This window comes from Saccharopolyspora shandongensis, from assembly GCF_900106995.1.
Taxonomy (GTDB): Bacteria; Actinomycetota; Actinomycetes; order Mycobacteriales; family Pseudonocardiaceae; genus Saccharopolyspora; species Saccharopolyspora shandongensis.
In genome coordinates, this window is record NZ_FNOK01000037.1 from 1 (window position 1) to 98,586 (window position 98,586).

General features: G+C 66.9%; 89 protein-coding genes and 8 pseudogenes. 45 read left to right on the forward strand and 52 right to left on the reverse strand.

Going from position 1 to position 98,586, the window contains the following annotated elements:
- On the forward strand, positions 1-288 hold a 288-nt coding region (locus BLW84_RS48505), incomplete at its 5' end, for a hypothetical protein (RefSeq protein WP_218157521.1).
- 407 nt (positions 289-695) lie between these two features.
- Here the strand turns inward: BLW84_RS48505 and BLW84_RS30255 are convergent.
- Positions 696-2,792 carry a carbohydrate-binding protein gene (locus tag BLW84_RS30255; RefSeq protein ID WP_218157522.1) on the reverse strand — a complete coding sequence of 699 codons (2,097 nt, stop codon included), beginning with the start codon at positions 2,790-2,792 and terminating at the stop codon, positions 696-698.
- Between the two features lie 120 nt (positions 2,793-2,912).
- Here BLW84_RS30255 and BLW84_RS30260 point away from each other — a divergent pair, with 120 nt between their 5' ends.
- The 6 genes from BLW84_RS30260 (at position 2,913) to BLW84_RS30285 (ending at position 10,307) form a co-directional block, all read left to right on the forward strand.
- Positions 2,913-4,202, forward strand: coding sequence for an ABC transporter substrate-binding protein (locus BLW84_RS30260; protein WP_218157523.1), 1,290 nt, complete (start codon positions 2,913-2,915; stop codon positions 4,200-4,202).
- Between the two features lie 74 nt (positions 4,203-4,276).
- Entirely contained in the window at positions 4,277-5,128 is an 852-nt protein-coding gene (locus BLW84_RS30265) for a carbohydrate ABC transporter permease (RefSeq protein WP_218157524.1), read from the forward strand.
- On the forward strand, positions 5,125-5,952 hold the full coding sequence (locus BLW84_RS30270; RefSeq protein ID WP_093272185.1) for a carbohydrate ABC transporter permease: 828 nt from the start codon (positions 5,125-5,127) through the stop codon (positions 5,950-5,952). The genes BLW84_RS30265 and BLW84_RS30270 overlap by 4 nt, the downstream gene beginning before the upstream one ends.
- A gap of 2 nt (positions 5,953-5,954) precedes the next feature.
- A complete protein-coding gene (locus BLW84_RS30275; protein ID WP_218157525.1) occupies positions 5,955-7,709 on the forward strand; it encodes a glycoside hydrolase family 36 protein in 1,755 nt (584 codons plus the stop codon).
- A 22-nt stretch (positions 7,710-7,731) separates the two neighbouring features.
- Entirely contained in the window at positions 7,732-8,745 is a 1,014-nt protein-coding gene (locus BLW84_RS30280; protein ID WP_093272191.1) for a LacI family DNA-binding transcriptional regulator, read from the forward strand.
- Positions 8,746-9,236: 491 nt separating this feature from the next.
- A complete protein-coding gene (locus tag BLW84_RS30285; protein ID WP_245761490.1) occupies positions 9,237-10,307 on the forward strand; it encodes a glycoside hydrolase family 27 protein in 1,071 nt (356 codons plus the stop codon).
- Between the two features lie 210 nt (positions 10,308-10,517).
- Here the strand turns inward: BLW84_RS30285 and BLW84_RS30290 are convergent, their stop codons facing one another.
- The 4 genes from BLW84_RS30290 to BLW84_RS49990 form a co-directional block, all read right to left on the reverse strand.
- Positions 10,518-11,075: an NIPSNAP family protein gene (locus tag BLW84_RS30290; protein WP_093272194.1), complete on the reverse strand. Its 558-nt coding sequence runs from the start codon at positions 11,073-11,075 to the stop codon at positions 10,518-10,520.
- Positions 11,076-11,575: 500 nt separating this feature from the next.
- Positions 11,576-12,409 (reverse strand): class I SAM-dependent methyltransferase, encoded by an 834-nt coding sequence (locus BLW84_RS30295; RefSeq protein WP_093272197.1) that lies wholly within the window; start codon positions 12,407-12,409, stop codon positions 11,576-11,578.
- Positions 12,406-13,080 carry a TetR/AcrR family transcriptional regulator gene (locus BLW84_RS30300; protein WP_093272331.1) on the reverse strand — a complete coding sequence of 225 codons (675 nt, stop codon included), beginning with the start codon at positions 13,078-13,080 and terminating at the stop codon, positions 12,406-12,408. Before BLW84_RS30300 ends, BLW84_RS30295 begins: the two co-directional genes overlap by 4 nt.
- 482 nt (positions 13,081-13,562) lie before the next feature.
- Positions 13,563-13,688, reverse strand: coding sequence for a hypothetical protein (locus BLW84_RS49990; protein ID WP_281247466.1), 126 nt, complete (start codon positions 13,686-13,688; stop codon positions 13,563-13,565).
- Between the two features lie 742 nt (positions 13,689-14,430).
- Here BLW84_RS49990 and BLW84_RS30310 point away from each other — a divergent pair.
- The 3 genes from BLW84_RS30310 to BLW84_RS48510 all read left to right on the forward strand — a co-directional run bounded on the left by BLW84_RS30310 (position 14,431) and on the right by BLW84_RS48510 (position 16,240).
- Complete coding sequence (locus tag BLW84_RS30310) at positions 14,431-15,312, forward strand: alpha/beta fold hydrolase (RefSeq protein ID WP_218157527.1); 882 nt, start codon at positions 14,431-14,433, stop codon at positions 15,310-15,312.
- Between the two features lie 96 nt (positions 15,313-15,408).
- On the forward strand, positions 15,409-16,089 hold the full coding sequence (locus tag BLW84_RS49355; RefSeq protein ID WP_245761506.1) for an alcohol dehydrogenase catalytic domain-containing protein: 681 nt from the start codon (positions 15,409-15,411) through the stop codon (positions 16,087-16,089).
- The gene (locus BLW84_RS48510; protein ID WP_245761504.1) at positions 15,974-16,240 is read left to right on the forward strand and encodes a zinc-binding dehydrogenase; all 267 of its coding nucleotides are present in this window, start codon (positions 15,974-15,976) and stop codon (positions 16,238-16,240) included. The genes BLW84_RS49355 and BLW84_RS48510 overlap by 116 nt, the downstream gene beginning before the upstream one ends.
- A gap of 11 nt (positions 16,241-16,251) precedes the next feature.
- On the opposite strand, the gene BLW84_RS50425 is transcribed toward BLW84_RS48510, so the two are convergent.
- From BLW84_RS50425 to BLW84_RS30340, 5 genes are all read right to left on the reverse strand, one after another.
- Entirely contained in the window at positions 16,252-16,617 is a 366-nt protein-coding gene (locus tag BLW84_RS50425) for a carboxymuconolactone decarboxylase family protein (protein ID WP_218157529.1), read from the reverse strand.
- Positions 16,618-16,745: 128 nt separating this feature from the next.
- Complete coding sequence (locus tag BLW84_RS30325; RefSeq protein WP_218157530.1) at positions 16,746-17,096, reverse strand: cupin domain-containing protein; 351 nt, start codon at positions 17,094-17,096, stop codon at positions 16,746-16,748.
- Positions 17,097-17,662: 566 nt separating this feature from the next.
- The gene (locus BLW84_RS30330) at positions 17,663-18,541 is read right to left on the reverse strand and encodes an NAD(P)-dependent oxidoreductase (RefSeq protein ID WP_093272202.1); all 879 of its coding nucleotides are present in this window, start codon (positions 18,539-18,541) and stop codon (positions 17,663-17,665) included.
- 4 nt (positions 18,542-18,545) lie between these two features.
- A complete protein-coding gene (locus BLW84_RS30335) occupies positions 18,546-19,844 on the reverse strand; it encodes an MFS transporter (RefSeq protein WP_093272204.1) in 1,299 nt (432 codons plus the stop codon).
- Positions 19,845-20,043: 199 nt separating this feature from the next.
- Positions 20,044-20,928: a LysR family transcriptional regulator gene (locus BLW84_RS30340; RefSeq protein ID WP_093272206.1), complete on the reverse strand. Its 885-nt coding sequence runs from the start codon at positions 20,926-20,928 to the stop codon at positions 20,044-20,046.
- A 131-nt stretch (positions 20,929-21,059) separates the two neighbouring features.
- Between BLW84_RS30340 and BLW84_RS30345 the strand changes: the two genes are divergently transcribed.
- From BLW84_RS30345 to BLW84_RS30360, 4 genes are all read left to right on the forward strand, one after another.
- The gene (locus BLW84_RS30345) at positions 21,060-21,524 is read left to right on the forward strand and encodes a dioxygenase (protein ID WP_177226768.1); all 465 of its coding nucleotides are present in this window, start codon (positions 21,060-21,062) and stop codon (positions 21,522-21,524) included.
- 310 nt (positions 21,525-21,834) lie between these two features.
- The gene (locus BLW84_RS30350) at positions 21,835-22,827 is read left to right on the forward strand and encodes an AI-2E family transporter (protein ID WP_177226769.1); all 993 of its coding nucleotides are present in this window, start codon (positions 21,835-21,837) and stop codon (positions 22,825-22,827) included.
- 300 nt (positions 22,828-23,127) lie between these two features.
- Positions 23,128-24,786 carry a Na+/H+ antiporter gene (locus BLW84_RS30355; RefSeq protein ID WP_245761491.1) on the forward strand — a complete coding sequence of 553 codons (1,659 nt, stop codon included), beginning with the start codon at positions 23,128-23,130 and terminating at the stop codon, positions 24,784-24,786.
- Positions 24,787-25,192: 406 nt separating this feature from the next.
- A complete protein-coding gene (locus BLW84_RS30360; RefSeq protein WP_218157532.1) occupies positions 25,193-25,927 on the forward strand; it encodes an acyl-CoA dehydrogenase family protein in 735 nt (244 codons plus the stop codon).
- Between the two features lie 143 nt (positions 25,928-26,070).
- Here the strand turns inward: BLW84_RS30360 and BLW84_RS30365 are convergent, their stop codons facing one another.
- From BLW84_RS30365 to BLW84_RS30385, 5 genes are all read right to left on the reverse strand, one after another.
- Positions 26,071-26,730, reverse strand: coding sequence for an NADPH-dependent FMN reductase (locus BLW84_RS30365; protein ID WP_093272219.1), 660 nt, complete (start codon positions 26,728-26,730; stop codon positions 26,071-26,073).
- Between the two features lie 334 nt (positions 26,731-27,064).
- Complete coding sequence (locus tag BLW84_RS30370) at positions 27,065-27,889, reverse strand: alpha/beta fold hydrolase (protein ID WP_093272222.1); 825 nt, start codon at positions 27,887-27,889, stop codon at positions 27,065-27,067.
- Between the two features lie 475 nt (positions 27,890-28,364).
- On the reverse strand, positions 28,365-28,649 hold the full coding sequence (locus tag BLW84_RS30375) for a DUF6510 family protein (RefSeq protein WP_093272227.1): 285 nt from the start codon (positions 28,647-28,649) through the stop codon (positions 28,365-28,367).
- A gap of 1 nt (position 28,650) precedes the next feature.
- Positions 28,651-29,415, reverse strand: a complete 765-nt coding sequence (locus BLW84_RS30380) for a ferredoxin reductase (RefSeq protein WP_093272230.1) — start codon at positions 29,413-29,415, stop codon at positions 28,651-28,653.
- Positions 29,385-29,984, reverse strand: a complete 600-nt coding sequence (locus BLW84_RS30385) for a molybdopterin-dependent oxidoreductase (RefSeq protein WP_093272233.1) — start codon at positions 29,982-29,984, stop codon at positions 29,385-29,387. The genes BLW84_RS30380 and BLW84_RS30385 overlap by 31 nt, the downstream gene beginning before the upstream one ends.
- 320 nt (positions 29,985-30,304) lie before the next feature.
- Between BLW84_RS30385 and BLW84_RS30390 the strand changes: the two genes are divergently transcribed.
- Both BLW84_RS30390 and BLW84_RS30395 read left to right on the forward strand, forming a co-directional pair.
- Positions 30,305-31,054 (forward strand): SDR family oxidoreductase, encoded by a 750-nt coding sequence (locus tag BLW84_RS30390; RefSeq protein WP_093272235.1) that lies wholly within the window; start codon positions 30,305-30,307, stop codon positions 31,052-31,054.
- Between the two features lie 87 nt (positions 31,055-31,141).
- Positions 31,142-31,567, forward strand: coding sequence for a cupin domain-containing protein (locus BLW84_RS30395; protein ID WP_093272238.1), 426 nt, complete (start codon positions 31,142-31,144; stop codon positions 31,565-31,567).
- A 403-nt stretch (positions 31,568-31,970) separates the two neighbouring features.
- Here BLW84_RS30395 and BLW84_RS30400 read toward each other — a convergent pair whose 3' ends face one another.
- The 7 genes and pseudogenes from BLW84_RS30400 to BLW84_RS30430 all read right to left on the reverse strand — a co-directional run bounded on the left by BLW84_RS30400 (position 31,971) and on the right by BLW84_RS30430 (position 37,794).
- On the reverse strand, positions 31,971-32,651 hold the full coding sequence (locus BLW84_RS30400) for an RraA family protein (RefSeq protein ID WP_245761492.1): 681 nt from the start codon (positions 32,649-32,651) through the stop codon (positions 31,971-31,973).
- Positions 32,652-32,677: 26 nt separating this feature from the next.
- Positions 32,678-32,917, reverse strand: a pseudogene (locus tag BLW84_RS30405) (flavodoxin family protein); the annotation flags it as partial.
- 436 nt (positions 32,918-33,353) lie between these two features.
- A complete protein-coding gene (locus BLW84_RS30410; protein ID WP_218157533.1) occupies positions 33,354-35,156 on the reverse strand; it encodes a bifunctional metallophosphatase/5'-nucleotidase in 1,803 nt (600 codons plus the stop codon).
- A 76-nt stretch (positions 35,157-35,232) separates the two neighbouring features.
- The gene (locus BLW84_RS30415; RefSeq protein ID WP_093272240.1) at positions 35,233-35,499 is read right to left on the reverse strand and encodes a hypothetical protein; all 267 of its coding nucleotides are present in this window, start codon (positions 35,497-35,499) and stop codon (positions 35,233-35,235) included.
- The gene (locus BLW84_RS49360; protein ID WP_245761493.1) at positions 35,496-35,894 is read right to left on the reverse strand and encodes a hypothetical protein; all 399 of its coding nucleotides are present in this window, start codon (positions 35,892-35,894) and stop codon (positions 35,496-35,498) included. Before BLW84_RS49360 ends, BLW84_RS30415 begins: the two co-directional genes overlap by 4 nt.
- A gap of 308 nt (positions 35,895-36,202) precedes the next feature.
- On the reverse strand, positions 36,203-36,961 hold the full coding sequence (locus BLW84_RS30425; RefSeq protein ID WP_281247467.1) for an NAD(P)H-dependent oxidoreductase: 759 nt from the start codon (positions 36,959-36,961) through the stop codon (positions 36,203-36,205).
- Entirely contained in the window at positions 36,958-37,794 is an 837-nt protein-coding gene (locus BLW84_RS30430; protein WP_093272245.1) for an NAD(P)H-binding protein, read from the reverse strand. The genes BLW84_RS30425 and BLW84_RS30430 overlap by 4 nt, the downstream gene beginning before the upstream one ends.
- 163 nt (positions 37,795-37,957) lie before the next feature.
- Between BLW84_RS30430 and BLW84_RS49365 the strand changes: the two are divergent.
- Positions 37,958-38,167 (forward strand): annotated as a pseudogene (locus BLW84_RS49365) (formylglycine-generating enzyme family protein); the annotation flags it as partial.
- Here BLW84_RS49365 and BLW84_RS49370 read toward each other — a convergent pair.
- Positions 38,098-38,334, reverse strand: coding sequence for a hypothetical protein (locus tag BLW84_RS49370; RefSeq protein WP_245761507.1), 237 nt, complete (start codon positions 38,332-38,334; stop codon positions 38,098-38,100). The pseudogene BLW84_RS49365 and the gene BLW84_RS49370 sit on opposite strands and share 70 nt — an antisense overlap.
- Before the next feature lie 312 nt (positions 38,335-38,646).
- A complete protein-coding gene (locus BLW84_RS30445; RefSeq protein WP_093272249.1) occupies positions 38,647-39,279 on the reverse strand; it encodes a TetR/AcrR family transcriptional regulator in 633 nt (210 codons plus the stop codon).
- A 242-nt stretch (positions 39,280-39,521) separates the two neighbouring features.
- Between BLW84_RS30445 and BLW84_RS30450 the strand changes: the two genes are divergently transcribed.
- Positions 39,522-41,381, forward strand: coding sequence for an alkyl/aryl-sulfatase (locus tag BLW84_RS30450; protein ID WP_093272251.1), 1,860 nt, complete (start codon positions 39,522-39,524; stop codon positions 41,379-41,381).
- A 97-nt stretch (positions 41,382-41,478) separates the two neighbouring features.
- Here the strand turns inward: BLW84_RS30450 and BLW84_RS47820 are convergent, their stop codons facing one another.
- Both BLW84_RS47820 and BLW84_RS47825 read right to left on the reverse strand, forming a co-directional pair.
- Positions 41,479-41,673 (reverse strand): hypothetical protein, encoded by a 195-nt coding sequence (locus tag BLW84_RS47820; protein ID WP_245761495.1) that lies wholly within the window; start codon positions 41,671-41,673, stop codon positions 41,479-41,481.
- Entirely contained in the window at positions 41,670-42,044 is a 375-nt protein-coding gene (locus BLW84_RS47825) for a hypothetical protein (protein ID WP_177226767.1), read from the reverse strand. Before BLW84_RS47825 ends, BLW84_RS47820 begins: the two co-directional genes overlap by 4 nt.
- 11 nt (positions 42,045-42,055) lie before the next feature.
- Between BLW84_RS47825 and BLW84_RS50430 the strand changes: the two genes are divergently transcribed.
- Together BLW84_RS50430 and BLW84_RS30460 are read left to right on the forward strand one after the other, a co-directional pair.
- Positions 42,056-42,382, forward strand: coding sequence for a glycosyltransferase family 39 protein (locus tag BLW84_RS50430; RefSeq protein ID WP_425441776.1), 327 nt, complete (start codon positions 42,056-42,058; stop codon positions 42,380-42,382).
- A 66-nt stretch (positions 42,383-42,448) separates the two neighbouring features.
- The gene (locus tag BLW84_RS30460; protein WP_093272256.1) at positions 42,449-43,549 is read left to right on the forward strand and encodes a carbon-nitrogen hydrolase family protein; all 1,101 of its coding nucleotides are present in this window, start codon (positions 42,449-42,451) and stop codon (positions 43,547-43,549) included.
- Positions 43,550-43,972: 423 nt separating this feature from the next.
- On the opposite strand, the gene BLW84_RS30465 is transcribed toward BLW84_RS30460, so the two are convergent.
- The 3 genes and pseudogenes from BLW84_RS30465 to BLW84_RS50435 all read right to left on the reverse strand — a co-directional run.
- Complete coding sequence (locus tag BLW84_RS30465; RefSeq protein ID WP_218157534.1) at positions 43,973-45,625, reverse strand: APC family permease; 1,653 nt, start codon at positions 45,623-45,625, stop codon at positions 43,973-43,975.
- 44 nt (positions 45,626-45,669) lie between these two features.
- Complete coding sequence (locus BLW84_RS49375) at positions 45,670-45,921, reverse strand: Lrp/AsnC ligand binding domain-containing protein (protein ID WP_245761496.1); 252 nt, start codon at positions 45,919-45,921, stop codon at positions 45,670-45,672.
- Between the two features lie 48 nt (positions 45,922-45,969).
- Positions 45,970-46,263 (reverse strand): annotated as a pseudogene (locus BLW84_RS50435) (AsnC family transcriptional regulator); the annotation flags it as partial.
- Here BLW84_RS50435 and BLW84_RS30475 point away from each other — a divergent pair.
- On the forward strand, positions 46,214-49,129 hold the full coding sequence (locus BLW84_RS30475; RefSeq protein ID WP_177226772.1) for an aminotransferase class III-fold pyridoxal phosphate-dependent enzyme: 2,916 nt from the start codon (positions 46,214-46,216) through the stop codon (positions 49,127-49,129). The pseudogene BLW84_RS50435 and the gene BLW84_RS30475 sit on opposite strands and share 50 nt — an antisense overlap.
- Before the next feature lie 348 nt (positions 49,130-49,477).
- Here BLW84_RS30475 and BLW84_RS30480 read toward each other — a convergent pair whose 3' ends face one another.
- The 8 genes and pseudogenes from BLW84_RS30480 to BLW84_RS50440 form a co-directional block, all read right to left on the reverse strand.
- Positions 49,478-51,664 (reverse strand): MGH1-like glycoside hydrolase domain-containing protein, encoded by a 2,187-nt coding sequence (locus tag BLW84_RS30480; protein WP_093272260.1) that lies wholly within the window; start codon positions 51,662-51,664, stop codon positions 49,478-49,480.
- Entirely contained in the window at positions 51,661-53,742 is a 2,082-nt protein-coding gene (locus tag BLW84_RS30485) for a beta-galactosidase (RefSeq protein ID WP_093272263.1), read from the reverse strand. The genes BLW84_RS30480 and BLW84_RS30485 overlap by 4 nt, the downstream gene beginning before the upstream one ends.
- A 2-nt stretch (positions 53,743-53,744) precedes the next feature.
- Positions 53,745-54,593, reverse strand: coding sequence for a carbohydrate ABC transporter permease (locus BLW84_RS30490; protein ID WP_218157535.1), 849 nt, complete (start codon positions 54,591-54,593; stop codon positions 53,745-53,747).
- Positions 54,593-55,522 (reverse strand): carbohydrate ABC transporter permease, encoded by a 930-nt coding sequence (locus BLW84_RS30495; RefSeq protein WP_218157536.1) that lies wholly within the window; start codon positions 55,520-55,522, stop codon positions 54,593-54,595. The genes BLW84_RS30490 and BLW84_RS30495 overlap by 1 nt, the downstream gene beginning before the upstream one ends.
- Positions 55,515-56,870: an ABC transporter substrate-binding protein gene (locus BLW84_RS30500; protein WP_093272264.1), complete on the reverse strand. Its 1,356-nt coding sequence runs from the start codon at positions 56,868-56,870 to the stop codon at positions 55,515-55,517. Before BLW84_RS30500 ends, BLW84_RS30495 begins: the two co-directional genes overlap by 8 nt.
- Positions 56,871-57,024: 154 nt before the next feature.
- Positions 57,025-57,417 carry an Lrp/AsnC ligand binding domain-containing protein gene (locus BLW84_RS50180; RefSeq protein WP_342743188.1) on the reverse strand — a complete coding sequence of 131 codons (393 nt, stop codon included), beginning with the start codon at positions 57,415-57,417 and terminating at the stop codon, positions 57,025-57,027.
- Positions 57,418-57,588: 171 nt separating this feature from the next.
- Positions 57,589-57,744 (reverse strand): annotated as a pseudogene (locus tag BLW84_RS30510) (IS66-like element ISFsp10 family transposase); the annotation flags it as partial.
- Between the two features lie 16 nt (positions 57,745-57,760).
- The gene (locus tag BLW84_RS50440) at positions 57,761-58,354 is read right to left on the reverse strand and encodes a glycoside hydrolase family 2 TIM barrel-domain containing protein (protein WP_093272272.1); all 594 of its coding nucleotides are present in this window, start codon (positions 58,352-58,354) and stop codon (positions 57,761-57,763) included.
- Between the two features lie 546 nt (positions 58,355-58,900).
- On the opposite strand from BLW84_RS50440, the gene BLW84_RS30520 reads away from it, so the two are divergent.
- The 3 genes from BLW84_RS30520 to BLW84_RS49380 all read left to right on the forward strand — a co-directional run bounded on the left by BLW84_RS30520 (position 58,901) and on the right by BLW84_RS49380 (position 62,694).
- Positions 58,901-60,124: a molybdopterin-dependent oxidoreductase gene (locus BLW84_RS30520; protein WP_245761497.1), complete on the forward strand. Its 1,224-nt coding sequence runs from the start codon at positions 58,901-58,903 to the stop codon at positions 60,122-60,124.
- 562 nt (positions 60,125-60,686) lie between these two features.
- On the forward strand, positions 60,687-61,730 hold the full coding sequence (locus BLW84_RS30525; protein ID WP_093272347.1) for an NAD-dependent epimerase/dehydratase family protein: 1,044 nt from the start codon (positions 60,687-60,689) through the stop codon (positions 61,728-61,730).
- A 358-nt stretch (positions 61,731-62,088) separates the two neighbouring features.
- Entirely contained in the window at positions 62,089-62,694 is a 606-nt protein-coding gene (locus BLW84_RS49380) for a hypothetical protein (protein WP_245761498.1), read from the forward strand.
- Here the strand turns inward: BLW84_RS49380 and BLW84_RS30535 are convergent.
- From BLW84_RS30535 to BLW84_RS47830, 3 genes are all read right to left on the reverse strand, one after another.
- Positions 62,610-64,748 carry an SUKH-4 family immunity protein gene (locus BLW84_RS30535; RefSeq protein WP_143061155.1) on the reverse strand — a complete coding sequence of 713 codons (2,139 nt, stop codon included), beginning with the start codon at positions 64,746-64,748 and terminating at the stop codon, positions 62,610-62,612. The genes BLW84_RS49380 and BLW84_RS30535 overlap by 85 nt on opposite strands.
- Positions 64,749-65,074: 326 nt before the next feature.
- Positions 65,075-65,356, reverse strand: a complete 282-nt coding sequence (locus BLW84_RS30540; RefSeq protein WP_093272279.1) for a DUF6406 domain-containing protein — start codon at positions 65,354-65,356, stop codon at positions 65,075-65,077.
- A gap of 71 nt (positions 65,357-65,427) precedes the next feature.
- Positions 65,428-65,796, reverse strand: a complete 369-nt coding sequence (locus tag BLW84_RS47830; protein ID WP_177226773.1) for a hypothetical protein — start codon at positions 65,794-65,796, stop codon at positions 65,428-65,430.
- A gap of 132 nt (positions 65,797-65,928) precedes the next feature.
- Between BLW84_RS47830 and BLW84_RS47835 the strand changes: the two genes are divergently transcribed.
- From BLW84_RS47835 to BLW84_RS30565, 6 genes and pseudogenes are all read left to right on the forward strand, one after another.
- Positions 65,929-66,075, forward strand: coding sequence for a hypothetical protein (locus tag BLW84_RS47835; RefSeq protein ID WP_177226774.1), 147 nt, complete (start codon positions 65,929-65,931; stop codon positions 66,073-66,075).
- Between the two features lie 11 nt (positions 66,076-66,086).
- Positions 66,087-66,818 (forward strand): annotated as a pseudogene (locus BLW84_RS30550) (IS630 family transposase); the annotation flags it as partial.
- 91 nt (positions 66,819-66,909) lie between these two features.
- Positions 66,910-67,044, forward strand: coding sequence for a hypothetical protein (locus tag BLW84_RS49995; protein ID WP_268951971.1), 135 nt, complete (start codon positions 66,910-66,912; stop codon positions 67,042-67,044).
- 75 nt (positions 67,045-67,119) lie between these two features.
- On the forward strand, positions 67,120-67,776 hold the full coding sequence (locus BLW84_RS30555) for a hypothetical protein (RefSeq protein WP_093272281.1): 657 nt from the start codon (positions 67,120-67,122) through the stop codon (positions 67,774-67,776).
- 276 nt (positions 67,777-68,052) lie between these two features.
- Positions 68,053-69,271: pseudogene (locus BLW84_RS30560) on the forward strand (IS3 family transposase).
- Between the two features lie 261 nt (positions 69,272-69,532).
- Positions 69,533-69,799 carry a hypothetical protein gene (locus tag BLW84_RS30565; protein WP_218157538.1) on the forward strand — a complete coding sequence of 89 codons (267 nt, stop codon included), beginning with the start codon at positions 69,533-69,535 and terminating at the stop codon, positions 69,797-69,799.
- Positions 69,800-70,410: 611 nt separating this feature from the next.
- Here BLW84_RS30565 and BLW84_RS30570 read toward each other — a convergent pair.
- The 3 genes from BLW84_RS30570 to BLW84_RS30580 all read right to left on the reverse strand — a co-directional run bounded on the left by BLW84_RS30570 (position 70,411) and on the right by BLW84_RS30580 (position 73,968).
- On the reverse strand, positions 70,411-72,348 hold the full coding sequence (locus BLW84_RS30570; protein ID WP_093272353.1) for an aconitate hydratase: 1,938 nt from the start codon (positions 72,346-72,348) through the stop codon (positions 70,411-70,413).
- Positions 72,349-73,025: 677 nt separating this feature from the next.
- Entirely contained in the window at positions 73,026-73,748 is a 723-nt protein-coding gene (locus BLW84_RS30575; RefSeq protein WP_093272283.1) for a DUF1990 family protein, read from the reverse strand.
- On the reverse strand, positions 73,720-73,968 hold the full coding sequence (locus tag BLW84_RS30580) for a hypothetical protein (protein WP_093272286.1): 249 nt from the start codon (positions 73,966-73,968) through the stop codon (positions 73,720-73,722). The genes BLW84_RS30575 and BLW84_RS30580 overlap by 29 nt, the downstream gene beginning before the upstream one ends.
- A 145-nt stretch (positions 73,969-74,113) precedes the next feature.
- Between BLW84_RS30580 and BLW84_RS30585 the strand changes: the two genes are divergently transcribed.
- From BLW84_RS30585 to BLW84_RS30595, 3 genes are all read left to right on the forward strand, one after another.
- Entirely contained in the window at positions 74,114-74,800 is a 687-nt protein-coding gene (locus BLW84_RS30585) for a DUF1990 family protein (protein ID WP_245761499.1), read from the forward strand.
- An 87-nt stretch (positions 74,801-74,887) separates the two neighbouring features.
- Positions 74,888-75,889, forward strand: a complete 1,002-nt coding sequence (locus BLW84_RS30590; protein ID WP_218157539.1) for a hypothetical protein — start codon at positions 74,888-74,890, stop codon at positions 75,887-75,889.
- Between the two features lie 20 nt (positions 75,890-75,909).
- A complete protein-coding gene (locus tag BLW84_RS30595) occupies positions 75,910-76,140 on the forward strand; it encodes a hypothetical protein (RefSeq protein WP_245761500.1) in 231 nt (76 codons plus the stop codon).
- Positions 76,141-76,340: 200 nt separating this feature from the next.
- On the opposite strand, the gene BLW84_RS30600 is transcribed toward BLW84_RS30595, so the two are convergent.
- From BLW84_RS30600 to BLW84_RS30615, 3 genes are all read right to left on the reverse strand, one after another.
- Complete coding sequence (locus BLW84_RS30600) at positions 76,341-77,768, reverse strand: MFS transporter (protein ID WP_093272291.1); 1,428 nt, start codon at positions 77,766-77,768, stop codon at positions 76,341-76,343.
- Between the two features lie 96 nt (positions 77,769-77,864).
- Positions 77,865-78,953: a mandelate racemase/muconate lactonizing enzyme family protein gene (locus BLW84_RS30605; protein ID WP_093272294.1), complete on the reverse strand. Its 1,089-nt coding sequence runs from the start codon at positions 78,951-78,953 to the stop codon at positions 77,865-77,867.
- A gap of 338 nt (positions 78,954-79,291) precedes the next feature.
- The gene (locus BLW84_RS30615; RefSeq protein WP_245761501.1) at positions 79,292-80,734 is read right to left on the reverse strand and encodes a sugar porter family MFS transporter; all 1,443 of its coding nucleotides are present in this window, start codon (positions 80,732-80,734) and stop codon (positions 79,292-79,294) included.
- 199 nt (positions 80,735-80,933) lie between these two features.
- Here BLW84_RS30615 and BLW84_RS30620 point away from each other — a divergent pair, with 199 nt between their 5' ends.
- From BLW84_RS30620 to BLW84_RS48530, 7 genes are all read left to right on the forward strand, one after another.
- Entirely contained in the window at positions 80,934-81,800 is an 867-nt protein-coding gene (locus tag BLW84_RS30620) for a fumarylacetoacetate hydrolase family protein (protein ID WP_093272299.1), read from the forward strand.
- Between the two features lie 37 nt (positions 81,801-81,837).
- Positions 81,838-82,161, forward strand: a complete 324-nt coding sequence (locus BLW84_RS30625) for an L-rhamnose mutarotase (protein ID WP_093272302.1) — start codon at positions 81,838-81,840, stop codon at positions 82,159-82,161.
- Between the two features lie 102 nt (positions 82,162-82,263).
- Positions 82,264-83,076: an SDR family NAD(P)-dependent oxidoreductase gene (locus tag BLW84_RS30630; protein ID WP_093272305.1), complete on the forward strand. Its 813-nt coding sequence runs from the start codon at positions 82,264-82,266 to the stop codon at positions 83,074-83,076.
- On the forward strand, positions 83,073-84,086 hold the full coding sequence (locus BLW84_RS30635) for an aldo/keto reductase (RefSeq protein ID WP_093272307.1): 1,014 nt from the start codon (positions 83,073-83,075) through the stop codon (positions 84,084-84,086). Before BLW84_RS30630 ends, BLW84_RS30635 begins: the two co-directional genes overlap by 4 nt.
- On the forward strand, positions 84,083-85,024 hold the full coding sequence (locus tag BLW84_RS30640; protein ID WP_093272310.1) for an amidohydrolase family protein: 942 nt from the start codon (positions 84,083-84,085) through the stop codon (positions 85,022-85,024). Before BLW84_RS30635 ends, BLW84_RS30640 begins: the two co-directional genes overlap by 4 nt.
- 47 nt (positions 85,025-85,071) lie before the next feature.
- Positions 85,072-85,806 (forward strand): GntR family transcriptional regulator, encoded by a 735-nt coding sequence (locus BLW84_RS30645; protein WP_093272312.1) that lies wholly within the window; start codon positions 85,072-85,074, stop codon positions 85,804-85,806.
- A 66-nt stretch (positions 85,807-85,872) separates the two neighbouring features.
- Positions 85,873-86,046: a hypothetical protein gene (locus tag BLW84_RS48530; protein ID WP_218157540.1), complete on the forward strand. Its 174-nt coding sequence runs from the start codon at positions 85,873-85,875 to the stop codon at positions 86,044-86,046.
- A 339-nt stretch (positions 86,047-86,385) separates the two neighbouring features.
- Here the strand turns inward: BLW84_RS48530 and BLW84_RS30655 are convergent, their stop codons facing one another.
- A complete protein-coding gene (locus BLW84_RS30655) occupies positions 86,386-86,658 on the reverse strand; it encodes a hypothetical protein (protein WP_177226776.1) in 273 nt (90 codons plus the stop codon).
- 524 nt (positions 86,659-87,182) lie between these two features.
- Here BLW84_RS30655 and BLW84_RS49395 point away from each other — a divergent pair.
- The 5 genes and pseudogenes from BLW84_RS49395 (at position 87,183) to BLW84_RS30670 (ending at position 91,864) form a co-directional block, all read left to right on the forward strand.
- On the forward strand, positions 87,183-87,743 hold the full coding sequence (locus tag BLW84_RS49395) for a hypothetical protein (protein WP_245761502.1): 561 nt from the start codon (positions 87,183-87,185) through the stop codon (positions 87,741-87,743).
- Positions 87,744-87,775: 32 nt separating this feature from the next.
- The gene (locus BLW84_RS49400) at positions 87,776-88,678 is read left to right on the forward strand and encodes a hypothetical protein (RefSeq protein ID WP_245761503.1); all 903 of its coding nucleotides are present in this window, start codon (positions 87,776-87,778) and stop codon (positions 88,676-88,678) included.
- 53 nt (positions 88,679-88,731) lie between these two features.
- A pseudogene (locus tag BLW84_RS30665) lies at positions 88,732-89,447 on the forward strand (ATP-binding protein).
- Between the two features lie 816 nt (positions 89,448-90,263).
- Entirely contained in the window at positions 90,264-90,944 is a 681-nt protein-coding gene (locus BLW84_RS46595; RefSeq protein WP_143061156.1) for a hypothetical protein, read from the forward strand.
- Between the two features lie 92 nt (positions 90,945-91,036).
- Positions 91,037-91,864 (forward strand): transposase family protein, encoded by an 828-nt coding sequence (locus BLW84_RS30670; RefSeq protein WP_093272315.1) that lies wholly within the window; start codon positions 91,037-91,039, stop codon positions 91,862-91,864.
- Positions 91,865-92,757: 893 nt separating this feature from the next.
- Here the strand turns inward: BLW84_RS30670 and BLW84_RS30680 are convergent.
- From BLW84_RS30680 to BLW84_RS30700, 5 genes and pseudogenes are all read right to left on the reverse strand, one after another.
- Positions 92,758-93,521: pseudogene (locus tag BLW84_RS30680) on the reverse strand (SDR family NAD(P)-dependent oxidoreductase).
- A gap of 47 nt (positions 93,522-93,568) precedes the next feature.
- Positions 93,569-95,113: an AMP-binding protein gene (locus BLW84_RS30685; protein ID WP_177226777.1), complete on the reverse strand. Its 1,545-nt coding sequence runs from the start codon at positions 95,111-95,113 to the stop codon at positions 93,569-93,571.
- 35 nt (positions 95,114-95,148) lie between these two features.
- Positions 95,149-96,000 (reverse strand): enoyl-CoA hydratase, encoded by an 852-nt coding sequence (locus tag BLW84_RS30690; RefSeq protein WP_093272322.1) that lies wholly within the window; start codon positions 95,998-96,000, stop codon positions 95,149-95,151.
- Positions 95,997-97,538, reverse strand: a complete 1,542-nt coding sequence (locus BLW84_RS30695) for an AMP-binding protein (protein WP_093272324.1) — start codon at positions 97,536-97,538, stop codon at positions 95,997-95,999. Before BLW84_RS30695 ends, BLW84_RS30690 begins: the two co-directional genes overlap by 4 nt.
- 13 nt (positions 97,539-97,551) lie before the next feature.
- The coding region (locus tag BLW84_RS30700) for a polysaccharide deacetylase family protein (RefSeq protein ID WP_143061157.1) at positions 97,552-98,586 on the reverse strand (1,035 nt) is incomplete at its 5' end.

Below are 98,586 nucleotides of genomic sequence, written 5' to 3' on the forward strand. Positions count from 1 at the left end.
CAACTTCTACGCGTTCGCCGTACCGGCCGTGTTCGGCGCCGCGTGCATGCTCCTGGTTCCGGCGAAGACGGCCTGAAAATGCGCGGAGGCTGGAGTGGACGGGTCCATTCCAGCCTCCGCGCATTTCTGCTCGCTGCCATCACCACACGGTTCGACCCCACGAGCCGCACCTACGATCGCTCGGTTGATGGCCAGGTTCGGCGTGATGTTCCGCTGGTATCCGTACGGTCCTGTATGGACGGGCCGCAGGGAATCCACCTCGACTTGACCTTCGCGGTCGCGGCGTGAGGTGTTGCGGGCGAGGCATCGGATGTTGGCGGCGATGCGTACGCAAGCCTGTACGCAAGGACGTTTCCTGGGGGGTCGGCCGCCGCATGGGTATCGGCTTGCCGATGCGGGGCCGCGGGACGCAGCATGGCTGGAATCGCGCGGGAGCTCAACGATCGCGGGATGCCGTGCCCTTCCTGCGCGTCGACACCGTGCTGGGTAGGAGGCTGTACGCGCTGGCGTTCCCCGAGCACGGCACGCGGCGGCTGTCTCTCGCGCGATCTCCCTGCCAGGCGGGGTGCTGTGGACCGCACCCCTCGATGCCCAGGGCAACGCCACCGCGCTTCGACCCCCACCGTCCGAGTTGCCAGATCGCGCCGGATTCCCCTGTCGGCCACCTCGTCGATGGCCGACAGGGGACGATGTTCCTATGCGACTTCTGCAGTGGCGGTCTGGTTCGGAGCGACGGAGACCTCGGTGTAGCTGTAGGTTTTCCCGTTGATCTCCTCGGTCTTCGCCGGCCGGTCCTTGCCGTCGACCTTGATCGTGGAGTGCTCGCCCGGGAAACGGGCCTGCCAGATGTAGCTGTCGGAGCCCGTGTCGTTCGTCAGGGCCGATTTGATCGCCCCGTCGTGGCGCAGCGTGAAAGTGTTGCCACCGATCTTGATTTCCTTGATCTGCAGCCAGTCCATGTCGGAGGGCATGCGGGACTGGGTGCTGAGGGACTTGGCCGGGGCGTTGGGCTCGACACCCATGAGGCCCTCGACGGTCTGGCTGAGCAAGGTGTAGGAGACCTCGGGATAGTCGCCGTTGGGGCCCTGCTTGGTAACGGGATGCTGGTCGTTGCGCTTGTCGTAGACGTACTGCATCCACTTCCAGGCAGTGTCGTTGTGCTGGTAGGCGAAGAAGGTGTCGGGAAGGTAGGAGATCGCCTCGATGTTCGCGGGCTTCCCGCTGCCGCTGGCCTGCTCGTCGATGTAATCCAGGTAGGCGTCGGTGCGCGGACCCGGATCCATGATCTGCTTCATGGGCATGAACCAGCTGTTCTCCTTGCCCCAGCCGGTGAGAGGCTCACCGTCGGTGGTGTAGGCGCGGATCATGGACTCCCCCGAACCGGAACCGCTCCAGGTGGAGTTGAAGTATTCCTTTAGCTCGTCGGCCTTCTTCCGGAACTCCCCGGCCAGGGCGTTGTCGCCTTTGCTCTCGGCCAGCTCGGACATCGCCCGGTAAGCCTGGTATTGGGCCCCGATGGCGTCGCCTGCCTCGGCGAGCGGTTCGTCGCTCGCCTCGTTGTAGCTGGCGGCTCCGGCGAAGATGCCCTTGCCCGTGCCCTCCGCGACGCCGTTGGGCTTGTTGCCGTCGTGGCGCTCGACGAACTCCTTCGTCGCGTGGCGGTAGAAGTCCCAGAGCGTGCTGTCGTCGACGTAGGCGCCGTCTCCGCTCCAGCGGTATGCCTCGTTCGCTTTCTCGACCAGTTCGAAGGTGGCTGGTACCTCGCGGACGAAGGAACTGGGGCTGACGTAGTCGATGGACAGGGGTGTCTTGTTGTCGAAGTTGACGGACCACACCGGGTAGTAGTTGTGCTCGTCGGTCGCGGACGCGGCGAACGCGCTGAGCATGGCCTTGTTCGCGTCGCTCAAGCCGAGGACCGAGGCGCCGCTGATCTGGTGGGCCATGTCGCGTGAGTAGTAGCCGCTGCGATGGGCGTAGCCGGCCCAGTAGGAGAAGCCGTAGACGCCCGTACCGGTGCCCGTGGGGTTGCGCTCGTCGACGTTGAGCGGTCCGTTCGTGCCCGGCTGCTGTACCCAGCTGTTGGCTTTGCGCTTCGACCAGTCGAACATCTCGACGATCTTCGGGTCAGACGACGAGACCACGGGGTCGACGGGCGCGGCGGGCGAGACCATGAGGTCGTCGGCGTTGACCCAGCCGCTGCCCGATTCGAAGGCGAGCTCCAGCTCGTCGCCGCTCTTCAACGCGATCCGGCTGAGGGTGTACCGGGCATAGGTGGGCCGGCTGGGCAGGTCCACCGATCCAGCCGTGGTGCCATTGACGCGGGCAACGAACTTCCCGCCGGCACCCCCCGTGGCGATCCAGGCTGAAAAGTCGTAAACACCATCACTTGGTGCCGTAATCCTCTGCGAAACCTTCTTTCCGTCTCCCTCGTCGAGGTAGGCCAACTTTGCGCCACCGTGGGGCTGATTGGTGGCCACTCCGGCACCGGAAGTGACGTCCCAGCCTGCGGTTCCCTCCTCGAATCCGGGGTTCTCGATGCTGAGTGGTGTCGATGCCGCCGCGGCTGAATCCCCCAGGATCAGTGGAGTCAGCGGGGCCAGGGTGACAAGCGCGGCGATGGTCGCAAGGCGTGCGGACGGGGGGCGTCTCATGGCTGGCTCACTCCAGGAGGTGGAGGACGGGTGGCCGAAAGTTAACCGTCCGACCCACAGGCTTTCAAGGGCCATGCAGGTCTGGTTGGTGGGATCGAGCAGAAAGTTTTCATTGAAATATTGCAAGTGAATTCGGCTCATTGTTAGCCTCCCTGCGCCGGACCTGCTCCCGAGGGAGGTCGGCATCCGAGCCACGGGCAGAGGTGGTTGAGCATGAACATGAGTCGTCGCAGAGTGCTGGGACTTGGCGGGGCTCTCGCCGTGAGCGCAGGTCTGAGCGGCCTCGCTGCCTGCTCCTCTGAGGCGCGTGTCGGCTCGGCCGGTGACCCGGCGAAGGGCGATATCACGGTATGGAGCTGGGCGGGGCCGGCCGCTGAGATGCGGGCTCTGGTACCGAAGTTCAACGAGCTGTACCCGGGCATCAAGGTCACGGTCCAGGACATCGGAAATCCGGCCATCTGGGACAAGATCACCACTTCGATGGCGGCTGGTGGCGCAGGGCTCGCGGACGTGCTGCACATCGGTGTCGACTACCTGCCCGCATACACGGACCGGTTCCCCGGGCAGCTCGCCGACCTGAGTGCGCTCGGTGCGGGCAAGTACCGGACAGCCTTCCCTGAAGGTCTCTGGCGGACGGTCTCCCCGAAGGGATCGCGGATCGACGCGCTGCCCTGGGAAGCCAATTCGGGCGGCTTCTACTACCGTGCCGACGTTTTCGAGGACGCCGGTGTGGACGTGGCTGCCCTCGAAACCTGGGATGACGCCATCGAGGCCGGTCTGAAGATCAAGGAGAAGACCGGCAAGCACCTGCTCGGCATCGACAAGCCCGCCTCGCAACAGGACTCGGCCAACTTCTTCCAGCTGCTGCTCCAGTTGCAGGGCTCCACGTACTTCAATCTCGACGGCGAGATCATGGTCAGTTCTCCCGAAGCTGTGAGAGCCATGACGCTCATCAAGCGGATGAACGACGCCGGCCTGGTGAACGACATTTCTGGCGGCATGAACGTCCTGATCAGCTCGATCAAGAGCGGTACCGCGGCGGTACTGCCATGGCCGACCTGGTTCGGTGACGAAATCGAGGAAGCCGTTCCCGGCGAGGCCGGACTATGGGGGGTGCGCCTGCCGCCCGCCGTCCGGCCCGGCGGCACCAACGTCGCCACCGTGAATTCCACCCACCTCGCCATCTCCGGCACCAGCCACCAACAGGCCGCTGCCTGGAACTTCGTAGAGTTCGTTCTCACCCGGCCTCAGTCCCAGGTTGAGATCTACAAGAACAAGGGCATTGCCCCGGCCCTGCTGGCGGCGTACGAGGACCCCTTCTTCCACCAACCGTCGACATTCTTCAGCGGTCAGAAGAAAGGCGAGATCTTCTACGAAGCGCTCAGCACCGACTCCCAAGCTTTCAACTACACCTCTGACTACGCCCGCGCGCTCAAAGCGGTCACCGACGCACAGACCAGGGTTCTGCTCCGAGGGGCCGACCCGGCCACCGAACTGCGCCGAGCCGCTGACCAACTGGCCGCGCAGACCGCACGCAAGGTGGCCCAATGACCATGTCTGCCACGCAAACACACACCGCGCCCGCGCCGCAGAGAGCGGGGCGAAGCCCGCGGGCGCGTCCGAGCGTGCGCCGTCTCGCGCCGTACGCGTTCATCCTGCCCGCCGCGATACTGTTCGCCACGTTCAAGCTCTACCCCATCGGCTGGTCGTTCGTCCTCAGCCTCTTCAAGTCGGTCGAGGGGGTCGACACCTACGTCGGCTTCGACAACTACGCCCGGCTGTTCGCCGACCCTCTATTCTGGACCGCCCTGCAGAACACCGTCATCATCCTGATGATCCAGGTGCCGCTGATGCTCGCGCTCGCCACCGGTCTGGCGGTCGCGCTCAACTCCACTGTCCTGCGGGCGCGTTCGGTCTTCCGCCTCGGGTTCTTCCTGCCGATGACCACCGGCCTCGTCGCCTACGGAATCATTTTCTCCATACTCCTCAACCAGCAGTACGGGCTGGTCAACTGGCTGCTCTCGCTCATCGGCGTCGGTGAGGTGCCATGGCTCGCCGACCCGCTGTGGGCGCAGATCGCCCTGGGCCTCGTACTGACCTGGCACTACACCGGCTACAACGCCGTCATCCTGCTCGCGAGACTGCAGACCATCCCCAGCGAGCTCTACGACGCCGCTGCCGTCGACGGTACGAGCGCCTGGCAGTCCTTCCGGCATGTGACGCTCCCGGGGCTACAGCCGACGATCCTGCTCACCACGGTGCTTTCCACCATCGGCACCCTGCAGATCTTCGACGAGCCGTACGTCCTCACCCGCGGCGGCCCGGACAACGCCACGCTCACCATCGGCGTGTACCTGTACCAGAACGCTTTCACCTACTTCGACTTCGGCTACGCCTCGGCCATCGCCTATGTACTCGCCGTGCTGATCGGAGTCCTCGGCCTGATTCAGTTCCGGGTCCTGGGAGGGAAGTCATGAAGCAACCCTCGAGTGGCAAGAGCATCTTGCTCACGTCCGGGCTGGCCATCGCTCTCGCAGCAGTAGTTCTTCCGTTTTACTGGGTCGTCATCGGCAGCACCCACAGCAGTGCCGACATCTTCGGCTCCCCTCCACCGCTGCTACCCGGCGGACACCTGACGCAGAACCTCTCCAGTCTCCAGGAGACGGCGCACTTCGGTCAGGTCGTGCTCAACTCCCTGCTCATCGCGGGCAGCTACACCCTCTGCGCGGGCCTAGTGTGCACGCTCGCCGGCTACGCCTTCGCCAAGTACCACTTCAAAGGGCGTGACTGGCTGTTCGGTCTGCTGATGCTGGGTCTGGTCGTCCCCAACCAAGTCGCCTTGGTCCCACTGTTCAAGATGATGGCGGAGTGGCAGTGGCTCAACACCTACCAGGCCGTGATCATGCCCAACCTGGCACTGCCCTTCGGGATTTTCCTGATGCGCCAGTCCATGGCCGCCCTTCCCGACGAGCTGCTTGACGCCGGACGCATGGACGGCTGCGGGGAGTTCCGCATCTTCCTGCGTGTCGTGCTTCCGCCGATGAAGCCTGCTCTGGCCGCCCTGGCCATCTTCCTCTTCCTCTTCCAGTGGAACGACTTCATCTGGCCGCTGATCGTCCTCCGCGACAGCGCCTCCTACACGATCCCCGTCGCACTCGCTTCCCTGCAAGGACTGGACGACACCGACTACGGCGCCATCCTCACCGGAACCGCCATCGCTGCCATTCCCATGGCATTCGTTTTCCTGGCCCTCCAACGCCACTTCGTCTCCGGCCTGCTCGCCGGAGCCGTCAAGGAGTGAATGTGAGCATCCTGTCCGCTGAGGCTGTCACCACCGCTGAACTGGCCCCGGCTCCTTTCGAACCGCTGCTCGACACGGTGGAGATAGCGGTTCTCGCTGCCGGTGCGGGTCCTGTTTGGACGCTGTCCGAACTTCCCGGCGGCCTGAGAATGCTGCAGGTCGAATCCCCTGGCGCCGCCGTCGAGATCCGGCTGTCGGTTCCGCTCGATGACGCTGTCGGCTACTGGCACCCCAAGGCGGGCTGGAGCCGAACGCTCGTCGCCGACTGGGCAGGACGGTCCAGGGTCAGTCTCATCGACGGGCTGGCCGTCGGCTGCCTCTACGACTACACCGGTGCCACTCTGCTCACCTTCGCCGCCGCCGACCCGGTTCCGGAGGTCTCGCTGCGCTTCGGGGTGTCCGAGGAGAACGACACCCACGTGGTGCACCTCGAACTCCCGGCATCCGACACGCCGCATCGCTTCCTCTTCGTGCCCCGAAGCCCGTCGGTGGCTTCCGCACTGAGTGCGCTGCGTGGATGGTACGAGACCGAGATGCCTGCGCCCATGCCGGTTCCGGAGGCGGCTCGGCTGCCCTTGTACTGCACGTGGTACGCCTTCAACCAGCAGATCGACGCAGCGGAAGTCGAGCGGCAGGCCGAACTCGCCGCGGACATGGGCTTCGGCACGCTGATCCTGGACGATGGTTGGCAGCGTTTCGGCAGCGGCCGCGGCTACGCCGGTGTCGGCGACTGGATCCCCGACACCGACAAGTTCCCGGACTTCGCCGCCCACGTCGCACGCGTACGCGGCGGACTGCGCTACATGATCTGGGTCGCTCCGCTGCTCCTCGGCCCCCAGGCGGATTGTTACGAGGAATGGGCCCCTTTCGCTCCGGTCGCCGCCACGGTCCCCGGCGCCTACGTCCTCGATCCCCGACACCCTGAAGTGCGCACCCACGTCGTCGGCACATGCCTGCGCCTGGTTCGCGACCACGGCCTCGACGGCCTCAAAGTCGACTTTCTCAACGAAGTCATGGTCTACGCCGGCGATGAGCGCGGTGACGTCGGGCAGGCATTGAAGCTTCTGCTCACCGAACTGCGCGGCGCGCTGCTCGCGGAACGCTCCGACCTGCTCCTGGAGCTGCGCCAACCCTACGTCGGCCCCGGCATGGCAGCCTTCGGCAACATGCTCAGGTCCTTCGACTGCCCAGCCGACTCCACCGCCAACCGCGTCCGCACGATCGACACGTCCCTGCTCGCCGTGGGAGGCGCCGTTCACTCCGACCCGCTGCTGTGGGACACGTCCGCCCCGGTGGAGGCGGCCGCGAGGCAACTCATCGGTGCCCTGCACTCGGTACCGCAGGTCTCCGTCCGCCTCGACGCGCTCACCTCGGAGCAGGCCGAGGCGGTCCGCTTCTGGTTGGCCCAGTGGCGTCGCCTGCGGCCCCAACTGCTCGACGGGACAGTCGATCCCGGGCGCCCCGACGAGCTCTATACCCTGGTCAGGGCCGAGTCCGACGGCGTGCACGTGCTGTCCGCGCACGACGACCGCGCCATTCCCGTGCTGCCTGCTACCCAACGGGAGACGGTCCTGGTCAACGCGACGACCAAGAACCGGCTGGTCGTCGATGTGGAGGACTCGGGAGCCCAGGTGGAGGTCGATGTCCGTGGCCCGGACGGACGTATCATCGAGCGGACCCGGATGTCACTCGTACCCGGCCTGCACAGCATTCCGGTCCCGAGGATGGGACTGGCGCTGCTGACGAAGACCACGTGACCCGCCACGGGAAAGGGAGAGAATGAAGGTCGGCATCACTGAGATCGCTGCGCGTGCGGGTGTGAGTGAGGCGACTGTCAGCCGGGTCCTCAACCGCCGTCAGGGAGTGGCGAGGAAAACCAGAGACGCGGTCGAAGCGGCCATGACAGAACTCGGTTACGAGCGTGCCGTGGAGGGGCAGCTCGTCGCGGTGATCACCGAACACGTCTCCAACCCCTTCTTCGCCGACGTCGCTGAGCGCATCGAGGCGACTCTCGCACCACACGGCCTCAAGACGGTGCTCTGCCCTGCCTTTCCCGGTGGTGTCCAAGAGCGGGAGTTCATCTCCTCCATCGTCGACAAGGGCATCGCGGCAGTGGTGTTCCTCTCTTCCTCCAACACGGTGGAAGGCGCCGACACCGAGACCTACGAAATGCTGCGTGCCCGCCGCATCCCTTACCTCGGTGTCAATGGCGAATTCGCCGACAAGGTGCCAGTCCCCGTCTACTCCACCGATGACATCTTGGCCGCCGAGCTGGCTGTAGACCATCTGCACCGGCTCGGTCACCGTGCCATCGGCATGGCCTCCGGCCCGCTTGGCAACCGTCCGGCCGACCGTCGGGTGCAGGGGTTCCTCGCTGCCATGGAGCAGCGGGGGAGCAAGGATGCCGAGCGCTTGGTGATACGGCAGTCCTACTCGGTCGAGGGCGGTCAGGCCGCCGCGCAGGAGCTACTGCAACTCGGTGCCACCGGCATCGTCGCGGCTAGTGATTACATGGCCCTCGGTGCGATCCGCGGGATTCGCCGGCAGGGATACGCGGTGCCCGATGATGTCTCCGTCGTCGGATACGACGGCTCCATGATCACCGAATTCGTCGATCCTCCGCTGACGACCGTCCGTCAGCCGGGGGACCGGCTGGCGCTCGAGGTCGGCAGGAGTGTCTTGTCGCTGGTCAGCGGTCGCGACGTACCCACCGGCGAACTCCTCTTCGATCCCGAACTGGTAATCCGGTCTACGACCGGACCCCCGCCGACTATTCCGCGCACCCGGCGGTGATCACGGTCACGACGTGGTCCCGACGGCCGAGGATTCCGTGCTGTTGGACGCCCGCGCCGTCACCAATCGAACATAAATAAACACGCTCTCTGTGTGCTCACGTTGACGTCGCCGACTCCGCCGCGTGCGCGGAAGATGGTGGGATCTTCTGTCAGTCACGGGGTTTTCGTCTCGGTCTCTGATGTTCACCCTGCTTTCGCTGTGGTAATTCCGGTGAATGTCGCCCAATTTTACTAGTCTATTTATGTTGACCGTTGATCGGTGATGTGTGTGAATGTAGGTCTATGCTGACATGTCCTCGATGAGGAGTGGCAATGAAGCTTGCGAAGCGCCCATTCGAAGAATCTCCGAGGCGACGTAGGACTCGTGCTCATAACAGACTGCTCGGTGGCCTGACCGTCGCAGTGCTGTGCGGTGCGGGACTGTCGCTGGCCGGTCCTGCGCAGGCCGCCCCCGCTGAGGGCGGTGACGGTCTCGCTTTGACGCCTCCCATGGGATTCAACAACTGGAACACGACCCACTGCGGGCCGGAGTTCAACGAGGAGATGGTCAAGGGGATCGCCGACATCTTCGTCGAGAAGGGGCTGAAGGACGCCGGCTACGAGTACGTCAACCTCGACGACTGCTGGGCGCTTCCCGCGCGGGACGTGGACGGCAAGCTGGTGCCCGACCCCCAGCGTTTCCCGAATGGCATCAAGGCCGTTGCCGACTACGTCCATTCCAAGGGGCTGAAGTTCGGCATCTACACCAGTGCCGGTACGAAGACCTGCAACGTGGACGGCTTCCCCGGTGGGCTCGGCCACGAGAAGTCCGATGCCCAGCAGTTCGCGGACTGGGGCGTGGACTACCTCAAGTACGACAACTGCAACAACTGGGGCGTCGACGACCAGAAGCGCTACACCGACATGGCCAACGCGCTCAAGGAGACCGGGCGTCCCATCGTCTACAGCATCTGCGAGTGGGGCGAGAACAAGCCCTGGGAGTGGGCGGGAGATCTCGGCCAGCTGTGGCGCACGACCGGTGACATCAGCGACAGCTGGGACAGCATGCTGTCGATCATGAAGGCGAACCTGGAGCTCGACGAGTACGCGGGTCCCGGCCGCTGGAACGACCCTGACATGTTGGAAGTCGGCAATGGCGGGATGACCGACACCGAGTACCGCACGCACTTCTCGATGTGGTCGATCATGGCTGCGCCGCTGCTGATCGGTTCCGACCTGCGCCACGCGGACGAGGCGACGATGGAGATCCTGGGCAACCGCGAGGTCATCGCCGTCGACCAGGACCCGCTGGGCAAGCAGGGCAAGGTGATCTCCCAGGACGGCGGCCGCTGGGTTGTGAGCAAGGAGATGCAGGACGGTTCCCGGGTGGTCGCCCTGTTCAACGAAACCGACGAGCAAGTGGAGATTTCCACCAAGGCCACCGATGTCGGTTTGCCGGTCGCCGACTCTTACACGGTCCGCGACTTGTGGAAGCACGCGGACTCCACTGCGAACGGTGAGATCTCGGCCGACGTTCCGGCGCACGGCACGGTGCTGGTCCGCGTGGCGCCGCAGCAGTGACCTCGCACGAATACTCGCAGGTGGAGTCCTTCTCTCCCAATTCATCACGCGCGTGACCGCCGATACCGGTCAACACCGGCCGGTGGACAGGCCCGGCCTGGGCAATGCCCTGGCCGGGCCTGTTCATGACATTGCTCGCGCACGAACTCGACGAGCCCCCAGGAATCCGGCGCTCGACGGAAGACACCGATCGTTCTTCCGGCAGGTGCGCTAGCGCAGCCAGGACCGCGCGGTCGGCTCCAGGCGGAGAGTCTCCGGGCTCGGCTCGGGACTGTTGTCCTGCACGGCGACGGTGACGGCCACGTCCTCATTCTCGCGGACCGGCAACGCCGGGAACGTGTTGGGCGCATGCTCGCTGCGCAAGGTCGCAACGACCTGGCTGCCCGTGACGTGGCGATCGGACACGGTGACGGTGACTGGCTTCCCGGGCGTTTTCGGTCGCGTGAACGGCCCGCATGGCCGCAGCAACAGCACATCGTCGGAGTCGACCATGGTGGCGTTCGCGGCTTCCCGGTGCTCGGCCCAGACCGGCCCGTGGTAAAAGCCGGTCAGGCTGGCGTGGCGGGCCGCCATGTCGGCGAACCCGCGCAGCCACACAAACCGGTCCGGGTCGTCGAGGTCGCGGAATGTGCCGATGATCCGCATGCCGAGCGCTTCCTGCGGCTCGACGAGCTCACGCTCGAACAGCTCGATCAGCACGTCCCGCTGCCCCGGTTTTAGCATGTACTGCCGCAGCTCGACCACGCCACACCACACCTGCTCCGTCATGACCGCGACCGTAGCGGACCCTCCCGACAATTCCGGGGCATCAACCGGCCAGGCCGGCGTCGAGCTGGCCGAGGTCCTCGAGGAATCAGACGTGCCACCCGCGGTTGGATTCACGGACCGACCTGCTCCGCAAACGCATCCTGCTCAGCGACTGAGCCCCGGGCCAGATTCACGGAAACCCTGCCAGAGCCCACAATCGGCCGCCGTTGACAGAAGCGGGGTGACAGCGCGTTGGCCACGATGTGTACCGGCTGCTGTCGCGTCCCAGAAGGCTACGACGCCTCAGTTGCCACTACTGCGGCAGCCGGCGAACTACGCACGTGCCCCGAGTACGTAGTCGCCTCGGTACTTGCACGAATGTCTCCGCAACCGGGCCCGAAAGACACTGGGGCGCAATCCAATGAAGTGAACTCAGCGAGGAAACCATGCTCCTCGCAACTCGCTTGTGCGGGGAGTCTGAGCCGGTCCCGGCGCACTATCTACGACGGTCTGGTCGAAGGTTAGAAGCGGTAGTGGAGCACAGTGGCCTCGAGGTGACGGGACAGGATGGTGCTGCTCGCTATCGCACCGAGCATCAGTCGCCAAGCCGGCGATGTCGCGATCTCGGCCACTTCGGGTGACCGCACGTTGAAGATCTCCTCGACCAGCTTCAGGTCGGGGACCCAGCGTTCGGGTGCGCGCGGATCGTTGAACCCGATGCCCGGCACATCCCCGAAGACGCGCTTGAACGTCCAGACCGCGGGCCTGGTGTAGCTGTTGTGCGCCATCTCCCCACTCTGAAAGTGGCGGGTCAGCCGCAGCAGCAGCGATTGGTAGTCACTCATGGAAAGGAACGGCACCAGACCGTTATGGACGATCATGGTCGGCCGGTCGCCTGGAATGTCCGCCAGCCAGCCCGGCTCGGTCAGGTCGGCCGCGACGAGGTGAACGCCCTCTCGTTCCGGCACCAGCTGCCGCCGCAGGTCGATGACCGTGGGGAAGTCGATGTCGTACCAATCCACCGTGGGCGGCGGGTCGGTGCGGAACACTCGGGTGTCCAGCCCGGTGCCCAGATCCAGCACCACCGCGTCCGGATGTGCCGCGACGAACCGGGTCACCACTTCGTCCTCGTGCTTGGCCCGCACGGCGCCGGAGAAGACCTTGGTCTTCGGGTCGAGCCGCTCGCTCCGGAACAGGGCGAACCTCCTCAGGTCGTATCCGCTGGCCTTGAGAATCTCATCGGCCATGGGGTCGCCGAGGAACGGCCGGGGCAGGCGGCTGTCGAGCGCCGAGATGCCGAGGGTGAGGAATAGACTCTCCTGCGTCGGCGTGAGCTCCGGAAGGGTGATGCTCATGTGTTTCCGTCCTCTTCCACTGGCTGTTGGCGCCATGCCTTTTCGGCGTTCTTGAGGAGGGTTTCGTCGGTGTAGAGGCCGCGGGTGAAAAGCTCCAGCGTCGGCGCCGACAGCCGGCGCAGCACTTCCGGCCCGAATTTCTCGTGGCCCAGGGCACGTGCCAGCGCTGGCGGCATGGTGAGCACAGCCATGCTGAACACGATGCCCAGCACGGCTTGCGCGCGCGGATCCGAGGACGGATGCATCGTGCCGTCGGCGACTCCGGCCCTCAAGATCTCCTCAGACTCGGTCACCATCATGTCCACAATGGAGGTAGCGACGGGCGAGTCCTCCTGGATCGCGCGGCCCAGGTATTGCACCAGCAACTGGTACTCACCCGGACTGGACAGGTACTCACCGAGAAGCCCTTGCACCATCTCGGGACGCCCCGCGGCATGGGCCCGTCTGGTCTGCACGCGCAGCACGTACTCGTCACATGCGTCCCGAAGCCCAGCCTTGCTCCCGAAGTGATGGAAGATCAAACCGATGCTCACCCCGGCGTCCGCAGCGATCGCCCGCATGTTCGCTTTCTGAAAGCCGTCTCGGACGAAATGCGCGATGGCGACGTTGCGGATCCTGGCCTGTGTTGTCAGGTCCTCCGGAGGCGGACCATCCGGACTGGCTGAACTCATGCTCAGGATACTAATCACACGTTCAGCCACCGGCAAGGCCAGGTCATCGAAGCGTCCCCTATGACGAGAGCTCCCGTTTGTGCCCGCAATGATCGTCGTTAACGGCGGCATGCGGGAGCGACGCGGAGTGGGATCTCTCCGTCGGGCGCGGCGGCGCGGAGTCGAGGGCGTGCGGCTTCGGGTGTGGTGAGCAGGGCGACGATGGTGATGGAGCCGCGGCCATGGGCGCAGACCTGCTCGGCGGCGGGTTCGGGCCGCTGGGCCGGAGCCTGGATTTGCTCGGTTGGCCGTGCGTTGCTGGCCTGGTTGGGTTTGCGTCTGCGGTCGAAGGCGACGCGCTTGCAACGAGACGAGCAGTGGCCGGTGGCGGCGAAAGTGTCCCAGCAGACGGGGCAGACCCATCCCCGCTGAAGCCGAACCGACTAATGCCACCAATACCAAACGGTGGAATTGTCAAGAGTTGTGGACTGGGTCGTTGACGTCTACCGAGGCAGTTCCCATTCGGTCCGGGTGGGTTCGTACTCGACTTCACCGTGCTCGGAGCCCTCGATCGCCTCCGGCCAGTCCCCAGCGAAGTTCCGGACGAAGGACAGGCCCGAATTCTCCATGACAAGACGGGAACGAGAGTTGACGACAAGGCCAGCATCGCGCGGGGCGTGTAGGTACCCGTGATCAATAGGAAGATCCGAAGCTGGACTGACTCCGGGGCCGGGGCCCGTGGCTTGTTCAGGCGGGGCTCGCCGAGCACCGGATGGGGAACTTCGGGCAGCCACACGAACGAGACGATGAGCGCGATCGGCGGCACCAGGTACAAGGCGTCTGCGGAGACAGTCAGCGGCAGCCGGGCCACGGCGTAGCCCCAGAGACGAACCCAGGAGCGGGGCAAGACCGAGATACACCGCCAATACGAGCGCCCCCGACGGGGCACCGGCGACGGCGCGCAATGTCGCCGGAAACAAAGGCAGTGCAAGGACGGTCCCGGCCGCCCCGATGCGAATGGCCGGAAATGCCGAGGCCCAGAGCACTACGACGCCCGCCAGGTCGGCGAAGCTGCGGGAGCCGATGCGTGCGTTCACATCTCTTACGATGCGAGCCATAGGTCGGCACTGTCGTCGAAGGCACTGCGGGCTGTTTGCATACGTGGGCTGTGGGCCCGCCTGGGGTGGGTCATCGTCGCGCGACGACGATGGTGATGGCCGTATCGCTGACTACCAATGCCAAGCCGGATCCACAGAGGATCGAAGCCTCCGAAGGCCGGAGTGATTTGGGACGAAAGACTCGAGTGGGCCTTCTCGACCGCGGGCAACCTGGCGATGTCCGTGCCCCTATTGGATCACGATGGAGGCAGAGATGGACGTGCATCACCGAACCATCACCGTCGATGGCCACGCGATCTTCTATCGGGAGGCCGGGCCATCGGACGCTCCCGCCCTCGTGCTGCTGCACGGGTTCCCGTCCAGCTCGTACATGTATCGTCGACTCATCCCCGCCCTGGCCGACCGCTACTACGTCATGGCCCCGGATTACCTCGGGTTCGGCGAGTCGGACGCGCCCTCGGTTGAGCAGTTCGAGTACACCTTCGACTCCCTGGCAGCGATCGTCGACCAGCTCCTGGACCGCCTCGGGGTGGGCAGCTATGCGATGTACGTTCAGGACTACGGGGCCCCGATCGGATGGCGGCTCGCATTGGCCCATCCCGAGCGGATCACCGCGATCATCAGCCAGAACGGCAACGCCTACGAGGCAGGGTTTGTGGAGGGCTTCTGGGCACCGGTGTGGGCATATTCCACCGAGCCCACGCCCGAAACCGAGACGGCCGTCCGGGAAGCGCTGAGCATGGAGGCAATCCGCTGGCAGTACCTGCACGGTGTAGCGGACCCGAGCCTGGTCAGTCCGGACACCTGGACGCACGACTGTGCCCTGATCCAACGGCCCGGCAACGATCAAATCCAGCTGCGGCTCTTCCGCGACTACGCCACCAACCGCGCCCTTTACCCACGGCTGCAGGAATACTTCCGGAACAGCCAGGTGCCACTGCAGGCGGTGTGGGGAGCCAATGACGGGATCTTCGCGCCCGAAGGCGCTCGCGCGTTCGCCAACGATCTACCCAACGCCGAGATCCACCTGCTCAACGCCGGTCACTTCGCACTGGAGACCCAACTAGACACCATCACGGGCTACGTGCACGGATTCCTCGGGCGAGTCAACTCCCAATCGCCCGCGAGCGCGTGATGTCCTCTGCGGTCCTCAATGACCATTCGCAGGAAGCCGTCAGCGCAGCAGCCCAGGCGGTAGGTGACCGAGCTAATGTTGAGGGCGGGGATGGTCATGCAAGCAATCGTTATCGAGAAATTCGGTGGACCGGACTGCCTGGTCTACACGGATCTGCCCGAGCCCAAGGCCGGTCAGGTCGTCATCGAGATCAAGGCGTTCGGTCTCAACCACGCCGAGATGCACATGCGCCGGGGGGAGTGGGCCGAGGCCGCACCGGTCAGTGGCATCGAGTGCGTCGGCTTGGTGGACTCGTGCCCTGGTGGTGAGTTTCCGGTCGGTGCGAAGGTCGCGGCGCTGATGGGCGGGCTCGGGCGCACCATCAACGGCAGTTACGCCGACTACACCCGGGCGCCTGCATCCAATGTCGCGCTCATCGAGTCCGACCTTTCGTGGGCCGAGCTGGCTGCCATCCCGGAAACCTACGCGACCGCGTGGACGTGCCTGTTTCGGAACCTGGAGATCACCCCAGGACAGACGTTGGTCATCCGGGGAGCAACCTCGGCCTTCGGCCAGGCCGCGATCAACCTGGCGGTCAACGCCGGCGTGCGCGTTATCGGCACCTCTCGCAAGTTCGTTGGACATGCTGCGCCGTGGGGGTCGTGCCTGCTTGGCGGGCTGGCTGGGTGGTCTCGACCCGATCAGGGACTTCAATCCGCTGGCGCAAATGGCGAGCGGGGTCTATCTGACCTTCTTCGCCAGCTTCGTGTTCGGCAGGCCGGGCTTCCCGCTGTCTGATGTGCCGCTGCAGAACATCGCGGAGCAGGTGGCCGCGGGCCGGCTGAAGGCGAAACCCTCGCGCGTGTTCAACTTCGAGGACGTACGCGAAGCGCATCGCGTGATGGAGGCCGGCGAAGCCAAAGGCAAGATGGTCGTCGTCCACGCATGACCTGCCACCTGTCACCAACGAAGGCGTTGTTCCGGTCGTTGCCGGGACGGACTAGTCGCGCGCCCCGCACGAACGAGTCGTGTGGCGGTGAAGGGGGGCGGCTCGGTCGGTTTCGGAGAAGTAGCCGGTCTCTTCCCACCCGGGCAGGACGGCGATCCGGTCGGGGTTCTCGCCCTTCTTGAGGGCGTCGCGGGTGTCATTCGCAGGCAGAAGGCGCAGCCGTTGATGTGGGAGACGCGGATCTTCAACAGCTCGACTAGCAGCGGGTCGAGGCCCGCCGCGGCGGCGGTCTCTTTCACTTCCGCAGACAGGGCGATGAGGGTCTTGTAGGCGGCCGGGTGCTGCTTGCCGATGTTGACGCGTTGCGTGTTCGTCATGGTTCCGTCGCTCGGGTCTGTGGCCTGCACCGTGGATTCACCCCAGGCGCCGCGGTGGCGGTAGTTCGTGCTCCGGCAGGAGGCAGCGTCCCCTTTGAGGATCGTTGCCGCCCGCTGGGCGACCCGGGTTATGGGTGGGGGTCGTCGGTTTTGAGGTTGTCGCCGGTGTTGGAAACGAAGACGACCAGGAGCTTGGCAGGTTCCGTCCGGCTGGTGTTCTCCGTGAGGACGTGGTGGGCGCCCGGCTGCTCGACCCAGTTCTGGCCTTGGCGGTAGCTCGCCGGGTTGTCGTCGAGCTTGCTGTTCACGGTGCCTTCAAGGACGTAGGCGTAGACGAATGTCTCGCCGTGCTGGTGCGGCAGCGCCCGTGCACCGGGCGGGAAGTCGACGACTGCCGAGGTGAACGTTTTGCCCTGGACGTTCGGAAGGGCCTGCTGGAGCAGGGGCGTCAGGGTTTCTGCGGGTGGTTGCGATGCCATGGCGGTGGTCGGTGCCTTGGCGTCGTCGGGCCGGGTCGAGGGGGAGCAGGCCGTGGCCCCGGCCAGCGTGGCGACGCCAGGAGGCCACCAGCGATCCGCATTCCGATCACGATTGGTTTCCTGTTCAGCCTTCGGTGACGCGGTTGATATTTTGTAAATAGTCCTCATTGGAGAGAGGCGCTGATTCGGGCGAGCAGCCCGTTCGCGCGCAGGCTCGAGGAAACTCTGCAGCTGGTCTCACCTGCTCGCGAGCTTCCCCCGTCGGTCCTGTTTTGCTTTCTCACCAGGTAGACGAGGAAGCCCTTCCAGGTGTGACAGCTCAAGCCTGAGAGGGTGCCGTCCGCGATCTGAACCATGTCGACGGAGCAGATGCGGCCTCCCGGTGGAACACGAGGACGCGCTCCTCGGCGAAGTTGGGATTCCGGTGGTTGCGCGACTGCCGTTCCGCCGGCATCGAGAGGATCTTGTTGCCGGAGTTCTGAGCTGACCGCAATAACGCCGACCTTGCGCTTCTCCGTCCCTGTCCGTCCATCTTGGAGCAGTGGAAGTGTCCGACGCAGACGGGCTCAGGTGTCGAAGCTGGCGTAGTAGGCGGCGGCCATGTCTTCGTCAGCGTGGCCTCGGGTGGCCGCCCGGGCGAGGCGTTGTGCACCCGCTTCGGCGACGTCGAGTTGGATGCCGTGCTGCTTTCCGGCTTGGACGATCAGTTGGGCGTCCTTGGCGGCGGTGGCCACCGCAAAGCTCGGTGGGGTCAGGCGGTCTTCCAGGATCAGGGCGGCTTTTGCATGCAGGTAGCCCATGTCCAGCTGGCCGCCGCTGATGATGTCGAAGAAGCCTTGCGGGTCCACGTCGAGACCTTTGGCCAGGGCTAGAGCCTCGCCGACGGCGCTGGTGACGGCGATGACCCAGCTGTTGGCCACGAGCTTGAGGCGGGTGGCACCGGCGTCGGCACCGTCCTCGCCGGTCCACACCGTGCGGGTGCCGATGGCGTCGAACACCGGTATGACGGCTTGCCTGCTCTCGCTGGGTCCGGCGGCGAGGACGACGAGCTGGCCGGCCTCCGCGGGCTGGCGGGTTCCGAGGACGGGCGCGTCGAAGAAGACGAGTCGCTGCTCGTGGGCCAAAGCTGCGAGCTCGCCGACGGCATCGATGCCCGCGGTGGTCGACTGCACCCACGCGGTGCCGGGGCGTAGTGCTGTCGCTGCCTGCCGCATCACGTCCAGCACGGCGGCACCGTCGTAGAGCATCGTGAGCACGACGTCGGCGTCCCGAACCGCCTCGGCGGGGGTGTCAGCGATGTGCACGCCGTCGGCGGCCAGTGGTTCGGCCTTGTCCCGGGTGCGGTTCCAGGCGCGCACGGTGTGCCCATTGCGGGCGAGGCTGCGGGCCATCGCGGCGCCCATGATCCCGGTGCCCAGGACGCTCACGGTGAGGGTATTCGACATGACATCAATTCCTTCCTTGCTGTGCCGCGATTTCGGAGTTTCCGTCGGGCGGACTCGCGGCTGGTTCCCGGTTCAGGCCGTGGTCGGCCTTGCGGCTGAGCAGGCCGACGATGGCGAGCAGTGCGAACACGACGACCGTGAACGCGGTCATCACCACGGTTTCCGGTGCGTAGCGGGTGGCGACACCGAGAGCGAGAGGCGGCACGGCCAGTCCGATGTAGGAGATGAGGAACAGGCCGGCGAGGGCTTCTCCTCGTTTCGGCGGTGCAGCCATGGCCGCGACGGCACCGATGGCGGATTTGAACAGCAACCCGGTGCCGATGCCGGCAACCACCCCGCCGAGCACGAACGAGGGGAGGTTCGCCGCGTACATCCCGATCGCGACGGTGGCGGTCCCGGACGCCTGCGCTAACAGGCCGATCCGGCGCCGGAGCTGGGAATCCGCTCGGCTGCTGAGCGTCTGGGCCACCACGGCGGCTCCGAACACGGCGAACACGATCAATCCGGCCAATGCGCGCGAGGGCTGGTGCAGAGTACCGCCGACGAAGCCCGGGGCCAGCGAGGTGAACAGCCCGAAGACCGCGAACGCCGCGAAACCGGCGACGGCGGCGGCGAGGTAACCGGCGGGGTCGCCGTGATCGGTGCTGACCCGTTGTGGCCGGTAGCGCGGCCTGGCGGAACGCACCTCGACCGTCTCGGGGGTGAGGAGTACGGCGACGATGCTGAACAGCAGCAGGGCGGCGAAGACAGCGTACGGCAGGAACAGCGGTGCCCCGAAGTACTGCGCGATGGTCCCGGCGAGCAGCGGGCCGAGGCCCAGTCCGCCGAGGTTCGCAGCGGTCGAGACGATCTCGAAGCGCTGCGGCGAGGCGCCGGGGCGGTGCCCGCTGTGCAGCTCGTGCAGGTGCGCGGTGGCGGTCGCGGTGAGCATTCCCACGCCCAGGCCGGTGACCAGGCGCGCTGTGATCAGGACCGGCAGCGAAGGCTCGGTGAGGAACAACGCGGCGGCGGCGACCTCGAGCCCCAGTGCCGCGATCAGGATCTTCTTTCGCCCGACCCAGTCGGAGATGTGACCCGCGAGCAGCAGGCTGGCCAGCACACCGACGGCGTAGACGGCGAACACGATGGTGACCGTGAACGTCGAGAAGCCGTCATATGCCTGGTAGAGGGGATACAGCGGGGTCGGCACGGTCGAGAATGCCATGGCGGTGAGGAACGCCGCGGCGATCATCCAGAACCCGGCACCGTGCCTGCGGGCCGAGATCCCCCCGGAGGGGGTTTGCGTGCGGATGGGCAGCGGCATGTGTCGACTCCGTCCGGAAGTTGCGAGAGGCACTGCTAGTGCAACTCGTCCGGGTTCCGCCCGCATCCCTTTGGCGGAGATAAGTTGCGATACGCGAAATCTCGAAACGAGATAGATCGCCGCGATGAGCAGTGTGGATCTCGGCAGGCGGATGTCGTCACCGCCAAGCGCCGGCGGAGGACATCCAGGGGTGCGGCGATCAGGACGGTCGGCACTCCGCGAGGAGTGCGTCGGCCATCGCCACCGCGGCCGGGGAGACCGGGGATCGGGCCGAGGTGGCGAGCGCGAGGGTCCAGGTGATGGCCGGGGCGACTGGGATGGGGTGGAGGTCTGCGTAGCGGCTGGCCGGTGTGGCGGGCATGAGCGTGACGCCGAGCTCGTTGCGGACGAGGCCGACGGCGGTGTCGTAGTCGGACACTTCGTAGGGGGTGTCCGGGTCGATTCCGGCGGCGGCGAGGGCCTCGTCGGTTTGGCGGCGGATGCCCCAGCCCGCGGCGAACCGCACCACGGTTTCTTCGGCGAGGTCGGCCAGGTGGATCTGGCGGCGGCCGGCGAGGCGGTGGTCCGGGCGGCAGAGCAGGACCATGGGTTCGTGCGCGATCGGTTGCAGTGCGACGTTCGCCGGCGCTCTGCTGGCCGAGACCAGGGCGAGGTCGAGCGAACCGTCCGCGACGGCGGCGAGATGCCCCGCGGTGCCTGCGACGCTCTGGCGCAGCCGCACCGACACCAGGGGGTACCGGGCGTGGAAGCGGCCCAGCGCGGCCGGCAGGTCGAGCGGGCCGGAAGACATCAGGGTGCCGAGGTCGACGCTGCCGCTGAGCTGTTCCCGGTACCGCGCCACCGAGTTCTTCGCGCGGCGGGCGGCGGCGAGCGTGCTGCGGGCCTCGGCGAGGAACGCGGCACCGGCGGGGGTGAGCGCGATCCGGTTCCTGGAGCGGTCGAGGAGCTGCATGTCGAGCTCGCGTTCGAGCTTCGCGACGGACGTGGACACCGCCGACTGCACCACGCGGACGCGTTCGGCACCGCGGGAGAAGCTGCGTTCCTCGGCGACGGCGACGAAGTACTCCAATTGGCGTAGCTCCACACGAGGAATTATCTCATGCAAAGATGGTCACTATCCCGGTAGTTCGTTAGGCGAGATGGTTTGCCCGCGCGATGGTCGGCAGTTCCGGGGCGAGGTCCCGACGGCGACGAGCGATCGATCTGACCGAGGGAATGATCACGGCCGCCGCGCAGCAGACGTTCAACGGGGCCATCAGCGAGCGCACGCGCGAGATCTTCGTGCGGTTGGTGCAGTACCTGCACGACTTCGACCGGGAAGTCCGACTCACCAGTGAGGAGTGGTCCACTGCGGTGGACTTCCCGGAGCGGGTCGGGCACATCTCGAGTCCCACCCGCCAGGAGTTCGTGCTGCTGTCGGAAATCCTGGGGCCGAACGTGCTCGTCGACCAGGTCAACCACAGCAACTGTTCCTCGGCCACCGATTCCACCCTGCTGGGACCTTCTACATCGAAGGTCGACCGTGCGTGGCACGGCTGTACAGACCGACCTGGCGGTCGACCAACGTCAGGGCTGCGTTTATCGCGGGTCAGTTGCTCGGTGGGCTTGTTCGCAGACACCGCCCGCTCCTGCGTGCACGGCGGGCAGCGGACAGCCGCGGGATCTGTGAAAATGCATTAGCGGCCTTCAGACGTGTGCGTTGGGTTGCGAACCGGCGAAAGAACCCCAGATCCGGGCGCACATGCGAACGCAGTCCCGAACGGTGCTCGCTCGAAGACGGCGGCCGGTGGGAGGAGACGGTGACGACCGACCGCACTGCCGGGCCGCCGATAGCGACGGGCGGGGTTGTGACGCCGGGATGACTCGTCGACGAACGAACCAACCCGAGTCGGGGGATGACAAGCAGGCGGCCAACGCGGCGACGAGCAGCGGAGAGCAGCCGCCGGGGCCGGGACGTCTCCTTGACCGGCGCTCGCCCTTCTTCACAGGCATGGCAGCGGCGTCCGGCGTGGCGGTGACCTACGGTGTCGTCCAGCTGATCATCACTGCGCGTCAGGTGCTGATCCTCATTGGCCTGGCCTTCTTCCTGGCGATGAGCCTGGAACCAACGGTGTCGTGGTTGGTGCGCCACGGGCTTCCTAGATGGACCGCCGTGGTGAACGTGCTCGTCGTTGCTCTGGGCGCGGTGGCCGGATTTCTCGCGGCGGCGATCCCACCCCTGTTGAATCAAGCAGGCCAGTTCGCTGTGCAGGTGCCGGGATACCTGAGCAGCCTGCAAGACCCACGGTCCTCACTCGGGCGACTCAATGCCCAGTTCGAACTTCAACAGCGCGTGGAGCAGTTGCTCACCGGACAGAGCGCGGCGCTGGCGCAAGGACTGCTCGGGGCAGGACAGCTGTTGTTCGATGTGGTTTCCGGTTCGGTCGTGGTCGCGGTGCTTGTGGTGTACTTCCTGGCTTCGATGCCGCGTATCCTGCGGACGCTGTACCGGCTGGTGCCGGCACAGCGGCGGCCCCGCGCCATGCGGATCGGCGACGAAGTCTTCGTCCAGACCGGTGGGTACCTGCTCGGCAATCTGATCACCTCGCTGATCGCCGGGACGGTCAGCTTCATCTGGCTGGTGATTTTCGGCGTGCCGTTTCCGCTGTTGCTGGCGGTGCTCGTCGCGCTCTTCGATTTGGTGCCGGTGGTCGGCCCGATTACGTCTGGTGTGATCGTCTCGTTGGTTTCCCTGACCGTGTCGGTGCCGGTTGCGTTGGCCACCGTGGGCTTTCTCGTCGTCTACCGGGTCGTCGAGGATTACCTTCTAGTGCCGAAGATCATCGGCCGGACCGTGCAAGTGCCCGCCGCCATCACGGTCGTCGCCGTCTTGCTCGGTGCGGCTCTGCTCGGAGTCATCGGGGCATTGATCGCTATTCCGGTAGCCGCTGTGATCAGACTCCTGGTGCGCGAGTTCGTGCTGCCTCGCCTGGACCACGCGTAACGGTCTGTCCTGGCGCGCCTGCACGACGCGCTGCTGCCAAACAGTGAGAACAAGCTGGGCGTCGAACCGTCGTGAACGGATGAGGTTTGGCGCTACGACACGGCGGAATCCGCGCCTGCTCCGGTTAGCTTTCGGTCGCTCACCACGACGTGTACACCCCCTGAAGCATCCCGGTTCGCCGATCGGAAGCAGCACCGGAGAAAGACGAACCACGTGTGGGGTGGTTAATTTCTAATAAGAGCACCGATTCTCGACAGTTTCACGTCATGTCCGTTGCGTGCGTAACCGCGGTGGGGCCGCGTGTTCGACAGTGCGGCGTGTGTTTTCCCGTGGGTCCAGAAGTGGGATTTCGGCTATGTTCGTCGCGTGGGCGTGGCAGTGGGCGCCGAAATCCTCATCGGCGGATTGTTGGTATCGGTAGCGGCGTTGGCGGCGTTGGCGCGCGTGTTGTCGATCCCGTACCCGATCGTTCTGGTGCTCGGTGGTGCGGCGATCGGGTTCGTGCCCGGGCTACCGCACGTTGAGCTCGATCCCGAAGTCGTCCTGGTGGTTTTCCTGCCGCCGCTGCTGTACTGGGCGGCGCTGTCCGCCAACTTCCGCGATATGCGGGAGAATCTGCGAGGACTGACTCTCAGTTCTGTCGGTCTGGTGCTGGCGACCATGGCCGCGGTGGCGGCAGTGACCCACGCCCTCGTACCGGGTCTCTCGTGGCCGGCGGCCTTCGCGCTTGGCGCGATCCTGTCACCGACCGATCCGCTCGCTGCCGGTCTGGTCATGCGGCGCCTTGGCGTCCCTCGGCGACTGGTCAGCGCCGTCGAGGGTGAAGGCCTGTTCAACGATGCCACCGCGCTGGTGGCCTACCGCGTCGCCGTGGCGGCGATCGTCGGCGAGAGCTTCTCGCTCGGCCGCGCCGGGCTCGTTTTCGTGGCGGGGGCCGTCGGCGGGATCGCGATTGGCCTGGTCGTCGGCTGGCTCATCATGGCTGTCCGTCGCCGCACCACCGATGCCCAGGTGAGCCTGACGATCTCGCTGCTCAGCGGGTACGCCGCGTTCATCCCTGCCAACGCCCTCGATGCGTCGGGCGTGCTGGCGGCCGTGACCACCGGCATGTACGTGGGGATCCGCGGCGTTCCCGTGCTGCCCGCGCCGACCCGCCTTCAGGGGGTGATGGTGTGGGACATCCTCACCTTCCTGATCAACGCGGTGCTGTTCGTGTTCATCGGTCTCCAACTCCCGAGTGCGGTAGAGGGGTTGGCCGGTCACACCATCACCGCTCTTGTCTCTTACGCGCTCTCGGCGGCGGGCGTGGTCATATTGGTGCGGCTGGCCTGGTTCTTCGTCGTCCCGTACATAATCCGGGCGATCGACCGGCGACAGAGCCAGCGGGCCCGCCGGGTGGGAGCGCGCTATCGGCTGGTGCTGGCCTGGAGCGGAATGCGCGGCAGCGTCTCCCTGGCCGCCGCTCTGGCGCTCCCGCTGACCACCGAAGCCGGGGCACCGTTCGGTCCACGAGGCCTGATCATCTTCCTGACCTTCGCTGTCATCTTCGCGACGCTCGTCGTGCAGGGGCTGTCCTTACCCGCTCTCATCCGGTTGCTCCGAATCTCCGACGACGGTGCAGAGGAGCGCGAGGAGCTTCGCGCCCGGTTGGCGGCAACGCACGCCGCACTCGCCCACCTCGACGAACTGGCCGGGCAGGAGTGGACCCATGAGGACAGCGTCGACCGGTTGCGCCGCGCGTACGAGTACCGCAAGCGCCGACTCGGCGTACGCACCGGAAAGATCAGCGACGAGGGTTACGAGGACCAGTCGCTCGCCTACCAGCAGATGGTCCGCGCGGTGCTCGAAGTACAACGGGTGACTGTCTTGAACTTGCGCAACGAAGGGGAGATCTCCAATGAGGTGATGACTCGCATCGTCCGCGAATTCGATCTCGAAGAAACACGACTGGAAATCTGAGCAGCCCGCCACCCAGACACACAGCTTCCTCGCCCGCACCGAGCTCCGACCAGACAAGACATGGTGTGGGGCTAGCAGCTGGTTTTGCTTGAGGAAGTGAGCGTGCCCTCGAGATGGCCACGTCGCCGTCGCAATGAACGACGCGGCCCTGGCCGATGATCGTTCCCTGGCCGGGCCGGCCGCAGGAAATGCACGTTGAGCTCCAGCGTGGACTGGAATTGATCGAGTTGGAGCGTGGCGAGCAGGGCTGGCCGACCGTGATACGTCAGAGTCGATACTGCCCCAGGCCAAGCACGTGCCGGGACCTTCGTCGGTGGCAATGCCCCGCTGCAGCGTGCGTTACTGCTCGTGGCTAACGCCGAAGCGGGCACGATCGTTACTCCATGGTGCCGGGACGGCGTCGAGAGTGTCTGGAGGAAAGCCGAGGTGCCTCGACGCGCTGCACCTCGACAAGCTCACCGAGGCCGTGCTGCGCGAGCAGGCGCAGCACTTTGGAGGCTCCCCCGAGGAGTTCGCTGCCCAAAGCGACGCCGCGCAGATCGCGCTCGTGCGCGCGCTCGGCGAACTTCGTGAACCTGGCCACGAAGAGATCGCGTCTGCGCTGCCCGCTTCAACGGGCCCTTGGCTTGAGCCTGGGCTGCTTCCCGGAGACTTCTACGCCTGCGAACAGCTGCTCTCCGACGAGGAGGGTGACAAGGTCGAGCGCATCCGTGAGTTCGCGCGTACCGAGATCGCTCCGATCGTCGATGACTACTGGGCGCGCGCGGAGTTCCCACTCAAGATCATCGACGGCTTCCGCGAGCTCGGCCCGCTGAGCTGGGCGGATCCACATTCGACAGAGAGGCCGCCGAGCAATTTGCTGACGGGCTTCACCGCGATGGAGCTTGCGCATGCCGACGCGTCGATCGCGACGTTCTTCGGCGTACACAGCGGGCTGGCGATGGGCAGCGTCAGCAAGCTCGGATCCGAGGAACAGCGGCTGCGCTGGCTGCCGCAGATGATCCGTTTTGAGAAGATCGGCGCCTTTGCGCTGACCGAGCCCCACAGCGGCTCGGACGTTTCGGGAGGGCTGGAGACGACTGCTCGCCGCGACGGTGACACGTGGATTCTCAACGGCTCGAAGCGCTGGAGGACCCGCTGAGGACTGATCTTGGTCGCGTAGCACAAGATCGGGATACCGCGTCGGGTTTCTCCGAAAGATCGTTGGTGGCTGCAGACGGGCGGCTACGGTCCGCCAGGTGTCGGTGGAATTTCTGACTCATGCAGTGGTGTACGGCAGTCCGTTCAGTCTTCGGCCCGATGGGTGACCGGCGCCTCCGTATATTCGGCCGGGAACTCGTACCAGCGGCGCCGCAGGCAGACGTACCGCACGTCGGCTTCGACAAAGTGGACGAAGGCCGAGACGGTATCGGCCAGGCGTTGCTGTAGATCGGGTTGAGCCAGCTGCCCGTCTTCGGTGAATGCCTCGTAGGCGCGGGCCAGGCTGAACATGTCTGGGTAGACCCGTGTTCCGAGGTGTTCCAGCGGGACCCTCAGCGCCCACAGCCCGCGGTTGCCGCCCACCAGCGAGGGGGAGGCCGAGACGAGCAGTGCGTGCTTGGTCTTGAACGGCTGCGGCGTGATACGGGAAACCCAGTCGATGGCGTTCTTGAGTAGCCCGGGAACGGAGCCGTTGTACTCGGGGGAGGAGATGACAAAGGCATCGCAGCGTTGGATGCGGTCGCGCAGGGCCAGCGCTCCGTGAGGCGGGCCCTCGGCGGCCTCAACGTCCCCGTCGTACAGGGGCATGTCGAAGTCGTGCATGCGGCCGATGTCAACCTCGGCGCCGGCCTGTGCGATCAGGCGAGCGGTAAGGGAGGCGAGCCGGGCGTTGAGGGACCCGGCGCGCAGCGCGGCACCGAAGACGAGCACCTGCACAGGAGGAAAATGAGCGTCCGTCGTCACGGTGTAACCCCCTCCGCGAGACCTGTGTCGTGTCGTCAGTCTGTTCCGCCCTGACTTGCCGCGCGAATCCGATCGTGGGCGTTCACCGCGCTGAGCCGCCGGGGCAGCGCGGGTGGTTGCGTTCCTGGTTGCATCCGGCGGCGTTCGCGGCTGACCGGTGCAGGGCGCTGAGCTGCAAGCACATTTCCACAGACCCTCTGGTGTCCGCTGTCGTGGTCTCTTCCAGGCTGATCAGCGTCGGGTCAAATAGATACGATGATTTCAGTATTTAATGAAGTTTAATCTGGGTGTTGTTGTGATGTCGTAGCCGCCTTTCAGCGAACAGCCCCCGCGGTCACGCTCTTAGGAACGCCAGTAGATCGGCGTTGATCGTCTCCGCCTGTGTGGTGGGCATGCCGTGCGGGAAGCCTTCGTAGGTCTTCAACGTCGCGTTCTGCAGAAGCTTCGTCGACAAGAGTGCGGAGTCTGCGTAGGGCACGATCTGGTCGTCGTCGCCGTGCATCACCAGGACGGGCACCGTGATCTTCTTCAGGTCTTCGGTGAAATCAGTTTGCGAGAAGGCGACGATGCCGTCGTAGTGCGCTTTCGCGCCGCCCATCATGCTTTGGCGCCACCAGTTCTGGATGATGGCCTCCGAGGATTCCACGCCCGGCCGGTTGAAACCGTAGAAGGGCCCCGCCGGCAGGTCGCGATAGAACTGTGAGCGGTTCGCCGCGAGTTGCGCCTGGAACCCGTCGAAGACGTCTTTGGGAAGGCCGCCCGGATTGGCTTCGGTCTTGACCATCAGCGGCGGTACTGCGCTGATGATCGCGGCCTTGGCCACTCGGCTTTCTCCGTGTCGGGCTAGGTAGTGGACCACTTCGCCGCCGCCGGTCGAATGACCCACATGAATGGCGTCCCTCAGATCCAGATGTGCTGTCAACGCCGCGAGGTCGTCGGCGTAGTGGTCCATGTCGTGGCCGTCGCCTGGCTGGCTGGATCGCCCGTGGCCGCGCCGGTCATGGGCAATGACCCGGTAGCCGTGTTGCAAGAAGAACAACATCTGAGCGTCCCAGTCGTCAGCTGAAAGTGGCCAGCCGTGACTGAACACGATCGGCTGACCCGAGCCCCAGTCCTTGTAGTAGATCTCCGTGCCTTCGGTGGTGGTGATGGTGCCCATACGATCCCTTCCTTCAACGTTTGTGGGATGGCGCGGAGGAGCGCTGCCAGCTCGCGCGCCTCTTTTCGCATGCACATCCTTAAGCACGCGCCCGAACGGTGCACAATCTACAAGGCTGTACCCGAAGCGGCGGTGGCCAAAAAGTAGCGGTGGTGCCCAACTCGTGCGATTGATCGTTGGATTTGAGTGTTGCCCTGTGGCGGGCTTGGCGTGGAGTGCCGACTTCGCCGCGGTGGTCCTGCTGTCGCTGCTCTTTTCGATGTCCGGCGGAAGCACCGGAGGCCGGCTCGTGCCGCTGATCGTCTTCGTCGCCTTCGTGGCCGCCATTGGGCTCGCGGTGGCAGGCTGTTGCTGTGCGAGCCATCCGTGTCACGGGAGTAGACGTAGCCGCGACGGTTGGCAGGACCGAGGGCCTCGTCGTCGCTGTTGGCCCGGCATATCGCGAACTGCACCACCAGAAGCGGGAGGGTACGGCCTAACCGGAACCTGCCAGCGGGATCTGGAGACTCATCGTGCCTTTCAGATCCAACCAGGTCTTGTCCGGTCCCCGGACAAGGCGCAGCACCACCCCGTCGCAGCCTGGACATCGGGCGACCAGTCCGGGTGCGCGCTGGTAGACGCGGAGCGTAGCGACCGGGCCGGTGCGCCCGCAGTCCATGCAACGCTCGACGGCGGCTGTGACATCGACTGCGAAGACCTCCGCCAAAGGCCCGGCCAGGGCGTTGCCGTCCACGTGCTGCTCGGTGTTCGGCTGTGTCATGTCATCCTCCACTCGGCCCGAACCTCTCGGTCTTGATGCGCCCGGGTGCGTGGCCCAGCGCCACGAGAATGTTGGCGGCCGTTTCGACAAAACCCGTGGGGCCGCAGACGAAACAGCTCGGTTCGAACTCCGGTGGCCAGCCACCACGGTTGATGTCCGCGATCCCGATCCTTCCGGGCTTCCCGGTCCAACCCTGCGGCGTCGACCGCGTGTACACGTAGGTCACGTCCAGGCCGTCGTCCCCACGCGTCGGCTGAGCCAGCTCCCGGGCGTAGTACACCTCCGCAGGCGAGCGGACCGAGTAGAGCAAGCGAAACGGTGTACGACTGCGGGCCGCCCGACGCGCCCGCACCATCGCCATCAACGGCACGATGCCCGATCCTCCCGCGATCAGGAGCACCGGCTCGGTCTCTGCCGGGCGCCATACGAACCAGCCACCGAGGGGTCCGCGCACCTCCACCGGGTCTCCTAGCGAGTACACCTCGGTCAGGTACGGAGACACCTCGCCATCGGGCACCCGCTGCACCGTCAGTTCCAGCCGATCACCGTCCGCGGGGGCGGCCAGTGAATAGCTGCGCTGCGCGCTGTAACCATCAGCGGCGGTTAGCCGGAGGTCGACGTGCTGCCCGGCCGAATGTCCCGGCCAGCCCGTTACGTCCAACACCAGCGTGCGTGCCGTGGGCGTCTCGTCGCGGTAGTCGACAAGACGCGCGACCCGCCAGCTCAGTCGGCCGGTCAGTCGCCCTGATACCGCTGCTCGCGCCACGGGTCACCGTAATCGTGATAGCCGATGGTCTCCCAGAATCCGGGTTCGTCCTCCAGCAGCAGTCGCATGCCGTGCACCCACTTCGCCGATTTCCAGAAGTACAGATGCGGCACGAGCAACCTGGCCGGACCTCCGTGCTCGGGTGGAAGATCGGCACCGTCGTACTCGTAGACGATCCACGCCTGGCCATCGAGCAGATCCTCCAACGGCAGGTTCGTCGTGTACCCACCGTAGGAGTCCATCAGCGCGAATTCTGCCGCCGTGTCCACCTCGGCCAGTAGCGTGTCCAGCGACACGCCCCTCCACATCGTGCCCAGCTTCGACCACTTGGTGACGCAGTGGATGTCCACTTTCCGCGTCTCCCCGGGCAGTTCCTGAAACTGCGGCCACGACCAGCGATGGACCTGCCCGGTCTCCGTCGTGATCACGAACTCCCACTCACCCAGCGGAACCTGCGGCGTCGGGCCCGCGGACAACACGGGGAAATCCTCGATCAGGTACTGGCCTGGCGGCAAGTGTGGCCCGGTCGGACGCGGCCGCCCCTGAAAACCAGGCGACACGATACCCATCGCAGTCCCTCCCCAGCACAGCTGACGAATCAGCGCCATCCGTTGATCAGGCACAACGAGCGGAACGCAGTCGACAGCCGCTCAACATGTCGAGAGCCCATCAGCATCGGCACCCGCCAACATGCTGGCCACGGTCAAAGCACGAAAGAGCCGAAAGACCCAAGACGGTCAGTCGTCGGGCTAGGCCGCGGAGAAGGGCGTAGTACGAACGGTTGTCCACGTCGAGGGTCATGCCAACCGGATAGACGGCAGCTTGCGGGACTGGGCAGCGCGGCGCAGCATCCTCCTGGAGGTGGTCACGCCCTCACCGGAGGTTCACCATGCGAATCGCTGTGGCTGGTGCGACCGGCAATATCGGCGCCCGCACCGTCTCGTTCCTTGAGCGCGAGGGGCACGCGGTGGTTCGCATCAGCCGCTCTCTCGGCGTTGACCTGATTACGGGCCAGGGTTTGGACGCGGCGCTCGAAGGGGTTGACGCGGTGGTCGATGCCATCAGCTCGCCGCCGATCAGCGCCGCCGAGACTCGCGACTATTTCAGCACTACCACGAGAAATCTTCTCGCCGCCGAGGAGCGCGCGGGCGTGCGTCACCACGTATTGCTGTCGATCGTCGGAATCCACCGGATCGAAGGCGGTACTGCCCACTACTCGGGAAAGCGCGAGCAAGAGCGCCTGATCGAGGAGGGCCACGTGCCGTGGACGATTGTGCCAGCCACGCAATTTCACGACTTTGCGGCGTTGGCTACTAGCTGGACCGAGCGCGACGGCGTCGCTATCATCGCCCCGCTACTCGTTCAGCCGATCGCACCCGACGACATAGCTCATGTCTTGGCCGAGGTCGCCATCGGGGAGCCGCAGGGCCGCTACGTGGACGTCGCCGGCCCTGAGCCGCAAGACCTCGTCGACATGGCCCGCCGCACCAACGACATTCTCGGCCGCAAGGTGAAGCTGGTTCCCACGTGGTCGGGCCCCCTGGATGAGTCGATGGCTGGCAATGTACTGCTGCCCGGCGAGAACGCCCGCATCGCCCCGACGACGTTCGACCAGTGGCTGGCGGCTGGCGCGCGATAGCCGGCCGCCCCGGTCGAGCTTCATCACCGGATCGACACGGCACACCGACGGCGGCAGTGCAACGGTCTGACAAACCAAGGAGACGCGATGTCGAAGCAGGACGCCAACGACAAGGTGCAGAACGCGATGACCGTGCTGCAGAACGTCACCCCGTCCTTTCGGCCGGCGGACGGGGAAGTGATGACCCTGGTGATCGAGTGGCCACCCGGCGATCCCGGGATCCCGCCGCACCGCCACCCCGGCGGGCCCTGTTTCGGCTACGTGCTGGAGGGCGAAATGGTCTTCGAACTGGAGGGTGAGCCGCCACGGTTGATCAAGGCCGGCGAGGCATTCTGGGAACCCGGCGGAGATGTAATCCACTTTCAGGACGCCAACAACCGCACCGACATCCCTCTGCGTTTCCTCGTGACGATGATGATGGCTCCCGGTCGGCCGATGCTGGTCTTCGTCGACGACGACGAGCTCGAGCGGCGCCGTTGGACAAGGCGGCCACCTGATGAGCGACCTGGTTGAGACATGGCGACAGCACAGACTTGCGATTCCGGAGATCGCCCGCCGACTGTGGGTCACCGCTTCGCCCAGGTCGCCTTCCCGAGGGGTACGACGCCAAGCGCAATCGGCGCTTCCGCTATCCGCATCGGCCACCGCTCGTGGTTGTCGAAGTCCGTGCTGACCCGGATCACCTCGTCAGAGAGCTCGCGAGCGAAACGTCGCCGACCTGGCAGTAGCAGACCATCGCGTAGAAGTCGTACGGGCAACCGGTTCGGCAACACAGTGCTGGCGGCTGTTACCGCACGTCTCGGCGACGCCGCGCACCCCGAGCAACTTGCTGTGCGACTGCACGGTGACGAGCGCGCCCTGTGGCTTGGACATTTTGACAGCCCGGAATGGGCGGAACGCCGGGCAGGCGAGATCACTACAGCTCTTGCCGTCCGAAGCGCCTTCCTGCCCGTAGTGCTGAAGGGTCCTCGTTGCGGATCTGAGCCAGGAAGTCCTCGTCCTCGGCTTGGATGTGTTGCGCTTCGGTCAGCACGTCCCGCACGCTGTGCGCCGGGATGACGACGGCGCCGGCGCGGTCTGCGTAGATGTAGTCGCCCGGTGTGACGCACACGCCGCCGACTTCGACGGGGATGTTGGCCGCACACGGCATCACGGTGTCGCCGCCCGCTCGGGTGGCCTCGCCCCTGCACCAGGTGGCGAAGCGGTACCGGGCCAGTTCGTCGAAGTCGCGGAGCCGGCCATCGCAGAGCAGCCCGGCGAGCTCGTGGTTGTGCAGGCGGGACATTTTCGTGCCACCGCCATGCGAGACGTCCGGGTAGCCACCGCTGGAGAGCACCAGGACTGCCCCTTCGGGGGTATTTCCTACCGCTCGGTAGAACCAGCCGGCGAATCCTGCGGTCTTGGTATCGGTGAAGTCGTCGCGGTAAGGCAGGTAAGCGATGGTCACGGCGGGGCCGAACATCGAGCGCTGCGGAGTGGGGCTGACCAGGCTCAGCACGTGCGCGCGGTGGTGGTGGGCTCGTCCCATGGCATCCACGATGGCAGCGCAATCGAGCCCGGTGACCATCGTTGCCAGGTCCGTGTCCTGTCCAGTCATCGTGGGCTCTCCTTTGGGCGTATCCGTCAGCGGTAGTCCGGGTGGTCGAACCGAAGTGACAGCCCGTAGCCCACGCGGAACGCTGGTTGCTGTGGGCGTGCGGCCACGCCTCCAGCTTGCCGGAGCATGGCGGCGATGTGCATGAGGTCGTAGGTCATGAAGGTGGCGCTGGAGTTGGTGAAGTCGTTGTCCGGGCCACCCGTGCCTTCGTCGAGGTAGCTCGGTCCGGGACCGACCTCGCCGATCCACCCCGCGCCGGCTTCAGGCATCGCAAACCTTCCGTGCACCCATCGGCGACGGCAGCCTCTGTTCAAGGAACTGGTCGTCGCAACATCTCGGGTGTGAGGAGTTGCGGTGGGAAAGTCGAAGTTGCGTCGGTGGGATCTGGCGGGGCTGGTCGCTGTGGCCCCGAGTCCGGCACTCTCGGCTGCCTTGCGCCCCTGTGAGTGGCTGGCGGTGATCCGCAGTGCTTCAGGGACGCGCCGCTGGCCCGTGGAAAAAGAAGACCGGCTGCTCACTGTGGACGAATACCTGCAGGCTCGCGGGATCAAAGGCCAGCAACTGCGTTCGATGCGGACCAGCTTCGGAACGAGACCCCCAGCCGCCTGCAGCTGGGGGAGCCCGGCGTGGTGACGACATAGCGGTGGCGCCGGTATGCGGCTGCGCCCACGCCGGCCAGGCGTGGGCGCAGCCGCATAGGGGTCAGCCCTTGATGCGCACCCGGTCGAGCGGTGCCGGGGAGATCACCTTGTGCTCCCTGAGGTAGTCCAGGAAGACCTCGTGGTCAGGACCGTTGCGTACCGGGTCGGTGTAGCCCTCGAAGGCGCTGTATCCGTCCGCGCCGATCACCGTGTACGCCAGCGCGGCCACCCGGTAGGTGCGTTCCGGATCCAGTGGCTTCCCGTCGATCAGCACCTCGCTCGGCTCGACCCGGTCGCCGACCGCCCGCGCCGGATCGTAGCTGTACGAGACATTGTGGGAGACCGCGAGCGGCGCAGACTTCACGCTGCCGTCCGCCTGCTTCTGCCACTGCTGCTCGAGAATGACGTCTAGTTGACGTCCGGTGACCCCGACGGTGAGCACTGGGTTGCCGTAGCCGTAGGCGTTCCAGGACTCGCCGAACAGGATCCGGCCGTCAGCGTCGCCGGGGTGGCTGCCCTTCGCGAACGGCAGGTCGCCGCGGACGGCGGTGCTGCCCTTGGCGGGCTTGGCGGAGATAAGCGCCAGGTCGGCTTTGCCGTCCCGGGTGCGATTGGCGTCCCAGTAGTGGACGTCGGCGAACAGGTCGGCGGCGGTGCTCTCGCCGGCGGTGTTCGGCGTGCGGGTGAAGGAGCCGGTCTGGGTGGCCACCGGCTCGGCGAAGCGCTCGGCGCCGCGGCCGGCCCAGTAGTCGACGATCTTCTTGACCGCCGGATCCGGCGCGACATCCCGGGTTACCGCGTGGTTGACCGAGCTGGTCCGGTCCCGGATGACCTCACCGGTGCTCGGATCGAGCGACAGCCTGATCTCGTTGATGAGCGCACCGTGGTTGCCCGCCTCGACGACCGGGCGCGGGTTGCCTTCCGGGTCGGGCAGCATGCAGTTGAAGCGCGAGTGCCAGTGGCCGCTGACCACGGCGTCGATCTCGGGCGTGACCTGCTTCGCCAGGTCGATCACCGGCCCCCAGGCGGAGTCGCACTCGTTGTAGCTCGAGGTCGCGGCGGTCTTCGGGGAGCCACCGTCGTGGACGTTGAGGACGATCGCCTCGACCCCGCGGCGCTTGAGTTCCTCGGCGTACCGGTTGGCCGTCTCCAGCTGGTCGAGAGCCCGCAGTCCCGGCTGATAGGAGGTGGAGCCGGTGGGGGTGTCGGGCACCGTGGTGGTGATGAAGCCGACCGGGACGCGCTTGCCGCCGGGAGCGTCGAACCACTCGATACGGTACGGGTCCACGACCGGGCGGCCGGTCAGCTTGGAGACGATGTTTCCGGACTGGAAGTCGAAGTCCGCGCCCTGGAACCTGCGGCCCGTCGAGTCGGTGAAGCAGCTGTCCTCGTTGACCGTGCCGAAGCAACGGCCCTTCTCCATGTGGTCGACGAGGAAGTCCGGCGAGACGTCCAGCTCGTGGTTGCCCATGGCCGAGAAGCGCAGGCCCATCTCGTTGAGGACTTCGATGGTCGGCTCGTCCTGGAAAGCGTCCACTTCGAAGGGCCAACCGGAGAAGTTGTCGCCAGCGGAGAAGAAGACCGAATTGCGGTGCCCGGATCGCAACTCCTTGAGGTGCGAGGCCAGATACGCTGCCCCTCCGACGGTGACCGGGGTGCCGTTGGGCCCCGGTATCTGGCCGCCCTGCCCGGGGGTGGGTGGCTGTAGGTACCCGTGGAAGTCCGAGATGCTGAGCAGCTGCACGTCAACAGGGGCTGTGGCGTCAACAGGGGCTGCGGCGGTCGCCGGTGCGGCGGAGACTGCGCCGGCGAGCAGGGTGGCGCCGGCGGCGATGGCGCTGAACCGGCGAAGGATGTTTCTCAAGGCGATGCCTCTTCCGGAGATGGATAGACGTGCTCATCACAACTTCCAGTGGTGTCCTGGTGGTGAACGGAATGCTTCACGTCGAGGCATTCGCAGTGGCCGAACGATCGGGCGGCGCCGGATCGTCAGGGAATGACGGGGCTGGTTGCGTGCGACCCTCCATGACGTGGTTGGGCAGCCAGACCTCGGTCACGTAGCGGGCGAAGCGCTGACGTCCGGTCGCGAGGTTGACGAACTTGCCGTCGGCGATCTGAGCTTCTGCACGTCGCCGTGCCCGCTCCGCGTCGCGTTGCCGGGCGAAGGCGTCGGCGGAGCGTTGTCGGCCGCGGAGGTCCCCGTTCATTGAGCCTCACCCCGCCCGCAGCTGCCTGGACGGTGCATAGCGCTGCTGTTGTGAGTGCCGGTGCGGCGGGCCAGTTCGATGTGGAAAGCCCGGCCGGAGCGGACGGTGCGTGGACGGTTAGGGCGCTTTGGTTGGGAAAGGGCAGCGTGGCGGCGTGCGACGAGGCTGCGGTGCCAGCGCAGCACGTTCCGTGGCAGCCGGTGCAGTAGCGCCGCCAGAAACGCTCGATCAGCTGGGGCGAACCGCGCCCTCTCTTGACCGAGCTGACGCTCTAGCACTGTGATCTGATGGCGCAAGGCGAGGATCTCGATGTTCTTGTCTCGGTCGTTCATCGGCAGCAGGCACAGCACGGCGAACGCGTTCGTCATACCGAGGTAGGCCAGTCGCAGCAGCACAGTCGATCACCATGCCGTGGCGCTTGACAGCAGCGAAAGCGTCCGTTCGAGCGACTACGGCTGACCTGCCCGGACACCGCCTCGCACCAGGGCGGATGAGGTTATCGGCAAGGGCAACCCGGCCCACCCGGCGCACTGATGTGCGAACCAACCCTTCGCCGCCCACGCCTAGATTGAAGCCGACGGCCAGTTCATCGGCGAACCACACACCCCACGACCACTTGTCGTCGTGCGGGCGTTCCGGCGCAGCATGAAGCGATTGATCAAACTTGGCTGATACCCGCCGGGCGTCTTATCGGTCCCCTTGATCAGAGCGCTGCCGGCAGCGTCGAGATCTGCTTCACGGTGAAGTCCACCTCCGCTGCGAGCGCCTCGACCGGGGCGGTTTCGGAGTCGTACACGATGCGGGTCGAGGCGATGCTAGCGCCGCAGAACCCGAAAATGCCGTGCTCGATCTGAGTCCGGAGTGCGTTGCTGTAGCCGTGGCGTTCGTAGCCGTCCACATCACCACCTGCCACTGCCAGCAGGTGCACGCTCAGCTGATCCAGCTTGGGGAGTAAGCGTCCGGCCGGGGCGTACTCGAAGGCCCAGCCGTTGATGAATACCCGGTCGATCCATCCCTTGAGCAGAGCCGGCATAGACCACCAGTACACCGGGAAGACGAGCACCAACTGCTGGGCGCGGTCCAATCGTGCCTGCTCGCCCACGACATCCAGCGGCGTGGGCCCCTCGTCGCGGTAGTGCAGCAGGTCGGCTGCGGTGAAGCGAGGGTCGAATGCTTCGGCCGTGAGGTCGACCAGCTCGGCGGACCTTCCGTCGTCCGAGAGAGCCGCGGTCACCTCACGGGCGAGTCCATGCGTCAACGACGCGACGTCGGGATGGGCAACAACTACCAGACTATGCACTTGACGTCGCCTCAGCAGGAATGTGTGTATCGATAGAGCTTTTCCGGAGGCGGCTCCTCGATCGCACGCTGGGCGTCGGCGGACCCGGCGACCGCAGCTCGAGAGGACGCGCCGGCCGCCCTTCGAGCGGCGTCGTGCGTGCGGGAGCTGCCGGGCGGTCATCGCTGCCAGGCTCCGGCCGCTGCGGCCCTCACGACGTAGTCCTCGAAGGTGCGGGGCGCGCGGCCCAGCACTGTGGCGACACCATCGGTCGTACCGGCGATCACCCCGCGTTCCATCATGACGAACATCTCGGTGACGTGGTGGGCGTCGTCCTCGTTCAGGCCCTGGTCGACCAGCGTCGCGGTGTACTCGGCCGGGGTGATCTGCTTGTAGGTGATGGGCTGCCCGGACGCTCGGGAGATCAGCTCGACGGCCTCGGCGAAGGTCAGCGCGCGGGGTCCGGTGAGCTCGTAGACCCGTCCGGCGTGCCGGCCGGGCTCGGTCAGCACCGCGGCCGCGACGTCGGCGACGTCCTCCAGGTCGATGAACGGCTCGGGAACCACGCCGGCCGGGAGCGCCAGCTCCCCGGCGACCAGCGGGGCGTGGAAGAGGTCCTCGTCGAAGTTCTGGTCGAAGTTCGACGGCCGCAGCACGGTCCACTCCAGCGCCGAGCCGCGCACGGCGTCTTCGGCCGAGCGCATGTCCAGTCCGAACGTGGAGTCGCCCCAGGTGTCGGCGCCGTGCCCGGAGAGCAAGACCAGGTGTTGCACGCCGGCGGCCTCGGCCTGTGTCACGAAGTCGTGCACTGGGCCGGGCACGGCCGGCGGCACGATGTAGGCGGTGGCGATGCCCCGCAGTGCCGGATCCCACCCGGCGGGGTCGGACCAGTCGAACGGGGTCTGGCTGGACCGGGAGGCAGCGCGCACCGGCGTGCCGCGCAGCCGCAACCGGGCGGCGACCCGCCGGCCGGTCTTACCGGTGGCGCCGAGAACGAGAGTGGTGTCGTTGCTCATGGCAGCGATTCAACCGAGCCATCTCGGACGAATCCATGGGCGAGAAGCTGGATCGCCTGTGTATTCGTCTAACCGCGCGTGCGTGGACGCCTTCGGTGATCTGTTCCGTGGCGTACGAGCTCAGGGGTCACTGTTCGGCAGCTCGACCCATTCCGCGCCCTGGTCGTTCCAGCCCAACGGTTTCGGGCTGTACAACGTGTCCGGCAACGTGTGAGAGTGGTGTGCGGACTGGTTTGACGAGGCGCGCGCCAACCGCGCCATGCGCGGTGGCTCGTACCTGTGCCACGATTCGTACTGCAATCGCTACCGCGTCGCCAACACACCAGATAGCTCCAGCGGCAACCTCGGCTTCCGCACCGTCGCCGACGTCTGACATCCGGGTGGGTTGGCTGCCCAACGGTGTAGCTTGATCGGGCGGCGCAGTTCGGCGGCCGATTCCAGCACGGCCGCGATGCGGTCCGCGCCCTCCTGGCCGCCGTTTACCTCGGGGGCCAGACTGGCCTGGTCGACGGTGGGCACGACACCATCGGGGGTGGCCACGACGATCTCGTGTCCGGCGGCGGCAAACGCCTGTTAGGGGGCCGCGAATTCCTCGGCCCAGTACCCGGTTGCGGATCAACTTTCCCGAAACGGCCGCCTCAGGGAGGTGAGGGGCTTGGTGAACTGACGATCTGCACGCAGTTCGTCAGCGACGACGGGATCGACGGTAAGGCCGAAGTCCGCAAGCTTGCCAATAGATTCGCGCATGCCTCCGATAGAGAAACTGAAGGCTTGACCCGCTGATCCGCTGACGCGCAACCGAAATCGGCGGCGTGGGCCGGCCGCACGCCGGTGGACTGGGGTGGCTGCCGATCAAGACCGCTGGTGTTGGGTGGTTGGGGCGGTGAGCAGCCCCTCTGCGGCATCGACGAGTCCGGTTACCCACTCGGGCGTGTCGGAGGCGTTGTGGTCCTTGGCTCGTTCGTGGTCGGCGATCGTGTGCAGGACAAGGTGTTCGAGCATGCGCAGGCGCGCTTGCATCGTCGAATCCGGCAGGTGGGCCAGGCAGCGGCGGATGCCGACCCAGACCAGTCGCAGGCTCGTCGCCGTTTCCCAGCCCCAGGACGTGCGGTAGCGCGGGTCGGCCGAGAACTGCGCGAGGAACCGGGCGTAGTGGCAGTCGGGTTCCGCGGTGCCGGCCGCGAGCGGGAAGACGAACGCTTCCAGCAACGAACGCAACTCGCTGTTGCGTCCCTCGACCTGCATCTCGGCGAGGTGGCGCAAGCGCTGATCGTTGATCGTGCGCATCCGGTAGTCGAAGATCGCTTCGATCAGCGAGGCCTTGTTCCCGAAGTGGTACTGCGCGGCGGACGTGTTCCGCTGGCCCGCTGCGACGCCGACCTCCCGCAGCGACACCTCGCCGATGCCGCGCTCCGCGAATAGCCGCTCGGCGGCGAGGATCAGCCGGTCACGCGTGTCGTGCGCCGGCTTGGCCGGACTCGCCATGTTCGCTCCATAAGGGGCCTGTCGTCGGGTTCCGCTCCATTGTGCCAAGTGCCTTGTGGGTTTAAAACGAACGCATTAACCTCTGGAACACGCGAGTTAGGGAGGTTCCAGTGAGGTCGATCCGAGCCTTCGCCGTGCGGTGACCCGGCTTCCCCGACCTCGCCGTTCCGGCGGCGGAGAGGTGAGTTGTCCAGCCCGCGCCGTCCGATGCGACCGCTTGCCCTGGAGGAGGAACGCCCGTCATGACCTCGCCCGAGTTGGACTGGGACGACCCCACCGATCTGCAGAACGCCACGCGCGGCCTGGTCGGCCGCCTCGACCCGTGCATCATTCGCGACGCTTCCGGGCGCGTCGTCTGGGACAACGAGCGCTGGTCCTTCCTGAAGGAGATTTGCCCGGACACGGCCAATCCCAGCCTGTGGCGGCAGGGTCGGCTCAACGCCCTTGACGGCCTGTTCGAGGTCGTGCCCGGCATCTACCAGATCCGCGGGTTCGACGTCTCCAACATGACGCTGGTGGAAGGGGAAACCGGGGTCATCGTCGTCGATCCGCTGATCAGCGAGGAGTGCGCCGCCGCCGGCCTGGCCCTCTACCGCCGGCACCGCGGCGAGCGGCCGGTCACCGGCGTCATCTACACCCACAGCCACGCCGACCACTTCGGCGGCGTCGGGGAAGTGGTGGACAAGGCGGACGTGGCCGCCCACCGCGTCCCGGTGATCGCCCCCGAGGGTTTCATGGAGCACGCGGTCAGCGAGAACGTCTTCGCCGGGCCCGCGATGTTGGCCCGCGCGCGCTACATGTACGGACGCTGGTTGCCCGCGGGGCCGGACGGCGTGATCGGTTTCGGGCTGGGCCAAGCCACATCGTCCGGCCGGGCCGGCCTGATCGCCCCGACCGAGCTGGTCACCAGCACCGGGCAGCAGTGGGAGATCGACGGCATCCCGATGGTCTTCCAACTCACCCCGGGCACCGAGGCCCCCAGCGAGATGAACTTCCTGCTTCCCGAGCAGCGAGTCCTGCTGGTGGCCGAGAACGCCAACCACACTCTGCACAACGTGCTCACGTTGCGCGGCGCGGAGGTCCGCGACGCTCGGGCGTGGGCGGGATACCTGACCGAGACCATCCAGCTCTTCGCCGACCGGGCCGATGTCCTGGTGGGCTCGCACCACTGGCCGACCTGGGGCCGTGCCGAGCTGATCAGGTTCCTCTCCGAGCAGCGCGACGCCTACGCCTACCTCCACGACCAGACCGTGCGGCTGATGAACCGCGGACTGACCGGTGCGGAGATCGCCGAGGAGTTGCAGGAGTTCCCGCCGTCGCTGGCCAAGGCCTGGCACGCGCGCGGCTACTACGGCTCGCTCAGCCACAACAGCAAGGCCGTCTACCAGCGCTACATGGGTTGGTTCGACGGCAACCCCGCCCACCTGTGGGGGCACCCGCCGGTCGAAGCCGCCCGACGCTACGTCGACTTCATGGGCGGCGCGGACATGGTGGTCGAGAAGGCCCGGAAGTCCTTCGAGGACGGTGACCTGCGGTGGGTTGCCGAGGTGCTGAACCACGTGCTGTTCGCCGAACCGGAGCACGCCGAGGCTCGCGAGTTCCAAGCCGGGACCTTCGAACGGCTCGGGCATAGCGCGGAGAACGGCACTTGGCGCAACTTCTACCTCACCGGAGCGTGGGAGCTGCGGCAGCCCCTCGAAGAGCGGCGGAACACGGCCGGCGGCACCAACTCGGAGATGATCCCGGCGCTGTCCACCGAGCAGCTCTTCCAATCCTGGGCGGTCCGCCTCGACGGACCCGCAGCCGCTGATCGACGCCTGCTGCTGCGCTGGGAATTCACCGCCCCAGCAGAGACCTGGACGCTGCTGCTGGCGAACGGAGTGCTCACGCCGATGCGCGGCGAGCCCATTGGTGGCGAGCAACCGCACAGCGCGCTGCGGCTGGATCGGGCCGCGTTCAACCGAGTCCTGTCCGGACAGACGAACTTCCCGGAGGCGATCGAAACGGGGGAGATCGTCATCGACGGCGACGAGCAAGCACTGTGGACGCTCTTGGGGCTGATGGAGAAGCCCGCCCGCTCCTTTCCCGTCGCACTGCCGTAGGCACGCGTCTGCTCGGCCGATCGTGGTGGGTTCCCGCAGCCGACGAGAACCCACCACGATTCAGCGCTCCCGTCCTGGGCCGGTTGCGGCCACCAGGTCAGTGGTCGTCCAGGGCGCCGGACATGAGTCGGTGGACCACCTCGGCGAGCAACTCGGTGCCGGCGCAAATGTCCTGATCGCGCGTGAATTCGCCCTCGTCGTGGGAGATTCCCGCAACGCTGGAGACGAAGAGCGTGATCGCGGGCGCGACGTCCTTCATGTTCACCGAGTCATGGCCGGCGATGGTCATCATGGTCCTGTAGCTGAAACCGAGCTCGCTGGCCGCCCGGGCGGCGAGGTCGACTCCTGCCGGGAGGAACGGCGCCACACCCACCCGTGTGTCTGGACCAGTTCGATGTCGACCGCAGCGCGTTCCTCGATGCCGGGAATCAGCTTGCCACCGGCGAGGCCGGTGATGCTGGTTTTCGCTGACAGGATGACGTCGCGCACCCGCTGATGAAGCCCAATGGGAGCTCCCGGACCTAAGCCGTTTTCTTCGGCACGTTCGACGAGAAATCGTTCATCGCCGCCGCAGGCGCTGTGGGTACAGGCAATGTCGGCCTGGGTCTTCGGATTCGACGCCTGGATCCTGTTGCCCCAGGCCATCGCGGCGGTGCTGACCATGTGAGTAGTGCATCACGGCTTCGGGGTTCTTCGCGGCGACCGCCGCCGCGCGTGCACTGGTGTTGACATCGCTTTCCGTGGCCTTGAACCGGCGCAACAACCCAGATGCGTCGCTGGTGCTGCTGTCCCTGGCGCTGTGGGCCCCAACGCCGTGCGCTCTGACAAACTCACCTATGCTCTGGGCGGCGGTGGCAGTCGGTCTCGCGTTCAACACGAAGATGCTGCAGGGGGCGTATTTCGTTCTTCCGGTGATCGCGCTCGGCTACCTTTGTGGCCTGCCAGCTGGCCCAGCTTATACATATGTCCATAATGGACAGTGCGTTCGGGTCAGATATTGAGTATTCCGATAATACGTGTTCGTATTAACTTGCTCGCAGTTCATCCCATATACCGAGGAGGTTTCCGTGACGCGCTCTGAGGGCACCGCCCGCACGGTGGCGGCGGTGCACGCCGCGCCCGTGTTCATGAACACCGAAGCGACCATCGACAAGGTGATCGGTTTCGTTGAACAAGCGGGCCGAGACGGTGTCGAGTTGCTCGTCTTCCCCGAGACCTTTGTCCCTGGATACCCGTACTGGATCGAGTGTTACCCGCCGCTGCAGCAGGTCGCCGCCAACGTCCAGTACACCGATGCCTCTGTTGAGGTTCCAGGGCCTGAGATCGAGCGCGTTCGGGCGGCGTGCGCGAGGGCCGGTGTCGAGGTGGTTCTGGGCATCAGCGAGCGGCTCCGTGGTACCCGGACCTGCTTCAACTCGCAGGTCTTCATCGACGCGGACGGGAGCCTGCTGGGTGTCCATCGTAAGCTCCAGCCCACCTATGCCGAACGCATCGTGTGGGCTCAGGGCGGGGGCGCGACGCTATCGGTGTTCGACTCCCGCTCCGGCCGTATCGGCGGCCTGTCCTGCTGGGAGCACACGATGAATCTGGCCCGTCAGGCCTTGCTGGAACAGGATCAGCAGATCCACGCCGCGGCGTGGCCGGCCCTATCGACGATGGCCGGGTTCGAAACCGTCGCGGATGCGCAGATCGAGGCCATGATGAAGACCCATGCGCTCACCGCGCAGGTATTCGTCGTCTGTGCAGCCAACCCGGTCGACGAGACCTGTCTCGCCTGGATGCGCGACAACCTCGGCGAGCAGACCTTCGTAACAGCCGGGGGCGGCTGGTCTGCGGTCATTCACCCCTTCAACTCCTTCCTCGGCGGACCGCATACGGGTTCGGAGGAAAAGTTGGTCACCGCCACGATCGACTTCGCCGATGTCGGGGTTGTGAAGGCCTGGGTCGACGGGAAGGGGCATTACGCGCGGCCCGAGGTCCTGCGGCTGGGGGTCGACCGCAAACCGCTCTGGCACGACGAGCGTGAGGTCGAGCCGGATCGGGCGCGTGCCTACGTGCACAACACTTCGTTGGCGATGCAGGGAGTCCCCGTGGCGCTGCCGCAGGGTGCGGCGCGCCCGGCGCCGCAGGAGTGGGATGCCTCTGCGGAGCGGGAGTTGAATCCGTAGGCGCCCTATTGGCGATGGTGTCCCCGCGCGGCGGTCGCTGGGCGAGCCACTCCAACGAACACCACGCCATACCTCACCAGTTCCTCCCACATCGCAATCCGTGCGGGAGGTCTCGGCTTCGAGATGGGAAGGGGCCGAGACGGGTGAGTGGACCGGGTCCGGATTTGTGAACGTATTGGCGGCACGTCATCGTGGCTCGCCGCGATCCTCCGCAGGACCGGACGGTGGTGTGCGGTTTGCGTTCTACGGGCGGATGTCGACCAGTGGGTTTCAGGATCCGGGGACCCCGCGTGCGTGGCAGCGGGCGGTGTCGGAGGAGTTGGTCGAGGGGTTCGGTGAGATCATGGTCGACTTCTTCGATGGTCGCCAAACTGAGCGTGCGCGACTGCGCGTTTCCTGGCGGTCGCGCACGCGCCGACTGCGTCAGGAGTCGTCGCCTGCGATGTTCGCGACGGTGTTCTCGAAGCTGGGGCGGGTGATCATCGCATAGCCGTAGATGGCTGCGCTGAACACCGCCATGATCACGGTGCCGGAGACCGTGCCGATGGGACCGTTGCCGCCGGGCAGCAGGGCGTCCGGGTCGGCGCCGAACTCGCCGAAGTAGCTGATGATCGCCATGCCCGCGATCCACAGCATGCACCATGACCCGGCGCGCAGGTCCAGCGCGGGCAGTTTGCGCCGGGCGAACCGCCGGTAGCCGATCAGGAAGATGTAGCCGAGCGCGATCGCCAGGAAGAGCTTCTCGTTGATCTGCCACCCCGTCCAGAACACGATCAGGTTCGCCGACAGGAAGGCCAGGTAGGCGATGGTGTCGCCGCCGGGCAGCCGGAACGGTCGCGGCTGGTCCGGCAGGGTTCGCCGCAGCGCGCCGTAGACCACAGGGCCGAACGCGAAGGTGAGCACCGTCGCCGAGGTGATGAATCCGATGATCTTCTGCCAGCCGGGGAAGGGCAGGAAGAACACGCAGCCGAAGACGAAGGTGAACACCGCGGCCAACCACGGCACACCGCGCCGGTTGAGCTTGGTCAGCGCCAGCGGTGCGTTGCCGTTCTGGGCGTTGGCGTAGGCGATTCGGGTGGTCACCGCGGTGTAGATCAGCCCGGTGTCGCCGGGGGAGACGATCGCGTCCGCGTAGAGGGTGATCGCCAGCCAGGTCGCGCCGAGCAGGGTTGCCAACCCGGCTAGCGGGCCTGCGACGTCGGTGAAGGTGACCTCGGACCACCCGGCGCCGAGCAGTTCGCCGGGCAGTCCGGTGAGGAACGCGATCTGCAGCAGCACGTATAGCAGGCCGGTGACAACGATGGAGCCGATCACCGCGAACGGCACGTTGCGCTGCGGGTTCGCGGACTCGCCGGCGAATTCGACGCCCTGCCGGAAGCCGAGGTAGGCGAACACGATGCCGCCCGCGGGCAGCGCGGTGAACACCGCGGCGCCGCCGTTGGGGAACATCCCGCCGTGCGCGACCAGGTTGTCCGGGTTGAACGACAGCGCGAAGAACGTGCCGATCACCACCACGATGACCAGCAGCTTCCACCAGACCAGCAGGTCGTTGAACCGCACGAAGGCCTTCACCCCGAGCACGTTGATGACGCTGAACACCGCCATCAGCGCGATCGCGACGAGCAGCCCGGACGGGGTCGCGACCAGCACGCCGTCCTCGGAGGTCATCAGCCACGGCAGGTAAGGCTTGGCGTACTGGATCACCGCGAGGACCTCGCTCGGCGCGGACGCCGCGCAGGCCACCCACATCACCCAGCCGGCGAAGAAGCCCGCGAAGGAACCGAATCCGTACTGCGGGAACCGGATGACCCCACCGGTCACCGGGAACATCACGGACAGTTCGGCGAAGGTGAGGCCGATCAGCGCCACCATGACCGCACCGATGATCCAGGAGAAGATCGCACCAGGACCGGCGATTTGCGCCGCGCTTAGCGCGCCGAACAGCCAACCCGAGCCGATGATCGATCCGATGCCGGTGAACAGCAGGCTCCGGCGCCCGATGACCCGGCGCAGCCCGGTGTCCATCCTGACGGTGGTGCTGCGACCGCCTGGTGTGGTCGGTGAAGGTGCTGCCATGCCGTGCCTCCCTGCAGGTTCGGTGGGACGCGCGGGACGCGGGGTCAGCCCCGGCTGACCAGTTCGGTGAGCAGGATCTGGGTCCTGGTGTGCACGACCGCCTTCGTCCGCTGCAGCCGCAGGATGATCTGTTCGAGGTGATCGGAGTCCCGTGCGTGGATCAGCGCCAGGGCGTCGGCACTGCCCGCCGTGGTCCACGCCCGCGCGATCTCCTCCTGCTCGGTGAGCAGTGCGGTCAGCGCCTCGCGGGTGGTCCCGGCGGCGGCGAAGACGCCGATCAGGGCTTGCAGTCCCAATCCGAGCCTTCGCTGATCGAGTTGAACCGTGTACCCGCGGATCACACCCGATGCTTCCAGCCGCGCCATGCGACGTTTGACAGAGGATGCGGCGAGCCCGGAAACCTCGGCAAGACGTTCCAGCGAGGTTCGGGCATTTCGGCCGAGTTCGCGCAAGATTCTTCGATCTACGTCGTCCACGTCCAGGATTCTTGCATTTCCGGGGGAGGTTGCGGTCGTTTCATCGACATCGGTTCGGACGCGGCTTAGCTTCCGGCGTATGGAGATTCGCCGGAGGACCTCATCGGCCGAGATGCTTTCCGCGGTTGCCGTGGACCTGTTCGGGGTGGCTGCGGAAGTCACGCCGTTGCCGGGAGAGCGCCACGCCAACGCGCGGCTGGACGTAGGCGGCAGACCGCGCTACCTGCTGAAGGTCTACTCGGCGGACACCGGGGAATCCGATCTCGCGCTGCAGAACGCTTTGCTGGTATGGCTTTCCGATGCCGGCACGACGACGCTGGCGGCGTCCGGCACCGCCGTGGTGGACGGGAAATCCCGGACCGCGCACCTGCTCGACTGGGTGGACGGCCGCGAGTGGTCCCAAGCCGGTCCGCCGGAACCGGCGCGGTTCGCGGCCTTGGGTGCGGCGGTCGCGCGGCTGGACCGGGCGCTGGTGGGCTTCGAGCACTCCGAGCTGGATCGGGCCTACCGGTGGAACCCGTTGCAGGCGACGGAACTCCTGGCGATGCTGTCGCTGGTCGAGGAGACCGATCGGCCGTTCGTGGCCGCGGCGCTGCAGCGGTTCGGCGAACTCCTGCCGGATCTGCTGGAGCTCCCGCAGCAGGCGATCCACAACGATGCCAACGAGAATAACGTGATCGTCGCGGACGACGGGTCGATCGCCGGGATCATCGACTTGGGCGATGTCGTGCGCGCACCGCGTGTCTGCGGGCTGGCGGTCGCAGTTGCATACGCGCAGCTGGGGGTGTCGGACCCGGTTTCCGCAGCGTGCCAGGTGGTTTCCGGCTACCACCAGGAATCGCCGCTGACCGCGGCCGAACTCCAGTTGCTGCCCGAGCTGGTCGACGCCCGGCTCGCTATGAGCATCACCAACGCCGCCGAACAGCGCGCCGCCGACCCGGACAACCGGTACCTGTCGATCAGCCAGCCCGCGATCCGCGCGCTGATCTCGGACCTAGCCGCGGAGCCCCGACCGCTGCTGGCCGCGCGATACCGCGATGCCTGCGGCTACCGCGCGGTCGCGGCCGAGCGAAACGTCGTGACCTGGTTGCGGTCGGCCGCCTGCGATCCGGCGCCGATGCTGCGCACGGATCTGAGCACGGCTGACGTGCACTGCATCGACTGGACGGCGCGGGGACCAGCGGAATTGCAGATGCAGCACGGTGCGGATCGGGTTGCAGCGGCCATCGACGCGCAGGTCCGGGCCACCGGCAGCGACATCGCGCTCGGCCGGTACCGGGAGGACCGCCTCGTGTACCGCTCCGAGGCGTTCGCGGGGCAGCGCGGCCGGCGCAGCGTGCACATGGCGATCGATGTGTTCACCGCCGACGGCGAGCCGGTGTTCGCGCCGCTGGACGGCGTGGTCACCGCGGTGGACTACCGTCCGGCGGACTGCGACTACGGCGGCGTGCTGCTGCTCGAACACCGCTGCGGGGACGGTACGCCGTTCTGGCTGCTGGTGGGGCATCTCAGCGAGGCGAGCACGACCGAGCTACGGCCCGGGGACGCCGTCCGGCGGGGCGAGCGGATCGGCTGGACTGGTTGGGCGCCGGAGAACGGCGGCTGGCCACCGCACATCCACGTGCAGTTGTTCACGACCCTGCTCGGTCGCTCGACCGATCTGCCCGGCGCGGTGCGCCCGGACGAGGTCGACGTGTGGGAGAGCATCTCGCCGAACCCGAACCTGATCCTGCGCGCGCCGGAGCCCACCGCGGTCGATCCAGTCCGCTCCGCGGCGGACATCGAGGCTCGTCGTCGGACGAACCTGTCCACCGCGTTGTCGCTGAGCTACGCTGAGCCGCTGCACATCGTGGCCGGTGAAGGTGCCGAGCTGATCGATGCGGACGGGCGGCGCTACCTGGATCTGGTCAACAACGTTTGCCACGTGGGGCACTGCCACCCGCGGGTGGTCGAAGCGCTGTCCGCGCAGGCGGCGGTGCTCAACACCAACACCCGGTACCTGCACACCGGGATCACCGAGTTCGCCCGGCGGCTGGCGGCCACGTTCCCGGATCCGCTGAACGTGGTGCTGCTCACCAACTCCGGCAGCGAGGCCAACGACCTGGCGCTGCGGCTGGCGCGCACCGCCACCAGTCGGGAGCACGCGTTGGTGCTGGACTGGGCCTACCACGGCAACCTGAGCTCGTTGATCGAGATCAGCCCGTACAAGTTCAACCGCGCCGGTGGCACCGGGCCGGGGGAGCGGGTGCGGATCTGCCCGGTTCCCGACCCGTACCGGGGCGAGTTCGGCGGAGATGGCCCGCGGTACGCGGCGGAGGTCGAGGCGCAGTGCGCGGAGCTGCCGCCCGCCGCGTTCATCCACGAGTCGATGCCTGGTTGCGCCGGGCAGTTGGAGCTCGCCGACGGTTACCTCGAAGCCGCCTACGCGGCCGTTCGGGAGGCAGGTGGTCTGTGCATCGCGGACGAGGTGCAGTGCGGGTTCGGCCGGGTCGGCACGCACATGTGGGCGTTCGAAGCGCACGGCGTGGTGCCGGACGTCGTCACGCTCGGCAAGCCGATCGGCAACGGCCATCCGATCGGCGCGGTCGTGACGACACCGCAGGTGGCGCGGCGATTCGTGACCGGCATGGAGTACTTCAACACGTTCGCGGGCAATCCCGTTTCCTGCGCTGTGGGCCTGGCGGTGCTGGATGCGGTGGAGGACGAGCGGTTAATGGCGAACGCGGCGACCGTCGGCGCGCACTTCAAGGACAGGCTGTCGGCCTTGGCGGCGCACCACGAGGTAATCGGGGACGTGCGCGGGCGCGGGCTGTTCCTCGGCGTCGAGCTGGTTTCCGATCGACGGCGCAAGGAACCGGACGCCGCGGCGGCGCGGCGGGTCGTGGAGGAGGCCAAGCGGGAGGGCGTGCTGCTGTCCACCGACGGGCCCGCGGACAACGTCCTGAAGATCAAACCGCCTGTGGTGTTGACCGTGGACCAAGCAGATCGCGCGGTGGCTGTGCTCGACCGCGCGTTCCGGGAGGGGTGAAACCCCGGTGCCACTTGGGCTGATCAAGACGCGGCAATTCCCCAGCAATCCAACTTGGACACTTCCCGACCCGCCAGGAATCCGATTCGGACATTCCGTTGGCCTCAGTAGACCGGGGGAACGGTCGGATGTCGCAACAGGACAATGTGATCTGGGAAGATGTGGGAGATCAGCACCATTTGACGATAACCGACGCAGAGCGCCTGTGCCGCTTGCTGTAACTGCTTCGAACGAACCTGCGCTGACCTGCGAAGTCGTGTTTTCGCAGGTCAGCGCAGTGCTGTGAACAACGAGATTCGTGCTGTCCACATTGGACAACATCTGCCAGGTGCGTTCCCGCTGGGGCGGCTACCGCAGCGTCGACTTCGCCAGCACCAGCAGCACCGACGCCGACCAGCTGAAGTTGCTGGAGTTCAGCCGGGTCCCGACGAGCGGGTCGTAGTTCTCCCCGATCGGCTCGTCGCCGAGGAGCCCGTCGGCCCGCCGGACCAGCGCGGTCGCGGCCCGCGTCGCGTCCGGCCGGTAGCCGTAGTCGGTCAGCCCGCTGATGGCGAAGTACGTCTGGTCCAGCCAGTTCGGTCCGCGCCAGTAGGCAGTCTGGTCGAACCCGGGTGCCGACACCGAGACCGTCGGGAACGGCAGGTAGGTGCCGAACGCGTGCGGGTCGAACAGCGCCCGCCGCACGCCTTCCGCCTGCGGCGGTGACGCCACGCCCGCCCACAGCGGTATCGCCCCCTCGATGCCCATGCCGCGCTCCGCCAGTGGCCGCTTCGTCGCGACGTCCACGTCGTAGTAGTAGCCGCTGGCCGGGTCGAAGGCGTGCTCGCGCAGCCAGGCCGCGACGCGCTCGGACTGCGCGCCGAACCGCACCGCGTCCGCCGGCCTGCCCAGCGCCGCCGCGATCCGGGCCAGGTACCGCTCGTCGGCGGCGAGGTAAGCGTTGAGGTCGACGGACTCCTGGTCCAACGAGTACCCGATCACCCGGCCGGTCGGGTCGGTGTTGGTCAGCACCCCGGAGCGGTCGAACCGGGGCGCGTTGTCCATCCCGCTCTCCCACGCGGCGGCCTGCCGGATGTCGGCGGGCGTGGCGTTCTGCGGGTCCGCAGTGGCCCCGTACTCGGCGATGCCGTTGCGGTCGTGGTCGCGGGTGCGGTACCACCAGTCGTGGAAGGCCACGAGCTTCGGGTACATGTCGGCCAGGAAGCGCAGGTCGCCGTTGCGCTGGAAGACCTCCCAGACGGCCCACCCCGCCAGCGGCGGTTTGCTGTTGCGCTCGTTCCAGTTCCCGCCGCCCTGCGTGGGATCGTTGTAGAAGACGCAGTCCGGGACCATGCCCGCGTCCTGCGGGCGCGCCGAGCCCGCAGTGAGCTGGTGGTCGAAGGCCGACCGGATGGTGGACTCGGCCAGCGCCGGGTCGAACTGGGCGACCCCGACCGCCGTCTTCCACGAGTCCCAGGCCCAGAAACCACCGGCGAACCACTTGTAGGTCAGCGACGGCGTGATCCCGTCCGAGGCCAGTTCCCCGGCCGGGCTGCGCCAGTTGGTGACGAGCGTTTGCACGCTCTTCACCGCCAGCCCGGCGTACTCGGCAGGCACCCCGGACAGCGCCGAGCCGAGGTAGCGCCGCCAGCGCTGCCGGACCTCGTCCGCGGCCTGGTGCGGCTGGTGCAGCGCCCGGTCGACCACCGGATTCTGGGCGGTCCGCTCCGCGGCGGTGAAGGTGTAGGTTTCGGTCCAGGCCAGGTCGCGGGTGCCGCCGGCGGGTAGTGCCAGCGGGGTGCGCAGCACGGTCGAGTAGGAGCTGCCGGTGACGGTCGTGGTCACCGGTTCGGCGTGGCGCACCTCGAATCGTTCCGCACCGCTGGTCATGAAGTTCCAGGTGTCCCGGACCCGGGCGAAGTCGACGGCGACCCCGCGGCCGGTCGCGGCCAGCGCGAGCGCGTCGCGCACCGGGGTCCTGGCCGGGGTGAGCAGGCTGCCGTCCCAACCGACCTCCAGCCGGCGCGGCCGGTCGCTCCGAAGCCGGGCTTGCACCAGCGCGGTGCGGTTGCCGGTGAACTGCAGCCGAAGCGTCAGGTGCACGCCGTCGACGTCGTAGCTCTGCTCCAGCGCGCCGGGGTAGGAGACCAGCCGGGGGTGCGGGTCGGCGCCGAGGTCGACCGGCTGGCCGGTGTCGGCGTCGCGCAGCCGGATGCGGGTGAACTCGCTGCTCAGGTACCAGGGGTATTCCTGGGCGAGGTACAGCGGACCGGTGAACCCTCCGGCGAGTCGGCGGTCGCCAGGCGTGGGCAGACCGTAGCCGTGCCAGGCGCCGGCGTCGGAGAAGGCGTTCAGCGGGTTGAACTCGGGTGGCTCGGCACTGGTGGGGGTGCCGTGCAGGTCCAGCACGTCCGGCCAGGCGCTCGGTTCGGCCGAGGGCGGGGCCGGTGGCCCGCCCCGGTCGGCCGCGGTCGACGCGGCCACGTCGGCGGTCACCAGTCCGGTGCTGAGCAGCACCGCACCGGCCAGGCAGGCCAATCTCCGGACGACGCTCATATCCGCCTCTCTCCCGTCCCGGCGCCTGGTCGGTCGACCGCACCGTCCGTCCGCAGTGGACTGTCCGATCCCGTCCGCAGTGGACGGCGCAGCACCGCCGCGCCTCGGGCGGGCAGCTCGATCTCGGTTCCGGACGGCCGCCCGGTCAGCAGGTCCACCCCGGCCGGGAACAGCTGTCCGACCGCCACCGGCTCGACGTTGTGGTTGAGCAGGAACAGGTATTCGGCGTCGGTGCCGATTCGGCGGACCGCCTCCACCCCGCTCGGCGTCTCCCCGTGGGTGACGCCGGCAGCGCCGAGGCAGTCAGCGAGAAGGGTGTCCAGCCCGCCGGAGTTCAGGCTGCAGCCGACGTACCAGGCGGTCCCGCCGCCCCGGTGGTTCCGGGTGATCGCGGGTACGCCGGCCAGCTCGCCGTCGGCGTACCGGGCGACGGGGGCCGCAGTGCGCACTTCGACCCACTCCGCCCAGGTCGTGGCGTGCCGGTAGCGGTCCTGGTCGTCGTCGGCGGCCAGCCGGGCGACCGCCCCGTCGGCCAGCGGCCACCACTCGTCGACGGCCACCCCGAGCAGGTCGCCGAGCGGTCCGGGTGCCCCGCCGGGGTGCACCCGGTCGTCCCGGTCCACCACGCCGCTGAACGGCCCCACCACGAGGTGCCCGCCGCCGTCGACGTACCGGGTCAGCCAATGCGCGGTGTCCGGCTCGCACAGGTACAGGTTCGGTGCCAGCAACAGCCGCACCCCGGTCAGGTCCGCGCCGGGCGGCACGAACCGCACCGGCAGGTTCCGCGCGTACAGCGGCTCGTACCAGGCGCGCACGATGTCCAGCCACCGCATCCGGCTGCTGGGGTGCTCGTCCAGTTCCAGCGCCCACCAGTTGTGCCAGTCCAGCACCACCGCCACCTCGGCCGGCACCCTGCTGTCGGCCACCTCGGCGAGCCGTCGCAGGTCCGCCCCGAGCCGAGTCGTGCGGGCCCAGCCCTGGCTCGCCGTCCCGCGGTGCGGCAGGAGGGCGCTGTGGAACTTCTCCGCACCCGCGACGGACGCCCGCCACTGGAAGAACAGCACGCCGTCCGAGCCCCGGGCCACCGTTTGCAGGCTCCACAACCGGGACAGGTCGGCTGACTTCGGCACGTTGACAGGCCGCCAGCTGACCGCGGACGCCGCGTGCTCCATCAGCAGCCAGGGGGCGCCGTGCCGCAGCGAGCGCATCAGGTCGTAGTTCATCGCCGCGTGGACGTGCGCTTGCGGGTCGGCCGGATCGGGGTAGGCGTCGTCGGAGACCACGTCCTCCTCGGCGGCCATCGCCCAGTAGTCGAGGCTGCGGAACATGCTCATGAAGTTCGTCGTCACCGGAACCGCCCCGGAGTACCGGTCCAGCACGGACTTCTCCGCCCGGTAGCACTCCAGCAGCGCGTCCGAGCTGAACCGCTGCCAGTCCAGCTGCTGGGTCGGATTCCTCGGGCCGGGCGCGGTGCGCGGCGGCTCGATGTGCGACCAGTCGGAGTAGTGCTGGCTCCAGAAGGCCGTGCCCCACGCCGCGTTCAACGCGTCCACGGTGCGGTACCGGCGGCGCAGCCAGGACCGGAAGTCCGCGGCGGAGACCGGGCAGAAGCACTCGGTCACGTGGTCGCCGTACTCGTTGTGGATGTGCCACATCGCCACCGCGGGGTGGTCGTGGTAGCGCTCCGCCAGCCGCTCGACGAGGCGTGCGGCGGCCTGGCGGAACACCGGTGAGCTCGGGCAGTAGTGCTGGCGGCTGCCGAACTCCAGGCGGACGCCGTCCGCGGTCACCGGCAGCACCTCCGGGTAGCGGCGGACCAGCCACGCCGGGGGAGACGCGGTCGCCGTCGCCAGGTCGACCGCGATGCCGTGCTCGTGCAGCACGTTCAGCAGCCGGTCCAGCCAGTCGAACGCGTAGGACCCCTCGGCCGGTTCCAGCCGGGACCAGCCGAACACGCCGACGGTCACCAGGTTGACGCCGGCCTGGCGCATCAGCGCGGCGTCCTCCGACCACGTCTCCTCCGGCCACTGCTCGGCGTTGTAGTCGCCGCCGAACAGCAGCCCGGGAACCCTCGTCATGCTCACTGCTTCACCGCCCCACCGAGAAGTCCGGACACGAACTGCCGCTGGAATGCCACGAACACGACGACGAGCGGCAACGTCGCCAGGAAGGAACCGAGCATCAGCCCGGCGTAGTCCACGCGGGTCAGCCCGATCATGGTGTTCAGCGCGACCGGAATCGTCCGCATGTCCGGGGTCTGCAACACCAGCAGCGGCCAGATGAAGGCGTTCCACTGGGTCATGAAGGTGTAGATGGCCAGGGCGCCCAGCTGCGGTCGGGACACCGGCAGCACGATCCGGTAGAAGATGCGCAGGTCGCCGGCGCCGTCCAGGCGGGCGGACTCGATCAGCTCGTCCGGGAAGTCCACGAAGGACTGCCGCATCAGGAAGATGCCGAACGCGTTGGCCAGGAACGGCAGGATGGCCGCCTGGTAGCTGTTGATCCAGCCGACGCTGGCCATCATCTGGAACAGCGGGACGAGCAGCACCTGGGCCGGGATCATGATGGTGACCAGCAGCACGCCGAGCAGGATCCGGCGCCCGCGGAAGCGGTACTTCGCCAGGCCGTACCCGCACAGCGCGCTCACCGCGGAACTACCGATGGTGTAGATCGTCGCGATCAGCACGCTGTTGACCACGGCCTGCCCGAACCCGGCCTCGTCCTGCAACGCGCGCAGGTTGGCCATGATCTGGTCGCTGGGCAGGAACGGCGGCGGCGACTCGAACAGCTCCGCGGTGGTGTGCGTGGCGGCCACCGCCATCCAGTAGAACGGGAAGATGCTGACCACCGCACCCACCGCCAGCAGCGCGTAGAGCGCGGCCCTGACCAGCAGCCGACCCGGTGTCCGTCGTTTTGCCGTTCCGGTCACTACGACCTCCTCCCCAGCACGGCGAACTGGACCGCCGACAGCACGCCGATGAGCACCACTAGCAACCAGGCGATCGCGGCCGCGTAGCCGAAGTCGAGTTGCTGGAAGCCGACCCGGTAGAGGTAGAGCACCGGGGTCAGCGTCGCGTTGTCCGGCCCGCCCTTGGTGAGCACGAAGTTCTCGTCGAACAGCTGGAGCGTGCCGATGGTCGAGGTGACCGTGCAGAACAGGATCACCGGCTTGAGCTGGGGGAGCACCACGCGGAGGAAAGTGGTCGCCGCGCCGGCCCCGTCGATCGAGGCGGCCTCGTACTGCTCCCGGGGCACCGCCTGCAGGCCGGCGAGCAGGATCACCACGTTGTACCCGGTCCAGCGCCAGGTGACCGAACCGATCACGGCCACCTTCGCCCACACCGGATCGTTCAGCCAGTCCACCGGTGGCAGGTGCAGCCAGCCGAGCAGCTGGTTGACCACGCCGCCGTCGGTGGTCAGCAGGACGCGGAACACCACGGCGTAGGCGACCAGCGTGGTCACCGCGGGCAGGAAGAACACCACCCGCCACGAGGTGCGGAACCGCAGCCAGGACTGGTTGAGCACCTGCGCGAGCACCAGGGCCAGCCCGATCATCACCGGCACCTGCACCAGCAGGATCAACCCGGCGTTGGCCAGCGCGGTGCCCACCTGTGGATCGGCGAGCAGCCGCCGGTACTGGGCCAGTCCCACCCAGACGGTCTGGCCGTCGCGCCGGCCCAGGAAGCTCTGCAGCAGGCTGGCCAGCAGCGGATAGGCGAAGAACAGGGCGAACAACGCCACCGCGGGGGCGGTGAACACCCAGCCGAACCCCGGCCGTCCCGCCCGGAACCGGCCGAGCGCGCGCCTGCGCTCCTCGGTTCTCGCGGGCTTGGTCGGCATCGCGACCTCGCTAGTCATGGGCGAGCTCCCTACCGGTCGCGTTGGCGATCTGCCGCGCGGTGTCGCGCAGGGCCTGCGCCGGGTCCTTGCCGTTCAGCAGCACCCCGGCGACCATGTTGTGAACCAGGTCACTGGCCCGGCTGGAATCCGTGGTGTAGACGAACGGCGGCGCGTGTCCGACCATGTCGGCGAACAGCCGGTAGACCGGCTGGTTCCCGAAGTACGGTTGGGGTTCGTCGAAGAACGGGTCGGACAGCGCGGGCAGGTAGGACGGGAACAACCCCTGCTGCCGCATCATCTCGACCGCGTTGCTCCTGCTGGCCAGGGCGAAGTGGACGAACGCCCAGGCCGCGGTCGAGTTCGCGGCCTGGCTGGGGATCGCCAGCGTCGATCCGCCGCTGTTGGACGTGGTGGGGCCGCCGAGGTCAAATGCCGGCAGCGGGAGGACGCCGAACTTCCCGGCCAGCTCGGGCATCTCGGAGGTGAGGGTGCCGGTCCACCAGACCGCGGTCGGCGCGGTGGCCGCCGTCCCGGACTTGGTCGCCGACACCAGTCCGTCCCAGCCCTTCTCGTTGTCGATCAGGTCGGCGTCCTGCATGTCCTTGAGCAGCCGCAGCGCCCGCAGCGCCTGCGGGCTGTCCAGCGCCACCCGGCCGTCCGGGGTGAAGTACGAGGCGCCCTGCTGTTGCAGCAGCAGCGGGAACATGCTGGTTTCGTTGGTGATGTCGTCGACGAACAGCTTCTTGCCGGTGGTCGCCTTGATCTTCTTCCCGGCGTCGAGCAGCTGTTGCCAGGTGGTCAGCGAGGCCGGGTCGACACCTGCCGCGGCGAGGTGGTCCCGGCGGTAGAACAGCCCGACCGGTCCGGAGTCCCAGGGCAGGCCGTATAGGCGGTCGCGGCCGTCGGTCGACGCCTGCCACTTGGTCGGGTCGAAGTCCTGCTGCTCGCCCTTCGCAGCCGGGGCCAGGTCGACGAACCCGTGCGGGAAGTTCCCGGTGTAGCCGGCCATGTGGTCGGTGCCGACGGTCACCACGTCCGGCAGCCCGGAGCCGGACTGCAACCCGACGGAGATCTTGTCGTAGGCGTTGTCGTATCCGATGTCCACAATGGTCACCGAGACCTTCGGGTACTTCTTCTGGAACTCCGGCACCAGTGCCTGCAACCCCTCGGCGGCGACGTCCCAGGACCACACGGTGACGTTCCCGGATACCGAGTCGGGTGCGTCGACGACGCCGACGAGCTGTTGTCCGTTGCTGGCCAGCGGGGCCGTGTCGGCACCGCCGATGGCGCATCCGCCGACCACGCCCAGGACCGCCAGTAGCGCGACTGCCTGCCAAGGTCGCGAGCGGCGTCTGGTTGTCCGCATGTTCGTCTCCTGTCCCGCGAGGACGCGTGCCTGGGCACGACAGCCTCTGCTACCGGGTTCTGGGCGCGCCGAGGTTTGGCGCAGGGTGATCGAGCACGGGGCCGGATGCGGCCCTGCACACCGTGGGATGCCTGTCGTGGCGTACTCGGCCGCGTCACCCGCTGCGGTTGACCAGTTCGCTGAGCAGCACCTGAGCCCGGGTGTGCGCGATGGCCGGGATGCGTTGCAGGCGAAGGACGATCTCCGCCAGGCGGTCGGTGTCCCGCGCGTGGATCGGGGTGAGTGCGTAGGCGGTACCAGCGGTGGTCCATGCCCGCATGATTTCCTCCTGCGCAGTCGGCGAATCGGTCAACTCGTCACCGGAGGTTCCTGGCGCCGCCAAGACTCCGGGCAGGGTCGGCAACCCCGGCCCAACGCCCGCCGATCGATCTGTTGGGTATGCCCACGGATCACTCCCGACACCTCGAGCCGCGCGATGCGACGTTTGACAGAGGATGCGGTGACGCCGGAAACGTGCGCAAGGAGTTCGAACCAGGTCAGGGTGCAAGCACGCAATTCTTGCAAGATTCCGCGATCAATCGCTTCCGCGCGCCGGAAACTTGCACGAGGCACGTCGGCCGTACGCGATCTCCGATGTTTGCCGTACCGGCGACGGGGGAATGGAGTGGGGACGGATGCTCCGTCACTTGATCGTCGCATCATGTCCGAAGGTGGGTAGCTATTCACCTGGTGTGAGCGTGGGTGGTAGCCATGCGCCGGTGGTGAAGAGTTGGTAGAGGGCGCCGAGTTCAGCGAAGCCCCATTTGGTGGCGGTGTCCAGATAGGACTGGACGATGGCGAAGTCGGTGAGGCCTTGCAGAGTGCGCCAGCAACCTGTGGGGCTCGGAAAGTCATCGCCGCAGGTTAGGCGGCGAACCATGGAGCCCGCGGGCTCCACGCGCTGCCTGCGGCCAGTGCCCCACACGAGCTGGGCAGTCGCATTCGTCTCCGAACGGGTCCGCCGGCGCCGGGTTCTCGGCGTGCTGACTGATCCCGGCGTCCGAGCCGTTCGATAACCGCGTCGGGCTCTTTTCGCGGACCACCTCGTCGAGACGGGACAGCACCGGGGCCGCCCGATCCGGCTCGTTGCCCACACTCCACATCGTGATCGACGGGTGGCTGTAGTCCCGCTTGATCAACTCCCGCAGTTGCTGCTCTGCGTTGGCCACTCTCACCGTCGCAACCGAGCAGGCCACGCAGTACCCCAGCCGCCGCGATGTACGACCGCATGCATGAAGGCCCCAGCTAACACGGGTGCACCTGCCGCACAACAGGGTCGATACGCCAGTCGCGCCCCACCTGTTTCGGACACTTGTTCGGGCCCCTGACCACGTCAGGCCGTCCGACCCTTGCGGCCACCAACTCCTGGGACGCACCGTGGACCTCGGTTGGCATCCGTCGATCGTCGTCACCACCTCGGGCTGGTCGAACACCAGGTCCGGCATCCACGAAAGCGAACATCATGAAACGGGAAAACCGGCTACCGCGGGAGCACTCGTCCGACCCGTCCGAAGGAAGCCCACAACCAGCGGACACCGAGCAATCAACTACCGAAGGACAGCCAGGCGGCTCCACCGACGAGCGCGACCTACGGCGCCACGCCGACATCGCGGCGGAAGGCGAGTAAGTCTCTGCTGCGGCTCTTGAGCAGGCGCCGGAGCAGCTCGCCGTGTCAGCGTCTCAGCATAGGGTTGCCAGCACGAAATGCGGTTGCCACTGCGAAAAGTGGGGCACGCAGTACTTCGCAATGATCCGGTTGCGGCGCAACGCGTCGAACGAGTCGGCGTACTCGCCGTAAGACATTCTTAAGTGTCACAAGTGTTCCGATGCCGTCCACAGTGCGATTCACTGATGTCATGCAAGACGACGCCGAACACTCAGGCTCGTCACTCGAGCGAAGCCAGTCAGTCGGAGATCCGGACTACGGATTTCCGTCGGGACTGTGGCGGGCTGTGGCCAGGCGGCGCCCTCCAGGGTTCGGCCGGAGCAGGTTGCCGCGGAGTCCACTGCGCGGGCCGTGGCTGACGTCGGTATTCGGCTTGGTGCTGCTCGTGGGGTTGCCGCTGGTCATCCTCACGGGCCTGTTGTCCTACATCGCCTACGGCCCGCAGTTCGGGCAGGCGCTGCCGGTTGATGTCGGCTGGCTGCGGTTACCCGGGTTCGAGTGGCCGACCCGGCCCGCCTGGCTATACCGGTTGACGCAGGGGGTACACGTCGGGCTCGGTCTTGTCCTGATTCCGGTGGTCCTGGCCAAACTGTGGTCGGTGGCTCCGAAGTTGTTGAGCTGGCCGCCTGTTCGGTCGGTCGCCGAATTGCTGGAACGGTTGTCGCTGCTGTTGCTGGTCGGTGGCGTGCTGTTCGAGATCGTGACGGGTGTGCTGAACATCCAGTACGACTACATCTTCGGGTTCAGCTTCTACACCGCGCACTACTTCGGGGCGTGGGTGTTCATCGGCGCGTTCGTGGTGCACGTTCTGGTGAAGGTGCCTCGCATGGTCCAGGGGCTGCGGTCCCGATCGCTGCGTGCGGAACTGCGCACTTCACGCGAAGAAACACGTCCGGAGCCGCTGGCCGACGATCTGGTTGCCGTTGCGCCGGCGGAACCGACGTTGTCCCGGCGCGGAGTGCTGGCGTTGGTGGGGGGCGGGTCGGTGCTGGTCGCGGCGCTGACCGCGGGGCAGAGCATCGGAGGCTTCACCCGCCAAGCCGCATTCTTGCTCCCCCGGGGGCGTACCAACGGCGAGGGCCCGAACGCGTTTCCGGTCAACCGGACGGCCGCGGCGGCAAGGATCACAGCCGAGGTGGTCGATCAACGTTGGGGCCTCGTTCTGCTGGGTGAAGGACGCGTGGTCCGCATCGGACTCGACGACCTGAGGCAGATGCGGCAGCATGCGGTGCGGCTGCCGATCGCCTGCGTGGAAGGCTGGTCCACCACGCAGCTCTGGAGCGGCGTCAGACTGCGGGAACTTGCAGCGGTGGCAGGGGTTTCAGTACCGGCCCAGGCTCATGTGCGGTCGCTGGAACGCGAAGGCGCGTTCAACCAAGCGATGTTGCAGGGCAACCAGGTGCTCGATCCGGATTCACTGCTGGCGCTGCGGGTCAACGGCGCGGATCTGTCCTGGGACCACGGTTACCCCGCCAGGATCATCGTGCCCGCACTACCGGGTGTGCACAACACCAAGTGGGTCAGCTCTATCGAGTTCCGAAGGAGTTGACAGGGTGACCAGTCTGTTCGTCCGGTTCTACGGAGCGGGCCCAGTGCATCTGCTCGCGACGCTCGGGTGCTTCGGCCTCACCGCCTACGTCGTCGGCAAGGTCGTTGACGAATCCCTGTTCGGTTGGATGCTGGTGTGGTTCGGTGCAGCCGTCGTGGCTCACGACCTCGTGCTGTTGCCTGTGTATGCGCTCGCCGATCGCGTGCTGGTCAAGGCTGAGCATGCGCGGCGACGATCTTCGCGCACACTGTCGGTAGTCAATTACGTCCGTGTCCCCGTGTTGGCGTCAGGATTGCTGTTCCTTCTGTTCTTCCCTGGGATCGTCCGGCAGGGCACCGAGACGCACGTGGCCGCGTCTGGTTTGGATCAGCAGCCGTACTTGGGCCGCTGGCTGGCATTCACCGTTGCTGCCGTGGCGCTCAGCACGGCGATCTACTTCCTGCGTCTGGCACACGCCCGTCTCCGCCCGCAAGCCCGCAAAGCCCAGACGCTCACGCCGTACGAGGAAGGGCGCGTGGTGTCTGCCGCAACGGCTGAAGGATCCGACGCGCAGAGGTCCACAATGCGCATTCTCATCACAGGTGGTGCCGGCTTCATCGGTTCCCACATCGCCGATCTCCTCCATTCCGAAGGTCACGAGGTGCGACTACTGGATGCGTTGCTGCCTGCCGCGCATGCCGGTAGTGCTCGCCCCGACTACCTCGGTGACTACGAGTTCGTCCAAGGCGACCTGGGAGAGCCCGTGGTGCTGCGTCAGGCGTTGGCGGGTGTCGACCTGGTGTGTCACCAGGCGGCGATGGTGGGCCTGGAAACCAGCGTGGCCGACATGCCGGACTACGTGATGTACAACGATCTCGGCACTGCCCGGCTGCTCGCCGCGATGGCCGAGGCCGGGATCGGTCGACTGGTGCTGGCCAGTTCGATGGTCGTCTACGGCGAAGGCCGGTACTCGTGCCCCGAGCATGGTGTGGTCCGTCCCGGGCCGCGTACGGCCACCGATCTCGACCAGGGGATCTTCGAGCCCCGCTGCCCGCGCTGCGGTGGTCTGCTGGAGCCCGGAGTCGTCCCGGAAGACGCCCCGCTGGATCCGCGCAACACTTACGCCGCGACGAAACTGGCCCAGGAACACCTCGCCGCCGTGTGGGCCCGCTATACCGGCAGTTGCGCAGTCGGGCTGCGGTACCACAACGTCTACGGGCCTCGGATGCCGCGCAACACCCCGTACGCGGGGGTCGGATCGATCTTCCGTTCCGCGCTGGCGCGCGGCGAAGCTCCTCGCGTGTTCGAGGACGGGCGGCAACGGCGCGATTTCATCCACGTCCGCGACATCGCCAGAGCGAACCTGCTCGCCATGCGGCAGACCAGCCCAGGGTTCAGCGCCTACAACGTGTGTTCAGGGCATCCGCACACGATCGGCGATATGGCCCGCTCGCTCGCCGAGTCCGCCGGCGGGCCGGAACCGGTCGTCACCGGGCAGTACCGGCTCGGCGACGTCCGGCACATCGTGGCCGATCCCGGTTTGGCCCGCGCCGAGCTGGGATTCGAGGCCGAGGTCGATTTCCAGCAGGGGATGACCGAGTTCGGCAAGGCCGAACTCCGCGAGTGACGGCTACCTGCCGAACGCCTCGGGTGCGATGCCATGAACCTGGGTGTCGACGTCGATCAAGGCGAGTCGGCCGGGATCCCGCAATGCGACCGTGAGCGCGCCTGATCCGGCATCCACGGCTGCTCCTTCGGAATCGCCGGACGGCGGCGGGAGCAGGGTTCCCGCCGGTGCCGCGTGCGGTGCAGGAGCCTGTTCAGGTTCTGCTGGTAAGCACCGACAAATACACGCTCACCGGCCGACGTCGCCCTTGCCGATAACCTCATCCGCCTTGGTCCGAGGCGATGTCCGGGTAGGTCGACCATAGTCGCTCGAGCGGACGCTTTCGCCGTTGTCGAGCACCACGGCATGGTGACCGACTGTGCTGCTGCGACTGGCCTACCTGGGCCTAACGAATGCGTTCGCCATGCTGCGCCTGCTACCGATGAGTGACCGGGACAAGGACGTGGAGATCCTGGCCCTGCGCCATCAGATTGCGGTGCTGGAACGCCAACTCGGCAAGAACAGGGTGCGGTTCACTCCGAGCGATCGAGCGTTCCTGGCGGCGCTGCTGCACCGGCTGCCGCTGGAGGTGTTGCGTCGGCTTCGGCTGCTGGTGCGTCCGGACACGGTGCCGCGCTGGCACCGCGACCTGGTCGCACGCCGTCACGCGACCATCTCCAAACCGAAGCGCCCAGGACGACCGCGCACCGTCCGAGCTTTGGTGCTGCGCCTTGCCGCAAATGGGCGACGACCTGGGGAAACCATCCGGTTGCCCGTGGGACAAGCGCCACGGGCCGTTCTCCGCGAGGCGGATGACTTCGGCGCCCGCGGGTGCGCAGGCCGGCGGTTGCAGCCTGCCTCTCCGGCTGATGCGCCGAAACCGGTGTGGCACTTGTTGTGTCAGTCGTTGTGGAGCACGTACGACCAGGCGGGCTGGTCACCGCCTGTCTCGTCGACTTCGACCAGTGCTCTCAGGACCCAATAGGTGATCTGCTCTCGCTCGGAACTGGCCGGGGGCAGAATGCTCCGCGTACGCAGCCCGATGACGTACAGAGCGACCATGGTGAGGAAATCCACGAGGCTGTGCGCGGAGGGAAGGCCGGCGAGGCGATCCTGGCCCGGCTCCGCGGGAACGCGCAGGACATGTCCGGTGGGGCCGTCGATGACGAGCTTGCCGCCCATCCACTTGCCGATCTGGAAGAAGGGCCCGCTTTCGGGGACGGGCTCGATTCCCCCGGGCCAGGAGGGCAGCTCGTCGAGAATTCCGATCCCCCAGCTGCCGAACGGGAAAAGCCCCATGGCCCCCTCCATCATGTACGGCAGACCGAAATCGAGGAGGAGTTCGCGCGTCGCCGCGTGGGTGAGCCGATCCGGAAGGTCCTCGACCTCGATGGGATAGAGCGCGTCCTCGCCGAACAGAGCGATGAGGTCCTCGTGGCTCGGCGCCGGCGAGTCGATCGGACTGCACGGGCCCGCGTCCGCGTAGTCCCAGCTCAGGGGTTGCTGCGAGGCGCCGAAGTCGGAGATGTTCACGCCGTCCGCGGGCTTGATGACGATCAGTCCCAAGTCTCCTGCGAAGACGACGACTTCCCCCACGGCCAGCGGCTCGCAGGGCAGCATGAAAGCGCGCTTGTTTCGTCGGGGCGACGACGAGGCGAACAGTTCTTGGACACGAGAAGGCGCGACGGAGCCGCTCCCGGGGGACGCGGGCCAGGTGAGGTCTGCACGATGCTCCGCCGGAATCTCGTCGTGTTCCCAAGGGTGGGCGACACGCTCTCCCGTCTCCACGTCCCAGATCGAGACGAACGGCTGCTGCGCACCGTCCACCGTCCGCTGCTGCAAACCGGCGATGGCGGGTCGCCCCTGCCAGCGCACCTCCGCCAGGGCGGCAAATCTCCCGGCCCGCAGGTAGCGCACGTGATAGCCACCCGGCGGCCGCCAATGGGCCCACTTGACCTGCCAGGGCAGTGTCACACCAGAGGTGGCGACAGCGGACGCGAATTCGAGATCGTCGCGCGAAAGCGCCATCAAGTGCAGCCACGAAGCCCACTCTGCCTGGTGCCGCGGTGTGACTCCCCACCCCCACAGATGAATCGCGTCGGCGGCAGCCGTGTTTCCGGAGATGATGAAGCTGATGCTTCGTGCCGCGTCCATGAGTGCCGTTTGCGGCAGATTGGCGATGACGCGTCCGTCCCGAAGAACTTCGTCGAAGGTTCCTGCCTGTACGGCGTGCATGGCGAGCCCAGTGGCCGCGTACAGGCCGACGGCACCGCCTTCGGCCCACCCCTCGGGGTGGCGAAAATCCGAAGCCGAGCGCATCAGCCAACCAGCCAACTGCTCATGGACGCTGGAGAGTTCGGCAGATTCGACCTCCTGGCGCAAGGTCTCGGCCAGGCCCTCGTCCACGAAGGAAACCCCGAGAGGTCCCAGCCGAAGAATTTCGGGCCTTTCCCTCGCGAATTCAGCGAGTTCGTCCTCGGATGCCGCTTCACCGGTCAGCGCGGTGACAAGTCGGGCCCAGACGGGGACGGGTGCGAAGCGGGGCTCGGCCAGTGTCAACGCCCGCACGGCAACGGACTCCTTTACCGCCGGCGGATGCTCGACGGCTGCCGCGGACAGCCGAAACACCGCTCTGGGATAAACGTGGGCCGGCAGCAACTCGGGAACCACGTGGACCACCACGCCCAACTCGCCACGCGCCAGCCGCGGAAGGGTCGAGGTCACCAACCGCTCGGCCTCGTGCGACCGCCGTGTCGGCCCGGCACGGTGGGCGTTGACGACCAGCAGCAACCGCTCCTCGGGCCACGAGCCGAGCGCGAAACGCCAGTCGTCCCGCTCGTCCGCGGACAGATCGACGCCGAGTGCCGCAAGGGCCTGCTGCATGACCTGCTCGGCGGTGAGGCCGGTGGCGTCGACGAGAACACTCCCCGGTACGTCCTCGTGCACTCGCTGCATGACGGCCCCGGCATCGACACCGACCGGGGCGACGACGTAGGCAGCGCTGCCGCCCCGTCCACCGGCACGCCACCATGCGCCCACGCGACCGGGCACTCCTTCCGCGGGAATGCCCACCGATGCCACTGTCACGTCGCTCCTCGTCGCCACCGCTACCGAACTCGATCACAGTAGTGGGAGCGCGCTCGGGGATCGGTGCCTGTGCGGGGAAGCTGGCAGGGGGGTTCGGCCTACGCGGGGAGTTCGCCGACCCAGCCGCCGATGCTCGGCAGGCTGGGCATTCTCGTGGCAAGTTCGGTAGTCGTCGGCCGCGATCCCGGGGATATTCGGGCGTGAACGCGTGCAGAGTTGGGCGCAGGGTTCCGCTGGTATCGCACGCCCGTTCATGGCCGAGGTAGATCTTGATGAATTTAACGGTCAGCGGCTGGGGAAGTCGCGACGCGGCGCAGCATCACGATCCAGTCGTCCTCGCTCGGCCAACCCGTCAAGTCGGTGAGCTGCCACGTCTCGTCGCCCACGGGGAAGGTCTCGCCAATTCGGAGGGTGTGATTCTGCTCCTCGGTGGTGACGGTCACGAGTCGAACCCTGACCGATGCGTCGGACTCCCTGTAGATATCGTTCACTGAGAAGCTGGCGTTCTGCATATTTCGCTGAATTCCGTGCCAGAGGCCAATCGTGTCGGCACTGCTCATGTCTCATCCTCCAAAGACGTGTACTGCTTGCTGCAGTATTGCGGCCCTTCTGATCTCTCAACTCTGTTGTTTCACAGTGCTGTATCAGACATCCGGTCCAAAGCCTTCCAGCCCTCAGGTGGGCCGTCCCAGCCATTAGGCCGGCGCAGGCTGCGGTACAGCTCGATCGCGGAGTCCGGCGGAAAGTTGGGGACATGGGTGACGGCTCCGTCGCTTTTGGAGATCACCATGTGACTGCCACCCAACGGCACCTGAGTGCCGGGCGGCGGCGGGGGCATGACGGCGTGGACGAGGAAGCCGATGTCGAACTCAGCCACGTGCAACGGCGCCGGGTTTCCTTCCAGATCCAGCACTTCGAATCGGGTGCGAGCGGCAGCCAACGCCTCCTCGGCAGTGGCGGGGATGGGCTGCACCGGTTCCGGCGCGCCGGAATGCGACATGGACTCTCTCCTATCGATGAAGGGACGAACAGTCGACCCTAGTGCCGTGACCGGAAACGATCATCGGTTGGTGCTGACTGGCCTCGTGCCGATTGGATGTGACGGCATGTCCGATCGGCGCGGGGAGGCGCGATGGCAGAGCCGGTCAGGGTTCGCAGGCTGACTGAGCAGGAGGGGCAGAAGCTGCAGCGGATCGTGCGGCGGGGCAGTACCAGCACGGTGCGCTTCCGCAGGGCGATGATGCTGTTGGCCTCGCGGGTGGAAACACAGTGCCGGTGATCGCGAATCTCGTGCAGGCGGACGAGGACACCGTCCGTGACGTGATCCACCGCTTCAACGAGATCGGGCTCTCCTGCCTGGACCCTCGATGGGCGGGAGGCCGTCCCCGCCTGCTTGACGCCGACGACGAGGACTTCGTTATCGAGACGGCCACCACCCGCCCCACCAGACTCGGCAAGCCCTTCACCAGGTGGTCGGTCCGCAAGCTCGCCGACCATCTGCGGCGCAACGTCGCTCGTCGGATACGGATCGGCCGCGAGGCCCTGCGGTGCTTACTGGCCCGCCGGGGCGTGACGTTCCAGCGCACCAAGACGTGGAAGGAGTCCACCGACCCGGACTTCGACGCCAAGCTGGACCGGATCGAGTACGCGCTGACCGAGCGCCCCGACCGCACCTTCGCCTTCGACGAGTTCGGGCCGCTTGGCATCCGCCCGACCGCCGGCTCCTGCTGGGCCGAGCGAGGCAAGCCGGACCGGGTGCCGGCGACCTTCCACCGCACCCACGGCGTCACCTACTCCCATGGCTGCTACTCGGTCGGCGACGACACCCTGTGGGGCATCAACCGGGGACGCAAGGGCATCGGCCCCTCCTGGGCCGCGCTCAAGAGCATCCGGGCGGCCCGTCCGGACGGCGCCCCGATCTACGTGATCCTGGACAACCTGTCCGCCCACAAGAACTGGCGCATCCTGCGCTGGGCGGCCCGGAACAAGGTCGAGCTGTGCTTCACCCCGACGAACGCGTCCTGGGCGAACCCGATCGAGGCGCACTTCGGGCCGCTGCGGCAGTTCACCCTCGCCAACTCGAACCATCCCAACCACACCGTCCAAACCCCAGTTGCACCGCTACCTGCGCTGGCGCAACCAGAACGCCCGTCACCCCGACGTCCTGACCGCCCAACGACGCGAACGCGCCCGCATCCGCAGCGAGAAGGGCATCCGCTGGGGCCGCCCCCGCGCCCAAGCAGCCTGATCACCCCAACCGGCGCACCCTCAAAGCGCACTAGCTGGAAGGGGTTGCCCTCTTCCCTCGCGATACGGTGCTGCGATGTCTCGATCAGTCGAAACCGGATCAGTGTTGTCTCCCGTCACCGCGGACGACGTCGACCTGGCCGTGCGGCTCGCCGTGGGCATCCTTCGGGACGCACCCCCGGAGGGGTGGGGCGGCAAGGCCGGTTCGCTGGAGTGGGACTGCTGGGAGACCGCCGAGCACCTCGCCAACGACCTGTTCTACTACGCCGTGCAGCTGGGGCCGCAGAGCCCACCGCTGGACACCCATGTGCCTTTCGCGTTGAGCCAGAAGAGGCCGGACGGACCCGCGAAATTCCTCTTCGCGGACCGTGCTGCGGGTCCGGCCGGCCTGGTGCAGGTGCTGGAGGCGTGCGGCGCGCTGCTGGTCGCCATGGTGCGTACCACGCCGCCCCAGGTCCGCGCCCACCACGGCGCCGGGGTGTCGGACCCCGAAGGCTTCGCGGCGATGGGGGTGGTAGAGACGCTGGTACACATGCACGATCTGGCGGAAGGCTTCGGGCTTGCCTGGACCCCGCCCTCCGCTCTCTGCTCGCGGGTGCTCGCCCGTCTGTTTCCAGAGGCTCCGGACGGCGCGGATCCCTGGCTCACCCTGTTGTGGGCCACCGGCCGCGCCGAACTGCCGGGGCACCCTCGTCTCACCACGTGGCGCTGGGCCAGCACACCGCGGTCATAGGAGCGGATCTGCTTCAGCCGCGGCCAGGCTGATGATCGTGCCCTTACCGCGGCGAGAGCGCACCAGGCCACCCGTCCCAACCGGCAACCCGGCGAACCTATGCGGTCACGGCACTCGCTACAACGGCACGCGGTCTCCTCGCCCGAGAGTCGGTCGTGGATGGGCTGAATGGGTGGCAGTACGTGTATGCCCGTCACTGTCGGGGCTTCACCCCGGGTGTTGGACACCTGACACACTTGGATCTTGATGGTCCGGGTGGACTGGAGTCCTGCACAGATGGTCATGAAGCACTACCCGCCGGAGTTCAAAGCTGAAGCGGTCGCGCTCTACCGGTCTCGCCCTGGTGCGACGATCGCCGCGGTGGCCGCTGATCTCGGGGTCAACGCCGAGACGTTGCGGAGCTGGATCCGGATCGATGACCGACGAGGCGCCGGACCGCGTAACGAGACCACGGAAACCTCAGCGGCCGCACCGGCTTCCGGCACGCTGGAGAGCGAGAATGCCGCGCTGCGCAAGCGGGTCCGCGAGTTGGAAGAGGAACGCGAGATCCTGCGCAAGGCGGCCAAGTATTTCGCCGGGGAGACGCGCTGGTGAACCGCTTCCAGTTCGTCGCCGACCATCAGCGCCGTTACGGCGTGAAGCGGTTGTGCCAGGTCATCGGTGTCGCGCGGTCCAGCTTCTACCACTGGAAAGCCACCGCGGCGGACCGAGCAGCTCGTAGTGCTGCCGATGATCGTCTGGCGGCGCGCATCCGCGTGGTGCACCGGGAATCAGGCGGCACCTACGGCGTTCCGCGCATCACCGCCGAACTGCGGGAGGCTGGGCACCTGGTCAACCACAAGCGGGTCGCCCGGGTCATGCACGGGATCGGGCTTTCCGGGCTGCGGCTGCGTCGCCGGCACCGCACCACGATCGGCGACCCCGCGGCGGCCAAGGCCCCTGATCTGATCCGGCGGGACTTCACCGCCGAGGCGCCGAACACCCACTATGTCGGTGACATCACCTATCTGCCGATCGCTGACGGGACGTTCTGTTCTGCTACCTGGCGACCGTGATGGACCTGTGCTCGCGCCGGCTGGTCGGCTGGGCTATCGCCGATCACATGCGCACCGAGCTGGTCATCGACGCCCTGCGGGCCGCCGAACGCACCCGGGGCAGCCTGGCCGGCGCGATCTTTCACGCCGATCACGGGGCGCAGTACACCTCTCGGGCGTTCGCCGACGCTTGCCGGGAAGCTGGAGTGACCCAGTCCATGGGTGCGGTGGGAAGCTCTGCGGACAACGCCGCCGCCGAGAGCCTGAGCGCGGCCTTCAAGCGTGAGACCCTTCAGGGCGCCCGGTGGTGGGACAGTGAACGTGACGCGCGGCTGGCCGCGTTCGGCTGGCTTCACCGCTACAACACCCGTCGTCGTCATTCCTATCTCGGTCAGCGATCCCCGATTGCCTACGAGGACAGTCTGATCCCGTCATCGGCTACGCTGCCCGAAGCCGCATAACCCCGTGTCCAACATCCGGGGGCAAGGCCCAGGCTTGGGTAGTGCCTTGATATGGCGCCGCATGACGGTCTCGGAACCAAGGCCAGGCAGGGTAACCGCAAGCCGACGGAAACGACTGGTAGCGGTTCCGGAAGTAGCCATGCCCCGTCGAAGCCGTCGCTCAAGGCTGCCATATCTTGGCTGAAACGAACGGGTTGGCGAGTTCTTCATGCCCTGATCGCCGGGATCTCTGCGAGCGCGTCGCACAAGTTCCATCACTGGATGAACAAACTCGCCGACGCCATCGCAAACGCCTCGCCGGGCATCAAGGCTGCGTTGAAAGGAATTTCGGCGGCACTCAAGGGAAAGAACCCACTGTGGGGAGCCATCAAAGCGGCGGTCTTCGGATTGAGCTTCAAGACCAAGATCATCCTTGTCCTCGTTGTTGCCCTCGCACTGCTTCTGGGCCCGGTGCTGCTCGTAGTCCTCTTGCTAGCCCTGATCGTCGATGGGGTGGTCGCAGCGGTGCGGGCAGCGGGACGTTCGTGAACGACTGGCTGGTCGACGCCGGGGGGATCGAACCCTTGATGGAGCGTTTGTGCCGCGTCCCCGACGGTGTCGCGTTACTTTCAACTGCTCGGCCCGCGTCGGACCTGCGTGCCGGCGCCTCCGGAGCTGTCACGCAGGCCTTCTCGCCTTACGCCTTCGAATGCCTCGCGCGCCGCGCGCCCGACTTCTTTGACAGCCCAACCAATCCTCTCTCAGACGTCCTTGGCTGTGACTCCAGTGCGACGTCCCCAGTGCGATGTCCCTTGAGCTTGAGCGGGTCGAGGAGGCACCGACTTGAAGAGCTACTCGAGTATGGAAGGCCTGATCTCGTCGTCCTTAAGCGACAGTTCCGTGTCGAAGCGTCCTCGTCGGGTTCTTGCGATATTTCTCAGAGACATGCTCCTTGCACGACGCAACAGGCGGTCGGGAGCAGCCAGATCACGCGAGCGGACATGTCGAGTTGACCGCGTCCGCCGCCGTGCTGGGCGCAGGCGGGGTCGGCATGCCAAGATTCGCCGAAGGACACGATTGGGCGGGCCGCGCCACCTGCGTCCGTGAGACAGCGTGTGGTTGCGCATGTCGGTTCCGCCTTTGCGTCGGGTTTCCGGCGTTCAGGTGCGGGAAGCTAGTAGGGGGATCACGCCGCCTGCGATCACCGCTTCGACCTGTCGAGGGGATAGGCGGTGTCGTACTCGGAAGGTTCGGTTGCGGGTGGTGTTGCGTACGTCGAGTTCGTCGCCGGTCAATAGGGTCTCGCGCAGGCCGTCGAGGACGAGGGTGTCGTCGGTGCCGATGTCGGCGTAGTCGCTGGGCTCGGAGAACTCCAGTGGCACGATGCCGAAGTTGGCGAGGTTCTGCCAGTGGATTCGCGCGAAGGACTTCGCGATCACCACTTGGAGTCCGAGGTAGCGAGGTGTGATCGCGGCGTGCTCTCGCGAGGAGCCCTGCCCGTAGTTGTGCCCGCCGACCACGATGTGGCCCTCGGGATGGGAGCGGGTGCGGCGCGGGTAGTCGGTGTCGATCCGGGTGAAGGTGTACTCGGCCAGCGCGGGGATGTTGGAACGCAGCGGCAGGGCACTGGCGCCCGCCGGCGAGATTTCGTCGGTCGAGATGTTGTCACCGGCTTTGAGCAGGACCGGCGCCTCGAACCTGTCGGGCAGCGGTGGGAAGTCCGGCAGGGCGGAGATGTTGGTCCCTTTGACCAGTTCCACCGCGCGTGCCTGCTCTTCCGGAAGGGGTGGTACGAGCATGGCGGTGTTGACCGAGGCGTTTTCCGGGAGCGCGAGTTCGGGGTAGTCCTGGTCAAGGTCGCGCGGGTCGGTGATCACGCCGGTGAGCGCTGAGGCGGCCGCGGTCTCCGGAGAGCACAGCCACACCGAATCCCCGCGTGTGCCCGAGCGGCCGGGGAAGTTGCGCGGGAAGGTGCGCAGGGAGTTGCGCCCCACCGCGGGTGCCTGTCCCATGCCGATGCAACCCATGCAGCCGGACTGGTGGATTCGCGCCCCGGCCGCGATCAGGTCGAACGTGGCCCCCATGCGCGTCATGTCTTCGAGGATCTCCCGCGAGGTGGGGTTGATGTCGAAGCTGACCGCGTGGTCGGTCTGGCGGCCGCGGACCATCGCTGCGGCGATCGCGAAATCGCGGAGGCCGGGATTGGCCGAGGAGCCGATGACGACCTGGCTGATCTCGGTCCCGGCGACTTCCCGGACCGGTACGACGTTGTCCGGGGCGGAGGGGCGGGCGATCAGCGGTTCCAGCGTGGTCAGATCGATGTGCTCCTCGACGTCGTACGGCGCGTCGGCGTCGGCGGCCAGCGTCCGGAAGTCGTCCTCGCGGCTCTCGGCGCGCAGGAAGTCGCGGACTGCGGAGTCGGCGGGGAACACCGTGGTGGTCGCGCCCAGCTCGGCGCCCATGTTGGCGATGACGTGCCGGTCCATCGCCGTGAGCCCGCCCAACCCGGGGCCGTGGTATTCGATGATGCGGTTGACACCGCCGGAGACGCCGTGGCGGCGCAGCATCTCCAGAATCACGTCTTTGGCCGAGACCCACGGCGGGAGTTCTCCGGTCAGCCGCACGCCCCAGATCTCGGGCATCCGCACCCGCAGGGGGTGGCCGGCGATCGCCAGCGCCACTTCCAGGCCTCCGACGCCGATGGCGAGCATCCCCAGCGAGCCGGCCGCGCAGGTATGCGAGTCGGAGCCGACCATGGTCTTGCCGGGAAGACCGAAGCGCTGCATGTGGGTGGGGTGTGAGACGCCGTTGCCGGGCTTGGAGAACCACAGGCCGTAGCGCTGGCTAGCTGACCGGAGAAACTCGTGGTCCTCGGCGTTCTTCTCGTCAGTCTGGAGCAGGTTGTGGTCCACGTATTGCACGCTGATCTCGGTTCGGGCGCGCGTGATCCCGAGGGCTTCGATTTCCTGCATGACCAGCGTGCCCGTGGCGTCCTGGGTCAGGGTCTGATCGATGCTGATGGCCACCTCCATGCCGGGCGAGAGATCGCCGTCGACCAGGTGCGAGGCAATGAGCTTGTGGGCAAGGTTGCGAGCCATCGACATCTCCTTCCTGACATAGGCACACCACTTCAGACCTACCCAGTATGTCGATCTGTGAAACGATGCTCACGTTCCTGGGTCAGGTGCCCGACCGGGGGCGGCAGCTCGCGCGTTCGTTGTTTCTCTGCGGTCGCCCAAGGGCGTGCTAATCCGACGCTTGCCCTGGCGCTGCGGCTGGGGTGCGATGTACGTGGCACCCTTGGTGGATCCAGCGGTGGATCTTCGAGTCGAGCCTCGGGCTTGGAGGTGCTGAAGACGTGGGTGTAAGTCCGACAGCGTTGCGCACGGCGGGGGACAACGCTGCTGGTCAGACGGGCGGTGGCGGCAATGTCGTCGGAGGGGCTGTTGATGAGGAGCTTCTCTCGCACGCCGCCAGACTTGATGTGGCTCATTGGCTGCGGCATCGCCTGCCTATCTCGGCGGAGTCGCCTCGCCGTGAGTTGCGCGTGGGTTCTTCGTGAAACAGATCCGGTACCCCAACTATGCGTAACTTGACGAACCGCGGACTCGGCGTAGCGAATGTGGAAGCGGGATCTGATTGCTGTACGCCTTCACTTGCCATCTCCGTGGAGAGCACCTCGGATGTGACTTCAGCGCGGGCGTAGTCGGCGGGCCACTTCCACCTGCGGCGGTGGATCTTCGCGATGCTGGACCTCACCGGCAACTCGTGATGTTCAGATACCCGGATGGTGCCACCGTACGGTGAGCAGATCGCCGGCGGTGGGGTGGATGCCGGAGGGCGCAAGCACCAGGTCTCCCTCGTGCAGGACGGTCGCCGCTGCGGTGGCGCCTGTGAGGCGGTCTTGCACTAGCCTGCGCAGGCGTGCGCCGCACTGGCGGTAGAAGCGCAGCTGGGTGCGGCGGCCGAACAGCAACCAGCCCAGCCGGGTGATCGGGCCCAGGGCGGGCGAGCGTTGCGAGAAGCCGGTGATCACGAACTCGACCGCGCCGGACTCCAGGTCCTTGACGAGTTCGTAGCTCATTCTGCCGCGCTCGAGGTGGCCTTCGAGCGTCGCGTAAGCCCAGCCCCACACCTGCTGCGAGCCACCACGCGTCTCGTCGACCACATGGGTCACACGCACGCCCATGTAGAAGCGCAACCCGTGGAAGCGCCCTTCGAGGAGCATGTCCCGCCCCAGCAGGGGGTCACGGCCGTCGTAGACGGCACGGACGATCGCAGGCACCGAGAACTCGTAGTCCCGGACGAGTCGGCAGGCGATCTCCCAGGCGCCGCCGGGCTCCGGCGGGCCTGGTCGTTCGCGCGCGAGGTATTGGCGGTAGGTGTCGAAGTGCCATTCCGGCGGTTGGACTTGCTCAGCGGTGAAATTCACCTGGCGGTGCCGCAAGTTCCCCAGAGCTGAGACGTAGTCAACGCCGCGGAGCAGTCGAGCGCGCATCGCGACTTCGTTCGAGTTCGTGCAGTGAAGCACCAATCGACCACAGCGTTGGTGGCCACAAACCGGTGAACAGGGCTCGGCGCTCGGCGTTGCCGCGCTGTTCCTCGTCGACGGTCTTGGCCCTGACCCACAGGCCCAAGCACAGCAGAACCGACCCCAGCGACAGCACCTGCAGATGGGTGCTGCGCAGCCCGACCTGGTGCAGTGCCCGAACGACCACTGGTCCTCCCCGTGTCATCGCTGGCGTTTCGGGGCATGACACGAGCATGCCCGGCCCGGGCAATCCACGCGAAAGGAGTGCCGTTGTGGCGTCCAAGGGTTCTTTCGTCCGCCGCGCGCTCGCGGTGGCGCGTTTGCTGCTTGGCATGGCTTTGATCTCGTGGCGCTACCTGTGGCAGATCACGCCGCTGCACCGGAGCGAGGAGTGCGGAGATGAGTCGGACCTGCCCCCTGCGTTGCCCGATGACCTCATCGACGAGCGCTGCCAGCTGGTCGGTGATGGGACCGGCCAGCTGTTCCACCGCACCTTCAGCGTGCGGATCGAGGCCGGCGACCTCGACGCCCCCACGTTGATGGCGGTGGTCATGACTGATCTCAACCGAGCCTTCCCGCGCGAGGTCGCGACGGTGCAACGAACCCGAGGTAGGGAAGGTGGTCTGCGGGTCGGTGACGAGCTCGTGGTCCGGATGCCGGGGCCGTGGAACGCGCCGGTCCGGGTTGTGGCCTGCGAGGACGCTTCGTTTCGGATGGTGACGCTGCGGGGGCACCTCGAAGCCGGGCAGATCGAGTTCCGCGCCCGGCCGGAGGAAAAGGCGGTTCGATTCGAGATCGAAGCCTGGGCACGCCCCAGCACCCGGCTGGTGAATCTGCTCTACGCACGAGCGCGGCTGGCCAAGGAAATGCAACTCAACATGTGGGTGCGCTGCTGTCTGCGCGCCGCCGACCTCGCCCACGGCCGAGCACGCGGAGGCGTCCATATCCACACGCGCCGCACGACCACATGCGCCCGGGAACCGAGAGCGGGTCCGGATTCAACGTCGACATGCCCCTGAGCCAGGGCTGCATCACAAAAAGGGGCGGTTCAGCCGCACCAACCCTGGATCGCGGTGGCGAAACGGGCCGTGAGTCGTGTGGCAGCTATGGCCGCCCAGACGACTCACGGCCGGCTACCGGCAGATTTCCGGTCGCTCGTTGCCCGGTGCCCGCGACGTTGCGGGTTTACCTTGGCGGCACGGCGTCACGAACCTCCAGGACATTTCAGGGGTGTGGGAGACATGTCCGAGGGTGCATCGGAAGAACCCGGCGAGGACCGGTTCGAGGTCGAGCCGGAGGATAGCGACACCGACGAACAGCAGAGCTACGACGAACTCGAGCTAGGCGGCGAGGCGAACGAGCCGCCGGACGTTTTCCTGGACGTCCCTGTCCTGAAAGTGGACGAGATCAGCCTCGAGGTCGAGGATCTCCGCGCCCGGGTGTCCCTGCAAGCCGAGGTCCTGGACCTGCTCAAGCTCAATGTCGGGGTGGACGCGGCACTGGGGCGCGTAGCGCTCGAGATCAAGGGCGTCGAGGCGCAGGCGCTGTTGAAGGTTCGCCTCGACAACGTCGCCGCGATCCTGGACCGAGTGCTGAAGACGATCGACCGCAACCCGCAAATCCTCGAACACGTGACCCGGGGCGTGGAGTCGGCGGCCAAGGGTATCGGTGCGGGAGCTGGTGAGGCGGTCAAGCAGGTCGGGGGAGGTGCAGGTGAGGCGGTCAAGCAGGTCGGGCGCGGTGCGGGTGAGGCGGTCGAAGAGGTCGGGGGAGGTGCTGGTGAGGCGGTCAAGCAGGTCGGGCGCGGTGCGGGTGAGGCGGTCGAAGACGTCGGCGAGACCGTCGAAGAGGTGGGCGAAACCACCAGAGGCGCCGTCGAACAGGTCGGACGAACTGTGGACCAAGCGGTCGAAGATGTCGGGGAAGCCGTCGGTGACAAGGACACGAGCCGTCCCACCAAGGGCGGTCAACGCCCACGGGAGCGAGCAGGGGGAAAAGCCAGACGTGGCGCCCAGGCCGGCACACCCACCGAACGCTGGGCGTCAGGCGGGCCACGGCGGGAGCCTCCCAAGCGGCCCAGACCGACTGGACGGGATGTAAACCAGTGACCGTCGATGGAGCAGCGGAGGTGACGTTCACCAGCATGGTGTACGCGCGGGAGATGCGCTTTCACGAAGTGCCGGACACCCAGGTCGAATTCACAGGCCATCCCGGCGAGGAGTCGGCGTCCGGCAGCGAGCGCACCCACCTCCCAGACCCCGTTCTCGCGGGCGTCACATACCGCGAGGTTCACGTCGACTACCGGATCGTGTCCAGGCTGCGGACGGAGCCTGGTTGCGGCAGCGACGGCTCATCCTGAACGCCCCTGCCTTGTCGCGATGCGTGCGGTGACGGTGCGCGGCGGCCACGGTTAATCAGGGGCGATATCCGTTGCAGAACATGGGAAAGTCGACTGGGTACGCGCGGCAGCGACGATTCTCGCCGAAACCGCAGGAATATCCCGGTTCCGGCATGCCGATCCTTACGCCGGTCATCCCGCCGAAGGTGGGAACGAGATGATCAGTGGCGCTCGTGCGGCCGCAGCGCCGGTTCGTCGGGCTGAACGGCGTTCACCGGCGTCGTGGGCCGCTCGTCCGCGAAGGAGCCTGTGGAAGCTTCCAGATCGGCGCGGGTCGAGGCCAGCAGAGAGCGCCCCCTGGTCTCCGGGCCGAACCACACCGCGGGTAGTCCGATGACCAAACACGCCAGCACGGCGAACAGCGACACCGCCCAGGAGCGGCCGCCGGCCCACTCCACGAGTGTCAGGGCGATGATCGGCGTGAGCCCGCCGGCGATGGCTCCGCCGATCTCTCGGCTGAAAGTGAGCCCTGTCATCCGCACCCGGGCAGAGAACAGCTCCGCGAAGTAGGCGCCCTGCGGGCCGAACATCGCGGCGACGCCAAGGCCGAGCCCGATGACGAGCGCGACCGTCAGGCCGGATCGGCTGCGCGTCGTGTCGATGATCCAGAAGAACGGGAAGGCGTACAGCGCGCAGAAGACCGTGCCGAACAGCAGCACCGGGCGGCGGCCGAACCGGTCGGAAAGAGCCCCGAACAGCGGCATCGCCACCAGCGCTGCCAGCGCGGCGACCGTCACCGCGAACGGCCCGGCCGAGCCGTCCATGTGGAGGGTGTCGCTGACGTAGGACGTGATGAAAGTCAGGAAGAGGTACGCCATCACCGTCTGGGCGCTCTGCGTGCCGATCAGGACGAGCGCGCCGCGGCGCTCCTGAGCGAGCACCTCCCGCACCGGCGCCTTGGCCACCTCGTCCTTGCGGTCCACCTCGCGGAAGGCCGGTGACTCCTGCAGGCGCAGCCGGATGAACAGTGCCAGGACGATGACCAGGACGCTCGCGGCGAACGGAAGTCGCCAGCCCCAGGCCAGGAACTCATTCGGCGGAAGGCTCGCGACCGCACCCATGGCTGCGGACGCTAGCAGCAGCCCCAGGTACACGCCCGACGCCGGCCATGCCCCATGCAGACCGCGACGGCGTGGCCGGGCGAATTCCACGGACAGGACCGCGGAACCGCCGAACTCGGCCCCGGCGCCGAGCCCCTGGACGATGCGCAGCACCACCAGCATGACCGGTGACCAGATGCCGACCTGTTCGTAGGTGGGCAGGAAGGCCATCAGCACGGTCGTACCGCCCATCACCAGCAAGGTGACGACCAGCACGTGGCGCCGGCCGAGCCGGTCTCCGAGGCTGCCGAAGAGCGCGCCGCCCAGCGGCCGGACGAAGTAGCCGAGGGCCAGGGTCGAGAACGCGGCGAGCGTGCCGACGAATGCGTCGTGGGCAGGGAAGACGATCTTGTTGAAGACGAGTGCCGAGGCGACCGCGTACAGGTAGAAGTCGTACCACTCCAGCGCCGAACCGATGAGTGCAGCGGGTATGACGCGCTTCATCGACGTGTCCGGGACGGCGCTGGGCGCGTGTTGAGATGCTGCCATTTCCTGCTCCTTTGCGGAGAAGTGGAGAGCGGAGTGCGAACGGTCTCCCGGTCGATACCGGTAACGGGGGGGTGACGGGACTGAGCGGGCCGTCCGCTACGCGACCCGCAGATTCGCGATGGCGTCCTCGTCCCACTCGATGCCGAGGCCGGGAGCCTTTGGCGGTATGACGCAGCCGTTCTCGATGCGCAGCGGACTGCGGGTGATCGAGCCGAGCTGCGGGATGTGCTCGACGTACATGCCAGCCGGGACGGCGCAGGCCAGGCTGGCGTGCAGTTCCATCAGGAAGTGGGGCGCGACCTTGACGTTGAACGCCTCCGCGGCGTGCGCGACCTTCAGCCACGGCGTGATACCGCCGACCCGCGCCACGTCGACCTGGACGATGCCCGCGGCACCAGCAGCCAGGTACTCGGCGAAGTGCCCCACGCTGTAGATCGACTCGCCGACCGCGACGGGCACGGTGGTGGAGCGGGCCAACCGCAGGTGTCCGGCCACGTCCTCCGCGGGCAGCGGTTCCTCGAACCAGGCGATGTCGAGCGACTCGTAGGTGCGGGCGCGTCGGATGGCCTCGGCGCCGGTCATCGACTGGTTTGCGTCGACCATGATCTCCCAGTCGGGGCCGACCGCCTCCCGGACCGCTGCCAGCCGCTCGACGTCCTCCCCGGCGGTCGGCTTGCCCACCTTGAACTTGGCACCGCGCAGTCCGGAGGCGCGCGACTTCACGGCGTTGGCCACGAGTTCCTCGGTGGTCAGATGGAGCCAGCCGCCCTCGGTGTCGTACACCGGCAGCCGGTCGTGCGCACCCCCGGCCAGGCGCCACAGGGGCTCCTCGGCGCGCAGGCACCTGAGATCCCACAGCGCGGTGTCGACCGCGGCCAGGGCGAGCGAGGTGAGAGCGCCGAAAGCGGTGGCGCGCGTCGAGGCGAGCGACTTGGCCCAGATCGCTTCGATGTCGCGGGCGTCGGAGCCGATCAGGGTCGGCGCGAGGTGGTCGCGCAGCAGCGCCAGGACGGACGAACCGCCGGTGCCGATGGTGTACGAGTAGCCGGTGCCGCGCAGTCCGTCGTCGGTCTCCACCGTGACGAGGATTGTCTCCTGGCGTACGAAGGTCTGCGTGGCGTCGGTGCGCAGCGCCTCGGGCTCGATGTTGACGAGCCGGGTGTCGACCTTGGTGATGGTGGTCATCGAGCGGGCCTTTCGGAGGGTTGCGGCGTTCGATACGGAGGGCGTGCGGGCCGGGTCAGGTGGCCAGCAGGACGACGTCGAGGGTGCGGGGACTGTGGACGCTTTCGGTGCGGTCGAGTTCGATGTCGCTGGTGGCGGGGTAAATGCGCCTCCACCCCCAGCCGCTCCAGCAGCTGGACTGCCGCGATCCCTGTGCCGGGATACAGCGTGTCGTTCACGCACGTCACGAGCAGCGCGACCCGCATGCGTCACTCCTTGCCCTTGCTCTCGCGGTATCTCTGACCGCTTTCGCTGTCCTGTACTGCTGATCGGGGCCGGTACTGGGGTTGCTGTCCTGGTCAGGTGCCTGGCACCGAGGCGGGTTCGGCCTGTTGCCGCCAGGTGGTTTCGATGTCCTCCAAGGACCTGCCCGCCGTCTCCGGTACGCGGGTCAGCACGAAGGCCAGGCCGAGCGCGGACAGCAGCGCGTAGATGCCGAAGACCCAGAAGCCGATGGCGCCCAGCAGATCGGGGAAGGTCAGTGAGAAGAGGAAGTTGAAGAGGTATTGGGTGAAGGTGACCACGCCCATACCGAGGGCGCGGGCGCGCAGCGGCAGGATTTCCGGTACGTAGAGCCAGAACACCGGGCCGAGGCCGAAACCGAAGGCGAAGGTGAAGACGAAGACGCAGATGACGTCGAGCACCGACTGGTGGGGGAAGAGCGCCAGCAGGACCAGCGGCGGTACCTGGCTTCCCAGGCTCAGCGCGAGCAGCTTCACCCGGCCGAGCCGGTCGATCAGCGGAAGGGACAGCGCGGTGGACAGCACCAGGGCGCCGCCGACGCTGTAGTTGGCGATGATCCCGGTGTCGGGGGAATGGCCGGTGGCGTCGGCGAAGACCGTTGGTGCGTAGTAGACCACGGCGTTGATGCCGGTAAAGACCTGGAAGAAGGTGAGGGTCAGGCCGATGGCCATGGCGGGGCGGTAGCGGCGCAGCAACTCGCGAAGCCCGGCCTCCTGCCGGCTCAGGCTCCGCCGGATCTCGGCGGCCTCGGCGTCGGCCTCGGACGTCGAGATGCGCAACCGCTGCAGCACCTGGAGTGCCTCGGCGTCCCGGCCTCGCAGGGTCAGCCAACGCGGGCTCGCCGGGCTGAGCAGCATGCCGACCAGGAAGAGGGCCGCCGGCAGTGCACCCAGTCCGAGCATCCACTGCCACGAGCCGGAGCTGCGCAGGGCGTCACCGGTGCCGTAGGCGGCGAGAATGCCGATGTTGACGCTGAGCTGGTACAGAGCGCTGATCATGCCGCGGGTGCGCTTCGGGGCCAGCTCGGTCAGGTAGATCAAGCCGAACATGTTGGCCAGTCCCACGGCCAGGCCGAGGGCGAAGCGCGAGATGAGCAGGGTGGCGACGCTGACCGAGAAGGCGCAGCCCAGCGAGCCGACGATGAAGATGACGCCGGCGACGAGGAGTAGGTGCCGGCGGTCGTAGCGCTTGGCGGCCAGCGAACCGACCACGATCGACGGGAGCGCGCCCAGCAGGATCAGGCTCGTGACCAGTCCCTGCTGAGTCGGCGAGAGCCCGAATTGGTCGGTGGCGAAGGGCAGTGCTGTCGCGATCGCGCCGGAGTCGTACCCGTACAGCAGGCCGGCCATGCCGCCAAGCACGGCGACTGCCTTGACGAAACGCGGCATGGGTGCCGCGGCGGAGGCGGGGGTGTCGTCCTGCTGCGGGCCCGGACCTGGGCCCTGCTTCGGGCCCGGCGAGTGCCGCCCCGTGTCGACGGACCGCGAAGAGTCGACCATCTGTCCTCCCGAGACCCAATTTTTTCCTATAGGAAATATGCTCCGGGGAGACTACGCATGAGGCCTGCGGTGTAGTCAAGGGTTCTGATACACCAGGTTTCGCCGTCTTGCGGCGCCCAGTCGAGGTAGGGGGTTCGCAAAGCCACGCGTTTTCCTATAGGATTTTCGGAGCGATAGCGCGAGCTCAAGGGGTGTCCGTATGCAACTCATGCGACTAGGGGAAACGGGCCGGGAACGCCCGGCCGTTCGCGACGACACGGGGGCGATCCGCGATCTGACGCCCGTCACCCGCGACATCGACGGCGCCTTCCTCGCAGACGGCGGGATCAGCCGGGTCCGGCGCGCACTGGAGGCGGGCACCCTCCCGCTGCTCCCCGATGCTGACCGGCTACGGGTTGGAGCTCCGGTCGCCCGCCCGACGGCCGTCGTGTGCATCGGACAGAACTACGCGGCTCATGCCGCGGAGTCCGGCAGCGAGCCCCCGACCGCCCCGATCCTCTTCTTCAAACACCCCAACACGATCGTCGGCCCTTACGACGATGTACTGCTGCCCCCGGGCGCGGAGAAGGTGGACTGGGAAGTCGAGCTCGCCGTCGTCATCGGGCGGCCTGCTCGATACCTATCGTCGGCAGCCGAGGCCGCGGCTTGTATCGCCGGCTACGCCATCTCGCACGACGTTTCCGAACGCACCTACCAACTGGCCGAGTCCGGCGGGCAGTGGTCCAAGGGCAAGTCCTGCGAGACGTTCAACCCACTCGGGCCCTGGCTCGTACCCGCCAACGAACTACCCTGCGGCCCGCAGGACCTGACGCTGCGCAGCCGGGTCAACGGTGAGCCACGCCAGAACTCCTCGACCGCCGACATGATCTTCGGTGTCCAGGAACTCGTCTGGCACCTCAGCCACTATCTGACCCTGGACCCCGGTGACGTCATCAACACCGGCACGCCCCAAGGCGTCGCGCTCTCCGGGCGGTTTCCCTATCTGAAGGCCGGCGACATCGTCGAGCTGGAGATCGACCGGCTCGGCCACCAGCGTCAGACACTGCGGGACGCGCGCGTCGGCTGAAACCGGCCGAGCCCGCGGCCACCGGAGGGAGCCCGGCATGCAACGCATCACCCAGGTCATCAAAGTACGACCCGAGAAGCTCGCCGAATACCGGGAACTGCACCGCAACGTCCCACGGCCGGTGCTCGACCGATTGCGGCGCAGCAACATCGCCAACTACTCGATCCATCTGCTCGGCGACCGGCTCTTCAGCTACTTCGAGTACCACGGCGATGACCTGCCGGCGGATCTCGCCGCGGTCGCCGCGGACGAGGCCACGCAGGAGTGGTGGAAACTCACCGACCCCTGTCAGGAGCCGGTCGAGGAAGCCGCGCCGGGGGAGTGGTGGACCGGCATGCAACAGCTCTTCCTCATGGAATAGGCACACCAGCCATGGCCGGCACCGGCGCACCCACCGGTTTCACGGCACGCACAACGCGCCGACGCTACCCCATGACGAACGGACGAAGGACAGCGAGCATTCATGGCAGAACAGACGGAACAAATCGCACCCGACGCCGAGTTCGGTGGGCTAGTGGCCGCGGTGACCGGCGGTGCCTCCGGCATCGGATTCGCCATCGCGACCGACCTCGCCCGCCGCGGCGCCGAGGTCTGCGTCCTCGACCTCACGACCGACAACGTGCCCGACGGGCAGCACGGACAGGTCTGCGATGTCAGCGACACGGCCTCCGTGCAGGCGGCGCTGGCCGCTGTCGGCGAGCGCTTCCAACGCCTCGACATCCTGGTCAACAACGCGGGCATCGGCGCTCAAGGCACGGTCGAGGACAACGACGAGTCGCAGTGGCGGCATGTCCTCGACGTCAACGTGATCGGTATCGCCCGGGTCAGCGCCGCCGCCCTCCCGTGGCTGCGGCGCGGTGCGGCAGCTCGGCCTGGCAGCACCGCCATCGTCAACACCTGTTCCATCGCGGCAACCGCCGGTCTGCCGCAGCGCGCCCTCTACAGCGCCAGCAAGGGCGCCGTGCTCGCACTCACCCGAGCCATGGCCGCCGACCACGTACGCGAGGGCGTGCGCGTCAACTGCGTCAACCCGGGCACCGTGGACACCCCCTGGGTCGGCCGTCTCCTCGACGCCGCCGCCGACCCGGCCGCCGAACGGGCCGCCCTCCAAGCCCGCCAGCCCACCGGCCGACTCGTCTCCGCGCAGGAGGTCGCCGCCGCCGTCTGCTACCTCGCGAGCCCCTTCGCCGGGGCGACCACCGGCACCGCCCTCGCCGTCGACGGCGGCATGCAGGGCCTGCGGCTGCGCCCGGCTGAGCCGGTGAACGCACCATGAGCGCGGACGGCAGGCTCCCCACGCGGTTCCTTGGCCGCGCCCGGCTTCCCGTCACCAGTCTGGGCTTCGGTGCGGCGTCGCTCGGCGGCCTCTACGCACCACTCGGTGACGATGAAGCGCACGCCACGCTCGAGGCCGCTTGGGAAGCGGGCATCCGCTACTTCGACACTGCTCCGCACTACGGCGTCGGCCTGTCGGAGGAGCGGCTCGGCCGCTTTCTCGCCGACAAACCGCGTGGCTCGTACGTGGTGTCGACCAAAGTCGGCCGACTGCTCGTCCCGCACGACGGGCCGGCAGCGGACGTCCAGGGCATCGCCGGGTTCTACGGCACTCCCAACCGCGTGCGGGTGACCGACCACAGCGGCGAAGGCGCGCTGCGCTCTCTCGACGAGAGCCTGCGGCGGCTCGGTCTCGATCACGTCGACATCGTCTTCCTGCACGACCCCGAAGACCACGTCGAACAGGCCCTGGGCGAGGCGTATCCGGTGCTGGAACGACTGCGCGCGGAAGGCGTGGTCGGTTCTGTCGGCGTCGGCACCAACCACACCGCCGTTCCGGCCCGTTTCGTCCGGGAGACCGACGTCGACTGCTTGCTGATCGCCGGTCGATACACCTTGCTGGATGCCGGGGCCGCCCGCGAGCTGTTCCCGCTCTGCCAGCAGCGGGGCGTCGACATCGTCGGCGCCGGGGTGTTCAACAGCGGTCTGCTGGCCGCCCCCGGGCCCGGCGCCCCTTTCGACTACTCCGCCGCCCCCGAACACCTGCTGCGCAGAGCACAGCGGATCGCGGCGGTCTGCACCCGTCACGACGTCACCCTGGCCGCTGCGGCACTGGCGTTCCCCGGCCGTCATCCGGTGGTGCGCACGGTACTGGCCGGTATGCGCACCCCGGACGAGGTGCGGCAGAACATCGCGGCGGTCAGAGCACCCGTTCCCGAGGAATTGTGGGCCGACCTGGCGGCGAAGGGGCTGTTACCCGAGGGCTCCGCCGTGCCGGAGGTGACCTCGTGACGGGGCGGCCAGCGGACGGGCGCGACGACGGCGGTTGTCCGGACACCACCCGCGCCGACAGCCGGGTCGACGCGCACCACCATGTGTGGGATCTGTCGGTGCGAGACCAGCCGTGGATCACCGGAGAAGCCCTGCGGCCGCTTCGCCGCGACTTCCTCCTCGCGGAGCTGGAGCCGCAGGCCCGCGCCGCCGGGGTACACCACACCGTTGTCGTGCAGACCGTGCCGGACGAGCGGGAGACCGCCGAACTTCTGCGCCTGGCGGCCGGCCCCGGGCCGGTCGCGGCGGTCGTCGGCTGGGCCGATCTCACCGACCCCGCCATCGCGGACCGTCTGGCTGCACTGCGGGAGCTGCCCGGTGGGCGGCGTCTGGCGGGCATCCGACACCAGGCGCAGGACGAGCCCGACCCGCGCTGGCTGTGCCGCCCCGACGTACGCCGGGGTCTGCGCGCGGTTGCCGAGGCCGGACTCGTCTACGAACTGCTCGTCACCCCGACGCAGTTGCCGGCCGCCGTGCAGACCGCGGCCGCGCTGCCCGGCTGCCGGTTCGTGCTAGACCACCTTGGCAAACCGCCGGTGGCCTCCGGTGCGTTGCGGCCCTGGGCCGACGACCTCGCCCGGCTCGCCGCGCTGCCGCACGTCGAGTGCAAGCTCTCCGGCCTGGTGACCGAAGCCGACTGGCAGCACTGGACCGTCGAGGGAATGCGGCCGTACGCCGAGCACGCCCTTCGGCTTTTCGGTCCCGACCGCATCCTCTTCGGTTCCGACTGGCCGGTGTGCACTCTGGCGGCAGAGTACGCAGCCGTCGTTGGTGTCGCGGAACAGCTCAGCGCCACGCTCTCGCAAACGGAGCGGGCTGCCGTCTTCGCGGGGAACGCACGCCGCGTCTACGGCCTGGAACGCCAGGTGCTATCCCGTCAGAGACTCTCCGATCAATAAACTGTCCGCGTCCGTACGCCGCACATTCCACCAGCCGAGGAGGTCGGATGTTGTCGGAAGACCTCCCCGGTCCCCGGCACCGGGTAGAACCAGCGGACCGCTCGGCTCGCCAGACGTCGCCGCAGCGGCAGGCCCTCGCCGACCGCGTCTACGAATCCATCAAGGCCATGGTCATGGACCACGAGATCGCACCCGGAGCCCGGGTCGGAATCGAGGCCCTCTCCCGTGACCTCCAGGTGTCACCCACCCCGGTACGTGAGGCTTTGGCCCGGCTGGAATCCGACGGCCTGGTCGTGAAGCGTTCACAGGCCGGGTACCGAGCCACCGAGCTGCTCACCCCGCAGGACCTGGAAGAGCTCTTCGAGATGCGGCTGCTGCTGGAGCCGAAGGCGGCGGCCCTCGCCGCCAGCAACGCCAGCGAGGAACAGCTCGACCAGCTCGAACAGATCGTCGAGGACATGCGGTTCCGGCCAGGCTCCGGCAGCCGGTACGCCGAGTACCGCGAGTTCGCGGTACTCGATCAGCGCTTCCACAACACTCTCGCGGAGGCCGCAGGACGCCCCCTGCTCGCGGACGCTGTGGAACGCCTCCACTCCCACCTCCACATTTTCCGGCTCAGCAGCATCCCGGGCGCGGGCGAACAGACTCTGGCGGAGCACGAACGAATCGTCCGAGCCGTACTGCGCCGCATCCCCGACCGCACCGCCGAGGCGATGACAGAACATCTGGAACGCAGCCTCGAACGGCAACGCAGCCGCCAGGAGCCGCCAAGTTTTGGATGAGCGTGCTCGTCAGCCTGAGCTCGACTGCGCGTTCGTGCCGAGCAGGCGGGCATTTCGGTCGTCTCGATGATCGAAACGCTGCCCGCCGAGTTCGTCACCACAGCCTGGGAAGGCGTCCTGCATTGCAGCGTGACTTCCGTCCACAGTGGTCGCTCCACGCAGCTGTGGGACGCCACGGTCACCGAGGACCGAACAGCCGCAGTGTTCCGCTGCACCCAGCTCATCCTCTGGCCGCGGTAACCGATGACCGTCGCCGACCCGATCCGGCGTGATCCGTCCGAGCCGTTAGAAGTCCGGGACCTGGGTGAAAGCCCGTCGGACTGGGCGCTGGTCTCCGCACCCGTGCGATCCTGCTCGACGGCGTCGCTGTGCACGCGTTTTCGCGCTCCCTTGCGCCCCGAGCCGGGAAGAGATCCTCCTACGGTGCCGCAGCCCCCTGCTCGCCGGTTGTGTGAACGGCACGTTCAAGGAGTTCTTCGGCGGTGTCAAGTGTTCAATGCACCAGTTGTTGATCTTCAGGAGGGGGTGCGGGCGGTGTGTTGGTTCAAGATAATCAATATTTTCAGTGTTGATTGAATGTTATTTGGTCGTCGTGGTGCTGGGCTGGTTGGGCGAGTGGAGCAGGACACGGTCGCCGGGCAGTAGGCTGCTGCAGTGCCGGACCGGGGCGGGAAGCCGCAGATGTCCCTGCTTGGTGATCTTGAACACGCCATGGGTGTCGGTGTGGATGATCAGAAGGCGGCGGCTTTCGCGGATGGCCAGTCGGGTTCCGGGTGTCCAGCCCAGCGCGCAGAGCACCGCCTGATCGGCGATGCGTCCCCGGCCATCGACTGCCGCCAGCCCGTACACCACGCCACGCTCGTGTGGTGCCGGGACGACGGGGAGGGGAAGCGCTCGGCGGGTGCCGACGGCCCCAGGGCGTCCTGCCGCCGAGGTGCTGTCCTGTCGCGCAGGTATTGCGGAGGGGACCACCGGCCTGATCACGGAGCCGGTCACATCGACCACCCCCACCAGACGTGATGGGGTAGCCATAGGAACGCTGAATCAGCGTATTGGAGTGCCTTCAAAACTGGCACGTCAGATGTAGCAGGTATGCCACATTTTTGTGTCCGAGGGGGGAGTTGCACACTATCCACCCGGCTCGTGCTTCCCGAAATTGGTTGAGGCAGGGGTATATCGCTGTCCCGCCTGTTGCCGGCGGACGCGAAAAAATCTGGGTGGGCGGACAGTTCGGTCCGGATCGGCGGACATGAAATCTCCGGATGGGTGGACTTGAGATCTCCGGGACACGCCTGAACTGCAATGCAGGGAGGGAACCCTCCGGCGGGGTTGGCTCTGATTGCCGATCAATGCCGACCCCGTTCCGGAGGGATCCCGTGACCAAGTCTGACAGGGAGATCATGGAGATCTTGGAAGCGTTCGACCTCACCCGCTGCGCGCACTCGGCTGCGGAGCTGGCTGGGGTGGACGAGAAGACCGTGAAGCGTTATGTCGCGATCCGCGACGTTGGGAAGGATCCGCTGGTGAGGACGCGGCGGGCCCGTTCGATTGACCCGTTCCTGGGCAAGATCGAGGAACTGGTGGACAAGTCCCAGGGTCGGGTGCGGGCGGATGTGGCGCATCAGCGCTTGGTGGCGATGGGGTTCACCGGCACCGACCGCACCACGCGGCGGGCGGTGGCCGAGGCGAAGGCGGCGTGGAAGGCCGGGCACCGGCGCAAGTACCGGCCCTGGCTGCCTGAGCCGGGCATGTGGTGCCAGTTCGACTGGGGCGAAGGCCCGCGAGTTGGTGGGCGTCGCACGCAGTTGTTCTGCGCGTGGCTGTCGTGGTCACGATACCGGGTCGTCATCGCGAACTGGGATCAGACGCTGGCACTCTGGTGTCTTGTGTGGACACGGTGTTGCGCCGATTCGGTGGCGCGCCAACGTATCTGCTGACTGACAACCCGAGGACGGTGACGATCGACCGGGTGGCTGGGGTTCCGGTGCGGCATCCGGACATCGTTGCGGCAGGCCGGCACTACGGCTGCAAGGTCGAAACGTGTGAGCCGTTCGACCCGGAGTCTAAGGGCGGTTCGGAGCACACGGTGAAGATCGCCAAGGCGGACCTGGTGCCCACGACCGCGAATCTGCTGCCGGCCTACTCGTCGTTGGCCGAGCTGTCGGACGCGTGTTTCCAGTGGTGCGAACGCGTCAATGCCCGGGTGCATCGGGAGACCGGGGCGACGCCGGTGGAGCGGCTGGCCGTCGAGCGGCAGCATCTGCATGTGCTGCCGCTCGAGCCGCACGCGATCGCCCTGGGCGAGGAGCGCCTGGTGGAGACCGATCAGACGATCCGGTTCGGGTCGGTGCGTTACTCCACCCCGGACGGACACCAGGCCAGCAAGGTCTGGGTTCGGGTGGCCGGTGAAGATCTGGTGATCACCGGCCGGACGTCGGCCGGGCTGGCTGAGATCGCCCGGCACGAGTTGTCCACCCCAGGCAACCCGCGCATCGTCGACGCCCACTACCCGCACCACCCCGGCGGGAACCTGCCCCGCCCGCCGAAAGTGCGGGCTCGCACCCCGGAAGAGGTCGCGTTCCTCGCCCTGGGCGAAGGGGCCAGGCGCTGGCTGGTCGAGGCCGCCGCCACCGGGGTGACCCGCATCCGCGTCAAGATGGCTCGCGCGGTCGAGTTGGCCGCGGTGCTCGGCGCCGACCGGGTCGATGAGGCGCTGGGGCTGGCCGCGATCGCCGGCCGGTTCGCCGAGGCAGACCTCGCCGCGATCTGCGACCACCTCGCCGCCCGCGGGCCCGCCGACGACGTGGTCCGCGCCGATGAGAACCACTCGGTCCAGCCAGGCACCCGCGGCTGGGAGGTGTTCGGCGCATGAGCAGCCCCAAAGCACCCGCCATCCCCGACGAGCTCGACCGGCTACTGCGCCGGATGCGGCTGCCCTACCTGCGCAAGGCCGCGCCCGACGTGCTCGCCACCGCCCGCGCCCAGCGCTGGGATCCCGCCGAAATGCTGCGCGTCCTGCTCGACGAGGAGGCCACCGGCCGGGCCTCGGCCACCCGCCGACAGCGACGCAAGACCGCGAACTTCCCCACCGGCAAGACGTTCTCCACCTGGCAACCCGAGGAATCCTCCATCCCCGAGGCCACCCAGAACGCACTATCCACCCTGGAATGGATCAGCAGGCACGAGAACCTGGCGGTCGCCGGACCGAGCGGCACCGGCAAAGGCCACTTCGTCGAGGCCCTCGCCCACGCGGCCATCGAAAACGACATGCGCGTCGCATGGTTCACCATGGAAACCCTCACCACCGCCGTCGGCAAAGCCAAGGTCGACGGCACCATCGCCCGCGCCATCAGCAAGATCTCGGCTGCGACCTCATCGTTGTCGACGACATCGGCATGCTGCCCACCGGACAAGACGCCGCCGAAGCGTTCAACCGGATCATCGACGCCGCCTACGAACGCCGCTCCATCGCGGTCACCAGCAACATCCACCCCAGCGGCTTCGACTCGATCATGCCCAAAACCCTCGCCACCGCGACCGTCGACAGACTCCTGCACCACGCCCACCTGGTCACCACCAAAGGCGACTCCCACCGACTCGCCGAAGCACTCGCCGGCAAGGGGGTGATCCCCTTGAACTGACCATCCCCCGGAGAACTCCTGTCCATCAACCCGGAATCCTCATGTCCGCCATCCCGGAGGCAGTCCACCCACCCGGACTACCAAACGTCCGTTGACACCTGTCCCGCCGGGAGTCCGCCTGGGACGCATTGATGGGCCGGGCGGGTTTGCCTTGTGAGCTGTGAAAAAGCCGACTGGTGCACGGTCGGGACAGGTGCTGTCGGGTGTCCCAACGTGTGCCCGAACAGCCCCCGTGGCCCTTGTAGCGGGTGCTCGGTTTCGGGACACGGTTACCTGTCCCGCTACAGCTATGTGGGGAACGTCGCTGCCCTGGTGTGGAGGGTCCAGACGGCGCACAAGATCAACCCAAAGTACCTCCGCTACCACCGCGAGCCACACAGCTTTAGGGACAACGGCTGATCCTTGCCCGTACCCAAGGAAGGATCTCCATCCGCCGTCGAGTAGCGGCCTCTTCGACAGGAAAGACGTGATCAAGCGCTTAAGCTGGCATTTGCTGAGGACCCAGTGGTGACGACCGCTCACACCCCGCACCCAGCGACACCCGGAACCAGCGGCCGTAAAGCCCCTCGCAACCGGAGGGCAAGGGCCGACACCCACCCCAGCGCCTGCGCTGGAGCTCTCCTCCTGCCAGTCGTCGAAGTGATGTCTGGTAACAACTGGGGCGCAGAAAACGACGCTTGCAACGTGATCTCTCGCTACGCGATCCTCTGCCGAGGCTGCCAAGAGCGATTTGTCATTCATCTTACGGTAGCACCCAGCAACTTGACGCGCTTCTATTTACCATGCCCAGCGTGCCGTGTGCCTATCCGAGGACGCATGCAGGGAAACGAATTGAAAACACTTAAGGTTGATTTCGACGCCGAAATGCTCAACAGTGAGCCAGAGTCGAAACTCGCCGTTACCGTCGATCCTCATGTTCCGAGTAATTTTATGGCTGCGGAAATGGGCGAATTTGGTTCCGCGCCGACCATGACCCTCCTTCATCTCGCCGGTGAGAGCAACGTTACGAACCTATTCACGCACCTCAAGCGAGCACGTTTCGCCGCCGAGAAGCTTTGGCCGGAGGTTCGACGCATATACGAGTACTATTTGGAGGGCGACTGGGCGCGCTTTAACGCCTCTGGTGCCAACCTCCTCAGAGAGGAGTGGCAACCAGCGCATACGTGCCACGAGAGGTCATTAGCGGCACATAGGGCAGTCGAGATCGTACTTGCTCAGATCGTTGACGACAGGCACCTGGCGACTGCGAGATTTCTTCTGCGGTACCAACGCAAACATTACGCAGCTTTGCGAAACCTCAAGTATCGGTCTTTTATAGGGAAAGAAATAGATTCAGGAACTATTGGCCTGCTTCAACGCTACACTTTCGATACTCTCGAATTGTTTATCTCGAAATTCGATTCTTGGGAGATGGGCCAGTTGCGTCGACTCATACCGGACGAGCGCCACAGCCTGCTTAATGAGCCGTTCCGAGTAACGGTTCGCGACGCTGTGTGATCTTGGGGCGCGCCGAGCGGGGATGCGTGTGAAGACGCGGGATCCCTGCTACGAAGTGGTCTTCTCTCAGATCAACTTCACAGGGACCCCGCGTGTCTACGAGTGTCACATGTACCGCTGTTCTGGAGGTATCCGAGGACAGCGTCTTGTTCCTGTCCGGACTGCCGCACGCCGAGCGTCTCCGGCGGGGTACCCGCAAGGGACGGCGTGCGATGGGGACCTGCAAGCAGGCCGTTTTGGTGCTGCGCTGGTTCCTGGAAGACACCCGGATGGCGGTGCGGGCCAGGGACAACGCCGTCGCCTTGTCGACGGCGTATGAGTACCGGGACGAGGGCATTTCGGTGCTCGCCGCGCGCCGGCCGTCGCTGCACGGGGCGCTGCTGACGGCCAAGGCGGCTGGTCACTCGCATGTGATCGTGGACGGCACGCTGATCCACACCGACCGGATCTCCACCCCAGGCCCCATCCGCGGGGTGGATTTGTGGTGGAGCGGCAAGCACCGCCATCACGGCGGGAACATTCAGGTTGTCTCCGCCCCGGACGGATGGCCGCTGTGGACCTCCGACGTGCGACCCGGCCGGGAGCACGACATGAGTGCCGCCCGCGCCGACCCCGAACTGCTCACGCGGATCACCGACTGGATCACCGACGGCGCTCTCGCCCTTGCCGACCTCGGCTATGAAGGCGAGCCCGAGACCTTCACGATCCCGTGTAAGAAGCCCAAAGACGAGCAACTCACCATCGACCAACAGTCCTACAACGCCATCCACGGCGCCCTGCGCTGCCTCGGCGAGCGCGCCAACTCGCTACTCAAGACCACCTATAGGGCTCTACGTCGCTACCGCGGCTGCCCCTGGCGCCTCGGCGACATCGTCGCCGCCCTGGTCCTGCTCCACCACGAACACGGCCGCACCACATGATCAACCAAATTGATCACACAACGTCACGGGAGGTTACGCGGAAAGGCTCAATGGCGGAGGTAGCATCGGTGGGCCAGAAGTTGGGGGCGATCACCCAGCCTGTACCGTCGGACACTCGGGACTAAAGGCACTGGGGGCAGCGAATTCCCAGCCCTAGCCTTCTGGCTCTGATTCAGACAGAAGTGATCATTGGCGATCAGACCTGGGTGTTCGAAACAACACGGATCGGACTTGATCCGATCTCCGGCGAGGATGAGTACGAGACGGCCGTGACCGAGCCGGGTGACCGTATCTCCAAGCCCGTCCGGTACTGCTTGACGTCAGAACGGGCCCACGAGGTCCATCAGACGTTCGTGAACGCGTTGACCGCAACCACGAACGCCGTCACTGTCGCGAGCCGATCGCTCCCTTAGCCGAGGTGACCAGCTCGGCAACGTGCCCAACACTGTGTTGTCCGGCTTGCCCAGCTGCACCTGTGGTCAAGGTGACCATGCCGGATTTAGTTCTCGGCTTTGACAGTCACTCCGCCTGGCTCCGGGCCGCCTGTCTCCCGCTTCGCGCCCGGCTTGGACCGCCTGCAAGGCGAACTGGATCAACCACCCCGCCGCGAATGTTGATCACAGCGCTTATGCGAAGCGTCGCACACGCAACTATCCACAGTGGCCCCAATGGGCATGGGTTTGGGCATGAACGGTCGCCGATCATGCCCACAGAGCACCATGAGAGCGAGATCACACGCCCAATGACCAGGCGATACACCAGAGCCACAGCGTGAAGCCGACTCAAAATCCGTACAGTGTGCGTTCGAATCGCACCGGGGGCACTTTGTTGACCAGGCGAAACAGCCGGGCATACGGAACCGGCTGGATTCGTGCGCTGCCTGGGGATCACGGTCACTTCGGTGGCATTCGTAGGGCTCCGTCGAGGCGGATTACCTCGCCGTTGATCATCTGGTTGTCGATGATGTGTGCGGCGAGCGAGGCGAACTCTTCCGGTGTGCCGAGCCGGGGCGGATGGGGTACGCGCTGTTCGAGGGTTTTCCGTGCTTTGTCGGGAAGGCCGAGCATGAGGGGTGTGGCGAAGATGCCCGGGGCGATGGTGTTCACGCGGATCCCGTGTTCGGCCAGGTCACGCGCGGCGCTGAGCGTCAGCGCGGTGATACCGCCTTTGCTGGCGGCATAAGCGGCTTGGCCGATCTGGCCGTCGTAGGCGGAGATCGAGGAGGTCATGATCACGGCGCCTCGGTCGCCGTCGACCGGTTCGTTCGCGGACATCCGCGCGGCGGCGAGTCTGAGCACGTTGACCGTGCCGACGAGGTTGATGTCCAGCACCTGTTTGAACTCGTCGAGCGAGAGCGGGCCGCCGCTTCCCAGGATCCGCCCCGGTGTCGCGATCCCGGCGCACGTGATGACCACTCGCAGCCCGCCGAATCCTCAGCGGCATCGAGTGCACGTGACACTCCCGCTTCTTCTCGAACATCGGCGGGCACGAAAACCGCGCGTTCTCCGAGGGCGTCAGCTAGCGACTGACCTGAGGAGCAGGGCAGGTCGGCGATGACGACCGAAGCGCCTTCGCGGTACAGGCGCCGCACGGTCGCTTCGCCGAGACCAGAAGCACCTCCAGTCACCACAGCCGCCGTTGTCGGATCAATGCGCATGTTTCTCCTGGAATCGCGTGGGTTTCGGAAGCTGGCGAGTGCGTTCGTCAGTCAGCGTGAAGCTCGCGCAGTTTGAACCGCTGCACCTTCCCGCTGGGTGTCTTGGGGAGCGCGTCCACGAACCGGATCAGTCGGGGGTAGGCATGGGCCGAGTAACGCTCGCGCACGTGCGCCTGAAGCTCCCGAACGAGGTCGTCTCCGGGCTCGGCACCTTCGAGGAGAACGGCATAGGCCACCACGATTTCGCCGCGCACACCGTCCGGGTCCTTCTGCCCCACCACGGCGACGTCGGCGACAGCGGGGTGGGTGATCAGCACGCTCTCCACGTCGAACGGTCCAATCCGGTATCCGGCGGCCAGGATGACGTCGTCGTCCCGTGCGGTGAAGAAGAAGTAGCCGTCCTCATCGACACGTCCGGTGTCGCCGGTGAGGTACCAGGCGCCGTCCCCGGTGAAGCGCTCGTCGGTGCGCTCGGGCTCTCCCCGGTACCCGGTGAACCAGAACAGCGGACTCTTGGTCGACACCGCGATCCGTCCGTCGACGACGTCGGCGACGATGCCCGGCAGCTGCTGTCCCATCGACGCGTCCTTGAGCGGACGTGCCACGTTCTCGTGCGCGCAGTTGCCGATGACCATGCCCAGTTCGGTCTGCCCGTAGTGGTCGCGGATCTCGACGTCGAGGGTCTCGCGCGCCCACCGCACGATGTCAGGTGTCAGTGGCTCTCCCGCCGAACACGCACGCCGCAGCCGCACGCCCTCGACGAGGCCGCTGCGGCCGATGGCCCGGTACATGGTGGGTGCACCGGCGAAGTTGGTCACCGCCTGCCGTCGCAGGACCTCCGTGGTGAGCTCGGGGGTGAATCCGGCGTCCACCAGCAGGTTGCGCCGGGCCGCGGCCAGTGGTGTGACGATGCCGTAGTAGAGGCCGTAGGCCCACCCGGGGTCGGCCGCGTTCCAGTGCACGTCGTCCGCCGTGACGTCCATGGCGAAGTGCATGTACGACCGGAACCCGGCTATCGCCCGTACCGGCACCGGAACGCCCTTCGGCCGCCCCGTCGTGCCGCTGGTGTAGAGCTGCAGGAATGTGCCGTCGCCGCCAACCGTCTCCCGCCCGGTGTGGGGTTCACGGTCGGCAGCGGCCCGCTCCAACTGGTCGACGTCGAGTGCCGTGATCCCGGGAATCGGGTCGACCTTGGCACGCTGCGCGCGGTCGGTGATCACGAGCTCGGCGCCGGCCGCCTCGACGCGCAGCTGGACGGCTCCGGTGGCGAACGCGGTGAACAGCGGCACGTGGACCGCACCGAGGCGCCAGATCGCCACGAGCGTGACGATGAGTTCCGGTCGTTTTCCCATGAGCACCGGCACTCTGCTGCCGCGCCGCAATTCGTGGTCGGCGAGCACGGTGGCGAGTCGGCGGGAACGCTCGGCGAGCTCACCGAAGGTCAGGTCGTGCGTCCGCAGGTCGGCGTCGACGAAGGTGAAGGCGACCGCATTCGGGTCGTGCCGGTCGCACAGCAGCCACGCGACGTCGGCGTCCCGTGCGTCGTACTCGGCGAGCCAACCTTCGATGGTTGGACGGGTGTCGCTGGTCAACGCTGCCTCCCGCGGGCTGGTTCGGGATGGATTCGTCACGGCGCACGCTCCGGCGCCTGGCGGGACAGCGCCCGGATCGTGTCGACACCACCGGGGTCGATGATGTCGCCGTGGCGGGAGAGGTTGTTGGCGTGCCCGGCGATGTGCAGGGCGAACGCCGACTCCAGCGCCACGTCCTGGCCTTGGGCGGCGAGGCTGTTGTTGACGCTGGACTTCGCCAGCCGCAGCGCGTACTCGGGCATGCGTGCGATCCGCCGTGCGAGGTCGAGGGTGAAGTCCGCGAGGTCGTCGTCGGGGACCACGTGGTTGACCATGCCCAGCCGATGTGCGTCCGCAGCAGTCACAGGAGCGCCGGTGAACAGCATTTCCTTGGCCTTGCGCGCGCCCACCTCCCACACGTGGGTGAAGTACTCCGCACCGTTGAGCCCGAATGCCGCTACCGGATCAGAGAAGGTCGCCGATTCGCCGGCCACGATCAGGTCCATCGGCCACAACAGCATCAGCGCTCCGGCGATGCAACGCCCGTGGGCCTGGGCGATCGTGGGTTTGGGCAGATCGCGCCACCGGCGGCACATTCCCAGATAGGCCTCGCATTCGAACGCGTGCCTGCCCTCGACCCCGTCGGCGTCGAAAGCGCCCTCGAGGGTGGCCACGGACGGCCCGGGAATCCTCGAGTCGCGTTCGTTGAGATCATGTCCGGCGGAGAAGTCGGGTCCCGCACCAGCCAGGATGATCACCCGGACTGTCCGGTCCCGGACCGCGATCGCCAGCGCCTCGTCGAGGTCGTAGAGCATCTGGGGGTTCTGCGCGTTGCGACGCTCGGGCCGGTTCAGCACCACCCGCGCGATACCGGTCTCCGGGCTCTCGAGAAGCACGGACGAACTCATGCAACCCCCTCGTCCCCGTTGTGCCCCGCCGCCTCGAGGTACTGCTGCTTGAGCCGGCGCTTGAACAGTTTTCCGGTGTCCTCGCGCGGCAGCTCGTCGGCGAGCACCACTTCCCGCGGTACCTTGTAGCGCGCCAGGCGGGAGCCGACGTGGGTCCGGATCTCGGCCGGGTGGAGGATCGCGCCGGGGACCGGCTGGATGTGGGCGGCGAGCACCTCTCCCAGGTCGGGGTCGGGGATGCCGAACACGGCCACATCGGCGACCCCCTCGAGGTCGAGCAGGCACGCCTCGACCTCGGCGGGGTAGATGTTCACGCCGCCCGAGACGACCATGTCGTTGAGCCGGTCGCTGAGGTAGAGATAGCCCTCGTCGTCGAGGTGGCCGATGTCGCCGAGGGTGAGGTAGCCGTCCCTTTCCATCCGACGGCGTTTGGGCTCGTCATCGATGTAGGTGAAGTCCGGCCAGCCGGTGAAGCAGCGCCCGTAGACGATGCCGTCCTCGCCCACCGGCTTGTCAGTTCCGTCCTCTCCGAGGATGCGCACATCGGCATCAAGGATCGGGCGCCCGACGGTGCCGGGACGGCTCAGGGCCTCCGCCGTGTCGCAGGCAGTGAAGGCACCCACCTCGGCGCCGCCGTAGTACTCGTGCACGATCGGACCCAACCAGCCGATCATGGCTTCCTTGACGTGCCGCGGGCACGGCGCGGCCGCGTGCACGATGGCCTTCAGCGAGGAGAGGTCGTAGGAACGCCGCACCTGCTCGGGCAGCTGCAGCAGCCGGTTGAACATCGTAGGAACCATCTGCACGCTGTTGACGCGGTGCTCCTGCACCAGCCGCAGGAACTCCTCGGCGTCGAAGCGAGGCATGATGTGCAAGTTCATGCCCAGCGCGACGGCGAAGGTGGCGTGCACGTTCGGAGCGGAGTGGTAGAGCGGCGCCGGGATGAGGGTCGTCTCGGCTGGAGCCAGGTGCCACAGCTTCGCGATGTTGGCCAGCAACGTCGGGCGGTCGGCCACCGCGACCGGGTCGCGGAGCACTCCCTTGGCCCGCCCGGTGGTGCCGGACGTGTAGATCACGCTCATCGGGGCGGCAGGTGAGGGTTCGGTGCGGGGTTCGTGGTCGCCGATGCGCTGCGACAGCGTCGGCCACCTTCCGGTGGACGGCTGTTCGGCCAGCCCGTAGGCACACCGCACCCCGGGCGGTATCTCCGCCTCGATGATCGGCAGCCCGGGTGCGCTGGACTCCACGGCCGGCAGCAGGTCGGTGTGGACCACCGCGAGCCGGGAGCGGCTGTCGGCCAGCGCGTGTGCGAGGTCGTCCCCCGTCCAGTGCCAGTTGATCGGAACCGGGGCAGCCCCGACGAGCCCGACCGCGAGCGTCACCTCCACGAACGCGATGTCATTGCGCATGACAACGGCGACGCAGTCGCCCGGACCGATCCCGTCGGCGTTGAGGGCCGATGCCAGCCGCGCAGCACGGGTGCGCAGCGTCTCCAGCGACTGAGAAGTTCCGCCTGAGTGGATTCGCGGTTCGCTCATGCCAGGTCCCTTCTCAGTGGAAGTCGGCCGGAACCGGAGTGAAGGGCACCCGGCGCGTCCACTCCTGGATCGCCCGGCCAAGAACCTCGTCGTAACTCATGCCCTCGATGGGAGCCGCCTTCTCCACCTCGGCGAGCACCGCCGGCGGAACATCCGGGATGGACACGCCCGCGTGCTCGGCCCACTTCTGCGTCGAGTTGCGGAACTGGCGGGTGGTCACCGGCGAACCGATCACGTTGGCAGGGTCGGCCATCGCCCGTTCCGAGGTGACGAACACGACGCCTTCCTCGGTGAGCCGATCGAGGATCCGCTCGATGGTCGCACCGGCGACCGTCGTGCCGTGGATCAGCATGATGTGCGCCGGTGACCGGCCGAGCGCGGCAGTAGCCGCGGCTGCTTGGTTTTCTATCTGCTCGATCGCGGTGTCGACCAAGGTGTCCTCGATCCAGCGCTGCGCCGCCCGGTCCGTGAGCCGCAGGGCGCGGTCATAGGCGACCATGAACTGGGCGTCGTAGAACCAGAGCGTGACCGGGGAGGACAGGAACCCGTTTTGGCTCAGGTGAGTCTGGACCTGGCTCGTTTTGGTCGCGCTGTCGCCCTCCATGGCGAAGGCGTAGCGGAAGTAGCGCGACGGCGATGCCTCTATCCATCTGCTCAACAGCCGCTCGCTGGTCTCGATGTCGCGGAGGTAGGTGTCGACGTCCAGCCAGTTGAGGCTGATGTGCTGGTGCGTGTGGTTGCCGACGTAGTGCCCGGCGGCGCACCAGTCATCGAGGATGTCGAGCATGCGCGGATCTTCCTCCGTCGGCGCAGTGCTGTTGAAGGCGTAAACGCCGGGAACCCCATAGGCTTCAAATGCCTTCATCATCTTCTTCGACACGGTGTGCGGACCATGCCCTTCGGGAAACGGGATCCCGGTCCACTGGAATTGGTCGTCCACGGTGACCGCGACTTCGAGGCCTGAAAGCAGACCGCCAGAAGATTTCGACATCGGACTCTCCTTTGGGTTTGAGCGAAACTCGTGCCATCGTTGCGACAGACTCAAGCA

Bases quoted from the DNA above. Each gene is read 5' to 3' on its own strand.
- BLW84_RS30255 (WP_218157522.1), bottom strand. From the start codon at position 2,792: ATGAGCCGAATTCACTTGCAATATTTCAATGAAAACTTTCTGCTCGAT.
- BLW84_RS30270 (WP_093272185.1), top strand. From the start codon at position 5,125: ATGAAGCAACCCTCGAGTGGCAAGAGCATCTTGCTCACGTCCGGGCTG.
- BLW84_RS30280 (WP_093272191.1), top strand. From the start codon at position 7,732: ATGAAGGTCGGCATCACTGAGATCGCTGCGCGTGCGGGTGTGAGTGAG.
- BLW84_RS30285 (WP_245761490.1), top strand. From the start codon at position 9,237: ATGGGATTCAACAACTGGAACACGACCCACTGCGGGCCGGAGTTCAAC.
- BLW84_RS30290 (WP_093272194.1), bottom strand. From the start codon at position 11,075: ATGACGGAGCAGGTGTGGTGTGGCGTGGTCGAGCTGCGGCAGTACATG.
- BLW84_RS30295 (WP_093272197.1), bottom strand. From the start codon at position 12,409: ATGAGCATCACCCTTCCGGAGCTCACGCCGACGCAGGAGAGTCTATTC.
- BLW84_RS30300 (WP_093272331.1), bottom strand. From the start codon at position 13,080: ATGAGTTCAGCCAGTCCGGATGGTCCGCCTCCGGAGGACCTGACAACA.
- BLW84_RS49990 (WP_281247466.1), bottom strand. From the start codon at position 13,688: ATGGAGAATTCGGGCCTGTCCTTCGTCCGGAACTTCGCTGGGGACTGG.
- BLW84_RS30310 (WP_218157527.1), top strand. From the start codon at position 14,431: ATGGACGTGCATCACCGAACCATCACCGTCGATGGCCACGCGATCTTC.
- BLW84_RS49355 (WP_245761506.1), top strand. From the start codon at position 15,409: ATGCAAGCAATCGTTATCGAGAAATTCGGTGGACCGGACTGCCTGGTC.
- BLW84_RS50425 (WP_218157529.1), bottom strand. From the start codon at position 16,617: ATGACGAACACGCAACGCGTCAACATCGGCAAGCAGCACCCGGCCGCC.
- BLW84_RS30325 (WP_218157530.1), bottom strand. From the start codon at position 17,096: ATGGCATCGCAACCACCCGCAGAAACCCTGACGCCCCTGCTCCAGCAG.
- BLW84_RS30330 (WP_093272202.1), bottom strand. From the start codon at position 18,541: ATGTCGAATACCCTCACCGTGAGCGTCCTGGGCACCGGGATCATGGGC.
- BLW84_RS30335 (WP_093272204.1), bottom strand. From the start codon at position 19,844: ATGCCGCTGCCCATCCGCACGCAAACCCCCTCCGGGGGGATCTCGGCC.
- BLW84_RS30345 (WP_177226768.1), top strand. From the start codon at position 21,060: ATGATCACGGCCGCCGCGCAGCAGACGTTCAACGGGGCCATCAGCGAG.
- BLW84_RS30350 (WP_177226769.1), top strand. From the start codon at position 21,835: ATGGCAGCGGCGTCCGGCGTGGCGGTGACCTACGGTGTCGTCCAGCTG.
- BLW84_RS30370 (WP_093272222.1), bottom strand. From the start codon at position 27,889: ATGGGCACCATCACCACCACCGAAGGCACGGAGATCTACTACAAGGAC.
- BLW84_RS30375 (WP_093272227.1), bottom strand. From the start codon at position 28,649: ATGACACAGCCGAACACCGAGCAGCACGTGGACGGCAACGCCCTGGCC.
- BLW84_RS30385 (WP_093272233.1), bottom strand. From the start codon at position 29,984: ATGGGTATCGTGTCGCCTGGTTTTCAGGGGCGGCCGCGTCCGACCGGG.
- BLW84_RS30390 (WP_093272235.1), top strand. From the start codon at position 30,305: ATGCGAATCGCTGTGGCTGGTGCGACCGGCAATATCGGCGCCCGCACC.
- BLW84_RS30395 (WP_093272238.1), top strand. From the start codon at position 31,142: ATGTCGAAGCAGGACGCCAACGACAAGGTGCAGAACGCGATGACCGTG.
- BLW84_RS30400 (WP_245761492.1), bottom strand. From the start codon at position 32,651: ATGACTGGACAGGACACGGACCTGGCAACGATGGTCACCGGGCTCGAT.
- BLW84_RS30415 (WP_093272240.1), bottom strand. From the start codon at position 35,499: ATGAACGGGGACCTCCGCGGCCGACAACGCTCCGCCGACGCCTTCGCC.
- BLW84_RS30425 (WP_281247467.1), bottom strand. From the start codon at position 36,961: ATGACCGCCCGGCAGCTCCCGCACGCACGACGCCGCTCGAAGGGCGGC.
- BLW84_RS30430 (WP_093272245.1), bottom strand. From the start codon at position 37,794: ATGAGCAACGACACCACTCTCGTTCTCGGCGCCACCGGTAAGACCGGC.
- BLW84_RS30445 (WP_093272249.1), bottom strand. From the start codon at position 39,279: ATGGCGAGTCCGGCCAAGCCGGCGCACGACACGCGTGACCGGCTGATC.
- BLW84_RS30450 (WP_093272251.1), top strand. From the start codon at position 39,522: ATGACCTCGCCCGAGTTGGACTGGGACGACCCCACCGATCTGCAGAAC.
- BLW84_RS47820 (WP_245761495.1), bottom strand. From the start codon at position 41,673: ATGATGACCATCGCCGGCCATGACTCGGTGAACATGAAGGACGTCGCG.
- BLW84_RS47825 (WP_177226767.1), bottom strand. From the start codon at position 42,044: ATGGTCAGCACCGCCGCGATGGCCTGGGGCAACAGGATCCAGGCGTCG.
- BLW84_RS30465 (WP_218157534.1), bottom strand. From the start codon at position 45,625: ATGGCAGCACCTTCACCGACCACACCAGGCGGTCGCAGCACCACCGTC.
- BLW84_RS30475 (WP_177226772.1), top strand. From the start codon at position 46,214: ATGCTTTCCGCGGTTGCCGTGGACCTGTTCGGGGTGGCTGCGGAAGTC.
- BLW84_RS30480 (WP_093272260.1), bottom strand. From the start codon at position 51,664: ATGAGCGTCGTCCGGAGATTGGCCTGCCTGGCCGGTGCGGTGCTGCTC.
- BLW84_RS30485 (WP_093272263.1), bottom strand. From the start codon at position 53,742: ATGACGAGGGTTCCCGGGCTGCTGTTCGGCGGCGACTACAACGCCGAG.
- BLW84_RS30495 (WP_218157536.1), bottom strand. From the start codon at position 55,522: ATGACTAGCGAGGTCGCGATGCCGACCAAGCCCGCGAGAACCGAGGAG.
- BLW84_RS30500 (WP_093272264.1), bottom strand. From the start codon at position 56,870: ATGCGGACAACCAGACGCCGCTCGCGACCTTGGCAGGCAGTCGCGCTA.
- BLW84_RS50440 (WP_093272272.1), bottom strand. From the start codon at position 58,354: ATGCCGGACCTGGTGTTCGACCAGCCCGAGGTGGTGACGACGATCGAC.
- BLW84_RS30525 (WP_093272347.1), top strand. From the start codon at position 60,687: ATGCGCATTCTCATCACAGGTGGTGCCGGCTTCATCGGTTCCCACATC.
- BLW84_RS30540 (WP_093272279.1), bottom strand. From the start codon at position 65,356: ATGAGCAGTGCCGACACGATTGGCCTCTGGCACGGAATTCAGCGAAAT.
- BLW84_RS47830 (WP_177226773.1), bottom strand. From the start codon at position 65,796: ATGTCGCATTCCGGCGCGCCGGAACCGGTGCAGCCCATCCCCGCCACT.
- BLW84_RS47835 (WP_177226774.1), top strand. From the start codon at position 65,929: ATGGCAGAGCCGGTCAGGGTTCGCAGGCTGACTGAGCAGGAGGGGCAG.
- BLW84_RS30555 (WP_093272281.1), top strand. From the start codon at position 67,120: ATGTCTCGATCAGTCGAAACCGGATCAGTGTTGTCTCCCGTCACCGCG.
- BLW84_RS30565 (WP_218157538.1), top strand. From the start codon at position 69,533: ATGAACAAACTCGCCGACGCCATCGCAAACGCCTCGCCGGGCATCAAG.
- BLW84_RS30570 (WP_093272353.1), bottom strand. From the start codon at position 72,348: ATGGCTCGCAACCTTGCCCACAAGCTCATTGCCTCGCACCTGGTCGAC.
- BLW84_RS30575 (WP_093272283.1), bottom strand. From the start codon at position 73,748: ATGCGCGCTCGACTGCTCCGCGGCGTTGACTACGTCTCAGCTCTGGGG.
- BLW84_RS30585 (WP_245761499.1), top strand. From the start codon at position 74,114: ATGGCTTTGATCTCGTGGCGCTACCTGTGGCAGATCACGCCGCTGCAC.
- BLW84_RS30590 (WP_218157539.1), top strand. From the start codon at position 74,888: ATGGCCGCCCAGACGACTCACGGCCGGCTACCGGCAGATTTCCGGTCG.
- BLW84_RS30600 (WP_093272291.1), bottom strand. From the start codon at position 77,768: ATGGCAGCATCTCAACACGCGCCCAGCGCCGTCCCGGACACGTCGATG.
- BLW84_RS30605 (WP_093272294.1), bottom strand. From the start codon at position 78,953: ATGACCACCATCACCAAGGTCGACACCCGGCTCGTCAACATCGAGCCC.
- BLW84_RS30615 (WP_245761501.1), bottom strand. From the start codon at position 80,734: ATGGTCGACTCTTCGCGGTCCGTCGACACGGGGCGGCACTCGCCGGGC.
- BLW84_RS30620 (WP_093272299.1), top strand. From the start codon at position 80,934: ATGCAACTCATGCGACTAGGGGAAACGGGCCGGGAACGCCCGGCCGTT.
- BLW84_RS30625 (WP_093272302.1), top strand. From the start codon at position 81,838: ATGCAACGCATCACCCAGGTCATCAAAGTACGACCCGAGAAGCTCGCC.
- BLW84_RS30630 (WP_093272305.1), top strand. From the start codon at position 82,264: ATGGCAGAACAGACGGAACAAATCGCACCCGACGCCGAGTTCGGTGGG.
- BLW84_RS30635 (WP_093272307.1), top strand. From the start codon at position 83,073: ATGAGCGCGGACGGCAGGCTCCCCACGCGGTTCCTTGGCCGCGCCCGG.
- BLW84_RS30645 (WP_093272312.1), top strand. From the start codon at position 85,072: ATGTTGTCGGAAGACCTCCCCGGTCCCCGGCACCGGGTAGAACCAGCG.
- BLW84_RS48530 (WP_218157540.1), top strand. From the start codon at position 85,873: ATGATCGAAACGCTGCCCGCCGAGTTCGTCACCACAGCCTGGGAAGGC.
- BLW84_RS46595 (WP_143061156.1), top strand. From the start codon at position 90,264: ATGCAGGGAAACGAATTGAAAACACTTAAGGTTGATTTCGACGCCGAA.
- BLW84_RS30690 (WP_093272322.1), bottom strand. From the start codon at position 96,000: ATGAGTTCGTCCGTGCTTCTCGAGAGCCCGGAGACCGGTATCGCGCGG.
- BLW84_RS30695 (WP_093272324.1), bottom strand. From the start codon at position 97,538: ATGAGCGAACCGCGAATCCACTCAGGCGGAACTTCTCAGTCGCTGGAG.